Annotated in this window: 102 protein-coding genes, 1 pseudogene and 1 riboswitch (2 of these 104 running past the window's edge); of the genes and pseudogenes, 61 read left to right on the forward strand and 42 right to left on the reverse strand. The window is 71.1% G+C overall.

What is annotated here, in order from left to right:
- From AAW14_RS01540 to AAW14_RS01560, 5 genes and pseudogenes are all read left to right on the forward strand, one after another.
- On the forward strand, window positions 1-399 hold the 3' portion of the coding sequence (locus AAW14_RS01540) for a dihydrofolate reductase family protein (RefSeq protein WP_265558946.1). The gene continues 165 nt to the left of window position 1, outside the view; only the last 399 of its 564 coding nucleotides appear in the window; its start codon lies beyond the left edge, outside the window; it ends in the stop codon at window positions 397-399.
- Window positions 400-440: 41 nt separating this feature from the next.
- Window positions 441-1234, forward strand: a pseudogene (locus tag AAW14_RS01545) (transposase family protein).
- A 208-nt stretch (window positions 1235-1442) separates the two neighbouring features.
- Window positions 1443-1775 (forward strand): antibiotic biosynthesis monooxygenase family protein, encoded by a 333-nt coding sequence (locus AAW14_RS01550; protein WP_265558947.1) that lies wholly within the window; start codon window positions 1443-1445, stop codon window positions 1773-1775.
- A gap of 376 nt (window positions 1776-2151) precedes the next feature.
- Entirely contained in the window at window positions 2152-3537 is a 1386-nt protein-coding gene (locus AAW14_RS01555) for an MFS transporter (RefSeq protein ID WP_265558949.1), read from the forward strand.
- 111 nt (window positions 3538-3648) lie between these two features.
- The gene (locus AAW14_RS01560) at window positions 3649-4443 is read left to right on the forward strand and encodes an SDR family NAD(P)-dependent oxidoreductase (protein WP_265558951.1); all 795 of its coding nucleotides are present in this window, start codon (window positions 3649-3651) and stop codon (window positions 4441-4443) included.
- 77 nt (window positions 4444-4520) lie between these two features.
- Here AAW14_RS01560 and AAW14_RS01565 read toward each other — a convergent pair whose 3' ends face one another.
- Window positions 4521-5288: a GNAT family N-acetyltransferase gene (locus tag AAW14_RS01565; protein ID WP_265558953.1), complete on the reverse strand. Its 768-nt coding sequence runs from the start codon at window positions 5286-5288 to the stop codon at window positions 4521-4523.
- A gap of 537 nt (window positions 5289-5825) precedes the next feature.
- Here AAW14_RS01565 and AAW14_RS01570 point away from each other — a divergent pair.
- Together AAW14_RS01570 and AAW14_RS01575 are read left to right on the forward strand one after the other, a co-directional pair.
- Window positions 5826-6017, forward strand: coding sequence for a hypothetical protein (locus AAW14_RS01570; protein WP_265558955.1), 192 nt, complete (start codon window positions 5826-5828; stop codon window positions 6015-6017).
- A gap of 688 nt (window positions 6018-6705) precedes the next feature.
- The gene (locus AAW14_RS01575; protein ID WP_265558957.1) at window positions 6706-7986 is read left to right on the forward strand and encodes an MFS transporter; all 1281 of its coding nucleotides are present in this window, start codon (window positions 6706-6708) and stop codon (window positions 7984-7986) included.
- Window positions 7987-8353: 367 nt separating this feature from the next.
- Here the strand turns inward: AAW14_RS01575 and AAW14_RS01580 are convergent, their stop codons facing one another.
- Window positions 8354-9553, reverse strand: a complete 1200-nt coding sequence (locus AAW14_RS01580; RefSeq protein WP_265558959.1) for a cytochrome P450 — start codon at window positions 9551-9553, stop codon at window positions 8354-8356.
- A gap of 54 nt (window positions 9554-9607) precedes the next feature.
- Window positions 9608-10378: a class I SAM-dependent methyltransferase gene (locus AAW14_RS01585; protein WP_265558961.1), complete on the reverse strand. Its 771-nt coding sequence runs from the start codon at window positions 10376-10378 to the stop codon at window positions 9608-9610.
- A 595-nt stretch (window positions 10379-10973) separates the two neighbouring features.
- On the opposite strand from AAW14_RS01585, the gene AAW14_RS01590 reads away from it, so the two are divergent.
- Together AAW14_RS01590 and AAW14_RS01595 are read left to right on the forward strand one after the other, a co-directional pair.
- Entirely contained in the window at window positions 10974-13103 is a 2130-nt protein-coding gene (locus AAW14_RS01590) for a SpoIIE family protein phosphatase (protein WP_265558963.1), read from the forward strand.
- Between the two features lie 135 nt (window positions 13104-13238).
- Window positions 13239-13646, forward strand: a complete 408-nt coding sequence (locus tag AAW14_RS01595) for a TraR/DksA family transcriptional regulator (RefSeq protein WP_265558965.1) — start codon at window positions 13239-13241, stop codon at window positions 13644-13646.
- A 25-nt stretch (window positions 13647-13671) separates the two neighbouring features.
- Here AAW14_RS01595 and tpg read toward each other — a convergent pair whose 3' ends face one another.
- Together tpg and tap are read right to left on the reverse strand one after the other, a co-directional pair.
- On the reverse strand, window positions 13672-14226 hold the full coding sequence (gene tpg, locus AAW14_RS01600) for a telomere-protecting terminal protein Tpg (protein ID WP_265558968.1): 555 nt from the start codon (window positions 14224-14226) through the stop codon (window positions 13672-13674).
- 202 nt (window positions 14227-14428) lie between these two features.
- Window positions 14429-16534: a telomere-associated protein Tap gene (gene tap, locus AAW14_RS01605; protein WP_265558971.1), complete on the reverse strand. Its 2106-nt coding sequence runs from the start codon at window positions 16532-16534 to the stop codon at window positions 14429-14431.
- Between the two features lie 280 nt (window positions 16535-16814).
- Between tap and AAW14_RS01610 the strand changes: the two genes are divergently transcribed.
- Complete coding sequence (locus tag AAW14_RS01610) at window positions 16815-17180, forward strand: STAS domain-containing protein (RefSeq protein ID WP_265558973.1); 366 nt, start codon at window positions 16815-16817, stop codon at window positions 17178-17180.
- A gap of 292 nt (window positions 17181-17472) precedes the next feature.
- Here AAW14_RS01610 and AAW14_RS01615 read toward each other — a convergent pair whose 3' ends face one another.
- From AAW14_RS01615 to AAW14_RS01625, 3 genes are all read right to left on the reverse strand, one after another.
- Entirely contained in the window at window positions 17473-18015 is a 543-nt protein-coding gene (locus AAW14_RS01615) for a hypothetical protein (RefSeq protein WP_265558974.1), read from the reverse strand.
- Between the two features lie 107 nt (window positions 18016-18122).
- Complete coding sequence (locus AAW14_RS01620) at window positions 18123-18317, reverse strand: hypothetical protein (RefSeq protein WP_265558976.1); 195 nt, start codon at window positions 18315-18317, stop codon at window positions 18123-18125.
- A 334-nt stretch (window positions 18318-18651) separates the two neighbouring features.
- Window positions 18652-19287 (reverse strand): ScbR family autoregulator-binding transcription factor, encoded by a 636-nt coding sequence (locus AAW14_RS01625; protein WP_265558978.1) that lies wholly within the window; start codon window positions 19285-19287, stop codon window positions 18652-18654.
- Between the two features lie 194 nt (window positions 19288-19481).
- Between AAW14_RS01625 and AAW14_RS01630 the strand changes: the two genes are divergently transcribed.
- Together AAW14_RS01630 and AAW14_RS01635 are read left to right on the forward strand one after the other, a co-directional pair.
- Window positions 19482-20348, forward strand: coding sequence for a ScbA/BarX family gamma-butyrolactone biosynthesis protein (locus AAW14_RS01630; protein ID WP_265558980.1), 867 nt, complete (start codon window positions 19482-19484; stop codon window positions 20346-20348).
- A 265-nt stretch (window positions 20349-20613) separates the two neighbouring features.
- Window positions 20614-21411: an HAD family hydrolase gene (locus AAW14_RS01635; protein ID WP_265558982.1), complete on the forward strand. Its 798-nt coding sequence runs from the start codon at window positions 20614-20616 to the stop codon at window positions 21409-21411.
- A gap of 203 nt (window positions 21412-21614) precedes the next feature.
- Here AAW14_RS01635 and AAW14_RS01640 read toward each other — a convergent pair whose 3' ends face one another.
- The 3 genes from AAW14_RS01640 to AAW14_RS01650 form a co-directional block, all read right to left on the reverse strand.
- A complete protein-coding gene (locus AAW14_RS01640) occupies window positions 21615-21770 on the reverse strand; it encodes a DUF6131 family protein (protein ID WP_265558984.1) in 156 nt (51 codons plus the stop codon).
- Window positions 21771-21872: 102 nt separating this feature from the next.
- Entirely contained in the window at window positions 21873-22430 is a 558-nt protein-coding gene (locus AAW14_RS01645) for a hypothetical protein (protein ID WP_265558986.1), read from the reverse strand.
- Window positions 22431-22730: 300 nt separating this feature from the next.
- Window positions 22731-22994 carry a hypothetical protein gene (locus AAW14_RS01650; RefSeq protein WP_265558988.1) on the reverse strand — a complete coding sequence of 88 codons (264 nt, stop codon included), beginning with the start codon at window positions 22992-22994 and terminating at the stop codon, window positions 22731-22733.
- Between the two features lie 250 nt (window positions 22995-23244).
- On the opposite strand from AAW14_RS01650, the gene AAW14_RS01655 reads away from it, so the two are divergent.
- Window positions 23245-23649, forward strand: coding sequence for a (2Fe-2S) ferredoxin domain-containing protein (locus tag AAW14_RS01655; RefSeq protein ID WP_265558990.1), 405 nt, complete (start codon window positions 23245-23247; stop codon window positions 23647-23649).
- Window positions 23650-23788: 139 nt separating this feature from the next.
- On the opposite strand, the gene AAW14_RS01660 is transcribed toward AAW14_RS01655, so the two are convergent.
- Window positions 23789-26482 (reverse strand): SpoIIE family protein phosphatase, encoded by a 2694-nt coding sequence (locus AAW14_RS01660; protein WP_265558994.1) that lies wholly within the window; start codon window positions 26480-26482, stop codon window positions 23789-23791.
- A 252-nt stretch (window positions 26483-26734) separates the two neighbouring features.
- Between AAW14_RS01660 and AAW14_RS01665 the strand changes: the two genes are divergently transcribed.
- On the forward strand, window positions 26735-27400 hold the full coding sequence (locus tag AAW14_RS01665; protein WP_265558996.1) for a formylglycine-generating enzyme family protein: 666 nt from the start codon (window positions 26735-26737) through the stop codon (window positions 27398-27400).
- Window positions 27401-27522: 122 nt separating this feature from the next.
- Here the strand turns inward: AAW14_RS01665 and AAW14_RS01670 are convergent, their stop codons facing one another.
- On the reverse strand, window positions 27523-28824 hold the full coding sequence (locus AAW14_RS01670) for a PP2C family protein-serine/threonine phosphatase (protein WP_265558998.1): 1302 nt from the start codon (window positions 28822-28824) through the stop codon (window positions 27523-27525).
- Window positions 28825-29003: 179 nt separating this feature from the next.
- Here AAW14_RS01670 and AAW14_RS01675 point away from each other — a divergent pair, with 179 nt between their 5' ends.
- Window positions 29004-29453 carry an SPW repeat protein gene (locus AAW14_RS01675; protein WP_265559000.1) on the forward strand — a complete coding sequence of 150 codons (450 nt, stop codon included), beginning with the start codon at window positions 29004-29006 and terminating at the stop codon, window positions 29451-29453.
- Between the two features lie 111 nt (window positions 29454-29564).
- On the opposite strand, the gene AAW14_RS01680 is transcribed toward AAW14_RS01675, so the two are convergent.
- Window positions 29565-30722, reverse strand: coding sequence for an MGDG synthase family glycosyltransferase (locus AAW14_RS01680; protein ID WP_416223231.1), 1158 nt, complete (start codon window positions 30720-30722; stop codon window positions 29565-29567).
- 217 nt (window positions 30723-30939) lie between these two features.
- Here AAW14_RS01680 and AAW14_RS01685 point away from each other — a divergent pair, with 217 nt between their 5' ends.
- Both AAW14_RS01685 and AAW14_RS01690 read left to right on the forward strand, forming a co-directional pair.
- Entirely contained in the window at window positions 30940-31824 is an 885-nt protein-coding gene (locus AAW14_RS01685; protein ID WP_265559002.1) for an SDR family NAD(P)-dependent oxidoreductase, read from the forward strand.
- Between the two features lie 7 nt (window positions 31825-31831).
- A complete protein-coding gene (locus AAW14_RS01690; RefSeq protein ID WP_265559004.1) occupies window positions 31832-32758 on the forward strand; it encodes a DMT family transporter in 927 nt (308 codons plus the stop codon).
- 291 nt (window positions 32759-33049) lie between these two features.
- Here the strand turns inward: AAW14_RS01690 and AAW14_RS01695 are convergent, their stop codons facing one another.
- Complete coding sequence (locus tag AAW14_RS01695; RefSeq protein WP_265559006.1) at window positions 33050-33793, reverse strand: SOS response-associated peptidase; 744 nt, start codon at window positions 33791-33793, stop codon at window positions 33050-33052.
- 166 nt (window positions 33794-33959) lie between these two features.
- On the opposite strand from AAW14_RS01695, the gene AAW14_RS01700 reads away from it, so the two are divergent.
- The 3 genes from AAW14_RS01700 (at window position 33960) to AAW14_RS01710 (ending at window position 36809) form a co-directional block, all read left to right on the forward strand.
- Window positions 33960-34481, forward strand: a complete 522-nt coding sequence (locus AAW14_RS01700; protein WP_265559008.1) for a hypothetical protein — start codon at window positions 33960-33962, stop codon at window positions 34479-34481.
- 132 nt (window positions 34482-34613) lie between these two features.
- Window positions 34614-35138, forward strand: coding sequence for a hypothetical protein (locus tag AAW14_RS01705; RefSeq protein ID WP_265559010.1), 525 nt, complete (start codon window positions 34614-34616; stop codon window positions 35136-35138).
- Window positions 35139-35639: 501 nt separating this feature from the next.
- Window positions 35640-36809: a hypothetical protein gene (locus AAW14_RS01710; protein WP_265559269.1), complete on the forward strand. Its 1170-nt coding sequence runs from the start codon at window positions 35640-35642 to the stop codon at window positions 36807-36809.
- A gap of 40 nt (window positions 36810-36849) precedes the next feature.
- Here AAW14_RS01710 and AAW14_RS01715 read toward each other — a convergent pair whose 3' ends face one another.
- Window positions 36850-37326 carry an SRPBCC family protein gene (locus AAW14_RS01715; protein ID WP_265559012.1) on the reverse strand — a complete coding sequence of 159 codons (477 nt, stop codon included), beginning with the start codon at window positions 37324-37326 and terminating at the stop codon, window positions 36850-36852.
- Window positions 37327-37566: 240 nt separating this feature from the next.
- Between AAW14_RS01715 and AAW14_RS01720 the strand changes: the two genes are divergently transcribed.
- Entirely contained in the window at window positions 37567-38748 is a 1182-nt protein-coding gene (locus tag AAW14_RS01720) for a PP2C family protein-serine/threonine phosphatase (protein ID WP_265559015.1), read from the forward strand.
- Window positions 38749-39100: 352 nt separating this feature from the next.
- Window positions 39101-40765, forward strand: a complete 1665-nt coding sequence (locus AAW14_RS01725) for an alkaline phosphatase family protein (protein WP_265559017.1) — start codon at window positions 39101-39103, stop codon at window positions 40763-40765.
- Window positions 40766-41339: 574 nt separating this feature from the next.
- On the opposite strand, the gene AAW14_RS39400 is transcribed toward AAW14_RS01725, so the two are convergent.
- The gene (locus tag AAW14_RS39400) at window positions 41340-42617 is read right to left on the reverse strand and encodes a response regulator transcription factor family protein (protein ID WP_322740999.1); all 1278 of its coding nucleotides are present in this window, start codon (window positions 42615-42617) and stop codon (window positions 41340-41342) included.
- 159 nt (window positions 42618-42776) lie between these two features.
- Between AAW14_RS39400 and AAW14_RS01735 the strand changes: the two genes are divergently transcribed.
- Together AAW14_RS01735 and AAW14_RS01740 are read left to right on the forward strand one after the other, a co-directional pair.
- Entirely contained in the window at window positions 42777-43679 is a 903-nt protein-coding gene (locus AAW14_RS01735; RefSeq protein ID WP_265559019.1) for an NADP-dependent oxidoreductase, read from the forward strand.
- Between the two features lie 321 nt (window positions 43680-44000).
- The gene (locus tag AAW14_RS01740; protein WP_265559021.1) at window positions 44001-44138 is read left to right on the forward strand and encodes a hypothetical protein; all 138 of its coding nucleotides are present in this window, start codon (window positions 44001-44003) and stop codon (window positions 44136-44138) included.
- Window positions 44139-44216: 78 nt separating this feature from the next.
- Here the strand turns inward: AAW14_RS01740 and AAW14_RS01745 are convergent, their stop codons facing one another.
- Window positions 44217-44603, reverse strand: a complete 387-nt coding sequence (locus tag AAW14_RS01745; protein WP_265559022.1) for a hypothetical protein — start codon at window positions 44601-44603, stop codon at window positions 44217-44219.
- A gap of 180 nt (window positions 44604-44783) precedes the next feature.
- Here AAW14_RS01745 and AAW14_RS01750 point away from each other — a divergent pair, with 180 nt between their 5' ends.
- The 9 genes from AAW14_RS01750 (at window position 44784) to AAW14_RS01790 (ending at window position 58528) form a co-directional block, all read left to right on the forward strand.
- Window positions 44784-49199 carry a cation-translocating P-type ATPase gene (locus tag AAW14_RS01750; protein ID WP_265559024.1) on the forward strand — a complete coding sequence of 1472 codons (4416 nt, stop codon included), beginning with the start codon at window positions 44784-44786 and terminating at the stop codon, window positions 49197-49199.
- A gap of 170 nt (window positions 49200-49369) precedes the next feature.
- Window positions 49370-49524, forward strand: a riboswitch (cyclic di-AMP (ydaO/yuaA leader).
- A 7-nt stretch (window positions 49525-49531) separates the two neighbouring features.
- Complete coding sequence (locus AAW14_RS01755) at window positions 49532-51157, forward strand: NlpC/P60 family protein (RefSeq protein WP_265559026.1); 1626 nt, start codon at window positions 49532-49534, stop codon at window positions 51155-51157.
- A gap of 267 nt (window positions 51158-51424) precedes the next feature.
- On the forward strand, window positions 51425-52549 hold the full coding sequence (locus AAW14_RS01760) for a PP2C family protein-serine/threonine phosphatase (protein WP_265559028.1): 1125 nt from the start codon (window positions 51425-51427) through the stop codon (window positions 52547-52549).
- Between the two features lie 101 nt (window positions 52550-52650).
- A complete protein-coding gene (locus tag AAW14_RS01765; RefSeq protein ID WP_265559030.1) occupies window positions 52651-54015 on the forward strand; it encodes an FAD-dependent oxidoreductase in 1365 nt (454 codons plus the stop codon).
- A 204-nt stretch (window positions 54016-54219) separates the two neighbouring features.
- Window positions 54220-54642, forward strand: coding sequence for a hypothetical protein (locus tag AAW14_RS39660; RefSeq protein WP_416223232.1), 423 nt, complete (start codon window positions 54220-54222; stop codon window positions 54640-54642).
- A 184-nt stretch (window positions 54643-54826) separates the two neighbouring features.
- The gene (locus AAW14_RS01775; RefSeq protein WP_265559032.1) at window positions 54827-55771 is read left to right on the forward strand and encodes an ATP-binding cassette domain-containing protein; all 945 of its coding nucleotides are present in this window, start codon (window positions 54827-54829) and stop codon (window positions 55769-55771) included.
- Window positions 55768-56583, forward strand: a complete 816-nt coding sequence (locus tag AAW14_RS01780) for an ABC transporter permease (RefSeq protein ID WP_265559034.1) — start codon at window positions 55768-55770, stop codon at window positions 56581-56583. Before AAW14_RS01775 ends, AAW14_RS01780 begins: the two co-directional genes overlap by 4 nt.
- A 55-nt stretch (window positions 56584-56638) precedes the next feature.
- A complete protein-coding gene (locus AAW14_RS01785; protein ID WP_265559036.1) occupies window positions 56639-57859 on the forward strand; it encodes a histidine kinase in 1221 nt (406 codons plus the stop codon).
- A gap of 3 nt (window positions 57860-57862) precedes the next feature.
- The gene (locus AAW14_RS01790; RefSeq protein WP_265559038.1) at window positions 57863-58528 is read left to right on the forward strand and encodes a response regulator; all 666 of its coding nucleotides are present in this window, start codon (window positions 57863-57865) and stop codon (window positions 58526-58528) included.
- Between the two features lie 460 nt (window positions 58529-58988).
- Here AAW14_RS01790 and efeB read toward each other — a convergent pair whose 3' ends face one another.
- Both efeB and efeU read right to left on the reverse strand, forming a co-directional pair.
- Window positions 58989-60269, reverse strand: a complete 1281-nt coding sequence (gene efeB / locus AAW14_RS01795) for an iron uptake transporter deferrochelatase/peroxidase subunit (protein ID WP_265559271.1) — start codon at window positions 60267-60269, stop codon at window positions 58989-58991.
- A 47-nt stretch (window positions 60270-60316) separates the two neighbouring features.
- Window positions 60317-62476 carry an iron uptake transporter permease EfeU gene (gene efeU / locus AAW14_RS01800; RefSeq protein WP_265559039.1) on the reverse strand — a complete coding sequence of 720 codons (2160 nt, stop codon included), beginning with the start codon at window positions 62474-62476 and terminating at the stop codon, window positions 60317-60319.
- 249 nt (window positions 62477-62725) lie between these two features.
- Here efeU and AAW14_RS01805 point away from each other — a divergent pair, with 249 nt between their 5' ends.
- Window positions 62726-63676, forward strand: coding sequence for a TauD/TfdA dioxygenase family protein (locus tag AAW14_RS01805; protein WP_265559041.1), 951 nt, complete (start codon window positions 62726-62728; stop codon window positions 63674-63676).
- An 82-nt stretch (window positions 63677-63758) separates the two neighbouring features.
- Here the strand turns inward: AAW14_RS01805 and AAW14_RS01810 are convergent, their stop codons facing one another.
- Window positions 63759-64124, reverse strand: coding sequence for a cupin domain-containing protein (locus AAW14_RS01810; protein ID WP_265559043.1), 366 nt, complete (start codon window positions 64122-64124; stop codon window positions 63759-63761).
- Window positions 64125-64468: 344 nt separating this feature from the next.
- Between AAW14_RS01810 and AAW14_RS01815 the strand changes: the two genes are divergently transcribed.
- The 4 genes from AAW14_RS01815 (at window position 64469) to AAW14_RS01830 (ending at window position 71488) form a co-directional block, all read left to right on the forward strand.
- Window positions 64469-66343: an AMP-dependent synthetase/ligase gene (locus AAW14_RS01815; RefSeq protein ID WP_265559045.1), complete on the forward strand. Its 1875-nt coding sequence runs from the start codon at window positions 64469-64471 to the stop codon at window positions 66341-66343.
- 137 nt (window positions 66344-66480) lie between these two features.
- The gene (locus tag AAW14_RS01820) at window positions 66481-69012 is read left to right on the forward strand and encodes a SpoIIE family protein phosphatase (RefSeq protein ID WP_265559047.1); all 2532 of its coding nucleotides are present in this window, start codon (window positions 66481-66483) and stop codon (window positions 69010-69012) included.
- Between the two features lie 142 nt (window positions 69013-69154).
- Window positions 69155-70555, forward strand: a complete 1401-nt coding sequence (locus tag AAW14_RS01825; protein ID WP_265559049.1) for a DUF4032 domain-containing protein — start codon at window positions 69155-69157, stop codon at window positions 70553-70555.
- Between the two features lie 177 nt (window positions 70556-70732).
- Window positions 70733-71488: a dienelactone hydrolase family protein gene (locus AAW14_RS01830; protein ID WP_265559051.1), complete on the forward strand. Its 756-nt coding sequence runs from the start codon at window positions 70733-70735 to the stop codon at window positions 71486-71488.
- Between the two features lie 79 nt (window positions 71489-71567).
- Here AAW14_RS01830 and AAW14_RS01835 read toward each other — a convergent pair whose 3' ends face one another.
- Window positions 71568-72437: a universal stress protein gene (locus AAW14_RS01835; protein WP_265559053.1), complete on the reverse strand. Its 870-nt coding sequence runs from the start codon at window positions 72435-72437 to the stop codon at window positions 71568-71570.
- Window positions 72438-72567: 130 nt separating this feature from the next.
- Here AAW14_RS01835 and AAW14_RS01840 point away from each other — a divergent pair, with 130 nt between their 5' ends.
- From AAW14_RS01840 to AAW14_RS01860, 5 genes are all read left to right on the forward strand, one after another.
- The gene (locus AAW14_RS01840) at window positions 72568-74247 is read left to right on the forward strand and encodes an FAD-dependent oxidoreductase (protein WP_265559055.1); all 1680 of its coding nucleotides are present in this window, start codon (window positions 72568-72570) and stop codon (window positions 74245-74247) included.
- Window positions 74248-74269: 22 nt separating this feature from the next.
- Window positions 74270-75781 (forward strand): ATP-binding protein, encoded by a 1512-nt coding sequence (locus tag AAW14_RS01845; RefSeq protein ID WP_265559057.1) that lies wholly within the window; start codon window positions 74270-74272, stop codon window positions 75779-75781.
- Window positions 75778-76128, forward strand: coding sequence for a UBP-type zinc finger domain-containing protein (locus AAW14_RS01850; protein ID WP_265559059.1), 351 nt, complete (start codon window positions 75778-75780; stop codon window positions 76126-76128). Before AAW14_RS01845 ends, AAW14_RS01850 begins: the two co-directional genes overlap by 4 nt.
- Window positions 76129-76277: 149 nt before the next feature.
- Complete coding sequence (locus AAW14_RS01855) at window positions 76278-77237, forward strand: threonine/serine dehydratase (RefSeq protein ID WP_265559060.1); 960 nt, start codon at window positions 76278-76280, stop codon at window positions 77235-77237.
- A gap of 25 nt (window positions 77238-77262) precedes the next feature.
- Window positions 77263-78069 (forward strand): PP2C family protein-serine/threonine phosphatase, encoded by an 807-nt coding sequence (locus tag AAW14_RS01860; RefSeq protein WP_265559062.1) that lies wholly within the window; start codon window positions 77263-77265, stop codon window positions 78067-78069.
- On the opposite strand, the gene AAW14_RS01865 is transcribed toward AAW14_RS01860, so the two are convergent.
- A complete protein-coding gene (locus AAW14_RS01865) occupies window positions 78035-79501 on the reverse strand; it encodes a serine hydrolase domain-containing protein (protein ID WP_265559064.1) in 1467 nt (488 codons plus the stop codon). The two genes, AAW14_RS01860 and AAW14_RS01865, sit on opposite strands and share 35 nt — an antisense overlap.
- 156 nt (window positions 79502-79657) lie before the next feature.
- On the opposite strand from AAW14_RS01865, the gene AAW14_RS01870 reads away from it, so the two are divergent.
- The 3 genes from AAW14_RS01870 (at window position 79658) to AAW14_RS01880 (ending at window position 83685) form a co-directional block, all read left to right on the forward strand.
- Window positions 79658-80629, forward strand: coding sequence for an LLM class F420-dependent oxidoreductase (locus tag AAW14_RS01870; protein ID WP_265559066.1), 972 nt, complete (start codon window positions 79658-79660; stop codon window positions 80627-80629).
- 54 nt (window positions 80630-80683) lie between these two features.
- Window positions 80684-81910, forward strand: coding sequence for a 4-hydroxybenzoate 3-monooxygenase (locus AAW14_RS01875; RefSeq protein ID WP_265559068.1), 1227 nt, complete (start codon window positions 80684-80686; stop codon window positions 81908-81910).
- 161 nt (window positions 81911-82071) lie between these two features.
- Window positions 82072-83685, forward strand: coding sequence for a serine/threonine-protein kinase (locus AAW14_RS01880; protein WP_322741000.1), 1614 nt, complete (start codon window positions 82072-82074; stop codon window positions 83683-83685).
- Between the two features lie 13 nt (window positions 83686-83698).
- On the opposite strand, the gene tgmB is transcribed toward AAW14_RS01880, so the two are convergent.
- Together tgmB and tgmA are read right to left on the reverse strand one after the other, a co-directional pair.
- Window positions 83699-84655: an ATP-grasp ribosomal peptide maturase gene (gene tgmB, locus AAW14_RS01885; protein ID WP_265559072.1), complete on the reverse strand. Its 957-nt coding sequence runs from the start codon at window positions 84653-84655 to the stop codon at window positions 83699-83701.
- 13 nt (window positions 84656-84668) lie between these two features.
- On the reverse strand, window positions 84669-84860 hold the full coding sequence (gene tgmA, locus AAW14_RS01890; RefSeq protein WP_265559074.1) for a putative ATP-grasp-modified RiPP: 192 nt from the start codon (window positions 84858-84860) through the stop codon (window positions 84669-84671).
- Between the two features lie 249 nt (window positions 84861-85109).
- Between tgmA and AAW14_RS01895 the strand changes: the two genes are divergently transcribed.
- Complete coding sequence (locus tag AAW14_RS01895; RefSeq protein WP_265559076.1) at window positions 85110-85397, forward strand: hypothetical protein; 288 nt, start codon at window positions 85110-85112, stop codon at window positions 85395-85397.
- A gap of 42 nt (window positions 85398-85439) precedes the next feature.
- Here the strand turns inward: AAW14_RS01895 and AAW14_RS01900 are convergent, their stop codons facing one another.
- Complete coding sequence (locus AAW14_RS01900; protein ID WP_265559078.1) at window positions 85440-86423, reverse strand: aldo/keto reductase; 984 nt, start codon at window positions 86421-86423, stop codon at window positions 85440-85442.
- 205 nt (window positions 86424-86628) lie between these two features.
- Here AAW14_RS01900 and AAW14_RS01905 point away from each other — a divergent pair, with 205 nt between their 5' ends.
- Window positions 86629-87465, forward strand: coding sequence for a hypothetical protein (locus AAW14_RS01905; RefSeq protein WP_265559080.1), 837 nt, complete (start codon window positions 86629-86631; stop codon window positions 87463-87465).
- A gap of 221 nt (window positions 87466-87686) precedes the next feature.
- On the opposite strand, the gene AAW14_RS01910 is transcribed toward AAW14_RS01905, so the two are convergent.
- On the reverse strand, window positions 87687-88076 hold the full coding sequence (locus AAW14_RS01910) for a hypothetical protein (protein ID WP_265559081.1): 390 nt from the start codon (window positions 88074-88076) through the stop codon (window positions 87687-87689).
- Between the two features lie 184 nt (window positions 88077-88260).
- Here AAW14_RS01910 and AAW14_RS01915 point away from each other — a divergent pair, with 184 nt between their 5' ends.
- The 4 genes from AAW14_RS01915 (at window position 88261) to AAW14_RS01930 (ending at window position 91638) form a co-directional block, all read left to right on the forward strand.
- Window positions 88261-89181 (forward strand): MurR/RpiR family transcriptional regulator, encoded by a 921-nt coding sequence (locus AAW14_RS01915; protein WP_265559083.1) that lies wholly within the window; start codon window positions 88261-88263, stop codon window positions 89179-89181.
- Between the two features lie 277 nt (window positions 89182-89458).
- Complete coding sequence (locus AAW14_RS01920; protein ID WP_265559273.1) at window positions 89459-89845, forward strand: hypothetical protein; 387 nt, start codon at window positions 89459-89461, stop codon at window positions 89843-89845.
- 124 nt (window positions 89846-89969) lie between these two features.
- Window positions 89970-90275, forward strand: coding sequence for a DUF1232 domain-containing protein (locus AAW14_RS01925; protein ID WP_265559085.1), 306 nt, complete (start codon window positions 89970-89972; stop codon window positions 90273-90275).
- A gap of 61 nt (window positions 90276-90336) precedes the next feature.
- Entirely contained in the window at window positions 90337-91638 is a 1302-nt protein-coding gene (locus tag AAW14_RS01930; RefSeq protein ID WP_265559087.1) for a CAP domain-containing protein, read from the forward strand.
- A 91-nt stretch (window positions 91639-91729) separates the two neighbouring features.
- Here AAW14_RS01930 and AAW14_RS01935 read toward each other — a convergent pair whose 3' ends face one another.
- On the reverse strand, window positions 91730-92122 hold the full coding sequence (locus AAW14_RS01935) for a nuclear transport factor 2 family protein (protein WP_265559089.1): 393 nt from the start codon (window positions 92120-92122) through the stop codon (window positions 91730-91732).
- A gap of 101 nt (window positions 92123-92223) precedes the next feature.
- Here AAW14_RS01935 and AAW14_RS01940 point away from each other — a divergent pair, with 101 nt between their 5' ends.
- Window positions 92224-92667, forward strand: coding sequence for a MarR family winged helix-turn-helix transcriptional regulator (locus AAW14_RS01940; RefSeq protein ID WP_265559091.1), 444 nt, complete (start codon window positions 92224-92226; stop codon window positions 92665-92667).
- Between the two features lie 194 nt (window positions 92668-92861).
- Window positions 92862-93632 carry an SDR family NAD(P)-dependent oxidoreductase gene (locus AAW14_RS01945; protein ID WP_265559093.1) on the forward strand — a complete coding sequence of 257 codons (771 nt, stop codon included), beginning with the start codon at window positions 92862-92864 and terminating at the stop codon, window positions 93630-93632.
- A 131-nt stretch (window positions 93633-93763) separates the two neighbouring features.
- Here the strand turns inward: AAW14_RS01945 and AAW14_RS01950 are convergent, their stop codons facing one another.
- The 3 genes from AAW14_RS01950 to AAW14_RS01960 form a co-directional block, all read right to left on the reverse strand.
- Window positions 93764-96124, reverse strand: coding sequence for a glycoside hydrolase family 65 protein (locus AAW14_RS01950; protein ID WP_265559095.1), 2361 nt, complete (start codon window positions 96122-96124; stop codon window positions 93764-93766).
- A complete protein-coding gene (locus AAW14_RS01955) occupies window positions 96121-96861 on the reverse strand; it encodes an HAD family hydrolase (RefSeq protein WP_265559097.1) in 741 nt (246 codons plus the stop codon). The genes AAW14_RS01950 and AAW14_RS01955 overlap by 4 nt, the downstream gene beginning before the upstream one ends.
- 120 nt (window positions 96862-96981) lie before the next feature.
- A complete protein-coding gene (locus AAW14_RS01960) occupies window positions 96982-97848 on the reverse strand; it encodes an ANTAR domain-containing protein (protein ID WP_265559099.1) in 867 nt (288 codons plus the stop codon).
- Window positions 97849-98107: 259 nt separating this feature from the next.
- Between AAW14_RS01960 and AAW14_RS01965 the strand changes: the two genes are divergently transcribed.
- On the forward strand, window positions 98108-98761 hold the full coding sequence (locus AAW14_RS01965) for a nucleoside/nucleotide kinase family protein (protein ID WP_265559101.1): 654 nt from the start codon (window positions 98108-98110) through the stop codon (window positions 98759-98761).
- 177 nt (window positions 98762-98938) lie between these two features.
- Here the strand turns inward: AAW14_RS01965 and AAW14_RS01970 are convergent, their stop codons facing one another.
- On the reverse strand, window positions 98939-99133 hold the full coding sequence (locus tag AAW14_RS01970) for a hypothetical protein (RefSeq protein WP_265559287.1): 195 nt from the start codon (window positions 99131-99133) through the stop codon (window positions 98939-98941).
- Window positions 99134-99338: 205 nt separating this feature from the next.
- Window positions 99339-100019 (reverse strand): peptidoglycan-binding domain-containing protein, encoded by a 681-nt coding sequence (locus AAW14_RS01975; RefSeq protein ID WP_265559103.1) that lies wholly within the window; start codon window positions 100017-100019, stop codon window positions 99339-99341.
- A gap of 200 nt (window positions 100020-100219) precedes the next feature.
- Here AAW14_RS01975 and AAW14_RS01980 point away from each other — a divergent pair, with 200 nt between their 5' ends.
- Window positions 100220-101395: a permease gene (locus AAW14_RS01980; RefSeq protein WP_265559105.1), complete on the forward strand. Its 1176-nt coding sequence runs from the start codon at window positions 100220-100222 to the stop codon at window positions 101393-101395.
- A 229-nt stretch (window positions 101396-101624) separates the two neighbouring features.
- On the opposite strand, the gene AAW14_RS01985 is transcribed toward AAW14_RS01980, so the two are convergent.
- The 3 genes from AAW14_RS01985 to AAW14_RS01995 form a co-directional block, all read right to left on the reverse strand.
- Window positions 101625-102008, reverse strand: coding sequence for a PPOX class F420-dependent oxidoreductase (locus tag AAW14_RS01985; RefSeq protein WP_265559106.1), 384 nt, complete (start codon window positions 102006-102008; stop codon window positions 101625-101627).
- 97 nt (window positions 102009-102105) lie between these two features.
- Complete coding sequence (locus tag AAW14_RS01990; RefSeq protein WP_265559108.1) at window positions 102106-102747, reverse strand: HAD family acid phosphatase; 642 nt, start codon at window positions 102745-102747, stop codon at window positions 102106-102108.
- A 159-nt stretch (window positions 102748-102906) separates the two neighbouring features.
- Complete coding sequence (locus AAW14_RS01995) at window positions 102907-103653, reverse strand: type 1 glutamine amidotransferase domain-containing protein (protein WP_265559110.1); 747 nt, start codon at window positions 103651-103653, stop codon at window positions 102907-102909.
- 117 nt (window positions 103654-103770) lie between these two features.
- On the opposite strand from AAW14_RS01995, the gene AAW14_RS02000 reads away from it, so the two are divergent.
- Together AAW14_RS02000 and AAW14_RS02005 are read left to right on the forward strand one after the other, a co-directional pair.
- Complete coding sequence (locus tag AAW14_RS02000) at window positions 103771-104763, forward strand: hypothetical protein (RefSeq protein WP_416223238.1); 993 nt, start codon at window positions 103771-103773, stop codon at window positions 104761-104763.
- 117 nt (window positions 104764-104880) lie between these two features.
- The gene (locus tag AAW14_RS02005) at window positions 104881-106272 is read left to right on the forward strand and encodes a S1 family peptidase (RefSeq protein WP_265559115.1); all 1392 of its coding nucleotides are present in this window, start codon (window positions 104881-104883) and stop codon (window positions 106270-106272) included.
- 108 nt (window positions 106273-106380) lie between these two features.
- Here the strand turns inward: AAW14_RS02005 and AAW14_RS02010 are convergent, their stop codons facing one another.
- Together AAW14_RS02010 and AAW14_RS02015 are read right to left on the reverse strand one after the other, a co-directional pair.
- On the reverse strand, window positions 106381-106566 hold the full coding sequence (locus tag AAW14_RS02010) for a hypothetical protein (RefSeq protein WP_265559117.1): 186 nt from the start codon (window positions 106564-106566) through the stop codon (window positions 106381-106383).
- A 323-nt stretch (window positions 106567-106889) separates the two neighbouring features.
- Entirely contained in the window at window positions 106890-107585 is a 696-nt protein-coding gene (locus tag AAW14_RS02015; RefSeq protein ID WP_265559119.1) for a L,D-transpeptidase family protein, read from the reverse strand.
- A gap of 222 nt (window positions 107586-107807) precedes the next feature.
- Between AAW14_RS02015 and AAW14_RS39665 the strand changes: the two genes are divergently transcribed.
- Window positions 107808-108290 carry a LysR family transcriptional regulator gene (locus tag AAW14_RS39665; protein WP_416223233.1) on the forward strand — a complete coding sequence of 161 codons (483 nt, stop codon included), beginning with the start codon at window positions 107808-107810 and terminating at the stop codon, window positions 108288-108290.
- Between the two features lie 368 nt (window positions 108291-108658).
- On the opposite strand, the gene AAW14_RS02030 is transcribed toward AAW14_RS39665, so the two are convergent.
- Window positions 108659-109162 (reverse strand): Hsp20/alpha crystallin family protein, encoded by a 504-nt coding sequence (locus AAW14_RS02030; RefSeq protein WP_265559121.1) that lies wholly within the window; start codon window positions 109160-109162, stop codon window positions 108659-108661.
- Window positions 109163-109231: 69 nt separating this feature from the next.
- On the reverse strand, window positions 109232-109681 hold the full coding sequence (gene trxA, locus AAW14_RS02035; protein ID WP_265559123.1) for a thioredoxin: 450 nt from the start codon (window positions 109679-109681) through the stop codon (window positions 109232-109234).
- Window positions 109682-109935: 254 nt separating this feature from the next.
- Here trxA and AAW14_RS02040 point away from each other — a divergent pair, with 254 nt between their 5' ends.
- Window positions 109936-111624: a PucR family transcriptional regulator gene (locus AAW14_RS02040; protein ID WP_265559124.1), complete on the forward strand. Its 1689-nt coding sequence runs from the start codon at window positions 109936-109938 to the stop codon at window positions 111622-111624.
- 27 nt (window positions 111625-111651) lie between these two features.
- Here AAW14_RS02040 and AAW14_RS02045 read toward each other — a convergent pair whose 3' ends face one another.
- Together AAW14_RS02045 and AAW14_RS02050 are read right to left on the reverse strand one after the other, a co-directional pair.
- Window positions 111652-113028 (reverse strand): sensor histidine kinase, encoded by a 1377-nt coding sequence (locus AAW14_RS02045; protein ID WP_265559126.1) that lies wholly within the window; start codon window positions 113026-113028, stop codon window positions 111652-111654.
- 4 nt (window positions 113029-113032) lie between these two features.
- Window positions 113033-113707 (reverse strand): response regulator transcription factor, encoded by a 675-nt coding sequence (locus tag AAW14_RS02050; protein WP_265559128.1) that lies wholly within the window; start codon window positions 113705-113707, stop codon window positions 113033-113035.
- Window positions 113708-113901: 194 nt separating this feature from the next.
- On the opposite strand from AAW14_RS02050, the gene AAW14_RS02055 reads away from it, so the two are divergent.
- Window positions 113902-113934, forward strand: partial view of a hypothetical protein gene (locus AAW14_RS02055; protein ID WP_265559130.1) — the beginning only. Its footprint extends 297 nt past the window's final position; only the first 33 of its 330 coding nucleotides appear in the window; the start codon lies at window positions 113902-113904; its stop codon lies off the right edge, out of view.

A 113934-nucleotide genomic window follows, 5' to 3' on the forward strand; every position in this document is an offset into this window, starting at 1 on the left:
ATGCTGTACTGGGAGACCGTCGACCAGAATCCATCGCTCGACTTCCCAACGCTCGAGTTCGCCGCGGTCTGGAAGGCGCTCCCCAAGGTGGTGTTCTCCACCACGCTGTCGGCGGTGCAGGGCAATGCCCGCCTGGTCTCCGGCGGCCTGGCGGAGGAGATCGAGCGATTGCGAGCCGAGCCGGGGGACGGCAACATCGCGATCGGCGGTGCGACTCTCGCCGCCGAGGCGGCCGCGTTGGGGCTGATCGACGAGTACCGGGCCAGGGTCTACCCGGTACTGGTCGGCGGCGGCATTCCGTTCTTCCCCCAACACGAGCGCCGGGTGGATCTCGAATTCGTCGAGACCCGTACCTTCAGCTCAAGAGTCGTCTACCTCCGCTACCGCGTGGCGCGTTAGCCGACTGGTCCGCCGAGCCCTGGGAAGACGGGCTGCCAGTGATGTTCCCTCAGCGAAATGACCTACGCGAAGCGGTGTGGGCCCGGTTGTTGGCCCTGCACCGTCGACGGATCGGAACCCCGAAGGGCGCGCGGACGCTGGGCCCATTCCGTCAGGCGGTGCTGGTGCTGCGCTGGTTCCGTGAGCGAGGCTGTGTGCACTACCTCGCCCGGGACGCCGGGGTATCCCAGGCGACCGGCTACCGCTACCTGCACGAGGGCATCGACGTCCTCGCAGACGAAGCCCCCGACCTCAATGCGGTGTTGGACCGTTGCCGCGCCGAGGGCATGACACACCTGGTACTGGACGCCACGTTGATCGCATGCGACCGGGTCGCCGGTGTCCGCGAGAACGGCAACGACCCGTGGTTCAGCCAGAAACACAAGAGTTTTGGCGGCAACATTCAGTTCCTGTCCGCTCCGGACGGCACGCCGTTGTGGATCTCGGATGTGAAGCGGGCTCCACGCCGGACATCACGGCCGCGCGACTGCACGTGCTGCCGGCGCTGTACAAGGCCGCCGCCGATGGCCTGCCCACCCTGGCAGACAAGGGATACATCGGAGCCGGGATCGGCATCCGTGTCCCTGTTCGCCGCCCCAAGGACCGCTCAGAGAAGGCTCTGGACATCGACACCCGCACGACGAACGCCCTGATCAGACACGTCCGAGCCCTCGGCGAACGCACCGCCGCCGAACTCAGGGAACGCTGGCGCGCTTCGAAGCGCATCAGCCTCAGCTCCACACGGATCGGTGATATTGCCCGCGCTGCCTTGGTCCTCAACAACCACTGGAGGTGATCTTCATTGAGAAAACCTCACTGGGTAAGAATTCCGATGAGCTGCCCACTAGTGCCGTTACCGCTCAGCACCTGGAGAGTGCTTCACACTTGGTCTTCTGCGCCTCGGGCGATGACTTGCTGTCGTCTTCGCGCTTCCTGGACTGCCTGATGTAGGAGACTGCTCGCACAAGGTCCAGACTACGGACCCCGGTCTTCAGAGGTGTCATGTGCCTAGTGTTGTAAAAATCAACGTACTGACCGTCCCCGCCGAGCAGCGGGAGACCCTCGAGAAGCGCTTCGCCTCGCGTGCCCACGCCGTGGAGAGCTCCGACGGGTTCGAGTGGTTCGAACTCCTCCGGCCGGTCGAAGGCACCGACAACTACCTCGTCTACACGCGCTGGCGTGACGAGGAGTCCTTCCAGGCCTGGATGGAGGGCCCCATGAAGGCGGCTCACCAGGGCGGTGGAGCGGAGGGCGGCGAGCGCCCCAGGCCGGCGGCCGGCGGGTCGACTCTGTGGTCCTTCGAGGTCGTGCAGCAGGCGGCGCCGAAACCCGCGTAGACGGGTCGCCGAGGGCGACAAGGGCGCAGTGGCCTCTGCCCGGCCAGGCTCCCTGTCTGCGGCCCGTTGCGGACGTGGACAGGGGGCGTGGACGAGGTCGACCGGGCAGGTCCGCAGCACGATGAGGGTCCGTACAGGACGTTCCTGGCCCAATTCGTCGACTTCGCGGCTGCCCGGTGCCGTCGAGCATCCGCTCCGGCTCCGCGCCCGCACAGCCCCGTTTTTGCAGCCTCCGCAAATCTGCTGGGTGGCAGTCCTCGTCCGGCCCGAGCATGGCCGGGCAGGTGCTCCCCGATGCGAGAGGCAGGCCGTGACCGCTTCGACTCAACCCCTTCAGCCGGTACTGGGTGCGCGCAGGCGCTGGACAGTACTGGCCGTGTGCTGCCTGAGCATGTTCCTGGTGGGCCTGGACACCACCGTCGTCAACGTGGCCCTCCCTGCCATCGGGCGCGGCCTGGGTGTCGGGACCCGCAGTCTCGAATGGACCGTGGACGCGTACACCCTCGTCCTGGCCGGTCTCCTGATCTCCTCCGGTGCCCTGGCCGATCGGTTCGGACGCCGACGGGTGTTCCAGTCCGGGCTGGTCGTGTTCGGCGCGGCCTCGTTGGTCTGTGCGATCGCCCCTTCGGTGGGCACGCTCGTCACGGCCCGTGCCGTCCAGGGAATCGGCGCCTCGATGCTCAGTCCCGTGGCTTTGGCGATCGTGGTGAACGCGATGCCGGACCCTAGGGAGCGAGCGCAGGCGATCGGTGTCTGGGCGTCGGTCTTCGGGCTAAGCATGGCAGCCGGACCTGTCACGGGTGGCGCTCTCATCGCGGGGTTCGGCTGGCGGTCGGTGTTCTGGGTCAACGCGCCGCTCATTGTGGCCGCCGTCGTGCTCAGCGCTGTTTTCGTGCCGGAGTCGCGGTCGCAGCGGGCGCAGCGGCTCGACATCCCGGGTCAGGCCCTGCTGACCGTGGCCATCGGGGTGCTGGTCGGCGTCCTCATCGAAGGGCCGCGGATCGGGTGGACATCGCTCGCGGCGCTGACGGCGTACGCGTTCGCTGCCTTGGCGACGGTCGGATTCGTATGGGTCGAGTCGCGTCGGCGCGAGCCGCTGATGGATCTGCGGCTCTTCCGGCGTCCGGTCTTCAGCAGTGCGGTCCTGGGCGCGGTGGCGGTCTTCGTCGCACTGAACGTGACACTGCTGCTCAACACCCTCTACCTGCAACACACCCGGGGGTGGACGCCGCTGGCCGCCGGGGTGGCGACCTTGCCCATGGCCGTGGGCGCGACCCTCTGCGCCCCCTTGTCCGGCCGTCTGGTCGGTCGTGTCGGGCCGCGGCTGCCGTTGGTCCTGGCCGGCACCTTCATCGCGGTGGGCGGACTCTGCCTGATCGGGCTCGACCAGCACACGCACGTATTCCTGCTTCTGCCGGCCTACTTGCTCATCGGCATCGGTTTCGGCTTCGCCAACGCCCCGATCACCAACACCGCGGTGAGCGGGCTGCCTCCCGCCCGCGCCGGCGTGGCCGGAGCGATCACGTCCACCGCACGCCAGTTCGGCGCTGCGCTCGGCATCGCCCTCGCCGGCGGCCTGGTCGCCGGCGCCGGTCCGGCGGGGCTCCCACATGCCTCCCGTCCGGGTTGGATACTGGTCGCCGCCTGCGGACTCTTCCTGTTCCTCCCCGCCCACGCGTCGCGGCCGAAGGAGGACACCATCCGGTCCACGTCCGCGGGCTCGGCGAGCCGCATCACCCGCCGCACCACGCCGCAGTCCTGAGTGGGCGCACTGCCGAAGCGGCCATCCGGGGGCTGAGGTCCTGAACCTCTCGTGCCGGGTCGACGCCACGGGTATCCAAGCGAGTGCACGCATACGGAAGGGGCTGATGAGATGCAGATCGATCTGAAGGGCCGTACGGCGCTGATTACCGGCTCCACGCAGGGCATCGGCGCGGCGATCGCCGCCGGACTCGCCCGTTCGGGAGCCCGTGTGGGCATCAACGGGCGCACGATCGAGGGTGTGGAAGACGGCATCGCCCGCCTGGCCCACGAGGTACCGGGGGCCGATCTGGTGCCGGTCGTGGCCGACGTCACCACTGAAGAGGGCGCGCGGCAGGCAACCGAAACCCTGCCGCGGGTGGACATTCTCATCAACAACCTCGGGATCTTCGGCACCGCGGACCCGCTGGAGATCACCGATGCGGAGTGGCGGCGCTACTTCGAGGTGAACGTGCTGGCCGCCGTGCGGCTGACCCGTCTGTATCTGCCGGGCATGACCGAACGCGGCTGGGGACGCATCCAGTACATCGCCAGTGACTCGGCCGTCGCCATCCCCGCGGAGATGATCCACTACGGCATGTCCAAGACGGCACTGCTCGCGGTGAGCCGGGGTTTCGCCAAGCAAGCCGCGGGTACCGGCGTCACGGTGAACTCCGTCATCGCGGGCCCCACACACACCAGGGGCGTCGAGGGCTTCGTCCACGAACTCGTCGACCGCGAGCTCCCCTGGGACGAGGCCCAGCGCGTCTTCATGCGCAAGTACCGGCCGCAGTCCCTGCTGCAGCGACTGATCGAGCCGGAGGAGATCGCCCACATGGTCGTCTACCTCAGCTCCCCCCAGGCCACGGCCACCACCGGGGGCGCGCTGCGTGTCGACGGCGGATACGTCGACTCCATCCTGCCGTGAACCGACGACGGGTCAGGCGCGCGAAGGGAAAAACGGGGCGGGGGGACGGGACCACCCGGCCCCCCGCCCGACGCACATCACCCTTCGAGCGTCACATACAGACGGGTCCCTTCGGGCCGGTAGCCGACGCGCTCGTACACCCGGCGGGACCCCTCACCCGAGTACTCCAGCCAGACCGATCGTGCTCCACGGGCGAGCAAGGTCTCGGTCAGCGCCGCCGTGACCGAGGCGGCGATGCCGTGACCGCGGAACGCGGGCCGTGTGCCCACCCCCGCCAGCTCCGAAGTGCCCACGGCCGGTGCCGAGCAGGTGGCGGCACCGGCGCAGGAGCCATCGGGAGCTCGCACGAACCGGACGGCCCCGCCGTTCTCCTGGGTACGCCGCAGCCGGGCGGCGCCTTCCGGAGACGAGGCGAACTCACCCACGAACGCCTCGGACAGAGCAGCGTCGATCGCTGCGTAGTCCTCGTCCGTGCACGGGGTCTCCACACTGAACGCGGCTGCCGACCGGCCGCCGTCCGGCAGCGATGTCAGTGTGCCGCGGGTGCAGACCAGGTACTCGTGGACTGCCTCCGTGGTGAATCCGGCCTGGCGCAGCGCGGGGTCCACGGCGGGTGCGGCGTCCGGAGCGAACTCCAACCGGGGCTTGAGACCTCGATCGCGGAACGCCTCGATCAATGCGGTGACGTCCCGGCCGGTCGGGCGGGCGCCGGGCAGTGGGGTGGCGTAGTTGATGTACGGGCTGGTCGTCGCGGGATCGAATCCCGCGACGAAGCCGCCGATTTCGACCGCCTCGGGTCGGCGGCGCAGGTTGGCGACTGCAAAGCTCTGGACGTCGATGTCCACGATGTTGACCTCACGTAGTTGGCAGGCGAAGCGCGCTCCGTCCGGATGAGCGGACCGAAGAACCGCGCAGGCTGTCGTACCGGCCGCGGCCGGGGATCACCTCCCCGAAGGGAGGTGATGGCGGTGCCGGGACACCGCATCGTTGGGCCGCCGTGAGGAGACGGTGGTGGCACCGGAGGCCGCGCTGCCCCGAGGCAGACGGTTCAGTGCCGACGGCGGCCGCTGAGGGGCGCCGAGGTCAATGGCTTCAGTCCTTCGCCGAGAGTGTGGTCCTGCCCGAAAGTTCGCTGAACCCTCCCACAGCGCCGAGGAGGAGATCAAGCCGATAAACCCACCATCAGCAGACGGTTCCCGGACGGCGAGTCGCGCAGAGGACGGGGCGCATGATCGCTGAATGAAACGTTTCAACCCAGGAGCGAAAGAAAACGGTCATAAAATCACTATGAATGGGCGCAAACAGACATGAAACGGTATATGGTGGACATCACGCAGCGAAGGTGCGCAGCACCGGGACCGTTTCGAGGCCAGGAGACTCACATGACCCACGGAGCGACCACCGCTCCCCACCCGATCCCCCGCGCCAACGCCGCACTGGCCGTCGGCTGCGAGGTGTGCAACGGCTGGGGAAGCGTGATCACAGCCCAAGGGCGTCACAAGCTGTGCCTCGGCTGCCAGCCCGATGCCGATCGAGAGGTCGGCGAAAGCAGCGGGACGCCTCGGGCGGAATAAGCACAACCAAGGGTTGTCGCTGACGACCGTGTTCACCACCTGTCCGGACGTTCGGCATCCCATCGCGTCGGCGCCCATGGGCGGTTCAGCCGGCAGCGCTCTGGCGGCTCCGGTGTCCAACGGCGGCGGGCCGGGCATCGCTGGCGGTGGCCTAGGCGAGCGCCGGTGGCTCGAACGCGAGTTGGCGGTGGCGGCCCGGCGAAGCCCTTCGTCTCATCGCCGAAACCGCATAGGCGGCCGATCTCGTCGCCGACACCGCCGCGGGTGCCCAACGTGCCCTCGCCTCGGTGGGCATGACCGACTGAGGCCCGACCGAGGGGTCTGCAACAGGAGCCTGGTCCGCTATGTTGTTACCGCGCCGTAGCTCACACCTGAAAAAGGTGTGCGGGCGCACTTGCCGTTCGTCCTCGACTCCCCGTTCCAAGCGGAGTTCTCATGGCCGCCACCCATGTCATGCCCATGCCTTGCCGCCCCTTATTCGCGTGGCCGCAGTGCCAGAAGGCCGCCCGTCGCTGACGCGACTCGTGGAACCGCACCGACAGCGGAACACGCATCGGCCGGTCCGCGCCACGCCTCTCCGCACTCCCTCCAGTCGCCACTTCCTCCCGTCGGCGCTTCGGCGTGCGGGCGAGGAGCCGCCGCCCTTTTCGCCCGCCAGCGCCACCGCTCACCGAAAGCCCCGCACTCCGTGACCATCTCCCTGTACGAGGGCCAACCCGCCGGCCGACACGCAGCCATACCCCCCGGCAGCCTCTTCCGGCGAATCTACGCCCCCCGGGCCTGCGACGCACTCGCCTTCTCCATGTCGACGTACGCCATGCCGCTCCTCGTACTGGCGACGACGGGCTCCGCGTCCCTGACGGGCCTGGCCTTCGCGCTGGAGTGGATACCCCGCGTGGCCGCCTTCGGCCTGGCCGGTGCCCTGGTGGACCGCTGCGGCGCGGCCATCGTGTGCTTCCTCGCGTCCCTTGCGCGGGCCGTCCTGGTGGCGGCAGCGGCTGTCCTACTGGTCATGCTGCCAAGGGGAACGACCGAGACCGTCACCGTCATGACGCTGGCAGCGGTGACCGGAACTCTCACGCAATTCGGCTTCGTTGCCAACGAAGCCGTCGGCGCCATCGTCAGCCGTCGGGCGGAAGGACAGTCCCACAGGGTGCAGTCGGTGCTCATCGGCATCGACCAGACGGCCACCCTCGTCGGCCCCGCACTCGGCGGTGTCCTCCTCCTGACCGGGCCGACTCGCATGCTGGTGTGCCTGAGCGTGCTGTCCTTCCTGTCGGCCGGACTCGCCCTGCAGACTCCGCCCACACCACTGCGCGCCGCGCGACAGATCGGGCAGCGGGCGGGCGCCGGCGTGCGGGAAGGGTGGCGGACGTTGCGTTCGCTTCCTGTCCTCGGCTGGCTCGTGGCCGGTCTGGCCTGCTCCAATCTCGCTCTCGGAGTGCTCCAATCGGCCAGCCCCATCGTGGTGGTTGACGGTTTCGGCCGCTCACCGGCCGCCGTGGGCACCCTCTGGTCGGCCGCCGCCGCATCCACACTCCTCGCGGTCGCCGGCTGCCGATTCGCCCTCAACCGGCTGGGGCTGTGGGGAGTTGGCGTGATCAGCTCGGCCGTCGCCGCCGCAGCCTGCCTGGCCCTCCCGCAGGCTACGTCCTACCTCGGCTACACGGCCCTCGTGGCCCTCTTCATGGCGGGTGACGGAGGACTCACTGTCGTCCTGCGCACCCTGCGTTCCCTGGTCATTCCGCCCACGGCCTTCGGCACAACCCTCTCCCTGACCATCCTGCTACTGCTTCTGCCCTTCCCCGTGGCAGGGATCGTGATCGCCCTCACCCCGCCGCCGTATCTGACCGACGTCATCGGCGGCTGCGCCGTACTCCAGGCACTCGCACTGGTCGTGACCTTCACGCGGCTGCGCAACTCCCCCGCGCTGCGTGCCGGTCGCGAACCGGCTCCGGCCGCCGGCTGACGAGCCCGGCGGGGCGGGGACCTCCACGCACGACGGGACCAACCGTGTGCGCCTACGTCCTCCCGCACCATGCCGATCGCTCTCGCCTCACCGCCGTCACCGCGACCGGACTCCCGGCCCTGGCGTTGGATCCGGTATCCCAGCGCACGTTGGCGCCTGTCATCGCCCTCCAAAATGATCTTTACGCGCGATTGAGCCGTTAGGGCTGCCGCTCTTCAGCAGAACGCACCTGGCAGACCCTGGAGTTGAGGGTGAGGCAGGACGCTGCCGCACTGGCTCAATGCATGAATGATCTGCCCGCTGAGGTCGCATCGAGCCCTTCGACGAGTATGTCGCCGGGTTCGCGATTGTCCGATGCACGGCGGTCCTACACCGCTATGGGGAGCTTGGCGGGGCCGCGCAGGTTGATGTGGCCGTTCCAGGTGACTTCGCCTGCTTGAGTGAGGTCGGGAAAGCGGTGCACCAGGCGTTGGATGGCCACTCGGCCCTCAAGGCGGGCCAGGGCGGCGCCCAGGCAGTGGTGGGGGCCGGCGCCGAAGGAGACGTGGTTGCGGGCGTTGGGGCGGGCGATGCGGAGGCGGTCGGCGTCTGGGCCCCAGAAGTGGGTGTCGCGGTTGGCGGAGGCCAGACAGGCGAAGACGAAGGTGCCGGCCGGGATCGTGCGGCCGCGGATGGTGTGCGGAGCCAGGGTGATGCGCTTGGACTGCTGGACGGGGCTGTCGTAGCGGAGGAACTCCTCGATGGCGTTGCCGGACAGGTCGGGGCGGGCACGGAGCAGCGCGAGCTGGTCGGGATTGCGCAGCAGGGCGACGGTGCTGTTGGAGATGAGGTTCACGGTCGTCTCGTGGCCTGCGATGTAGAGCATGGCAATCTGCGCGATCAGCTCGTCGTCGCTGAGTTTGTCGCCGTCGTGCTCGGCAGCGATGAGCGCGGTGAACAGGTCGTCGGCCGGGTTGGCGCGCTTCCAGGCGATCAGCTCGCGGGTGAGCTCGGTCATCTCGCGGCCCGCGTCGGCGACCTTCCGAAGGACGACCGGGTCCGTGACGACTTGAAGGGAGAGCGTCAGGACGCCGGTCAGCTCGCGGACCCGGGCGTGGTCGGTGGGCGGCATGCCGAGCATCTTGGAGATCACCGCGAACGGCAGCGGGAAGGCCAGCGTGTCGACGAGGTCGGCCTGCCCCGCCTCGGCGATCCGGTCGAGCGCGGCGTCGACAAGTCGGGTGATCTCGCCTTCCAGCGCGGCGACCGAACGCGATGTGAACACCTTGCTGACCAGGGAGCGCAGCCGGGTGTGGTCGGGCGGATCACGGTGGATCATGGACTGGTTGAGCACGTCAAGATCCACCTGGTCCATCTGCTCGCGGATGTGGCCACGGGTGACCATCCGGTCGTCGACCGAGAGCCTGGCCCGCAGCAGCGCCGCGATGTCGTCGTAGGCGCTCAGCACCCAGAATCCGAGCGGGTGTTCGTGCACCGGATCCACTTCGCGCATGCGGCGGTAGGTGGGATACGGGTCGTCGGTGAATCCTGGGGCGAACGGATTGAACAGCATGTCCGTGGCGGTCAACGGAAGCCTCCGGTGGGCGTGGCGATCAGGTCCTTCGGTGCGGAGGGGAGCCGCTCAGGCGCGGCGTCCCCACATGGTGACCATTCCGATTCCGAGGTCGTGGGTGGCCGGATCGGCGAGATAGGCCAGGGCCTCGTCGACCGTCCGGGATCCGAGCTCGTTCACCAGCGCGGGACGGGCGGCGTTCGCAGTGCTCATCCAGAACCGGGCCAGCGTTCCGCCTCCCTCGAGCACCGGGACATCGACCGCGAAACCGACCTGCGAGAACCCCAGGTCGACCATCGGCCGCGGATATCTCCGGCCCGCATTGAAATCGCTGCCGATCGTCCGCGCCCCAAGTTCGCTCGCCACTGCGGCGGTCTCCCGGTACGCCGCGCACGACGAGGTCGCCGGGCCCAGGTCCCAGGCGTCCGAGACGACCAGCCATCCCCCGGGTCGCACCCACTGCGCCATGCGCCTCAGCACCGCCTCCCGCTCGCGCAGGTGCATCAGGACGAACCGCGCGTGCACCAGGTCGTACTGGCCGGGTGCGAAGGCGGGATCGGTGATGTCGGCCTGGAACTCACGGAAACCGCGGCCGCCGAGGTTGCGGAGATCGATGTCCACCACGGCCGTTTCCGCACCGGAGGTGCTCATCAGCCACTGGGCGACCGTGCCCAGACCGGCTCCCACGTCGCAGCTTCGGAACCCTGGCCGGACGATGGGCCGCAGCCGTTCGAACGAATACGGGTCGAAGACCCCCGCCAGGGCCCCGAGACGATCCGCCTCGCCGGGGTCCTGATGCGAGTAGAGCCGGTCCCCGTACCGCTCCTCTCCTTGTGTCATGACGGGAATTGTTCGGCGCTGCCCAGGAGTCGCCGTCGACTATGACTGGACACCGCTCGACGACGGCTGGACACCGCGTCCACCTGGGTGCCTCGTCCTTGTACTGACCGGTCGGGCGCCGTCCCAGGAGGGGGCGGCTTCCGGGGTGACCAGGCGCCGGTGGGCACTGCCGGGAGCGGGCGTGTCCTGCGCCGCCCGAAGTGCGTTGCAGCAGGTCGCTGCCCGCGAAAGGCCGACGGGCGTATTGTCCGTATATGACTTTCGGGCGGTGCGGCTGGTGCGGTGCTGAGCTGCGGGAGCCGGTGCACTCGGGTTGCCGGTATTGCGGACCTGCTCATCTGCAAGAGGTCCGGCGGACGCGGCAGCGGCGGCGGCAGACAGCCCCTGGCCGGACCCCGTGGGGTCGACACGGCGCCGCGGCGACGGCGCCCGATCCGGCCGGGAAGCGGGTGCACTGCGCGGTACCTGCCGACCGACGCGCCAGGGCCGGTGCGGCGCGGATCGGAGCTGGTTTCGGTATCGGCACGGAGGCGACCCGTGGCCGCTTGGGGCACACGCGAGGCTCCGCCTCGGCTGCCGGGAGAGGCTGAGCGTCATGCCACGGCCCGGCGCAGCTGCCGCTGAAGGGGGACTGCAGCAGCTCGATGGCCTCGTCCACGACGTGATGCGGGACACGGGTGCCTCGATGGGCCTGGTGTTCCTGCTGCCACCGGGCGAGCGGATGTTGCAGCTCGCAGCGGTGTGCGGGGCTTCTCAGCAGCTCGCTGCCCCCTGGTCCCGGATCACGACCGACACCCGGGTCCCAGTGGCCGACGCGGTGCGGGAGCGGCGCCTGGTGTGGGTGGACAGCCAGGAGGCGATGGCCCGCTCCTACCCGCGGCTCAGGCTCGTACTGCCGTACGACTTCATGCTGGCCGCCGCTCCGATGACCGACACCGCCGTCTGGGGCGGGATCGTGCTCCTGTGGCCCGTCTGGCACCCGCCGCAGCTGAGCCCGCGCGAGCGTGACGCCATCGACGCCTTCTGCCGCCACGCGGCTGCGCTCCTGCAACGGGCCGCCGAACAGGGCCGGCCCCTGCTTCCCGGGCCCGAGCCTCGGGTGCTGCTTCCGCCCCGCACCCGGGCCCCACGACAGGCCGAGGCCCTGGCGGCGGTCGAGTTCGCCGAACGGCTGCCGATGGGCTGCTGCGCCCTGGACCTGGACGGCCGGATCACCTTCATCAACTCTGCCGCAGTCGATCTCGTGGGTGCTGGAGCCGCTGACCTGCTCGGCGCCCGGCCCTGGGAGGTGCTGCTGTGGATGCGGACCGCCGTCTTCGAAGACCACTACCGCTCTGCCGTGGTCAGCCGTCAGCCCACGTCCTTCACCGCACTGCGCCCACCGGAGCGGTGGCTGTCCTTCCAGCTCTACCCCGACGCCCGCGGTATCAGCGTGCACATCACTCCCGTCCGCCACGGACAGGAGGCGGAGACCACCCCCCGGAAACAGCCGCCGCCGACGGAGACGGTCGGGGCCGTCGCCCTCTACCACCTGATGCACCTGGCGGCCGCCCTCACCGAGGCGGTGGGGATGCGGGATGTGGCCGACCTGGCCGCCGACCAGCTCGTGCCCGCCTTCGGGCCCCAGGGCCTGGCCTTGATGATGACGGAGGACGGCCGACTGCGGATCATCGGCTATCGCGGCTACACCGCCGAGTTCATGAGCCGCTACGACGGTGCTCCGCTGAGCTCCGACACCCCGCCCGCGCACGCCCTGACCACCGGTGTGCCGAGCTTCTTCCCCTCCTTCGCCGACTTCCAGGACGCCTACCCCGAAGCCGTCCGCTACGGCGACAGGAACGCCTGGGCGTTCCTGCCGCTGATCACCTCCGGCCGCCCCGTCGGTGCCCTCGTCCTGTCCTACGACCACCCCCGGCCCTTCCCCCCGGCCGAGCGCACCCTCCTGACCTCACTGGCCGGCCTCATCGCCCAGGCCCTGGACCGCGCCCACCTGTACGACACCAAGCACGACCTCGCCCGCAGTCTCCAGGTGGGCCTGCTCCCCCAGGACCTGCCTCGCATCCACGGCCTGGACGTCGCTGCGCGCTACCTCCCCGCGGGCCACGGCATGGACGTCGGCGGCGACTTCTACGACCTCATCCGCTGCGACGAAACCTCCGCCGCCGCGGCGATCGGCGACGTTCAGGGCCACAACGTGACCGCCGCCGCCCTCATGGGCCAGGTCCGTACCGCCGTCCACGCCCACGCCGCCATCGGCACACCCCCCAGCGATGTCCTCGCCCGCACCAACCGCCTTCTGACCGAGCTGGACACGGGGTTGTTCACCAGCTGCCTGCTCGCCCACCTCGACCTCGCCCGTCACCGTGCCTCCCTGGCCAGTGCAGGCCATCCACCACCGTTGCTGCGCCACCCCGACGGCCACACCGAGGTCCTGCACCTGCCGCCCGGACTGCTGCTGGGCATCGACCCCGCCGCCGACTACCCGAGCACCGAGATCCCCCTGCCTCCGGGCGCCGTGCTCGCCCTGTACACCGACGGCCTCGTCGAATCCCCCGGCATGGACCTCGAGGACACCATCGACGACCTCGCCGACCGGCTCGCTCGGGCCCAGGACCGGAGCATGGACTCCCTGGCCGGCACCCTCGTCGACCACGCCAGAAAGTCCCCGTCCCGCAGCGACGACATCGCTCTGCTCCTCATCCACCCGCAGCGCGGTGACGGATGAAGTCAGCATCACCCACAGCCACGATTCATTACACATCGTAACGTTTGGCCTCATTTCTATCGGTCTCGCCCGCTTCGACTCCCAGGAGTGCACGGTGAACGGAATCCAGCCGGGAGCGCTGACGTTTGCACCCATATGAATGATCCGTCCGTTAATGACGATTTCTCCCCGATCGAGCGTGAGTCGGCGCGCGCGCTGCTGGCGGCCGACCGTGCCGGTACGCTCGCGCAGATCGCCGCGCTGAGCCGTGAATTCGACGGGATCGTCGAGGCGAATGCCCACGTGGCGATCGACGACGAACACGACCCGGAGGGTTCGAGCACCGCGTTCGAGCGAGCCCATGTAGCCGCATTGCTCGCGCAGGCGCGTGCGCATCTCGCCGATCTGGACGGGGCACTGGAACGTTTGGAACGAGGCGACTACGGACAGTGCCAGGGGTGCGGCGAGCCGATCCCGAGGGAGCGTCTCGAAGTGCGCCCGGCCGCGATCACCTGTGTGCGCTGCGCCGCGGCCGCCCCTCGTAGGGGTGGTACCACCGGCTAGTCGGCCTCGCCCTGAGTTCAGTTCGTCAGAAAGATGCGTCGAAATAGTCGATCTCGCTGATCTCGACTTCGAGGTTGTCGGCGCGGCGACCGCTGTCCTTGAAGTAGATCTCCTGGAGACCTTCGGCGACGATCTGACGCAACTGCCGGTCGTCCGCGCCCTGTTGACGAGCGTCGAAGAGGCGGCGCGCGTAGTCCGCCGGGAGGTGTACGGTCACGCGCCGCATCCGCGGGTCGTCGGTGGTGCCGATCGGCGCGGTGTAGCCGAATCTGGCCCGGGTCTCGATGGTGATGCCCGTGGCAGTGGCGGCCTGCTTCTGGCGTCGCTTGCGGACCAGAGGCTGCCACCGGGCCCGTACCGCGACATCGATCCGGTCGGCGATCTCCTTCGGCGGGTGCTTCCGCTCGCCCGTGAGGTAACGCTCCACCGACCGCTGGCTGACCCCGAGTTCCTGGGCGACGGCCCTGGTCGTCTTGAGCTGCTTCATCAGGAAGCCGATCCGGCCCTTGACGGTCTTGGGCGGCTCCCTGGTGAACGCCTCCTGGCCGGCACGCTCCAGGGCCTCGTCGATGTCCCCCATGCCCTGCTCACTTCCCTTCCGCCGTCAGGCATCCAGCCGCTCGGGGCCCACGAGCGGAGCCCTTCCTCGCGCGCCTCCCGCAGATCTTCGCAAAGGCTTCGCCGACCCTGTCCACGGACCCGTTTTGCTCCCTACTCGCCCAATTCCTACTCGCCTGCGCTCACGTGCCCCTATTCGCCCACGCTCCTTCTCGCCCACGCTCCTACTCGCCTTCGTCGAACGTGGCGTCGTGGCCGTCGCCCTTGATGTGGCGGGCCGGGTTGAGGCCCTTCTCCATCAGGTCGACCGCCCAGGCCATCTCCTGGACGCCTTCGACCTTCGCCAGCCCCGGATTGGGGCCGAGCCGGAACGCACCGGGCAGCGGCTTGCCGGAGGTGGTGTAGGGCAGGAAATCCAGCGGGCTGCGGCCGGGCGACGGGTAGACGACGCAGTCCGAGAGCACGGCGAGCGGGTACAGGCCGGTCGCCTCCGCGGTGCGGAGCATCTTGCGGTGCATGTTCACGCGAGCCTTGGAGATGACCGCCGCCCGGATGTCGGGGCGCCAGGTCGGGCGCTGAAGGGCCTGCCACCGCTCACCGTCGCGGTAGTGGCGGCCCTGCGGCCGCTCGCGCAGCTTGCCCACGCCGCCCTTCACCGTCGCCTTGATGGCGGCGAGCACGGCCGCCGGCCCCGGGTCGGTCCGTTTGTGCCGCTCCATCGCGGCGAGGAACCGTTCGTCCGTGAGGTCCTTGGTGACACCGAGGTCGGCCATGGTGTCGAGGTACGCGGTCTTGAGCCGGTCGTGCCACGGGTCCAGGTACGCGCCGGTCTCCCGCCGGAGGTAGGCCTCCAGCGGCCGGGCGTGGTAGCCGAGTTCCTCGGCGTAGGCGACGGTGTTGGTCTGGTACCAGGCGGGTCCCGTGGGGGGCTGCCCGGTCGGCGTGAACGGACTGGGGAGGCGGGGATCCAGCTCGATGTGGGAGAGGTCCACGAGCCAGGAGCCGGGGATCTTCTTGTCGAACCGCGGGCGCGCCACGTGTTCCGGGCCGGACAAGCCGACCACCAGGCGGCTCGCGGCCGCGAGGAAGGCGGTGTTGATGTCCAGGCCGATCGCCCAGGGCAGCAGGCACTCCTCATCGGACAGCAACTGCACGTCCCGCACCCACTGGTACGCCTCCTCGTCCAGGAAGCCGCCGGTCCAGCCCTTTGCGACGGGGTGTTCCTGCGGGGCTTCCGGCGGCGCGGGGTCGACCGGTTCGGTGCCCAGCGAGCCCGGGTTGTGCCCGGAGGCCCACTCCCCCGTGGCCGCGTCCCGTACGGCCCGGGTCGGCGGGCGGAGCGCCGTCATCAGCTCCAGCCCGGAGACGGCGGTGGAGCCGCGCGGGGTGATGACACGTTGGGCGTAGACACCCAGGACGTGGGCGAGTTCGGCGGGTTCCAGGTCGGCGGTGCCCGGCCAGGCCCTCGAGTCGAGCGCGCCCCAGGGGAGGATGGCCAGTTGAACGCACTGTCGCTGATTGGCCTGGGCCGGCCGATAGACCCGTGCCCACGGGCCGAACCCACGCTGTGTGAGCTTCCACTTCGCCCGGGCGATCTGTGCGACCACCGAGTGATCCTCCGGCAGCCGCAGACCCCGGCGGTCCTCCAGGCGCTCCGGCAGCCCCAGCTTGACGGCCGCCGACGCCGTCAGCACGACGAGCGGGTCGGCGTCCCGCCCGTGGCGGTGCAGCCGGGGGGCGCCGAGACCCGACTCGCGCAGCGTCCACTCCGCCAGTTCGGGGATCGTCGCGGCCGGGCAGTCCAGGACGATGCCGTCGCTGCCGTAGGCGGTGCCGTCGCCGTCCAGGACAGCCAGCGGCCCGTGCCGGTACGGGGCGGCGGCGTTCGGCACCGCGCGCTTCCTCGCGGGGCGCGACGCCGGACGCGCGGCGGCCTGCTCCGGCTGCCGGGCGACCGGAGCCGCGGGTGCGGGTGCGGGTGCGGCGGCAGCCTCGGGCGGTGTGGCGACCTGCTCCTGCGCGGGAAGGATGATCGGCTGCGGGATCGGCGAAGCCACGGCCGCGGGTGCGGCCGTGCCGGGCTTCGGGAACCTCTCGGCCCAGCCCTCCAGCAGCCGCTGGTAGGCCACCAGACGGGGCGGCCGGGGCTCGGAGCGTCCGTTCTCCCAGTTCTTCACGGTCTGGAGCGTCGTCTTCAAGGCCTGCGCCAGGCGCGACTGTGTGACGCCCGCGGCCTCGCGCAGTCGGGCCCGCTCCGCCGGCGGCGGCAACTGCGGCTCCTCCCGCAGCAGTGCGTCGACGGACGCGAACAGCTCTTCCTCGGTCGGCACGCGCTCACCTCCGCCCCGGACACTAGCAGTCCTCAACCCTCCCACCAGGCGGTTTTAACCCTTGCATTTAACCCTTTCGGATTAACCCCTCCGGCTCCCTCGATGCGGCGGCGGCACGACGACCGGCCAGGCATGTGAGTCGGAGGGCAGCGGCAGGCACTGCCCACGATCCGCGGACATCCGTGACCGGGCCACGCGCGCGCATTTGCCCGTAACATCCAGGGCAGCCTTCTGCCGGGAGCAGTGGCTGCAGCTTCACCGACCGCAGTTGAGGGGAAACGTGACCGAGACCGAGGGGTCAGCCGGCCCCGACCGGCTGGCGATCGTCCGTACCACCGTCGACGGCATTCGCGTCATCACGCTGCGCGGTGAGATCGACCACGACACCGCCGGCGGCCTTCGCCAGGCCCTGCTCCCGGGCGACGGCGCCGTCCCGCAGCGCACCGTGATAGACCTGAGCGCCGTCACCTTCATGGACTCCAGCGGCATCAACACCCTCATCACTGCTCACCGCGCCGCTCAGGGCGACCTCGGCTGGCTGCGGCTCGTCGGCCCCACCGAACCCGTACGGCGCGTGATGCAGATCGTCGGCCTCGACACCGTCATCGCCTGCTACCCGACTCTCCGCGAAGCCCTGAGCACCTGACCGCCGAACCGCCCTCGAGGCACACGGCGAGCCTCCGGCTTCTTCGCGGCGGATCGGACGCAGGTACGAGGCGGATCAGCGCAGGCACGGTTGCGCACACCGCCTGCTCCTCGCACCGGACATAACTGCCGTTCCCGGGCAGGCCGTTCGGGCTCTCTCAGCAGGAGGCCGCCGGGCGCGGCGGGTGCACAGACCTCGCGGGCGCACGGACCTCGACGCAGGGCATGGAGCCTCGAGGCAAGGCATGGAGCCTCAACGCCGGGCTTGGAAAATCAACGGTGGGCATGAAACCTCACGTGGCCGACGGCATACGCCCTGAGGCCACGGAGGCGAGGTGATGCCGCGTCACACGGCCGACCTCGTGCCAGAACGGCTTGGCGGTGAGGTAGGCGCCGAGCGCCGACAGGAACCCGAGGGAGACGTCGACACTGAGCCTGCCCTGCTCGGCCCAGTAGACGTCCTGCAGATCCAGCAGCAGGGCGAACTCGTCAAGGATCAAGGCTGTTCCGCACCCGTAGGCGACCGCGACGGCGGGATGCCCGACGGCCCGCTCGTCACCCCGCACGGCGATCAGGCCGAGGCCGGCAAGGGTGGCGATACCGAAGTTGTAGTGGTGCAGATGCTCGCCGCCGGCGGAGATGTTTCCCCAGGGCAGCCACCCGCCCCGGATGCCGTGCGTGATGACCCGCACCGTGCCGAAGGTGAGGCCGAAGGAGACCCACGTCACCAGCAACGACCGCTGCAGCGGCGTCAGATGACGGTCCGCCGCCTCACGCCACCGATGGACGAGCAGCGGCCCTTCCGGGCCGCTGCGACGCGCCGGTGCACATCCCATGGACCACCGACCTCCCACGCCCTTGGCGTGCGGTTGGGTGAGCGAAGGGACCCCCGGTCCGTTGACAGGTCAGCGGACCGTTGACAGGTCAGCGGACCGTTGACGGGTCAGCGCCGGGTGACCTTCATCAGCTTCGCGAACGAGGCCATGCACCGGGAGCAGTGACCTGCCCGTTCGGCGCCCGCCGCCTCGATGCGTTCAGCAAGCTGCTGCCCGCACAAGGTGGCGGTGGCCTGCTTGGCCATCACGTGCCACACCAACGCTTCGCCCGGTCCTTCAGGGCCCACGCACATCTCGTACATGATCGGCCTCCCGTGTTGGACGCCTTTCGTATCCAGGAGACCTCGAAGGAGCCGCTCGCACAGAACTACAGACGGCCGTTCGGGTGATGACGGCCGGTAAGGGGTCCGTGCTGCCATGTGCGGCAACGCGACTGTTGGAACGCTCGAAGCTGTCGGCGTCGGGGCAGGGCGATGTCCGATCCGGTCGCCGTCGCCGCCGTTCGCCTGCCCAGCGGTCGTCACCGCGGTCTGATCGAGCCGGGATACGACGCGTCCACCACAACGGTCGGTGTGCCGCGTACCCCTGCCTGCCGCCGTCCGCCGCAAAATGTCGCTCCTGCCCCGGCGGGCCGTCTCAGGCGCTGGTGGAGTGGGGGCGCCTGACCTTGGCCAGCAGGGCCTGGGGTGCGGGGTCGGCCTGGAGGCCGGGGAGCAGCAGCAGCCAGAAGTGCGCCAGACGGTCCTCGATCCGCTTGCGGTCGTCGAGGACGTCGGAGACGGTGTGCAACCCGAAGAACGCGGCGACCAGGGTGGGGGCGTCACGGCTGGGCTCCGCCTCGGGTGCGAGGTCTCCTTCGGCGTGCGCCCTGGCGAGCATCTGCTCGACCGTGGCGATCCAGTCGACGAACGGCGGAGGCATCTCGACCGGGATGGTTCTCCGCTCGGCCCAGAGACGGGCGCCCGCGCGGACGAGTACGTCGTCCCGGAACGCGCGGGCCACCGTGAAGCTCAGGCGTACCAGCTTCTCGAGGGTCGGTTCGGATGTGGCTTCATGGTGCGCGATCATGGCGGGCCAGGACGCGAAATGTGCTTGTACCACGGCCAGGGCGAGCTGTTCCTTGTTGGTGTAATGGAAGTAGATCGCTCCGCTGGTGCGGCCGGACCGTTCGCTGATGTCACTGATACTGGTCGCCGCGTATCCCCGTTCGAAGAACAGATGAGCCGCCGCCTGCAGTACGACTTTGCGGGTTTCTTCCGCCCGATCCTGCACGTGTGTTCCCTTGTTCGTCGGTGGGCCGCGAGGAGGAATGTAGCCGCCCTGCTGCACACGCACGAGGACCGCGCATGCGAAACGAGCAATAGTCTTATTAGCTGTATTTTATGGACTCTGGGCGGCGACTGTGGAAGTCGCAGAAATCAATTACCGGGTCTGTCCGCGGCTCTTCCGCCGCCCGTCTTTCGTCCTTGAGCTGGTCCAGGACCGTGGAGCGTGAGTTGGTGCACCGGACCTCCGTGGCCGAGGTGCTGCTGACCGACGTTCGCGCCCGTGGTGCCCGGCACTTCTGCGCCGCAGCCGCATGGACCCGCTCGCATCCCACGTTCCCCCGAGGGCGTGACGACCGGCACAGCCCCTGGATGGTCGTCGAGACGCTGCGTCAGCTCGGCATCTATGTGCCGCTGCGCCACTTCGATGTGCCGCCCACGGCCCGCTTCTTGATCACGGACGTGTCCTTCGACCTCGATGTGACGGCGGAACCCAGGGCACCCCACGGCGCCAGCGAGATCACCTGTCTGGCATCGGTGCAGGACGTGCGCACGGACCCGGGCGCGACCATGGTGACCGGGCTGCGCATGCGGGTGGACTTCCTGGCCGGGAGCCGAAGGTTCGCGCAGGCGGCAGGCGGAGCGCGGTTCCTCGACGCCGGGCGGTACGCGGCGCTTCGGCCCCCAACTGCCCTGACCGTGGCGGCGGGCCGGGGCCCACGGCCGGAACCGGCCTTGCTGGGGCTGGAGTCGAGGTCGGACGTGGTCATCTCCCTCGGGGAGGACGGACTTCTGGTGGATCCCGCCGACCCGCGCCACCCCTTCTTCTTCGACCACGGTACGGACCATGTCCCCGGCATGGCCCTGCTGGAGGCGGCGCGGCAGGCGGTCGCCCTGCGCAGCGGGGGTCGGTTGATCCGGCCGGTCTCCTGTCGCATGACGGCCCTGCGGTTCACCGAACACGCACCGCCCGCCGTCATTCGTTGTTCCCAGTACGGCCGGACCTGCTTCTTCCATTTCCAGCAGGGCGGCGAACAGACGGCCGAGGGCGCCCTGCGTTATCGCTGAGTTGTCACCCACACGTGGGTATTGCGGTGGCAAATCACCACCAGTCCCCGGATAGAGCGTAGCGTTCATTATGTTTCTGGTTCCGGACGCGCTCGGGACCACCGCAGTAGGCGGTGTGCGACCACTGCATACGTGAATCGGCCATGTTCGGCCTTCGATTCGCGCTTTCCCTAAGTGAAGGAAGCCAGCAGACGCACCGGAACCCCTGACCGGCGGATCGTGCCGCCTTTCCGGCAGTTCCGCCCTGCACCAGAACGGCAAACACATGACAGCCCATCGCATTTTCGACTGGACACCACAAGCCGTTGTGTTCGACTGCGACGGCACACTGGTGGACTCCGAACGGCACTGGGAGCAGGCACGCGACATCGTGCTGCGCGAGCATGGGGTCGCTGTCGACCCGGGGTTCGCGGAACGCAGCAAAGGCCTGCACTACACCGAGTGCGGAGCCCTGATGGCGCGCCTCGCGGGCAGACCGGATGCCCGCGAGGAGATGACCGAGCAACTCCTCGCGCGGTTCCGTGACCTCGTCGCCCAACGCCCCGTGGCCGTGCGCGGTGCACAGGCCCTCGTGACGAGCCTGAGTCGGCGCGCACCGCTGGCCGTGGCCAGCAACTGCCCCGCGGACGTGGTGGAGTTCTGCCTGCGGTCCGTGGGTCTGAGACACCACTTCCGGCATGTGGTCGTGCCGGAGACGGGGGTACGTCCGAAGCCGCTGCCCGACCCCTATGTCGAGGCCGCGCGGCGTCTCGGCGTGGACTGCGGCAGTGCCCTGGCCGTGGAGGACTCCATCAACGGCATCAAGGCCGCCGTCGGCGCGGGACTGCGGGTGATCGGGGTCGGCCGACAGCCCAGCCGAGAGGCCGTCGCCCTCGTGGATCTGTGGGTGGAGGCGCTGGACGACCCGAGACTGATGGCCTGGGCGGAGAACCGGCCCGCCACAGCCCGCCGGGTGAAGGCCGAGCACACCGGCGCCTCCTCAGCACACCCGATGGTCCCCAGGCAGGGCAGCCGGGCCCAGACCGGCAGCCGGGCCCAGACCGGCAGCCGAGCCGTTCCCTGACCGTACCGTCCCCCGCGTCAGGCGCGCCGAGGCGGCGGGCGGGCGGAAGCACCCACGTCCTGCATGACGACGTACACATCCGCTTCTGCCCGCCATGACAGGGCACGCATCTTCCGTCCGCCATGACAGGGCACGCATCGCCCCTGTCCGCCGCGGCGGATTCGCCGAGTCGGCTCCTGCTCTTGGTCGTGGGCTTGCTCCCGCTACCAGTAGTGCCGTCGACCGCCGACCGCGTGTCCGAGGGAGCCGAGAAGGAAGAGGACGGCCCCGACGACGAGCAGGATGATCCCGATCGTCCACAGGATGGAGATATTCGCGACGAAGCCGACGACGAGCAGGATGATCCCCAGAATGACCATGGTGCCCTCCTGACGATGTCTCTCTTGGTGGTTGATGGCCGCTCAGCTGGTGAGCGAACAGTCGGTGAGTGATGGTGACGAATCGATGCCGGGCGACCCCTGTCAGGCTCCGGCACCGTGCGGCTGACCGCGGTCGGAAAGCAGTTCCTCGAACAGCGCGCGGTAGTGGACCATGGCGTTCCGCAGCTGCTCGGTGGTCACCTTCCGCTGCGGGCCGAGTTCCTCGATTCCATGGGCCGCCCGGTAGTGCTCCAAGGTCTGGCCGTGCTCCACGGACAGGTCCTTCAGCCGTTCCTCGTAGCCCTCCGTCGGGTAGCCCCGCTCGTGCATCAAGGAGGTCACCAGACGGTCGGCGTCGTGCACAGCATCCTCGGGCCGGTCCACGAACTCCTCCTGCACGCTGCTCCAGTCCCGGGTGTACCGGTCCCGGACGCTGCTGGACAGTGGCTTGATGTCCAGTTCCTCATGCCGCTTCTCACGGGCCATGAGCTCGCGCTCGGCCGCCCTGCGGCCACCGGCTTCCTCCACCGTCCGCTCGTACTCCGGCCCGAAGCGGTTCCGTAGGCGGCGGCGCCGCATGAGGAGGGCAGACCCTACTGCGATCAAGGCAATCACCAACACGACGGGAATGATGATCGCCAGAAGTGTTCCGCTTGCCATCGGGCCTTTACTCCTTAAGTTCTGCCCGATAAATCCTATTTTGGGAGTTCCCGGCCGGAGGTGCCTCAAACCAACGCCCGGGACGGGTGCGGCGGCGTACCGTACACACACCGAATCCGGGGTGTGACCCGAGCCCGGCCGGGCGAGGAGTCCCGCTCGGACCGGCTGAGCCACACCGAGGTGCCGAGCGAGGACGGCCACCGGGTCGGGAACGTACGGGGTCGCCAGGTCGAGCACGGTGTGCAGCTGCACGGGCCTCGGTCGTGGACCGGGACGGCGGCGAGGAAACAGGCGAGGTGGTCAACCGTGACCACGGGCACGAACGTACGCCGGCTGCCCGTGAGGCAGGACGTCGTCCGTTGCGCCGGGGCCGAGGCCCGGGGTGGCGATGACGGCCTCGACCGTGCTGAGGGGGCGGTCGTCGGCGCCACGCGAGCGGAGCCACTGCCGGAGCTCGCCGCCCCGTCGGCCGTCGCCCCGGACGGCGCCGCCGGGCCACGCCCCCGTGTATGCCCAGTAGTTGTACGGCCCGCTGGTCGCCGGAGCCCACTCGGTCCGCTTCACCGGCGTGTACCGTGCGCTCCATGAACGGGAGACGGAGGGCGGGTTGGACGTCGTACGCGACGTGCGGTCGAGCGCACCGTCGAACTCACCGGCGCCTGCGTCGGCTTCCGGCTCAACGGGGACGAAGGAGAACTCTCATGCCACTGGAACCGCGCCGTCGACCGGGCGGGTCGCGCCGGTTGACCGAGACCGTGGGCGGCGTGGCGGATCTCCGCGGGGACACGGCCGATGTGAACCGTCAGGCAGCCCTGTGAACGGCCTCGGGATACGGGCCGCGCATCGCCCCTGCACCCTGGTGGTGTGTCGGGGCTGCTGCTGCGGCAACCCGCGCAAGCTCCCCGGCACCGACCACGCCTGGCAACTCGACCGGCTGCGGGCCGCCGCGACGGACTCGGGGGGCCGCTTTGCGGTCCGTACGACGGACTGCCTCGGCCCCTGCGACCAGGCCAACGTCATCGTCGTCCAGCCCTCCACGGCCGGGCGCCGGGCGGGCGGGCGCGCTGTCTGGATCGGCTTCGCGATGGACGACGACAGCACGGACGACCTGCTGCGGTGGGCGTCAGCAGGTGGCCCGGGCATCGCCGAGCCGCCGGTCGCCCTGGAATTGCAGTTCATCCGCCCACCGCGGGGCCCCCGCGCCCGTGCACGCCGGTGAAGACGACGCTCCCGGCCCTGCCCGGCCCCCGGTGACCTGGTCGTCGAAGGCCGGGGAGAGCCGCGTCCTGCTCCGCCCTTTGCTGCATCCCTGCGAGGAACCCACCCCGCCGACGACCGCAGAGATCATGGTTCGAAGGTCAGCCGTCCGCGTGGGGGCCGGGCTCCTCGGTGACCTCCGGCAGGGCCTGTTCGGCCCAGATCACCTTGCCCTGGGGCGTGTACCTGGTGCCCCAGCGCTCGGCAATCTGCGACACCAGGAACAGGCCCCGCCCTCCCTCGTCGGTCGTGGCGGCGTACCGCAGATGCGGCGAGGTGCTGCTGCCGTCGGCCACCTCGCAGATCAGCGAGCGGTCGCGGATCAGCCGTACGTGGATCGGTTCGGAGCCGTAGCGGATGGCGTTGGTGACGAGCTCGCTCAGGACGAGTTCCATGCTGAAGCCGAGCTCGGACAGACCCCACTCGTCGAGTTTCTCGGACACGGCGACGCGCATCGCGCCGACGGCGGCCGGGTCGAGCGGCACGTCCCAGTCGGCGATCCGGTCCGGCGACAGCGTCCGGGCGCGGGCGATGAGCAGGGCGACGTCGTCCTTGGGCCGCTCGGGCAGCAGCTCCCTCAGCACGGCCTGGCAGCTCTCCTCCGGCGTCCGGTCGGGATGGCCCGCCAGAGCTTCGCGGAGCATCTCCATGCCCACGTCCAGGTCCCGCCTGCGGTCCTCGATGAGGCCGTCGGTGTAGAGGACGAGCTGGGTACCCTCCTCGATATCGACTTCGCCGGTCTGGAACGGCATGCCGCCGAGACCGAGCGGCGGCCCGGTCGGCAGATCGGGGAAGGTGACGGTGCCGTCGGGGCGGACCAGCGCGGGAGCCAGGTGCCCCGCCCGCGCCATGGTGCAACGGCGCGACACCGGATCGTAGATGGCGTACAGGCAGGTGGCGCCCACGACGCCGGCGGCCGCATCCGTGCCTCCCTCGTCCTGGTCGATACGGCCGACCAGGTCGTCCAGATGGCTCAGGAGTTCGTCGGGCGGCAGGTCGAGGGTGGAGAAATTGTGCACCGCGGTCCGCAGCCGCCCCATCGTGGCGGCTGCGTGGAGGCCGTGGCCGACCACGTCCCCGACGGCGAGCGCCACCCGGCTCCCCGGCAGGGGAATCACGTCGAACCAGTCCCCGCTGACGCCCGACTGGGCGGGCAGATAGCGGTAGCAGACGTCGAAGGCGCTCTGCTCGGGCAGGGCCCGCGGAAGCAGGCTGCGCTGGAGGGTGACCGCCAAGGCGTGCTCTCGGGTGTACCGGCGGGCGTTGTCGATGCTGACCGCGGCCCGGGCCACCAGCTCCTCGGCCAGCGACAGCTCCTCCTCGTCGAAGGCGTCGTGCTGCTTGGCGCGCCAGAAGTTGGCCATGCCCAGCACCACACCGCGGGCCTGGATGGGAGCGGCGATGAGGGAGTGGATGCCGTAGTCCATGATCTTCTTGGTGCGCGGCGGGTCCTGGGCGTGCCAGCCCGTGGCCGTCGACAGGTCGGTCACCAGCTCGGCCCGGCCGGTGCCGTAGCCCCGCGCCTGGGGCGTGGACGGCAGAAAGTCGATCAGCCGGCCCTTTTCGTAGAGCGGATGGTCGTCCCGGATCCCATGCACGGCGGTGCGCCGCATGTCCGTCGCCGTGGGAGCCGGTTCCTCTCCGTGCAGCACGGCGTCGGCCAGGTCCACGGTGACGAAGTCGGCGAAGCGTGGGACGGCGACCTGCGCCAGCTCCTCGGCGGTGCGGGCCACGTCGAGGGTGGTCCCGATGCCCAGTCCTGCGTCGTACAGGAGCTTGAGCCGCTCACGTGCGACCTCCGCCCTGCCGGACACCGCCTGCAGTTCGGTGGAGTCGCGCAGCGTCACCACGGTTCCCTTGGGGCCTCCGTCGCGGTCCGTCGGGCGCTGGTTGACCGCCAGCAGCCGTTCCCCGGCGAGGTGCACCTCGTCGGTGGCCTCGCGCCCGGAGACGAGCAGCGCCACGGTCTCGGGGTCGAGGTCCGTCAACTGCGTCACATGCCGCCCCTCGGCGTCCGGGGGCAGCTCCAGCAGCCGTCTGGCCTCGTCGTTCGCCAGCAGCAGCCGGCCGCCTTCACCGACGATGAGTACGCCCTCGCGCACCGAGTGCAGCACCGCATCGTGGTGCTCGTACATGCGGGTCATCTCGGCAGGGGCGAGCCTGTGGGTCTGCCGTTGCAGACGCCGGCCCACCAGTGCCGTCCCACCGGTGGACACCACGAGCGCACCGGCCCCGGCGGCCAGGATGAGCGGGATCTGCTTGTCCACCTGAGTGGTGACGTTCTTGACCTTCAACCCGGCTGAGACAAGGGCGACTATCTTGCCGCTGGAATTCCTGATGGGGACGGTGGCCTGCACCTCGCGGCCGAGCGGTCCGTGCACGCTTTCGGTGTAGACGCGTCCCGCCAGCGACGGCCCGATGGTGCCCACGAACCGCTTTCCGATCCTGCTCGGAATGGGGTGGGTGTACCGGATGCCCTTCGTGTCCATGACCACGATGAAGTCGACTCCCGCGGCCCTGCGTCCCGCCTCCGTGAGTGGCTGGAGCTCTTTCGTGGGGTGGGGGGTTTGCAGAGCCGCGATGATGCCAGGGGAGTGCGCGAAGGTCTGTGCGACGGCGATGGAACGGCGCTTGGCCTCGGCGTTGGTGTCCCGTTCCGACTGCAGGACGAGGGCGAAGACGGCGCAGGCCACGAGCACCACGACCAGCGCCGCCTGCAGCACGAACACCTGCCCGGCAACGCTTCGCGGGCTCTTGCCCACCAGTGACCGAAGCCTGGCGAAACGGTTCGCCATGGGACATTTCTAGCACAGTGATCCCGAGGGGCCATGGCGTGGACCGAGAGGTGGTGCCCACCGGCTGTTCTTTCGCCCCGTGAATCACATCAGCCACGTTCGCCATCCGTCGTCACAGGGGTACGCCGCAACCAGGGGCCGCTAGGGTGACCCGTCGTGGATCATGACCTGGAAGTAGACGGCGGCTTGGAAGTGGTCGGTGGCCCGGAAGTAGCTGGTGTCTTGGAAGTGGTCGGTGGCTTGGGAGATCAGATGGTCGCGATCCCGTCTGGGCAGGTGACGCTGTCCGACCGCCGGACGTGGCGCAGCTGGCAGGTCGACGTCGCCTCGTTCCAGATGGCGGCATTCCCGGTCACGCAGTCCTGGTACGCACAGGTCATGGGGCTGCGGCCGAGCACCGCCCAGGGCGGCCGGTTGCCTGTCGAGGGTGTGTCGTGGTGGGACGCGGCCCGGTTCTGCAACGCACTGTCCCGACGCGAGGGCCTGACACCCGCGTATCGCCTCCGTACCGACGCCGAGGTGGCCGAGTGGGACGACCTTGCCGACGGTTACCGGCTTCCGACCGAGGCCGAGTGGGAGCATGCGTGTCGGGCCGGGACCGCCGGCCCGCGTTACGGCCCGCTCGACGAGATCTGCTGGTACAGGGGGAACGCGGACGGCCGGATCCACGCCGTGGGCGGCAAGCGGCCGAACGCATGGGGCCTCTACGACATGCTCGGCAACGTGTGGGACTGGTGCTGGGACGTCTACGACGCCGAGGTGTACGGCACCTACCGGGTGCTGCGGGGCGGCGGATGGTGCGATGAGCACTGGAGTTGCCGGGCTTCGGTGCGGCGCCGCAGCCACCCGACCTTCCGGATCGACGACGTGGGCTTCCGCGTCGCGCGCTCCGTATCGTCACCGTCTGCCCGGTCGTGACGCCCGCTCGTTCGGCTCCTTCGGCTCCTTCCGTCCTTTCGTTTCCGTCCTTCGGCTCGTTCCGTCCTTTCGTTTCCGTCCTTCGGCTCCTTCCGTTCTTTCGTTTCCGTCCTTCGGCTCCTTCAGTTCCCTTGGTTCGCGGTTCCTCCGGCTCCTTCGGCTCCTTCGGCTCCTTCGGCTCCTTCGGCTCCTTCGGCCCGGCATTCGGCATCGGACGGCTCGGCCCCGTCCCGGGGCTCACCGGGAAGGCGGTTTGCCGCGAGTGCCGCGGTGTCGTCGTCCAGGTTGGCGCCGCTGAAGGCGAGGAGATCCTCGTGCAGCCGGTCGAGCAGTTCGCGGGGAGGCAGGCCGGCCCACTGCCGGATGCGCTCGGTCAGTGGGTAGAAGGTTCCGGTGCGGTCCCGTGTCTCGGTCACGCCGTCCGTGTACAGCAGCAGGAGGTCGCCGGGGCGGAACGGCCGCTCGTCGACGTGGTACTCGTCCCCGAACAGGACGCCGAGGTTGAGGGGCAGTGAGGGATCCGTCGAGTTCATCTCCTTCACCGACCCGTCTCGGTCGATGAGCAGGGGTGGGGGGTGGCCGCAGTTGACGATGCGGACCACGGGTTGCCGGTCGGGAATCTCGGCGAACACGGCGGTGACGAACCGTTCCGCCACCTCACTGCCCGGAAGCTCCGCCGCCCTGCGGGCCATGCTCCTCTCGACGCGGCGCGCCACGGCGGCCAGATCGGGCTCGTCGTAGGCGGCCTCGCGGAAGCCGCCGAGCATCGTCGCGGCCGTTTCGACCGCGACCAGACCCTTGCCCCGGACGTCGCCGATGAGCAGACGCACTCCGTACACGGTTGGCACCGCCTCGTACAGGTCGCCACCGATGCGTGCCTCCGCGGCGGCGGACAGGTACAGGGTCTCGACGCAGACCTGGCCGAGGCGGCGGGGCACCGGGCGCAGCAGCACGCGCTGTGCGGTCTCCGCCACGGAGCGCACGGTGGCAAGGGTGCGTTCCCGGCGAACGCGGTGGGAGGCCAGGATCGTGCCGAGGACACCGACCAGCACGGTGGAGATATAGGTGGCGACGTAGTGGCGCTCCCCCACGTAGCCGACGGAACGCCCCGCGCAGCACGGTGTGCCGGCCAGGACCGCTTCGAACGCGACGGCGAACACCGTGATCGCGGCGACGGTACGGGCGCCGTGGGTGTAGGCGGCGACCACGGGGAGTGCGATGAGCAGGAAACTGACCGGCCACTGCACGGGTGTGATCGGTTCGAGCACCAGGATCACGCCGACGTAGATGGCGGGAAGCCAGCGCATCCACAGCGCCGGCGCGGGGATCTGCAGGCTCGTGCTGCCCGACTGGGCTGCGCCGCGCCCCACGGCCTCGCGACGGCCGTGCCGGTCCCGGTGGATCCACTCACGCGGCCTGTACACGAGAACTCCTGGCAGGGATCGGAACAACCGGCCCGATGCGGCTCAACAGCTCAACCCGACCATGGTTCCGGCAAAGGCATGTCAGGATCTTTGCGGCAATCCCATGTTGGATAAACGGGCCGAATAAGGGAATTTCCTCCTAAGGTAGGCAACTCCTTTCAGGAGAGGAGACGACAGCGATGTCGTATCCGCAGCGGTCCACCGGCATGGGAACGCATCCCGATCTGGCAGAGATGCGGGAGCGGCTCGAACGGACGGCCTCAAGCAGCGGGGCCATCGTCATCGAAGGACTGATCGTCCTGGCGGGCGTCTACGCCGCGATATCACCCTGGGTCGTGCACTTCTCGGCGACTGCGCCCAACCTCACCGTCAACAACCTGATCGTCGGCGTCACCACGGGCCTGATCGGGCTCGGACTGACCGTGGCCCCGGAGCGCATGCTGCGCCTGGCCTGGGTGGTCGCACCGCTCGGTCTGTGGCTCCTCATCTCGCCGTGGGTGGTCACCACCACCCATAGCGCAGGAGCCGGGATCATCTGGAACAACTGCGTCCTGGGCGCGGTGACGCTCCTGCTGGGCCTGGCCGCGATGGGCCTGACCATCGGGGTCACCCGTCGCGCCCCTCGGTGAGACCGGCGACGCACCCCCGGCGGGACCGGCGACGCACCCCCGGCGGGACCGGCGGCGCACCCATCTGACGCCGGTGGCCCACCCATCGGTGACGCCGACGGCCCACCGGCATCACGGTCCTGCGGCTCGGGCCTCGGGCGTCTCGAGGAGCTCCAGCACGCGGGACAGCACGTCCACCCGCTGGAGCGTGCATCCCTGAGCAATCCGGCGTTCCCGGTCGGGACCGGCTGCAGTGAGCCGCTCCAGGGAGCCGAGCAGGCCCTCCTCGTCCGCGGCGAAGTCCGAGAGGCCCAGCTCGGCCATTCGCCGCACTCCTTCCGCGCCGTGCCCCGGCAGAGGGCGGTATCCCACCACGGGCAGTCCGGCGGCGAGGGCCTGTACGGCGGTCTGCCCGGCGGCGTTGTCGACCAGTGCACCCGCCGCGCGCATCAGGCCGGGCATGTCGGCGACCCAGCCGAGCGCGAAGACGCCCGGGACCCTGGACAGGCGTCTGTGGAGCCGCTCGTTGCGCCCGCACAGCACGAGTGGCAGATAGCCGTGCGCGGACAGCAGCCCGGCGGTCGCAGCGAGGCGGGAGCCCGCTCCCCAGGCACCAGCGGAGAGGAGCACAGGGGGGCACCCAGGTGCGCGCCGGGTGAAGCACTCTGACCACTGCGCCGACCGGGGGGACGGGGCGAAGAACTCGGGTGCCACGACCGGACCGGTGGCTTCGGCCGGTGTGGCGATGTCCTGGCGCACCTCTCGCACGGCCTCGTCCGTGAGACAGAAGTATCTGTCGTTGCCCGGGTGCAGCCACTGACGGTGCACGGCGAAGTCGATCAGGAAGACCGCGCTCGGCACCTCCAGTCGCCCCAGAGACCTGAGGTGGCCGGTCAGCTGCGCGCCGAGGTGGAAGACGGGGAGCACGACGTCCGCGCCCGTGCGGTCCACCAGTTTCCCCAGGCGGTCGCCGGCGAGTCCGGCCAGCGGAACACCGCTCGGACGGCGACCCGCCCCTCGGCGCAGGAACGCGTCGTAGAGAGCGGCGTACGCCCACGGAAAATGCCGTACCGATGCCCGGTAACAGCGGCGCAGGCCGCCGCCCAGGCCGTACGGCAGCAGCCCGAGGACGTCCACGACGTGCGCGTCATGGCCGCGCTCCCCCGCACGGCGGACCAGCTCGGCGGCCACGGTGTCATGGCCGGAACCCATGCTGGCGCTGAGGATCAGGATCCGCCGGCGGCCCGCGGACCGTCCGGCGGGGCCGACAGAACCGACAGATTCAGCCATGGCTCACAGGGGCGTTTCACGGGTCACGGACGGCCTGGACGCGATGACGGAAAGACGCGGATCGCCAGCCGTCCCCCGAGACGTCGCGACCGCTCGCGTCGCCTGCCGTCGAGACGCAGGGGAAAATGTACGCATTGGTACCGATTGTCCCCTGCCGCGCTTTCCAAAACGTCACCCGCCCGTCCGGTGCCCGCCGTCGCAGCCGAGGTCAGCCGACATGTCTCATGCTCCCTCCCGTGCTGGATCCGCCTCCGTCCCTTCCTCTGACGCGCCGCCCACGGACTCCGACCCTCCCCCGGACGCGGCGTCCACGGACGCCAGTCCCTCGCTTCGCAGCACCGGGGACACGGCGGTTCACGGGGGTACGGCGCTCGTGACCGGCGCTTCCTCGGGCATCGGTGCCGCCGTCGCCCGTCGGCTGGCCGCCGAGGGCGACTGGCGCCTGGTGCTGAACGGACGGGACGCGGCTCGACTGGCGCGTATCGCGGTCGAGGCCCCAGCCACCGTCTTCCCCGCGGATCTCACCCGTCCGGGTGCCGACCGGCAGCTGGCCGAGTTCGCCCTCGACCACCTCGGCCGGGTGGACCTGCTGGTGGCCTGCGCCGGCATCGGCTGGGCCGGTGACTTCAGTGCCATGCCCGCACATGCCATCGACGAGGTGATGGACGTCGATGTGCTCGCCACGATGCACCTCGTACGGCGTCTGCTCCCCCACATGGTCGAAGCCGGCGCCGGGCGTGTGGTGATCATCGGATCCTTCGCGGGCGCCGTCGGCGTGCGCGGCGAGGCCGTGTACTCCGCCGCCAAGGCGGCGCTCGCCACGTTCGCCGACGCCCTGCGCTACGAACTGCGCGGCACCGGCGTGGGTGTCACCCATGTCGTCCCCGGCGTGGTGGACACCCCGTTCTTCGAGCGTCGGGGCGTGCCCTACCGCCGGTCGAGGCCGAAGCCGGTGCCTCCCGAGCGCGTGGCGGACGCCGTCTGGACCGCCATCTCCCGGGGGCGCGACGAGATCTACGTTCCCGGCTGGCTGCGCCTGCCCGCGCGGGTGCGCGGCGCTGCGCCGGGTCTGTACCGGCGGCTCGCCGCCAGATTCGGATGAGTGGCGGTTGAGCGCCCTCACCATCGGGCTCGCCCTGCTGGCCGCGCTCGCCAACGCTTCGGCGTCCGTTCTGCAGCGGCGAGCGGCGACGGACGAACCCGAAAGCGGCCACGGGGTGCGTCAGGCGGTGCGGTGGCTCGCGCGTGTGCTGCGGCGGCCGCACTGGCTGGCGGGTACCGGCCTGCTCGTGCTGTCGACCGTGCTGCAGGCGTCCGCCCTGGCCGTGGGCAGCCTGTCCGTCGTGCAGCCGCTGCTGGCCAGTGAGCTGCTGTTCACCCTGGCCGTCGGCAGTGTGGTCTTCCGCCGCCGCCCCGACAGCCGCACTTGGCTGGCGTTCACAGCCCTTGCTGTGGGCCTGGCCCTCTTCCTGGGGATGGCCGCGCCGTCCGCGGGCCGGCCCACGGTCCTGCCCGGGCGCTGGCCGGCGGCCGGAGCGGCGGTGCTGGGCGTCGTCGTCCTGCTCGTGGCCACGGCGCGCGGGGTGAAGGGGGCGCCGCGCGCCGTGCTGCTCGGGCTGTCGTCCGCCGTGTCGTTCGCCGCGACGGCGGCGCTGATGAAGGAGGTCATGGGACGGCTCAGTAGCGGTGTGGCCACCGTCTTCACGCAATGGCCGCCGTACGTCGCCGTCAGCACCGGAGCGGTCGGCTTCCTGCTGTTGCAGAGTGCTTTCCGCGCCGGGAGCCTGACGGCGTCCCAGCCGGCTCTCACCCTCGGTGACGCCGTGACCAGTGTGGCGCTTGGGTGGGCGCTGTTCGACGAGCGCATCGCCCTCGGGGTGCGCGTGGTGCCCGAGGTGATAGGGATCTTGCTCATCGGGGCGGGCAGCATCGGACTGGCGAGCGCGACATCGGGCGGCGCTGCGTGGGACACGGCGCCGGGAGGGCGGAACGGATCGGACCCCGGCGCCCAGGAGCGGGCGCCGCAGCGGTCGTGAAACGGTGGCGCGGCGGTCGTGAGCCGGTGCTGTACGGGCGCCACGACGGCGCGTAGCAGGGCATCCTCACGGCCGGCCGCAGTCCGGCCCTCCGGGAGCGCACGGCCGCGTCGGGCCCACGCTGTCGGCGGCGTCAGGGCGCGACCTCGTCCACGTGAAACGGTGGCGCGGCGGTCGTGAGCCGGTGCTGTACGGGCGCCACGACGGCGCGTAGCAGGGCATCCTCACGGCCGGCCGCAGTCCGGCCCTCCGGGAGCGCACGGCCGCGTCGGGCCCACGCTGTCGGCGGCGTCAGGGCGCGACCTCGTCCAGGAGATGGGGCCCGTTGTTCCGGACGCTGTTGACGGCTGTCGAGACCGGCCGGGCGTCCAGGTGACCGTCCGCAGGCGGGGTCAGCAGGGCGCGGAGCCGGTCAGGGTCCTGGCGGCGTGGGTCGAGCCAGGCGTCGTAGTGCTCGGGGTGGAGGGCGAGCGGCATGCGCGGGTGGACACGGCCGGCCGCGTCGGTGGCCTCGGTGGTGATGATGGTGCAGGTCATCAGCCACGCGGCGGGATCGTCGTCGGGGCCGACCGCGGGGTCGCGCCAGTACTCGTACAGCCCGGCGAGGGCCAGTACCTGCCCGTCGGCGGGATGGATGAAGTAGGGCTGCTTGCGGGCCTTGCCCTGCTCGGGACGCGCGATCTGCTGCCACTCGTAGAACCCGTCAGCCGGCAGCAGACAGCGGCGTTGGACGAAGGCGCGTCGGAAGGCGGGCTTCTCATGCACCGTCTCCACCCGTGCGTTGATCATCTTCGCGCCGATCGTCGTGTCCTTCGCCCAGGACGGGACCAGACCCCAGCGCAGCGGACGCAACTGCCGCCGTGCGGAAACCTCGTGGTCCGCACCACGCGGTGTGCGCTCGAGGACGGCCCACACGTCGTCGGTCGGGGCGACGTTCCAGTTCGGCGTCAACGTCTCCTCGGGCCGCCAGTCGGTGACACGGAAGAACCGGGCCAAGTCCGCGGGGCTGCGGGTGGAGACGTATCGGCCGCACATACCGCCACTGTGCCATGGCGCCCGGAGCCACGGCCCGCTCACCACCGCGGGGGAAGCTCCGTCGGCGGCGACCGCACCCGGGGGGCCGCAGGCGCCGCTCCCCGTACCCGGCTCGGCCCCACGGTGGTGAGCAGCGGAACAGGGTTTTTCCGCGGATCCTGGAAAGGTGACACGTCAGGCCACCCCGCAAGATCCGGATGCCGGGCGACCGGTCGACATCGCCCGGCCCGACTACACGGGCGCAGTTTACGGCTCGCTCCTGGCCGCCTCGGTCGTCGCCGGGACCAGCGCGGTCGGCCCCTACCCGCGTGTGGACCTCGTGCTGCTCCTGCTCAGCACCGGCGTGGTGTTCTGGGCCGCGCACGCCTACTCCGACTTCGTCGGCGACCGCCTGCTGCACAAGCCCCTCACCTGGGCGGAGGTCCGCCATGTCTGCGCCCGTCAGTGGCCTATCGCGCAGGCCTCCGTCCTGCCGGCCACCTCTGTGGCCCTCAGTCCGCTCCTGGGCCTGGGGCTGGTGGGAGCCGCCTGGCTGGCGCTCGGCATCTCCCTGGCCCAGCAGGTGTTCTGGGCCGGCACCGCGGCACGGCGGGCCGGTGCCTCCGCCCTCGTGGTGGTGTCCGTCAGCGCCGTCAACCTCGCGCTCGGCCTGGCCATCGTGGTCGCCAAGGTGGCGATCCAGCACTGATCACATTCACGCCTCCTCGATCGGGCGGTTCCTGTACTCCGACTCGCCGGTCCTCGGATGCCTCGTCCAACCGACCGCCGTAACCATGGACGCGTGGTCGTGGTCCCGGGCTGGGTTTGGCGAAGGGGTCCGGTGCTAAGAGGCCTGAGCATCGGACTTCCCGTCGGTGTCCTCTTCGGCGCGTTGGTGCTCGCCGAATCGGGATCAGGGCTGGGCGCGGCCCTGGTGGTCCTGGTGCTGAGCCCCTTCTACGGGATCAGGGGTGCCCGCCGGATGAGCAGAGCCTGGCCCGGAGCAAAGGGTCTGGCCCCCGCGGACCGGGGGGCGGTGGTGCGCGCGACCCGCTGCGGTGAGGACGTGGGCGAGGCCCGGCTGGCGTCGGCTGTCCTCGAGTACGGCGGCGGACTGCGCAGTGCCTCGGAACAGGGCCGCCTCTTCCCCTGGGTGGTCCTGCTCTTTTCCGTACTGGCCGTGGCTCTCGCGCTGAGCGACACCTTCACGGGCTCGACCCGCCAGGCCCTGGTGTCGTGGCTGGTGGTCGCGTTGTTCCTCCTGGAACTGACCTGGTGGCCCAGGAAGCAGGCGCGCGTGATGGCCAACGCGCAACGGGCGGAGCGGTTGGCCCGGCAGTCCCTGCGCGAGAGGTCGCTCGGCTGAACGACACCCACGATGGTCCGCTCGCCGGGGAGCGCAGCTGGTGCCGGGGCGCGTCGCCGGCTCACCACGACGACGAGACCCGCCGCTGCCTTGCCGCGCCCTGGGGCGGGGTGACCCGTGTAGAGCTGCTTCTCAAGGCAGTTGCTTCTCCTGAATTCAGTAGCTCCTCAAGGCAGGCCCTCCTCAAGGCAGTAGCTCCTCTCAAGGCAGTAGCTCCTCAACACGGCTGCTCCTCAAGGCAGTAGCTCCTCAAAGCAACTACTTCTCAAAGCAGTTACTCCTCAAAGTGATGGAGTGCCAGCGCGCTTCGTTCTCAGGGCATTGCTCGGGCGGAGGACACAAGACCTGTCCGGCCCATGGCTTCCGGGAGATTCTGATCGCGGCCTCGGGAGAACCTCCCGGCCCGTTCGGCCATCTGAAGGAGGGGACCCATGCCGTCTCAGGGTGATGAGCGAGGGTCGGGAGCCGAAAGGAAGGCGTGTGCCGGTCATCAGTCAGCGAGTGCACTTGGTGTTGCTCGCCGCCTGGACAATCCTCTGGTTCGCCGTGGTCGAGCCGCACGGTGGTTTCTCCTGGCACTATCTGCGCGACGGCGGACAGCTGATCTACCAGGGCACCTCCGGCGGAGGGGACGGCGGTCTGAACCTGTACGCCCAACATCCGGAACTGCAGATGGGCCCCGTGAGTTTCCTCGTCGCGGGTCTGTTCAACCCCTTTCCGGGAGCCGACGGGCAGGCGCTGGCCGCCGCCCTGATGTCCCTGCTCGGCCTGGTGATCCTGGTACTGGCCGGGCGCAGCGCGGCCTGGCACTTCCTGGGCACCGGGACCAACCACCAGCGACTGCGGCAGCGCGTGCTGATCGCGGGCCTGGCCTTCATACCGATGTGGATCGAGGTCGCGGTCCGTTTCGGGCACCTCGATGACGTACTGGCGCTCTTCTTCACCGCCCTGGCCGTCCGCGCGGTCACCCGCGGCAACGCGGCCGCAACCGGCCTCTTCCTGGCCTTGGCCATGGACTCCAAGCCGACCGCACTGGCCTTCCTGCCGCTGCTCCTCGCACTGCCAAGGCATCAGTGGTTACGCGCGGTTCTGTGGTGCGCCGGTCTCGTGGCGCTGGCCTGGCTGCCCTTCTTCGTCGGCGCCCCGCACTCGTTCGCCGCGGCCCAGTTCACCATCCCCAACCAGCCCGCTTCCGCGCTGCGTTGGCTCGGTGTCGGCGATCCCGAGACCCCGCCCTGGGACCGCCCCGCTCAGGCAGCGCTGGGCCTGGCCCTCGGGTGCGTGGCTGTATGGCGCGGCCGATGGGCCGGTGTTGTCCTGCTCGGCGCCAACGCCAGGATCCTCCTCGACCCCAGCGTCTACACGTACTACACCGCTTCCGTTCTGCTGGGCACCCTGTTGTGGGACGTCATCGGGCAGCGGCGCCTGGTTCCCTGGTGGAGCTGGATCGCGCTCCTCGCCCTGTACGGGAGCGTCTTCGTCGTTCCCGACGACTCGGCCCGTGGTCTGATCCGTCTGGGCTTCGTGGCCGTCTCGACCGTGTACGTCCTGTTCTGGCCAATAGGCGGCCGAAGCGAGCGGTCGCGGACGCGGGCCAGGCCGCGGCGGTCCGTCCTGCCTCTGTCGGGGCAGGACGAGACCGCAGCGCGGCCGAGCGGAAGCACCATGTGAGCGGCCGGATGATCCGGCAGCGACGTTTGCGACGGGCGGCTCAGCGGGACGAGCCGGGGTCACCGGGCTTGATCCGTCCACGCCAGGCGCCGGATTCGCCTCCGCGGTGCTCGATGTACTCCTTGAATCGCCGCATGTCGCCCTTGACACGCCGGTCGATGATCCCGAGCATGTCCGCCGTCTTCTCCGCGGCTCCGCCGGGTTCGACGTCCATCACGAGTTCGACCCTGGTGTGGTTGTCGTCCAGGCGCTGGAAGCGGACCGTGCCCTTCTGCCGAGTGTCGCCGGCGGTGGTCCGCCAGGTGATCCGCTCGTCGGGGAGCTGGTCGACGATCTCGGTGTCGAACTCGCGCCGTACTCCGCTGATCTTGGTGGTCCAGTGGTTGTGGCGGTCGTCGAGCTGCCTGACCTCCTCCACCCCCTCCATGAAGTTCGGGAACTCCTCGAACTGCGTCCACTGGTTGTAGGCGGTGTGGATCGGGACCTCGACTTCCACCGCTTCCTTGACCGTGCTCATCTGCGACTCCTTCTCGCTGATCGACTGCGGCGGCACCGGGAAGGCGCCGCGTGGATCTCGGCACAGTGCGGCGGGTACCCAAGGAGCAGCCGTTTACAGATGAGGAGCACCCGTTTACAGGAGCGGCCCCTTACAGGTGCGGCCTCCGGGGCGCGCGGCAGGAGAGACCGAGTCCCCGCCGGATCGCCTCCCGCGGGCATGCGGTGGCCGAGCGCACCCGAGCGAGGCAGGGTGGAAGGCATGAGGTCGCGGCAAAGCCTTGCCCGTCTGCAGCAGCCGTGGCAATCGAGTCATGCGCTGCTGTTGCTGCCGGTCGTCTTCATCATCGCGATCACCCTGGTGGACATCCACTCGCCGACGAGCATCCATCTGGGACCCGCACTTGTCATCGCGCCCGCGCTCACCGCATCGTTCGCCGGCCCCAGGACGACCGCCTTCGTGGGTGCACTGGCGGTGGCGGCCCAGATCTTCATCGCCGTGTTCCACGGCGGGCTGACCACCACGAACCACGTCGTGCAGATCATCACCATCACCGTGCTGTCGGTGGTGATCGTCATCTACTCCGCCCTCCGCGACCGGCACCGTGAGCAGCTGGCCCAGGTGCGGTCGGTGGCCGAGGCCGCTCAGCACGTCCTGCTGTGGCCGCTGCCGGAAGCGATCGGCCCCCTGAAGGTCGCCTGTATGTACCTGGCCGCCGAGGACGAAGCCCAGATCGGCGGCGATCTGTACGCGGCCACCCGTACCGAGAACGCGGTGCGCGTCATGATCGGCGACGTACGCGGCAAGGGGCTGTCCGCCATCGGCGAGGCGGCCCTGTTGCTCGGCGCCTTCCGCGAGGCCTCTCACCGGCAGGCAAACCTGCCGGAGCTCGCCGCCACCCTGGAGCAGAGCGTGGCCCGCTATCTGGCCGACTTCGAACCGCCCGAGGAGGCGGGCGAACGCTTCGCCACCTCCTTGCTGGTGGAGATTCCGGACCACGACCCGATCACTCGTATGACCAGCTGCGGGCACCCCCCGCCGCTGCTGCTCAGCGCCGGTCACGTGGTCACCATCCCAAGCCTGCACCCCGCTCCCCCCATGGGGATCGGCGCGACGGAGCCGGACGCCTACACCCTGGACGTGTTCTCCTTCGAGCCCGGCGACACCCTCCTGCTGTACACCGATGGCGTCATCGAGGCGCGGAACTCCGGGGGCCGCTTCTACCCGCTCACGGAACGCGTCGCCCATTGGACGGAGGTCGGCCCCGAGGCGCTCCTGCAGCACATCCGGCGAGACCTCCTCGCCCACACCGGTGGACGCCTGGACGACGACGCGGCCCTCATCGCCCTCCGTCGCACCACCAGCGTCCACCGCGGCCGCCATCACGAACGGGTCATCCACGCCGACGGGTTCCGCCACCGTCCGGGCGCCGAAGACAGTTGAGGTGGTCTGCAGGCGGCCCAGCGCCCGTGACGGTCCACCGCCGCGTGCAACTGGTATTCCTGTCACCGAGGTTGACCCGGACGGAAGCCGAGAACGACTTCGTGGTGTCCACCGGCCCCTGATCGCCGCTTACGCCGCCCTCCTCGCCGCGTACGCCGGCCCCCGTCGCCTCGTACGCCGACGCGCCGTTCGGCTTCGGCCCGGTCCCGGCTCTGTCTTCTTTGCACGTACTGATCTGTTTCTTTGAGATGACACGGTACGGAAGTCCCCTCCCGTACACGTTGTCCTTTTCCTATGTCGGTGCATGGATCGCAGGCATCCCCCATGCTCCGTACAGCTCAGGGAGAACCCTTTGTTCAGTCGTCCTGCCCGTCCCGTGGTCGCGGTGGCGGCCGCCCTCGCCGCCGTGGGCGGCCTCACCGCGACGGCCATCGCGCCCGCCTCGGCGCACGCCCCCGCCCCGCACCCACGCGCCTCCGCCCGGCATGTCCTGCTGCTGTCGGTCGACGGCCTGCACCAGTCCGATCTGGCCTGGTACGTCGCCCGTCATCCCGGATCGGCGCTCGCCCGGCTCGCCGCCGGCGGCGTGGAGTACACGCACGCCAGAACCACCGTTCCGTCGGACTCGTTCCCCGGCATGGTCGGCCAGGTCACCGGGGGCGACCCGGGCACCACGGGTGTCTACTACGACGACACCTACAACCATGCCCTCCTCCCGGCCGGCACGACCCACTGCACGGGCGTCCGGCCCGGTGTGGAGGTCGACCTCACCGAGGACCTCGACCGCAACAAGCAGTCCCTCGACGCCGGTCAGGGACTGACCGGCCTGCCCGGCAGCATCCTGAAGATGACCGGCAACGCCCGCAGCCTGATCGACCCGTCGAAGCTGCCGGTCGACCCGAAGACCTGCAACCCGGTCTATCCGTACTCGTACCTGAAGGTGAACACGGTCTTCAACGTGGCCCGCAAGGCCGGGCTGCGGACCGCGTGGTCCGACAAGCACATCGCGTACGACATCCTCAACGGGCCGTCCGGCAACGGCATCCAGGACCTGTTCGCCCCCGAGATCAACAGTGACGCGATCGGCTACAAGGCGGGCGCCGACTGGACGAAGGACAACGCGGCAACCGAGCAGTACGACGGCTACAAGGTGCAGGCCGTTCTCAACGAGATCGACGGCTACGACCACAGCCGTACGGACAAGGTCGGGACCCCGGCGGTCTTCGGCATGAACTTCCAGTCCGTCTCCACCGCCCAGAAGCTCCCCACCTCCGACGGTCTGACGGGCGGTTACCGGGCGAAGGGCGTCCCCGGCCCGCTGCTGGAGAAGAACCTCGCGTTCGTCGACAAGGAGGTCGGGGCGCTCGCCGCCGAACTCCGCAAGCAGCACCTCGACGGCACCACCACGGTCATCCTCTCGGCCAAGCACGGGCAGTCCCCGACCGACCCCAAGGCGCTGACCCGGATCGACGACGGCGCGCTCATCGACGGTCTCGACGCCGCCTGGAAGGCCGCCCATCCGGGCGCGGGGAAGCTGGTCGCGCATTCCGTGAACGACGACGGCATGCTCATCTGGCTCACGGACCGTTCCAAGGCGGCAACCGATTTCGCCAAGGCGTATCTGCTCGCCCAGTCCGGTACCGGCAACGGCATCGACGGCAGCGCCAAGCCGTTCACCGCGAGCGGTCTGAAGACCCTGTACGCCGGTGCGGACGCCGCCCGCTACTTCCACGTCCGGCCGGGGGACCCGCGCGTGCCCGACCTCTTCGGCATCGCGCGGTACGGCGTCGTCTACACCGGTGGCAAGGGCAAGATCGCCGAGCACGGCGGCGCCCACGCCGACGACCTCGACGTCCCGCTCGTCGTCTCCGGTGGCGCCGCCCCGCACGGCACTCGCGTCAGCGGCCCGGTGGAGACCACGCAGATCGCCCCGACGATCCTGCGGCTGCTCGGCCTGAACCCGCAGGATCTGGACGCCGTACGCATCGAGCACACCCGGGCACTGCCCAACCGCTGACCCGGACCCGGGCGTCGCGCGTCAACTCCCTTGGTGGGGCCGCCACTCCGGCGGTCCCGCCGAGTCCTCGTCGAATGCCGCCTCGGAGGCCGTCGACGTCGTGGACCGAGCCATGAGTGTCGGCGGCGCCTCGGTGCCCGGCCGGCCGGCCGGCCGGCCGCGGCGAGCCGTACCCGCCCGGCCGTCGACTCGCCTCCCCGCGCAGAAAACCTGACGGATTCTGTCAGGTATCAGGTCCAGGGTGCAGCCGCGGAGGTCACCGGGACCTGGTGACCTCCTGAGTTCTGGTCAGCCGCAACAGGAGGTGCACCGCGGAGGCCTGGCGGCCTTACCGCGCATGGGCCGCGCTGCACATGCGGGTGCTGCGCGGGGAGCGCATGGGACCGGCCGCCGTACGGCCGGTCCGGGCATAGGCCACTCCGCGCGCGGCCCGTCCCGGGGTACGCAGCTGCCTCCACGGCCGGTCCGGGCATAGGCCACTCCGCGTACGGCCGATCCGGGGTACGCCGCCGTCGTATGCGTCGGGGAAGCCCCCTGCAGAGCACGCTCGACGTCGGCCGGAGCGTGCTCGACGTCAGGAGGCGGTCGCCCCCCACTCATGGGCGAGTGCGGCCGCCTCACCGCGGGAGCCGACGCCCAGCTTCTCCAGGATGTTCGCCACATGGAACTTCACGGTCGACTCGCTGATGTGCAGCTCCCGCGCGATGTCCCGGTTGCGCCGTCCTCGCGCCAGATGCTCCAGCACCTCCAGTTCCCGCGCCCGCAGCACGGTCAGCGGATCCTTGCGCGGTGTCCCGGGCGGCCCGAGCGGGACCTCGATCGTCACCGTCGTACCCCAGCCCGGCAACGCGTCGACCTCGAGCCGTCCGCCGAGGGCCGCCAGCCGCTCACCCACCCGGCGCGCGTCGAGGTCGCCCCGGGACAGGGTCCCGGGTCCGTCGTCCCGTACGGTGGCCCGCAGCTCGCCCGCGCCGACCTTCCAGCCGATGTGGAGCCGGCGCACCTCCCCGCCCTGCCCCTGGTCGTCCAGCGCCGCGTACACCACCGCACGCACGACGGCACGTGCCGTGTTGGCGACGTCGGCGGGCAGCAGCCGGTCCGCCCCCTCCTCCGCGCCGGGCGTGCCGAGGTCCAGCCGTACACCGCGGGCGCGCACCGCCTGCTGGAGCGAGTCGGCGAGACGGATGAAGGCGTCGTCGGCGCGTTCCTCGACCAGCGCCTGGTCGCGCTCGGCCTCGGAGCGCAGCTCGACCAGGGCGGAAACGGCCAGGTCCACCGCGCGGGCCCGGGCGGCCGTGTCGTCCAGGGTCCGGTCCCGCAGGACGCCCAGCAGGGCGGTGAGCGAGGAGCCGTGGGCGTCGCCGAGTTCGGCCAGGGTGGCGGCGCGGGCCGCGGCCGCCGCCCGTGACCGGGCGAGTGCCCCTGGTACCGCCTCGGCCGCCAGCCGTTCCCGGTGCGCGGTCACCAGGTCCCACAGCGCATGTGCCGCCGCCAGGTGCTCGGCGGGTACCGGAGCGTCCTCGGTGCGTACGAGGACAAGAATCGCCCCCCGCTCGGTGAGGTCGGTGGACAGCACGAGGACCGGCACCTCGACGCCGGCCATCCTGGCCCGTCCCTGCCTGCTTCCACGCGCGGGCGTCAGCGGGGCGAGGGCGGCGACCTCGGCGGTGGTGATGGCGGAGCCGGGCCCGCCCGGAGGCTCGCCATGGGTCTTGAACGGCGCGTACGCGCAGTTGCTGGACAGCTCGGCCACCGCCCGGTGCGGGATCGCCACGGCGAGAGCGGCGGACAGGCGCGGGAGGATCTCGCCCAGGGGCGCCCGGATCACATCGACTGCGGCCGTGAGGTCCATGGCTGCCAGCCTAACCAGCCGGACCTGCGCTCCGGCTGTCCTTTCGGCCAGGCCGAACCGTCCGAAAGGACAGCGGGAGCGGAGGTGTCCCGCACGAGCATGGAGGTGTTGTCCACGAGCCGCCTCGGCGGTGTATTCACACGACTGGGAGCGAATGACATGAAGGCGATCGTGTACGAGGAGTACGGCGGTCCCGAGGTGCTCCACCTGAAGGAGATCGAGGAGCCCCACGCGGGGCCCGGCCAGGTGCGTCTGAAGGTCGTGGCCGCGGCCGTCAATCCCCTCGACCACAAGATCCGTCACGGCTGGATGCCGTTCATGGCTCCGGCCTTTCCGGCGGTCCCCGGCCTCGAGGCGGCCGGCATCGTCGACGAGGTCGGCGAGGGGGTCACCGGTGTCTCGGTGGGTGACGAGGTGCTGGGCTGGACCGACACGGGCGCGTATGCCCCGTACGCCCTGGCCACCGATGTCGCCCCCAAGCCCGCCGGCCTGGGCTGGGAGTCGGCTGCCGCGTTGCCCGTGGCCACGGAGACCTCGGCCCGCGTGCTCGACCTCCTTGGCCTGACCGAGGGCGAGACCCTGCTGCTGCACGGGGCCGCCGGTGTGGTCGGCGCCGTCGGGGTCCAGCTCGCCGTGGCCCGCGGCGCCACCGTCATCGGGACCGCCTCACCCGCCAACCACGACTATCTGCGCTCCCTCGGCGCGATCCCCGTCGCCTACGGGGACGGCCTTGCCGACCGGGTGCGCGCCGTCGCCCCCGGCGGCATCGACGCCGTCTACGACGCCGCCGGACACGGCGCCCTGCGCGTCTCGACGGAACTGCGCGGCGGCACCACCGACCGCATCGTCACCATCGCGGACCCGGAGGCCGCCGACCTCGGCATCACCTTCTCCAGCGGCGGCCCGCGCTCCGTGACGGCTCTCGCCGAACACGCACGCCTGGCGGCGGCCGGACGTCTGGACGTACGTATCGCCCGGAGCTTCCCGCTCGCCGACGCCGCCGAGGCCCAACGGGAGAGCGAGAGCGGTCACCCGCGCGGCAAGCTCATCCTGAGGCCGTAAGGCGGGGGCCGCTTCCGCTCTCGCGTGACCGTCGCAAAGGGGGCCGGGCTCGCCCGCCCCCTAGCTTCGTCATCGCTCCGGCGGTCAGGATGCGATCATCGACAGGATCGTCACCGAAGCCGACGGCCGGTGACGGCTGAGGCCGTACGTGCCCTGGCGCGCCGTGCGGCTGCTCGGGGCCGGGCTCCTCACGCCGGTCGACTTTGCCTATTGTTCACCGGAGCGACAACAGAAATACTTCCACAAGGCACCCATTCCGGAAGAAAGTGCCGCATTGTCGGATATGAGACACCCGTACCCGAGCAGAGGAAGTCAGCCGACATGGGCGGAATTCTCGTAACCGTCGCGACGAAGATCGGCGCCGCACTCGCCGAAGCGATCATCATGCGCGTCCTGTGGGAGCTGTGGACCGCGTACGCGCGCCGTCTGCGCACGACCGCAGCACCGGCCGCCGCCTGACGCGTGGCCGTCGCTCCGAGCGCCTTATGCGCGGCCGCCCGGCAGCATCATCGCCGCCGGGCGCCGTTGAGCCCGGCGTCAGCCGCTCTTCTTGGCCGGCCCGCGGGCCTCACCGTTGTGCCCGGCCGACGCCCGGGCGCCTCCCTCGCCGGATCTGCCACCGCGCAACAGCCAGGTGGCTCCGCCGACGGCCAGGGCCACCGGCCATTCAAGAGCTCCCGCTGCCGCCATCGCACCAAGGCCTCCGTAGAAAACGAGGTCCTTGGCCGACGGCATGCCGGGCATCCGTGATGTCGCCGCTTTGGCTGTGCTTGTCACGTCTTCCCTGGTGAGGTACGGAATCCTCAACGCCGGGTGCACCGTGCGGGTGTGCAGGTGCATGCCCGCGCCTTCGTGCGCGTGGATCTCCATGGGGTGCTGTCGGGACTCTTCCCGCCGCGGTGCGGTCTCCGTTGTCTTGACCATCCCCCTGGCCTCCTTCCACGGAGTGGGTGTGGTGTGCCACTTCAATTCTTGCGCGCTTCGCCCGGCGTGCGCCTTGTGACCCCTGGGGAAATCCAGCACTCCTGGTGTTCAGGTTGAAATAGGGATTTCTGGCTACTCGTGCACCCGGAGCTGAGTGCGGCCGGGAGCGGGTGATGCGCTGTGGCACTGCCGGGACGCGAGCTGCTCGGGGCGGTCGTGTCGTGCGCCGCCGCCGTGCTGCGGGACGACACGCGTCGACGCATACGGCACTTCGACGGGCGCGCGCACATAGCCGTGCGGGGCCTCGGCGAGGGCGGCCTGGCCCATGCCGCGGCGGCCAAGCTCGTCGAGGACGTGGAGCGGCGGCTCGCCGACGTTCCGGGGGTGGCCTGGGCCGTCGTGAACACCGTCCTCGGTCACGCCGTAGTCGCCACCGAGGGCCCCTCCGACGCGCAGGACATCGTCGACGCCCTGATCGAGGCGGTCGAGACGGTGGAGGAGGCGCACGGCATCGAGCAACCGCTGCCCGACCATCCCCTCTCGGGCGGACGGGTCCAGCGGGCAGCTCTCTCGATGGCCGCGCACATGGCAGCCGCACCCGTGGCCGCCGTGGCCGGACTGACGCGTCACACCCCTCTCCCCTCCGCGGTGGCGGCGCTCGTGCCGATCGTCGACTCCCACCCCCGGCTGCGGGCCTTGGTGGAGTGGGCGGTCGGCGCAGAGAACGCCGGCACGCTGATCGCCGGGCTGGCGGCGGCCGGACAGGCGGGCTCCGGCGGGCTCCTCGGGGTCGGCGTGGACAGTGTCCGCCACGCACTGCGGGTGCTGGAGGCGAATGCGGAGCGCTCCGCCTGGGCCGCGGCCGAGCCGCGCCTCGCCGACACCGCCACGGCCGCCTCGCACCGCGCGGCGCCCTCGGCGCAGCCTCGCGAGACGCCGCTGAGGCATGGGCCGGTCGAACGCTACGCCGATCAGGCGCTCCTCGTGGCGGCGGCGTGCTTCGCCGGCTCGCTCCTCGTCACCCGCAGCCCCCGCAGGGCCGCCGGCGGGGCACTCGCCGCAGTGCCCAAGGCTCCGCTGCTGGCCCGCGAGGGCTTCGCCTGTGTCCTCGGCCGGGGGCTGGCACGCAGGCGCGTGCTCGTGGCGGACTCCAACGCGCTGCGCAGGCTGGACCGTATAAGCACCGTCCTCCTCGACACGGACGCCCTCGCCACAGGCTCCCATCTCCTTGCGGATCTCATCGCCCTCGACGGCGACGCGCCAGCGGGCGAACTCGCCGCACGGGCCCACCGGCTCTTCGAAGGTTCCGCGCCCGAAAGGCCGTCCAGGGAGGGCGAATGGGTGCTGGGGCCCCTCGAGCGCCTGTCGCTGCGGGGGCGCACCGGGACCCGCGCCCGGGAACGACTGCAGCGCGAGGGCGCCCGGCTCGTGCTCGGGCTGGCGCGCGGTGAGCAACTGGTCGCCGTGGTCAGCGTGGTGCCGCAGATGCACGACGCCGCCGATGCCTTCGTCCCCGCCGCCCACGCGGCCGGGCTGACCGTCGTGACCGCGGGCACCCACACCGCCGACCCGTCCGTACGCGAGGCCGACGCCGTGCGCCCGCCGGATGAACGGACGCTCGATTCCGTACGGGACCTCCAGCGGGACGGCGACGGCGTGCTGCTGATCTCACGGGACCGGTCCGCGCTCGCAGCGGCCGACGTCGGAGTGGGGCTCACGGGCCCGGAGGGAACTCCCCCGTGGGGCGCGCATCTGTACATGGGCTCCGATCCCGCGGCGGCAGTCGTCGTCGTACGCGCATGCCGCACCGCCCGGGAGGCCGCACGGTGGGGGGTGCGGCTCGCTCAGGCGTCCGCCGCCGTCGGCGCGACGGCGACGCTGGCCGGGCGGACCCGGCGGCCCGCGGCCCGCGGTGTGACGGCGTTCAACGCGGCAGCCGCCCTCGGCACCGCCGTGGGAGTCTGGTCGGCGGTACGGCTGCTGCGGCGCCCCGTGCCGGTCACCGGCGCCTCCCGGCAGCCCTGGCACGCAATGGACCCGGGCACCGTGCTCGCCCGAAGCGGAACCAGGGAGACCGGGCTGACCGTCGAGGAGGCGCGGGCGCGCGCCACCGCCCAGGGCGGGCGGGCCCCCGCGTCGTCGCTCGGCCGCGCCTACCTGGCCGAGATGGTCAACCCCCTCACGCCCGTCCTCGGCGCCGGGGCCGCCATGTCCGCGTCGGTGGGCGCCGTCCTGGACGCAGTCGTCATCGTCGCGGTCACCGCGCTGTCCGGGTTCGTCGGCGGCTTCCAGCGCTACCGGACCGACCGGGCGGTGGCTCGGCTGCGTCGTGAGTCGGCCGTCATGGCCAGGATGCTGCGGGACGGCGACGAGACCACCGCCCCCGCCCAGCACCTGGTCGTGGGCGACGTGGTGGTTCTGAGCGCCGGTGACGTCGTACCGGCCGACGCACGACTGCTGGAGGCGCAGCACCTGGAGGTGGACGAGTCGGCATTGACGGGCGAGTCGCTCCCGGTGGTCAAGGACGTCGCACCGGTGCTGGCGTCGGACCTCGGGGACCGTACCTCCATGGTCTACGAGGGCACCACCGTCGCCGCCGGTCGCGGCCGCGCGGTCGTGGTCGCGACCGGCACCGCGACCGAGGCGAGCCGAGCCGCGGCGGTCGGCCGGGGCGCGGCTCCCGCCGTGGGCGTGGAGCGGAGGCTGGCCCGGATCACCCGCGGCACCCTGCCGGTGGCCCTCGGTTCGGCCGCGGCGGTGATGGCGGCCGGAACGCTGCGCGGGCGCCCGGTCCGGGACACCGTGGGCGCGGGGGTGGGGCTGGCGGTGGCCAGCGTTCCCGAAGGGCTGCCGTTCCTGGTCTCGGCGGCCCAACTCGCCGCCGCCAGAAGGCTATCCGCGCGGGGCGCGCTGGTCAGGGACCCCCGTACCATCGAGGCGGCCGGACGCACCGACGTCCTGTGCTTCGACAAGACCGGAACCCTCACCCATGGCCGCATCTCCCTCGTCGCCGTGGCGGCCGACGGCGAGAGCCGGCCCCTCGGGGCGCTCGGCGACCACCAACGCGCCGTGCTCGCCGCCGCGTTGCGGGCGACGCCCCGTCCGCACGGGGGCAACGGACTGGAACACGCCACGGACAAGGCGGTCACCGCCGGTGCCGAGGAGGCGGGCGTGCGCCGCAGCACGGGCGCGCCGGGCTGGCGCCGCGTCTCCAGCCTGCCGTTCGAGCCGAGCCGGGGCTTCCACGCCGCCCTCGACGAGTCCGAGGGGACCCGGATCCTGTCGGTGAAGGGAGCGCCGGAGGAGGTCGTCGGGCGCTGTGCGACCCTCGAGGGCGGACCGCTGGACGAGCGGGGCCGCGCGGACGTCCTCGCCTCCGGGGAGAAGCTGGCAGCGGAAGGTCACCGCATTCTCGCGGTCGCCGAACTCCGGAACTGGGGTGGGGAGTTGACGGACGACTCCGTCCGAGGGCTCGACTTCCTCGGTTTCCTCGCGTTCGCCGACACCGTGCGCGGTACCGCCGCCGAAGCCCTGCGCCAACTCGCGGACGCCGGAGTGCACATCGTGATGATCACCGGGGATCACCCGGGCACCGCCGGCAAGACGGCGGCCGAACTGGGCGTCCTGGACGGCCGACGGGTGGTGACGGGCTCCGAACTCGACGCCCTGGACGACCACCGGCTCGACGCCCTGCTGCCGGACGTCGGCGTCGTCGCGCGCAGCACGCCCGTGCACAAGGTGCGCGTCGTGCAGGCGTTCCAACGCATCGGGCGTACGGTCGCGATGACGGGCGACGGCGCCAACGACGCTCCGGCGATCCGGCTCGCGGACATCGGCATCGCGTTCGGTACGCGGGCCACACCGGCGGCGCGCGCCGCGGCCGACCTCGTCGTCACGGACGACCGGCTGGAGACGGTGCTCGCCGCGCTCGTGGAGGGCCGCGCCATGTGGGCCTCCGTGCGGCAGGCCCTGGCGATCCTCGTCGGGGGAAACCTGGGCGAGATCGCCTTCACTCTCCTCGGCGCCGCCACGACCGGCACCTCGCCGCTGACGGCCCGTCAACTGCTACTGGTCAACCTGTTCACCGACCTCGCCCCGGCGATGGCCGTGGCTCTGCGTCCGCCCCATCCGGAGGCCACCGAGCGCATGGTCCACGAGGGGCCGGAGGCCTCGCTGGGTGCGGCTCTGACCGAGGAGACCGTGTGCCGTGCGGTCGCCACCGCCCTCGGCGCCACGGCCGGCTGGCTCGCCGCCCGGTTGACCGGCCGCGCCGCCCGTGCCCGCACCGTCGCCCTGGTCGCGCTCGTGGGCTCGCAACTCGGCCAGACCCTGTTGGCCGGGGGCCGCAGCGGAGCGATCGTCGGCTCGTCCCTGGGATCCCTGGCCGCGCTCGCGGCCGTCGTCCAGACGCCGGTTCTCAGCCAGTTCTTCGGCTGCACGCCCCTCGGCCCCGTCGCCTGGGGCATCGCCCTGTCCAGCGCGGCAGCGGCGACGGCGAGTTCGCTGTTCCTCCCGGCGCTGATCGAGCGCATCCGGGCCGCGGTGCCCGAGCGACGACCGGACGTCACCACGTCGGGCGAACTCGCCGCCGCCTAGAAACACCAAGGCGAACTCGCCGCCACCGAGGAACGCCAAGTCGAAGGTCACACTTACGTATCGGACATTCCGCATCCCAACCTTCACGCGAGGCACACAAATTGGTTAAGTTGGCGGGCAGGCCGCATGACTCCCTCCGGCGAACCCCGCCGGGTCGCGCGGCCTCCGCCGAGTCCGGCGCGCCGCAATCGCAGCCGGAGCCGGGGACCCAACCGAAACCGGGGTGAATCGGTCCAACCGCCCGACAAGGCAAGGACCGTAGGGCACGCCTTCCGTACCGCCCGAACCCGTCAGCCAACTCGGTAGGCGGAGCACGGAAGGAGTACGGCCCCATGGCGCCGGACGGCCCGAGCCGCGACGAGGTCCAGCAGCGGATCCACAGCCTCTACGACCAGGCCGAGACCGCCACTGGGAACTACAACGCGACCCGCGCGATGACGACAGGGACCCGTAAGCGCGTCAACCCCGTGTTCGCCTCGCAGCGCAGACGCGTCGACCCCGCTCTCGAGAACGTCGTCAGGCAGTGGTTCGACGCGGCACGTACGACGCTTGGTCCGACCGTTCCGGCCGTGCTTCCCACCGACAGAATGCCCGGCGGTCCGGCCGGGGTCCGGCCGACGGGCCCGGCGAGGCGGCCGGGAGGCGACCTGCCGGGCCGAGAGCGGGGAACCACCGGCCGACCCCTGCTGGAACTGACCGCCGGACCGTCCACCGGGGCGAGCGCCGGGCCCGTCGCCGAACTGACGGCCCGCCCCGTCGCCGCCCTGCCTGCCGCGCCGGAGCCACGGCAGGAGGGCCCCCTGGCCCTGCCGGGCCCGGCGGCCGAGCCGCGGCAGGCCACAGTGAACCGGTCCAAGGAGGAGGAACAGCGGAAGCTCGCCGCGGCCCGTGAGCTGTTGTCCAGGCAGGCGGTACAGCACCACACGTCGCGCGCGGCGATCGAGTCCCGGCCGGCCGGAGACACATGGGGCACGGCCACCCTCGGCACGGACCGGCCGGACGCGCTTTCCGCAGTCGGCGCTCCCATGCTTCCGCCGGCTCCCGCCCTCCCCGCAGCTTCGGTCGCAGCCTCGCCTGCGCCCGATCCCGCAGATGCCCTCACCACCGCGCCTGCTGCCCTCACCGCCGACGCGTTCGCCGGGCGTGAGGCCTTCGCCGCCGCCGACCTCTACATCGGCGCTGACGCGGCACCCGGCACCCACTCCTTCGCCGGACCCGGTGCCCCCGTCGTCGCCCAGCCCTTCACCGGCGAAGGACTCCTCGACACCCAGCCCTTCGCCGGACCCGATACCCCCGTCAGCACCCAGCCCTTCACCGGCGCCCATACCCCCGTCACCGCCCAACCGTTCGCAGGACCCGATATCTCCGTCAGCACCCAGCCCTTCACCGGCACCGACGCACTCCTCGGCACCCAGCCCTTCACCGGCACCGACGCACTCCTCGGCACCCAGCCCTTCACCGGCACCGACGCACTCCTCGGCACCCAGTCTTTGGTCGGCGCCGACGCTCTCGTCAGGGGCCAAGCCCTGGTCGGCGCCGACGCTGGCGTCGGCACCGACGCTTTCACCGCCGTAGGCGGAGCACCGGACTCGGGCTACGACAGGAAGGCCACGAAGGCACTCGCCTTCGTCCGTGCGCAGATCGGCAGGCCGTGCCTCTGGGGTGCGACCGGACCGGACTCGTACGACGCCCCGGCGCTCGTCCAGGCCGCCTGGAAAGCCGCGGGAGTCGTACTGCCGCGCACCGCGCAGGATCAGATGACCGTGGGAGCCGCGATCCCGCTGACCGACATCCAGCCCGGGGACCTGGTCTTCTTCCACGACACCGCCAGCCACGTCGGTGTCTGTACCGGCAACGGCATGATGATCCACGCGCCCGGCCCGGGGGCGTTCATCCGCGAGGAGTCGATCTTCTACGCCGGGAAGGCGGCCGTCCACGGCGCGGTACGGCCTGCGTAGGCGATGGGCAGACGCTCGGCGCCCTGGCCCTCGGGCCGGACGGAGAGCAGTCGGCTCCTCGCTCCCGTCACCACGCCTCGCAGTGGTCGGGGAGCGTCTCCTCGATCGGCCGGTGGGTGATGCCCGGCTCGCGTGCGCCGGTGGATGCTCGTCGCCGTTCCGACCGCCCTCTCCCCCACACCTCACCAGCGCATACGCCGCGCTCACGGGGAGCGCCGCCGACGTGCGGGCGGCGGGTTTGCGTAGGAGCGTGGGGGTGTGGGAAGCATGCCTGCCGTACTGGCGCGCCGTGACGGGGACGACCGGAGCTGGCTGCGCGGCGCGCCACCCCCGCGATGGGTGCGGATCCTGCCCGTCCTACTGCTGGTGGCCATCTGCGTCGCCACCCTGGCGAGTCCTCACCCGCTCGACATCGGCTTCCTGCTCGGCGCCATCCCCCCGCTGGCCGTGCTGTCCTACGGCCCCGCGGCGACCGCGCTTCTCGGCGTCCTGGTGATCGCCGCCCAGCACGCCAGGGCCTTCCACCTGGACCATCCCGGCAACACCGACCTGCTCACCATCACCTTCGTCGCGGCGCTGAGCGTGTTCGTGTCGTACGTCCGCAGCCGCCGGGACGCCCAGCTGGACCTCGAACGCACCGCCGCGCACGCCGCACAGCACGCCGTCGTCCCCCCGCTGCCGAAGAAGGTCGGGCCGGTGCGCTGCACCGGTCTGTACGAGGCCGCCGAGCGCGGGACGCTGGTCGGCGGCGACTTCTTCGACGTGCGCGAGGGTCCCTCCGGTGTGCGGGCGGTCATGGGCGACGTACAGGGCCACGGACTGTCGGCCGTGTCGACCGTGGCCTCCCTCCTCGGCGCCTTCCGGGAGGCCGTGCTCGACCAGCCGAACCTGCGGTCGGTCGCGGCCCGCCTCGACCGCAGACTCCTGGTGGACGCGGGGGACCCGCACCAGGCCGAACTGTTCGCCACCGCGGTGCTGCTCGAGTTCACCTCCGACGCCCGTACGGTGCGCATCATCGCCTGCGGCAGTCCGCCGCCCCTGCTGCTGCACGACGGAAAGGCCACCGAGGTCCAGGTCACACCTGGTACTCCCTTGGGGCTGGGCCTGTCCCAGTCAGGCATGTACGACGAGGTCGTCTGTCCGCTCCGCCGCGGCGACCGGCTGTTCATGGCCTCGGACGGCATCTGGGAGGCCAGGGACGCCACCGGCGCGTTCTATCCCCTCGTCGACCGGCTCCCGGCGCTCGCCGACGGGGATCCCGCCGTCACGACCGAGCAGGTGTGGGCGGACCTCGTGGACCACTGTGGCACCATTCGCGACGACGTCACGATGCTGCTGCTCAGCCCGGAGCCGGAGGAGGGCGACGAACTCCCCAGAGCAGCCAGGCCATAAAGCACTCTTATGAGGTCATAGAACGGACCCGCGTACCAGGTAAGGCATGCCTTAGTTTAGGGTTCCCTTCGAGCCCGTCACCGCTCGAAGGGAACCTGATCATGCCCCGCCCCCTGCGGGTAGCCATTGTCGGAGCCGGCCCCGCCGGAATCTACGCCGCCGACGCGCTGCTGAAGTCCGAAGTGGCCGCCGAGCCCGGTGTGTCCATCGACCTCTTCGAGCGGATGCCCGCTCCGTTCGGTCTCATCCGTTACGGCGTCGCTCCGGATCACCCACGGATCAAGGGCATCGTCACGGCCCTGCACCAGGTGCTCGACAAGCCGCAGATCCGTCTGTTCGGCAACGTCGACTACCCCGCCGACATCAGCCTGGACGATCTGCGCACCTTCTACGACGCCGTGATCTTCTCCACGGGTGCGACGGCCGACCGGGCCCTCGACATACCCGGCATCGGGCTCGAGGGGTCCTACGGCGCCGCGGACTTCGTCTCCTGGTACGACGGGCACCCGGACGTGCCGCGGACCTGGCCGCTGACGGCGCAGAAGGTCGCCGTCCTCGGTGTCGGCAACGTGGCGCTCGACGTGGCCCGCATCCTGGCCAAGACGGCTGACGAACTCCTGCCCACCGAGATTCCGCCGAACGTCCACGACGGGCTCAAGGCCAACAAGGCCCTGGAGGTCCATGTCTTCGGCCGCCGCGGCCCGGCACAGGCGAAGTTCAGCCCGATGGAGCTGCGGGAGCTGGACCACTCCCCCAGCATCGAGGTCGTCGTCGACCCCGAGGACATCGACTACGACGAGGGCTCGATCGCGACCCGGCGGAGCAACAAGCAGGCGGACATGGTCGCCAAGACCCTGGAGAACTGGGCCATCCGGGATGTCGGCGAGCGCCCGCACAAACTGTTTCTGCACTTCTTCGAGTCACCCGCCGAGATCCTCGGCGAGGACGGCAGGGTCGTCGGTCTGCGCACCGAGCGCACGGCCCTCGACGGCACCGGCAATGTCAAGGGCACCGGAACGTTCAGGGACTGGGACGTCACCGCGGTCTACCGTGCCGTGGGTTACCTGTCCGACCGGCTGCCCAAGCTGCCATGGGACCTCGAGTCGGGGACGGTGCCCGACCGGGGCGGACGGGTCATCGAGGAGGGCGGTGCCCCTCTGCAGTCCACGTATGTGACGGGCTGGATCCGACGCGGTCCCGTGGGTCTGATCGGCCACACCAAGGGCGATGCCAACGAGACGGTGGCGAACCTGCTGGACGACCACGCGAGCGGACGTCTGCACACTCCCGAGTCCCCCGCGCCCGAAGCCGTGGACGCCTTCCTCGCCGAGCGGAACATCCGCTTCACCACCTGGGAGGGCTGGTACCGCCTCGATGCCGCGGAGAGGGCGCTGGGCGAACCGCAGGGCCGTGAACGCGTGAAGATCGTCGAGCGTGAGGACATGCTCAGGGAAAGCGGAGCGTGATGGACCGCCCGGCCGCAGCCGACTCCGCTGCGGCCGGGCGGCCTGTTCGAACTCCGTTGCGTGGAGGGCCGGTTGCGTGCGGATGGGCATGCCCGAGGTCGGTCTCGGGTCGTCACGGCCAACCCCGGCGCCCCCGGACGGCGCGCACTCCGCCCGGAGCAATCCCACGCGACAGGCGGTCGTGGGCGTACGAGGGTGGAGGGCATGACCGACGAGACCGCCACACTGACCGGCCCGGAGCCGCCCCCGGTACGGGAGTGGATCTCGCGCGACCTGAGAGGGCTCGCACCGCACTTCAGGCCGCCGCCGGGCTCGCTCGCCCTCGCCGGCCGGCCGGACCACAACCGGCTGCGCCCCTCGCGTCTGGCCACCGACCGTGACCCGGATGTCTTCCCCGATCCCGACCGCATCGGCATGGTCCGCGGCCCCCGTCCGCATCCGGAGTTCGGCAACGGCCCCCACTACCGCACCGGGGCCGTCCTCGCCGGGCCGCAGATCGAGCCCCTCCTGCGCACGCTCCCCGACCGCCTGCCCCGGCCGCGTCCGGCCGTCCCCGCCCGGCGCGTCCTCTGGCGCCGACCGACCATGACCCGCGATCCGCGGGCACTTCCCACCACGTGGAGCTGACGCGGTCACCACGACCCCACGGCCGTGTGTACATCAGCGGTTGTACGCCCATTAAGACCGCAGATGCAGGGCGAACGCCCGCAACGTCGGTCCCTGGGCTGTCGATCCGGCCGGGGCCCGGCCCTAGCGTGGGGCGCGTCCGGTCGCGTACCGACTCCGGTTCCCTTCACTGCAAGGACATTTCATGATCGAGGCCCATTCCCTCACCAAACGCTACGGGGAGCGCACCGCCGTCGAGGATCTCAGTTTCACCGTGCGCCCCGGCAGCGTGACCGGGTTCCTCGGGCCGAACGGAGCCGGCAAGTCCACGACGATGCGGATGCTCCTCGGTCTGGACGCGCCCACCTCCGGCCGGGCCGTGGTCAACGGCAAGAGCTATGCCGAGCACCGGGCGCCGCTGCACGAGGTGGGGGCCATGCTGGAGGCGCGCTCCATCCACACGGGGCGCAGCGCCCACAACCATCTGCTTGCACTCGCAGCGACCCACGGGATCTCCGCCCGCAGGGTGAACGAGGTGATCGACCTGGTCGGACTGCGGGCCGTGGCGAAGAAGCGGGTCGGCGGTTTCTCCCTGGGCATGGGGCAGCGGCTGGGCATCGCCAGCGCCCTGCTGGGCGACCCGGCGACCGTGATCCTCGACGAACCGGTCAACGGCCTGGACCCCGAGGGCATCCTGTGGATCCGCAACCTGCTGAAGGGACTCGCCTCCGAGGGGCGTACGGTCCTGGTGTCCTCCCATCTGATGTCGGAGATGGCGCTCACCGCCGAGCACCTGATCGTGATCGGCCGGGGCCGGCTGATCGCCGACACGTCGGTGACGGAGTTCATCGCGCAGGCCGCCGGGGACGTGGTGCGCGTGCGCACCGACGAGGCGGAGAAGCTGCGCGGTCTGCTGGCCGGGCCGGACGTGTCCATCGCGTCGCAGGAGCCGGGCGTGCTCTCGGTCACCGGGCTCACCAGTGACCGCATCGGACGGATCGCGGCCGACCACGGTGTGGCGCTGGCCGAACTGACGCCGCAGCAGGCGTCATTGGAGGAGGCGTTCATGGAGCTGACCAGGGACGCCGTGGAGTACCAGGCACCGGCGGCGCAGCTCGTCACCGCCGGCGGGGAAGGGCGTGCAGCATGACCACGGCAACCGTGATTCCCGAGGCGGAGCGGGGCCAGGTCACCCAGCTGCGGGTGATCCACTCCGAGTGGATCAAGCTGCGCTCACTGCGGTCCACCCTGTTCACACTGCTGGCGGCCGTTGTCGCGATGGTCGGCCTCGGTTTCCTGTTCAGCTATTTCACCGCCGACCGGTGGTCCCACCTCCCGCCCGAGGAGCGGCTGAACTTCGATCCGACACTGGTCAGTCTGCGCGGGTTCTACCTGGCCCAGCTGGCGGTGGGCGTACTGGGCGTCCTCGTGATCACCGGCGAGTACGCGACCGGAATGATCCGGGCGTCCCTGTCCGCGGTGCCTCGCCGTCTTCCCGTGCTGTGGGCCAAGGCCCTGGTGTTCGGGGCGGTGGCGTGGGCGCTGATGACCCTCGCCTCGCTGACGGCGTTCCTGGTGGGGCAGGCCGCGCTGTCCGGCCATCACCTGGGAACCTCGCTGAGCGCACCGGGCGTGCTGCGCGCGGTTCTGGGCGCGGGTCTGTACCTCACGGTCGTGGGCCTGCTCGGGGTGGCGTTCGGCGCGCTGATCCGCAACACCGCGGGCGGGATCGCCACGGTCTTCGGAGTGCTGCTGGTGCTTCCGGTGCTCGCCGAGGCACTGCCGTCCTCGTGGTTCGACGCGATCGACAAGTACCTGCCGAGCACGGCGGGGCAGGGCCTCATCCACATCCACCAGCAGCCGCATACGCTGGCGCCATGGACCGGGTTCACGATGTTCTGCCTGTATGCCCTGGTGGCCCTGGCCGGGGCGGCGGTGGCGCTCAAGCGACGGGACGCCTGATGCGGCTCCCGGGCCGGAGTGCCGCCCCGGCCGTGGCCGGCCGCCGGGTGCGTCGATGACGTACGCACCACCACCGGCGGCCCTGCGACCGCGGGACGAGTCGTGGCGCGCCCTCGCCGGGCGCGCCCGGCTGCGTCTGCGCGCACGGCTGTCGCCGCCGGCCGTCGACGCACTGTTCGCGGCGGCCGTCTTCCTGGCGCAGACGGGGATGGCCCACGGTCATCTGCAGCGCCGCGGATGGTCGGTGGTCGTCTTCACCGGCCTCATGGCCCTGCTGCTGGTGTGGCGGCGCCGGGCCCCGCTCACGGTGTTCCTCGCCATGTCAGCGGTCGCGTTCGTCCAATGGTGCGTCGGTCTGCGCATGCCGGGAGACCTCTCCCTGCTCATCGCGCTGTACACGGTGGCGGCGTACGCGCCGCGGCGGCGCACCTGGCTCGCCGTCGGGGTCCTGGAGGGCGGTGCGCTCCTTGCGGCTGCGCGCTGGGCGCCCCAGGACCGTGCCGTCGAGGCTTTCGTGGCCCTGTCCGCCATGGTGGTGGCGGCCACGGTGATCGGTATGAACATGCGCAGCAGACGCGCCCACCTGGCGTTCCTCGAGGAGCGTGCGGTGCGTCTGGAGCGGGAGCGGGACCAGCAGGCACAGCTCGCGGTCGCCGACGAGCGCTCACGGATCGCCCGGGAGATGCACGACATCGTCACGCACAACCTGTCCGTGATGGTGGCGCTCGCCGACGGCGCGGTCTTCGCACAGGAGCACTCCCCTCAGCGGGCGACGGCGGCGATGCGGCAGGTGTCCACGACCGGACGTCAGGCGATCACCGACATGCGGCGCTTCCTGGGCCTGCTGCGGGCCGACGAGCCGGACGCGCTGCGCCATCCGATGCCCCAGATCGCCCAGCTGGAGCCGCTGGCCGACCAGGTGCGTGCCGCGGGGCTGCCCACGCGGCTGGATGTCACCGGTGATCCGGCGGATGTGCCCGTACCGGCGCAGCTGACCGTGTACCGCCTGGTCCAGGAAGCGCTCACCAACACCCTGAAGCACACCCCTCCGGGCACCCGGGCCGATGTCCAGGTGCGCTGCGACCCGCAGCGGATCACGGTGACCGTCACCGACGACGGCCCCGTGGTGAAGGCTCCTCCCGCGTCCAGCGGACAGGGACTGCACGGGATGCGGGAGCGGGCCGCGGCGTACGGGGGCGCGTTCGCGGCGGGGCCGCGGCCTGACGGCGGCTGGCACGTCCGCGCCGTCCTCGAGCTGACCCGAAACGAAGCGTGAGGCATGACGATCAGAGTTCTTCTCGTCGACGACGAGCCGTTGCTGCGCATGGCCTTCACCATGGTGCTGGAGGCGCAGTCCGACATGGAGGCGGTCGGTGAGGCCGGGGACGGCGCGCAGGCCGTGCGCCTGGCCCGCGAGTTGCGGCCCGACGTGGTGCTGATGGACGTCCGGATGCCCGGCACGGACGGCATCGAGGCCACGGAACGCATCGTGGCTCAGTGCCCGGAGGCGAAGGTGCTGATCCTGACCACCTTCGACCTGGACGAGTACGCCTTCGCGGGGCTGCGCGCCGGGGCGTCGGGCTTCCTGCTGAAGAACGCGCGACCCGAGGAGCTGCTGGCTGCGATCCGCTGTGTGGCCGCGGGGGACGCGGTGGTGGCACCGCGGATCACCCGCCGTCTGCTGGAGAATTTCGCCCACCGGCTCCCCGCCCAGGCAGCAGGCACCCGGGAGGACGAGCGGCTGACCCGGATCACCGCCCGGGAGCGGGAGGTGCTGACGCAGGTGGGGCGCGGGCTGTCCAACGCGGAAATCGCCGACGTCCTGCATCTGGCGGAGGCGACGGTCAAGACGCATCTGAGCCGCATCCTGGTGAAGCTGGAGCTGAGGGACCGGGTGCAGGCGGTGGTGTTCGCGTACGAGACCCGGCTGGTACGGCCGAGTTGATCGGGCCCCGCGCTCCTCAGCAGCCCTGGCGTGCCGTGAGCCCCGCCGTGCCCGGCACCCGGTCGCGGTAGGCATCCGTGACGAAACGCAGGAACGTGTCGACGTCCCTCGGCTGTGACGAAAGGCCCAGGGAGACGCGGACGGCGCCTGCCGAGGGCAGGTGCAGCTCGTCCAGATAGTCCTCGAGGGAGCCTGGCCGACTGCGGGCCGCGGCGCGCAGACGTTGCAGCGGCAGTGCGAAGGCGCCTCGCCCGCGCCCGGGTTGCAGAAGCAGCCGGTGCGCAGGGAGATGCCCAGTGCCGCGCTGTCACGGGTGGCTGTCCGATCGTCGACGACACGGCCGTCCGCGCCGAGCACGTTCAGCGCGACCGTGCCGGCACCCGGCCACCGCCGGCCGGTTGAGCGCCCGCCGGCGGTGGCGGTACCGGTGGCGCCGGACGGCGTTTCGCGGCGGAGGCCGTCAGGCGGACAGCAGTCCGCGCCCCAGCCAGTCCGAGGTGTCCTTCACACCGGGCAGAGCGAAGAAGTAGCCGCCGCCGGTCGGGGAGATGTAGTCGACCAGAGGCTCGTCGATCAGACGGGTCTGCGTGGCCTCGAACTGGCGCTGGACGTCCTGCTGGTAGCAGCAGAAGACCAGGCCCATGTCGAGGTTGCCGACGTTGTCGACGCCCCGGTCGTAGTTGTAACCACGGCGCAGAATGCGGGAGTTGTCCGTCTTGGCGGTGCGCGGGTTGGCGCGGCGAATATGGGCGTCGAGCGGGATCGCCGTGCCCTGCGGGTCCTTCGCGTAGTTGGGGATGTCGGTCTCCTGGGCGCCGTCCAGCGGGGCGCCGGTGTCCTTTCGGCGGCCGAACATCTTCTCCTGCTCGGTCAGCGAGACCCGGTCCCAGAACTCGACGAGCATGCGGATGATCCGGATGACCTGGTAGCTGCCGCCGGTCGCCCACGCGGGCTCGCCCTGCCCCTCGCCCACCCAGATCAGACGGTTCGTCTCCCGGGCCGAGGCCACGTCGGGGTTGGCTATGCCGTCCTTGAAGCCGAGCAGATTGCGCTGGGCGCCGGTGGGGCGCGGGGCGTTCTGGAAGCCGTCGATGCGCCACTTGATCTGCATGGCGCCCCGGGTGTGCCGGGCGATGTCGCGCAGCGCGTGCAGCACGGTGTCCTGGCTGGCGGAGCATATCTGCAGCGACAGGTCACCGTGGCACTCGGCCGCCCGGAGGTTGTCGTTGGGGAACGTACGCATCGGGGTGAGCCGGCTCGGCTTGGCCCTGGCGAGCCCGTAGCGGTCGTCGAACAGGGAGGCGCCGACGCCGACGGTGACGGTGAGGGCGTCGGTGGGGACCTCGGGGCCGAGGATGCCGTTGTCGGAGGGCGGGGCGCCCACGCCCAGGTCCTCGGGCGCGCCGCCGGAGGTGAGGAAGCGGGCCCGCTCGGTGATGGTGCGCAGCAGCTCGGCGAGTTCCTTGCGGCTCTCGGCGATGACGTTGAAGGAGACGAAGGTGGCCGCGGCCAGGGCGGGCGTGACGATGCCCGCCTGGTGGGTGCCGTGGAAGGGGACCTTCGCGGCATTCGCCGTGTCCGCGGCGCGAGCCTCGGTGGTGTCCGCCTGGCTGAGGGCGAAGCCGCCCCCGGCCAGCACCGCGCCCGCGGCCCCGGCGCCCAGGGCCGTCTTCACGAAGGAGCGGCGGCCGTGACCGGCGGGGCAGCCGACCAGCGGGGCGGACGTTTCGGCGGACGGCATGGAGCGGTTCCCTTCGGTGCGTATGTTCTCGGCGCGCGGTGTGGTCATCAGGCGGACTTCCGGATCTCCAGCAGGTCCGGAATGGGGGCGAGGTCCTCGAGGAGCTGTCCGGTGGCCCCGTTCAGACGGGCGCGGGCGGTCTCGTCGAGCCGGTCCACGGGCGTCCAGGTGTCGCCGTGGTGGGCCGCGTCGAGCAGCTTCTGCACCCGGGCGGTGTCCGCGTCGACGGTGGTCAGCAGTTGCGGGGCGCGGGTGGTCAGCAGCGGGTGGAGGACGGTGAGGAGTTCGCGCGTGCCGGCCAGGTTGGCGTCCGCGGTGGCCAGTTCGGTGCCGCTGCCCTGGTCGGTGTCGCCGGTCAGCTCGAACTGGAGGGTGTTCTCCAGGATCTCGTGGGAGCGCAGGGGCAGGTCGCCCGGGTCGAAGTCCTGCGTGGGGAAGGCCTTCTGCAGTCCCGTGGTGGCGTCGGCGAGTTGCTGGGCGGGGGCCTTCAGCTGATCGGCGGACTGCCCGTGCCACAGCCCGTACTCGACGCGATGGAAGCCGTTGAAGTCCTTGTCGTCGACGCCGCCGGGAAGGCCGTCGGCGCGGCCGTTGATCTTCTTGTCGAAGTCCTCGAAGGTGCCGTAGGCGGCGCCGAGCGAGGAGTACGTGCGATGGGCGGTCAGCCAGTCGGCGCGCGCGGCGTCGAGGTGGTTGCCGGCGATGTCGTCGCTGAGCTTGCGGGTCTGGGCGACGAGTGTGGCCAGGCCCTGGTTGACGTACGCCTTGTACGCGGTCAGGGGCGCGGCGAGGTCCTTCTCGGAGACCGGTACGACCGCCCTGGCCCCGGTGCCGCCGCTGACGCGGACCGCTTTGGAGGTGACGGCCCTGCCGCCGGTGGGCACGCAGCGCCAGGCATAGGTGCCTCCGGCAACCGTGGCGACGAGGTCGCGGGTGGTGCCGGGTGCCAGGCCCTCGATCTCGCCGTAGACCGCGTTGGTCGCGGGGTCGACGAGATACACCTCGGAGGTCTTGTCGCCGGTGTTGTGCATCTGGAAGGTCTGCCGACCGGTCCTGGGCGCGGTGAAGCCCCGGCCGCACTCGCTCTCGGAGACCGCCACGGTCTGGGAACCGGCGGGCTTGGAGCCGCTGAGGGCGACGACCAGTCCGGCGACGACGGAGGGAACGGCGACGACGGCGACGGGGACCACCCAGACGGGACGGCGACGCGCCGGGACGTCCGTCTTCGGCTCGGGCCTCTGTCCGGCGCGCTCGGGCACGGTCGCAGCAGGCTCGTCCTGCGCCGTCGCGGCGGCCATCGCTTCGTCCGCCGTCGCAGCGGCCTTCGGCTCGTCTGCCGTCGCAGCGGCCTTCGGCTCCTCCGTCCTGGCAGCGGTCGCGGCCGGGGCCGTGCGGGTGCCGAGGGCGCCTCGCACGAACAGCGTCATGACCACGGCGAGGTACCCGGCGTAGGACACCACCTGCAGCCACGTCATCGTGGGCGTCAGGTTGAACACGCCCTGCACGAGGGTGCTGTACCAGGACCCCGCATCGACGCTGCCGCTGAGGTCGACGGCGTAGGACGACTTGCCGGGCAGCACCCCGCCCTCCTGCAGATCGCGGAGTCCGTAGCCGAGGACCCCGGCGGCGATCACGATGAGGACGACGCCCGTGGCTGCGAAGAACTTCGTCAGATTGATCTTCAGGACACGACGGTAGAGGCCCCAGCACAGGCCGGCCGCGAGCACCAGTCCGATACCGGCGCCCACCATCGGGCCCGCGGACTCACCGGCCGCACGGGCCGTGGTCCACAGGAACAGGGCGGTCTCCAGGCCCTCACGGCCCACCGCGAGGAACGAGGTCAGGATCAGCATGCCCGCACCCATCGCGAGCGCGCCGGTGACCTTCTCCTTGATCTCGCCGGAGAGACTGCGGGCCGAGCGGCGCATCCAGAACACCATTGCGGTGACGAACGCGACCGCGATCACGCTGAGAGTGCCGCCGAAGGCCTCCTGGGCGGTGGCGGACAGGGACGCGGCGGTGAAGGTCAGGACCGCGCCGAAGCTCATGGCGAGCGCGATCGCGGCCAGTACTCCGGTCCAGATCTGGGAGAGCCGGGACTGCGCACCGGCTCGTACAAGGGTCGCGATCAGGATGGAGACGATGAGTCCGCCTTCGAGCCCCTCCCTCAGTCCAATGAGAAAGCTCGGAAACGCGTCATCCCACATGCGGCCCTCCCCGGTACGCCCCCCGCCGCCAGGTCGCGCAGGTTAGCGAAGGCATACCTTACTTGTGCCGAACCATCATGGCCATCCGCGCACAATCGATCGCCCATGAAATGGCAATCGGAAGGTAAAGGAACCGGCGCACGGGAGCCTTACGGGCGTCAGTCCACCGCGCATGTGATCTTTCGCACGAGCGGCGGACGGGCGATGCTTGCCCCGTAAGGCCCGCACGCAGCGACCGACGGAGCCCGTATGACGACGGACAGCGTTGACGGGGTCGAGGCCAGGCCCGTCGCCGGCCACATCGGCGCCGAGATCACCGGAGTCGACCTGGCCGACGACCTGGACGGCGCGGTGGTGTGCGCGATCCGGTCGGCCGTGCTGCGCTGGAAGGTGGTGTTCTTCCGGGACCAGCGGCTGGACCACGCCGCGCACATCGCGCTGGCGCGACGCTTCGGCGAGCCCGTCGTCCTGGCGAAGCGCGGCAGCGCCTCGCCCAGGGACTTCCCCGAGGTGGAGACGACGACCGACCGGCTGGAGCTGGGCGGGCGCTACGGCATGGACCACGACGAGTGGCTCATGCGCAGGCGTCACTCCCTGCTCCGGGGCTGGCACTGTGATCACGGCGCCCGCGTGGATCCGCCCGCAGCCACCATCCTGCGCGCCGAGAGCGTGCCGCCGTACGGCGGCGACACCCAGTGGTCGAATCTGGCGGCCGCCTACGCGGGCCTCTCGCAGCCCGTCCGGAGCTTCGTCGACGGACTGCGCGCGGAGCACCGGCTCGGCGTCGGCTACCAGGCGCGGCCCGGCGACGACTCCTACCTCCGGCATCTCCTGGACCACCAGGTGGCGACGGAGCACCCGCTCGTGCGGGTGCATCCGGAGACGGGCGAGCGGGTGCTGTTCGTCAACGGCTATTACGTCGAGCAGATCCTCGGCCTGTCACGCGCGGAGAACGCGCACGTCCTGCAGATGCTCCTCGAGCAGGCCACGCGTCCGGAGTACACCGTCCGCTTCCGCTGGGAGCCCGGCAGCGTCGCCTTCTGGGACAACCGGGCCACCATCCATCTCGCCCCCAGCGACCTCGTCACCCCCGAACACCCCCGGATCATGCATCGCGTGATGCTCGCGGGCGACGTCCCGGTGGGTCCGGACGGCACGCCGTCGACCCCCGTCACCGGGACCGAACCCGGCCGCCGGTGACAGGACCGCGCTCCCGCGGGGACGTGCCGCGCGGCCGTCGCGGCGGGTTCGCGAAGGACCTCGCGGCCCCTGTTCTGCCCCGCTATCCCCCCGTCGTCCGCGCGTAGTCCTGCGCCATCGGACCCGCGAAGTCGAGGACCACGACCGGCTCGTCGCCTTCGACCCATGCGTCGTGTCCGGCCGAGCACACGAAGACGTCGCCGGGCCCGGCCTCGCCCTCGGTGCCGTCGTCCATACGGATGTGCAGACGCCCCCGTACGACATAGCCGTTGTGGGCGAACTGGCAGCTCTCCGTGCCGACGATCGGGGCGACGGACTCGGACCAGCGCCAACCGGGCTCGAACGTCCCGACGGCGAAGTCGAGTCCGGTCAGGTGGACGGCGTCCAGATGCCCCCGCGGGAAATCGCGCCGCTCGTCCGGCTTGTCGGCTGCCTTGACCTCGAACATGACGGCTCCCTGTGTAGTGACAGCCCCTACCGCTCCATCGTCCGCCTGTCCATTCGGAGCCGCCATCCAAGGGAAGACGGCCGGAACCCGTACTCCCGCTTCCTGCGCATTCCTTGTCGGTTTCCGGCGCGCCCGGCAGCGACCTGGGCTACATTCGAGCACCGCCGATCCCGCATCCATCGGCGACGTCGCAGGAAAGGCTCGGGTAGCGGCGCATGCGCGACTTCGGGAACGCCCGGGCGACCGCCCCGGACATGACGGGAGGGCCGGTCACCACGGACCGTTCCGTCACGACGGGAGCCTCGGTCATGACGGGAGGGCCGGACATCACAGGTGGGCCGGTCATGACGGGAGGACTCGCCGACAGCGTCTTCGACCGGGCCGATCGGGACCCCGCCCTGCCACAGCTCGCACGCCGCGCCGAGCCGGGCGACGGAACCTGGACCGAGGTGACGGCAGGCGAGCTGCGGGACCAGGTGGTCGACCTGGCCCGGGGGCTCGTCGCCTCCGGCATCCGTCCCGGCCACCGCGTGGCCGTCATGGCGCGCACCCGGTACGAATGGACCCTGCTCAGCTGCGCGCTGTGGGCGATCGGGGCCGAGGTCGTGCCCATCTATCCGACGTCCTCCCACGAGCAGGTCGAGTGGATTCTGAGGGACGCGAACTGCGTCGGGGTGGTCGTCGAGGACGAGCACGGAGTCATGACCGTCGGGTCGGTGTGCGCCTCGCTGCCCCAGCTGCGCCACGTTTGGCAGTTGGACGCCGGTGCGCTGGACAACCTCGTGGAGCGCGGCCGTCCGGTTCCGGCCACGACCATCGACTCGCTGCGCAGGATCGTACTGCCGGACTCGACCGCGGTCGTCGCCTACACCTCCGGCACGACCGGCCACCCCAGCGGATGCGCGCTCAGCCACCGCAGTCTGGCGAGCCCCTGCGACACGCTGCTGGCCGGCTGGGGACACACCGGCGCGCCGCCAGGTGAACAGCCCGCGATCCTCGCCTTCCTCCCGTTCTCCCATGTGTACGGGCTGATGATCCAGGGGCTGTGCCTGCGCGGGGGGCTGCTCATGGGCCATGAACCCGACCTGCGCCCGGACGTCCTGGCGACGTCGCTGCGGACCTTCCGGCCCACGTATCTCTACGCCGTCCCCTATGTCTTCGAGAAGCTGTTCAAGAATTTCCTCCGCACGGCCCAGCAGACGGGCCGGGGCGCGCTCTTCGAGCGGGCCGTGGGTACGGCGCAGGACTACGCCCGGGCGGTGGAGCGGCAGCGGCTGGGCACCGGGCCCGGTCCCGGCTTCGACCTGAAGCTGCAGCACGCCCTGTACGACAAGACGGTGTACCGGAAGCTGCGCGCCGCGCTCGGCGGGCGGATCTGCGGCGCCGTGTCCGGAGGATCGCCGCTGAACCGTGAACTCGCCCTGTTCTACGCCGGGATCGGCATCTTCGTCCACGACGGGTACGGCCTCACCGAGACCAGCGGAGGCATCACCGCCCAGCCGGTCGGACGGGAGAAGACCGGCACCGTGGGGCGCCCCCTGCCGGGCATGGACATACGGGTGGCCGAGGACGGGGAGATCCTGGTGCACGGCCCGTCGGTCTTCCAGGGGTACGTCAACGACGAGCACGCCACGCGTTCGGTGCTGCGGAACGGCTGGCTGGCGACCGGAGACATCGGGCACCTCGACTCCGAGGGGTATCTGTCCATCACGGGCCGCAAGAAGGACATCATCGTCACGAGCGGTGGCAAGAGCGTGGCACCGGCGGCCCTGGAGGAGCGGCTGCGGGTGCATCCGCTCATCCACCAGGCGGTGGTCGTGGGCGACAACCGGCCCTGCGTGGGCGCCCTGCTCACCCTGGATCCCGACTTCGTGGCGCACTGGCGCGGCGCCCTGTTCACACAGGGGGACCTGCCGGGGCGGGAGGCGCGGGAGGAGAACGCGCTGCGGCAGGAGGTCGCACGGGCGGTCGCCGCGGCGAACACCACGGTGTCGCGGTCGGAGTCGATCAGGGTCTTCCGTGTCCTCGCGGAACCGTTCGACGTGGCGAGCGGGCTGCTGACACCCTCGATGAAGCTGCGCAGGGACGCCATCGCACGTCGGTACGCGGTCGAGATCGACGCGATGTACCAGTCCGCGTCCCGCATCCCCCGGGAGCGCAGGTCGGAGGACCTGCCGACCTGGGACGACCCGGACGACGTGTTCCGCCGCGTGCGATGAGCGGCCCCCGGCCGCCGCCTGCGGCACGGGCCGACCGGAACGTCCGGGGGCCGCGGCCCGCGTCCGGATGCGCGTACGGGGCGGTGCGGCGCATTCTTGCTGTGTTACGACCGACGGCCCGGGACGAGGGCAGACCGATGCGTGGCAGCCACGAACGCGCGGACAGCGCACCCGGGACGCCGACCGCAGTGCTGACCGGCGCCGTGGCGGACGCGATCCGCAGCGTCGGCGGCTTCGCGGGCGGCGCATATCTGCGTTCGAGCACGCCCGGGGTCCTGCGCCTGGCCGTGCTCGCCGGGCTGCCCGGGCCGTTGTTCCGTCCGTGGTGGCGGCTGCACCTGGAGCGGCCGTTCCCCGTGACGGACGCCTACCGGCACGGCACACCGGTGGTGCTGACCGACGCCACGGAGACGATGCGGCGCTACCCGCAGCTGGCGGCAGGGCTGCCGTTCCCGTTCGGCTCGGTGTACGTGCCCGTGATGGGAGGCTCGACGACGTACGGCGTCCTGACGGTGTTGCGGCCCTCGGCGCAGGACATCACCGAGGCGCTGCCCGAGCGGGGCCGGGCGACAGCCGTGGCCGACCTTCTGGGCGACGCCCTGAGCGCCCTGGAGGAGGCGGGCGAAACGGTGATCTGGGACGGCCCCCCGCTGTGCGTGCGGCCTCCGGCCGGCGTTCGGTCGCAGGGCCGCATCGGGCACTTCGTCTGGGACCCGGCCGACGCGACGGTGACCGCTGACGAGACCTTCTGGACGCTGACCGGGGGTGCCAAGGACGACATCGCGCCGTCGCCGGAAGCCTTCGCCGAGGCCGTCTCCCCCGACGACGCGCATCTGGTGCTGTCCGCGCTGCGTGAGACAACCGCCGGCCGCACGCCGGTGCGCCCGCTGCTGGTGCGGGCCGAGGACGGCGGAGAGCGGCTGCTGGAGTTCTGGACCGAGGGGCCGGTGCCCGGGGAGCACCGGGTCGGCGGGCTGATGGTCGATCCGGGTCCCGGCCCGGCGGCGCAGGAGGCCACGGACCTCCTGCCGGAGGGTGTGTTCGCGTTTGACCGACTGGGCCTGATCACATACGCCAATCCACGGGCCGCCGGGCTGCTGGGCCGGTCACCCGAGGAGCTGGTCGGCCGTCCCCTTTGGCACGCCCTGCCGTGGCTGAGCCGACCCCTGTACGAGGATCATCTGCGGGCCGCGCTCCTGTCGCCGGCACCGGTGCACTTCCAGGTCGAACGTCCCCCGGAAGGGCCCGAGGGAGAACCCGGCGGCGAATGGCTCACCCTTTCGGTGTATCCCGGCCCGGACGTGCTGACCTGCCGGGTGGTGCCACTCCGGCACACCGTGCAGGCACCGTCGCTGGGCGCGGAACCGCCACTGGCCGAGGCACCCTCGCTGGGCGAGACGGCGGCGGGAGTTCTCGGTGCGCAGGACGCGTCGGCCCCGGCGTACCGCCCCATCATCCTCGCGATCGCGCTGACCGAGGCCGTGACCGCACGCCAGGTGTCCGAGGTGGTGATGCGGGAGCTGCTGCCGGCTTTCGGCGGCGGGCGGCTGGCCATCTATCTGCTGCACGAGCGGCATCTGTACCTGGCCTGGGAGACCGGCTTCCCGCCACGTTTCCTCGCCCAGTTCGAAGGGGTGGAGCTGGACGCCAAACTCCCGGGCGTGGAGACCCTCACGACCGGGCGCCCGCTGTTCTTCGAGTCGATGCAGCAACTCGAGGCCGCCTATCCGGGCATGCCGCTGGACAGCACCGAGGGTTCCCGGGCCTTCCTGCCGCTGATCGCGTCCGGGCGGCCGGTGGGCTCCTGCATCCTCGGCTTCGAGCGTCCGCGCACCTTCAGCGCCGAGGAGCGCACGGTGCTCACCTCCCTCGCCGGCCTGATCGCCCAGGCCCTGGAGCGGGCACGGCGCTACGACACCGAGGCCGCCCTCGCCCGCGGCCTGCAGGAGGCCCTGCTGCCCCACCGGCTGTCCTCGCACGCCCAGGTGGCGACCTCGGGCCGCTATCTGCCCGGCACCCAGGGCATGGACGTGGGCGGCGACTGGTACGACGTCATCGAGGCCGGCGACGGACTCGCCCTGGTCATCGGCGACGTCCAGGGGCACGGTGTGCAGGCGGCGGCCACCATGGGGCAACTGCGCAGCGCCGTCCGGGCGTTCGCATTCGGCGATCATGCTCCGCACCAGGTGCTCAGCGGCACCAACCGGCTTCTCATCGATCTCGATCCGGGCCAGTTCGCGAGTTGCTGCTACGTCCGGGTGGACCCGGTCACGGGACATGCGCGGGCCGCGCGGGCCGGACATCCGCAACCCCTGCTGCGCCATCCGGACGGCCGTACGGACATCCTCGACCTGCCCGGCGGGCTGGTGCTCGGGGTGGATCCGGAGGCGCGCTATCCGGTGACGCATCTGCGGCTGGAACCCGGTGCCGTGCTGGCGCTGTACACCGACGGTCTGGTCGAGCGGCCGGGAGCGGACATCGACGACGGCATCGAGGCCCTGCGCGTCGCGCTCTGCTGCGCGGGGCCGGGCGCGGAGCGCGGGGGCCGGATCTCCTTGTCGGAGGTCGCGGACCTGCTCATGGACCGGGCCAGGCGCACCGTCGAACGCCCGGACGACATCGCGCTCCTGCTCGCGACACGCCGCGAAGATCCGGAAGGCGTCTGCTAGCCCCGCCACTGTCCCCCTCCCCACACACATCTGCCGCGGATCGTCCCGTCCATGATCCGGCCGCCTGTTGACGTGGGCGCCTTGCGGGTGCAGTGATGCTCGTTGGCACGACGACCGACCGTGAGGCGAGGACAGTCCATCGATGGCTCTGCAGATCAGCGCAACCAACCCGGAGCATCCCGCACTACTGCTCGACCTGCCCTGGCAACTGCCCCTGGAGGACTGGCCGGAGCACCACCTCGTACCGCTGCCGCGCGGTATCTCCCGGCACGTGGTGCGCTACGCCCGCGCCGGCGCGGAGGTCGTGGCGGTCAAGGAGCTCGCCGAGCGGCCCGCGGTACGGGAGTTCGAGCTGCTGCGGGACCTCGACCGGCTCGGCATCCCCGCGGTGGACCCGCTCGCGGTGGTCACCGGCCGCACCGACCAGGACGGTGAACCCCTCGAACCGGTGCTGATCACCCGGCACCTGGGCGGCTCGATGCCGTACCGGTCGATGTTCGAGACGACGCTGCGGCCCGCCACGATGCACCGGCTGATGGACGCGCTCGCCGCGCTGCTGGTGCGCCTTCATCTGGCCGGATTCGCCTGGGGCGACTGTTCGCTGTCCAACACGCTCTTCCGGCGGGACGCGGGCGCGTACGCCGCCTACCTGGTGGACGCCGAGACCGGGGAGCTGCACCCCCGGCTGAGCACCGGGCAGCGCGAGTACGACCTCGATCTCGCCCGCGTCAACATCAGCGGCGAGCTGCTCGACCTGGAGGCGTCCGGGGCACTGCATCCGTCCGTGGATCCCATCGCGTTCGGCACGGAGATCTGCGAGCGCTACTCGAGCCTGTGGGAGGAGCTGACCCGTACGTCCGTGTACCCGGCGGGCAAGCACCACTACATCGACCGCCGTATCCGCCGGCTCAACGACCTCGGGTTCGACGTGGCGGAGATGCAGATCGCGCACTCCGCGAACGGTGACACCCTCACCTTCGTGCCGAAGGTGGTCGACGCGGGGCACCACCAGCGGCAGCTGCTGAGGCTGACCGGCCTGGACGCCGAGGAGAACCAGGCCCGGCGGCTGCTGAACGACCTGGAGAGCTGGATGGCAACCCAGGAGGACTACACGCCGGGTGATCCTCCCCCGAGCTCTCGGCTTCGCTCGAGCAGGGGGCACCCCCATGCCGCCCGGCCGGAGGTCCTCGCCCACCGCTGGGTGCGGGACGTGTTCCGGCCCACCGTGCGCGCCGTGCCGCGCGAGCTGCGGGAAGCCATGGATCCCGCCGAGCTGTACCACGAACTCCTCGAACACCGCTGGTACCTGTCCGAGCGCGCCCAGCACGACATCGGCCTGGACACCGCCGTCGACGACTACATCGCGAACATCCTGCCGAAGGTCAGGGAGACGCTGCCCGATCCGGAGGAGGCGGGGGGTTCCGCGGTCGTTGAGGATCCGGTGGACGTTGAGGATCCGGTGGACGTCGAAGGTTCCGTGCCGGTGGACGCTGAAGGTTCCGTAGATGTAGAGGGTTTTCGTAGATGTAGAGGCTTTTCGTAGGCGTTGAAGGTCCCGTGCCGCCGCCCGTCTGAACGTTCCTGCGGACCGGCCGGCGCGGCACGGCATGCCTCCTGCGGGTGATCGCCAGCGGGATCACCCGACCACGTTGCGATGATGGCGCCCGAAGACCCGGCCGGGCCGTCACCGGCCGAACGTCGAGAGGCAGGAGAACAGCACATGACCGCCATCCGTGGCACGTCGGTCGACATCCCCACGCAGGACGGCACGGCCGATGCCTACCTGGCTCACCCTGACGACCACAGCCCCCGTCCCGCGGTTCTGCTCTACATGGACGCCTTCGGGCTGCGTCCGAGTCTGAGGAGGATGGCCGACCGGCTCGCCGAGAACGGCTACACGGTCCTCGTACCCAATGTCCTCTACCGCCACGGGCAGGCGCCCCTGGTCGAACTGCCCGACTTCATCGACACGTCCGAGCGCCCGGACCTCTTCGAGAGGCTCACGCCGCTCATCCGGTCGGTGACATCCGAACGGGCGGAACGCGACGCCGACGCCTATCTGCACTGGCTCGCCGACTGCCCGCATGCCGCCGACGGACCGGTCGGTGTCATCGGCTACTGCATGGGAGCCCGGCTGGCCCTGCGCACCGCCGGTTCCCATCCGGACCGGGTCGCCGCGGTGGCCGGGTTCCACGGCGGACGTCTTGCGACCGACACCCCGGACAGCCCGCATCTGGCGGTCGGCCGCATCACCGCCGAGGCCTATTTCGGCCATGCGGACCAGGACCCCTCGCTGCCGCCCGAGCAGATCGAGCGGCTCGAGAAGGCCCTCACGAAGGCGGGCGTCAGCCACCGGTGCGAGGTCTACACCGGCGCGCCCCACGGCTACACCCAGGAAGACACCTCGAGCTACCACCCCGAGGCGGCGGAACGCCACTGGCGGGAGCTGCTGGCCCTCCTGGAGCGCGCCCTCTAGGGGCACGGACCGCTCCGGGCGCCGGCGAAGCGTCGGCGGGCACCCGGAGGTGAGCGCCGGCCGGCGGGCCGGTGCCCGGTCAGGCGGGCGGTACTACCGCCACCGGGCAGGGAGCGTGGTGCAGGAGCGCATGCGCCACCGACCCGATGCGCGGGCCCACGGGCCGGGAGGCGTGGCGCCCCACCACCGCGAGCTGGGCGTGGCCGGCCGCTGAGAGCAGCACCTCGCCCGCGCTGCCCATCTCCACGTGCTCGGTCACCGGCACCTCGGGAAAACGTTCCCGCCAGGGCCGCAGCGCCTCGTCGAGCGCCTTCCTCTCGTACGGTTCCAGCCCACCGGCCTCGTCGAGCATCTTCAACGAGGCGGGGCTGTAGGCGAACACCGGCGGCAGGCTCCAGGCCCGTACGACCCGTAGGGCCGCTCCCCGGGCCGCAGCCGTGGCGAACGCGAATCCGAGCGCGGATGCGCCGTCCTCCGGCTCCCCGTGCTGGCCGACGACGATCTCACGGCCCGCCGCCTCCGCCGCGGCCCGGTCGTCGGAGCGGACCAGCACCACGGGACGGACGGATTCGGCGATCACCTGCCGGCCGAGGGAACCGAGCAGGAAGCCCATGACCGCGCCGTGTCCGCGCGAGCCCAGCACCAGCAGCTCGGCCCCGGCCGCCTCGGCCACCACCGTCTCCGCGGGCGGGCCCTCCACGGCTTCGGCGGTCACGGCCAGCTGCGGATGCCGCTCGGTGATCGTGCGCCGGGCCCCGTCCACGGCCTCCCGCGCCCATCCGGCCTCTGTCTCCCGGTCGGCGGCCAGGCCGATGCCGTGCGACTGCCACTGCCAGCCGTGCACGATCCTCAGCGGCAGGCCCCGGCGCAGCGCCTCCCGGCCCGCCCAGGCCGCCGCGGCCGTGCTCTCCGGTGATCCGTCCACTCCTACAGTGATCGGGCGGGTCATGGGGGTTGCCTCCCTGTCGCTGATGCGGTGATCTCACGCTATCGGGGCGGGTGCTCCCGGGTTCCGGAGCGAAACGGGACGATCGAACATACGATGGCCGGGACGCCGAGAGTTCGGGGTGGGACCGCTTATGGCACAGGCTGCCGGGGCAGCAGCACGGACCGTCATCCTGACCGTGGACGACGACCCCGGGGTGTCCCGCGCCGTGGCCCGTGACCTGCGCCGCCGGTATGGCGAGGCGTACCGCATCGTGCGCGCGGAGTCCGGCCAGAGCGCGCTGGAGGCGCTGCGCGAGCTGAAGCTGCGCGGCGACCTGGTGGCCGTGATCCTCGCCGACTACCGGATGCCGCAGATGAACGGCATCGAGTTCCTGGAACAGGCCCTGGACGTGTACCCGGGCGCGCGACGGGTGCTGCTGACGGCGTACGCCGACACCAACGCGGCCATCGACGCGATCAACGTCATCGACCTGGACCACTACCTGCTCAAGCCGTGGGATCCGCCCGAGGAGAAGCTCTATCCGGTCCTCGACGATCTGCTGGAGGCGTGGCGGACCTCCGACTACAGACCGGTTCCCACCACCAAGGTGGTGGGACACCGCTGGTCGGCGCGGTCGTCGGGGGTGCGGGAGTTCCTCGCCCGCAACCAGGTCCCCTACCGCTGGTACTCGGTCGACACGCCGGAGGGACAGCGGCTGCTGGCGGCGGCCGGGCAGGACGGGGCGCGGCTGCCCCTCGTCGTCACCCCGGACGGCACGCCCCTGCTCGAGCCGGAGGATCCGGAGCTCGCTGCGCACGTGGGGCTGGCGACGACGCCGACCGCGGAGTTCTACGACCTCGTCGTGATCGGCGGCGGGCCCGCCGGCCTCGGGGCCGCCGTGTACGGGGCGTCGGAGGGACTGCGAACCCTGCTCGTGGAGCGGTCGGCGACGGGTGGACAGGCCGGGCAGAGCTCCCGGATCGAGAACTACCTCGGCTTCCCCGACGGCGTGTCGGGCGCGCAGCTGACCAACCGGGCGCGCCGCCAGGCCACGAGGTTCGGCGCGGAGATCCTGACCGCGCGGGAGGTGTCGGCGCTCGAGGTGAACGGGGCCGCGCGGATCGTGCGGTTCTCGGACGGTTCCGCGATCGCCGCGCACAGCGTGATCCTGGCGACCGGTGTGTCGTACCGGCAGCTCCAGGCCCCGGGCCTCGTGGAGCTGACGGGGTGCGGGGTCTTCTACGGTTCGGCGCTGACGGAGGCACCGGCCTGCTCCGGGTACGACGTGTACATCGTCGGCGGCGCCAACTCCGCGGGCCAGGCGGCGATGTACCTGTCCCGGGGCGCCAAGTCGGTCACCCTGCTCGTTCGGGGCGAATCGCTGTCGGCGTCGATGTCGCACTATCTGATCCAGCAGATCACCGAGGCGCCGAACATCTTCGTGCGCACCCGCACCGTGGTGGAGTCGGCGCACGGCAGCGACCACCTGGAGCAACTGACGCTGCGGGACGTGGTCAGCGGGGAGACCGAACTGGTCGACGCACAGTGGCTGTTCGTGTTCATCGGGGCCGCCCCGCTCACGGACTGGCTGGAGGGGACCGTGCTGCGGGACGAGCACGGTTTCATCATGACCGGCCCCGACATGACCAGCGACGGCAAGCCGCCCCGGGACTGGGAGCTGGACCGGCCCCCGTACCACCTGGAGACCAACGTTCCCGGTGTGTTCGTGGCGGGCGACGCCCGCGCCGAGTCCGCCAAGCGGGTCGCCTCCGCGGTGGGCGAGGGGGCCATGGCCGTCATGCTCGTCCACCGGTATCTGGAGCAGTCATGAACCCACGGCGCGGGGAGAGGTCATGAGCGGTCGGTCGATGCCCTGCGACCTGGCGGAGCTGAGCACGCTCTTCCTGTTCGAGAAGCTGGACCGGGAGCAGCTGGAGCGGCTGTGCCGGGAAGGGCGGGTGGAGCTGTTCGAGCCCGGCCCGGTGTACACCGAGGGTGAGCCTGCCACCTGCTTCTTCGTGCTTCTGAACGGCACGGTGGTGTTGTCGCGCCGGGTCGGCTCCGATGACGTGGAGATCTCCCGGACGTCCCAGCGCGGCGTGTACGCGGGCGCTTTCCAGGCGTATCTCGGCGACCGGGCGCGGGCGTCGACGTACAACGGGTCGATGCGGGTCACCGAACCCTCACGTTTCTTCATCCTGCCCGCCGACACCTTCGCCTCGGTGATGCGGGACTGGTTCCCGATGGCGGTGCATCTGCTGGAGGGGCTGTTCTTCGGCACCAAGAACACCCAGCAGGTCATCAACCAGCGGGAGCGGCTGCTGGCGCTCGGCTCCCTGTCGGCGGGCCTGACCCACGAGCTGAACAACCCGGCTGCGGCGGCCGTGCGCGCCACGTCGGCGCTGCGCGAGAGGGTCGCCGGGATGCGGCACAAGCTGGGCATGATCGCCGCCGGACGGTACGAGCCGCAGGCACTGCTCAGCCTGGTCGACATCCAGGAGCGCACGGCCGAGCAGGTCGCCAAGGCCGCACAGGTCAGCCCGCTGGAGGCGTCGGACCGCGAGGACGAGATCTCCGACTGGCTCGACGACCACGACATCCAGGGCGGCTGGCAGCTGGCGCCGACGTTCGTGCAGGCCGGGCTCGACACCGACTGGCTGAACCAGGTCGCGGCGGCGGTCGACGAGGCGAGCCTCGAGGCCGCGATCCGCTGGCTCAACTACACGGTGGAGACCGAGCTGCTCATGAACGAGATCGAGGACTCCACCACCCGGGTCTCCACCCTAGTCAACGCGGCCCGGCAGTACTCCCAGCTCGACCGGGCACCGTACCGGATCGCCGATGTGCACGAACTGCTCGACAGCACCCTGCTGATGCTCTCCGGGAAGCTCGGTGGCCGGATCACCGTCGTCAAGGAGTACGACCGCACCCTGCCGGGCATTCCGGCCTATCCCGGCGAGCTGAACCAGGTGTGGACGAATCTCATCGACAATGCGGTCTCGGCCATGAACGACGCGGGCGGAGAGGGCACGTTGACCGTGCGTACCGCGCTCGACCGGGACCAGTTGCTGGTCGAGTTCCGCGACACGGGTCCGGGCATACCGCCGGAGATCCGCGGCCGTATCTTCGACCCGTTCTTCACCACCAAGCCGGTCGGGCACGGCACCGGGCTCGGCCTGGACATCTCCTGGCGCATCGTCGTCAACAAGCACCACGGCAGCCTGGAGGTCCGCTCGGAGCCGGGCGACACACGGTTCCAGGTACGTTTGCCGCTGACCGCCGCGGAGTCCGACGTCGTCGAGCAGGAGTCCGGCACCGACTCCGGTACACGGCGGGATGCCGAGAAATCCCCGGAGGCATCATGACCACAGTGAACGGAATCGACCCCGACGTCACGCCGAGCGGCACCGGCTGTGTGGAGTGCGACGAGGCGGGCGGCTGGTGGTTCCATCTGCGGCGGTGCGCGCAGTGCGGGCACATCGGCTGCTGCGACGACTCGCCCGCCAAGCACGCCACCGCGCACTTCCGCACCACCGGGCATCCGGTGATCCGCAGTTACGAGCCGGGCGAGGGCTGGTTCTGGAACTACACCACCTCCGAGCTGTACGAGTCCGGACCCCAGCTCGCTCCCCCGCTCAGTCATCCCGCGGACCAGCCCGTACCGGGGCCTGCGGGGCGGGTGCCGGCCGACTGGGCGCAGACGCTGCGCTAGGTTGGGCCGACTGGATCGGTTGTGGGCAACTGCGGGTCGTGGGTGGCCGGTCGCGCCCAGGCGGCGGAGCCGCATCATGTCCCGGCCCCGAGCTCCTGCCGGGGCGCTTGCCGCGTGGCCGTGGAGAACTGTCGGGGAAGGTAGGGGCGTTGATCGGAATCTCGGACATCCGCGCGGCCGGGGAGCAGATTGCCGGATGCGTCGTGCGCACGCCGACGGTGGAGAGCCCGGGGCTGTCCACGTTGCTCGGGGTTCCGGTGACCGCGAAGCTGGAGCTGCTGCAGCGCACCGGGTCGTTCAAGGCGCGCGGTGCGACGGCGCGGCTGCTCGCGCTCGACGAGGCCGAGCGGGCGGCGGGAGTGGTGGCGGTCAGCGGAGGCAACCACGGGGTCGCGCTCGCGGTCATGGCCGCCGCGCTGGGGGTGAAGGCGACGGTCGTGATGCCTCGGTCGGCGCCGACGCGGTCCGTGCAGATCGTGGAGTCCGCGGGAGCGTCGCTGCGGCTGACGGACGGTATGGACGAGGCGTTCGCGCTCACCGGTCGGCTGCGGGAGGAGGGCCTGACCCTGGTGCACCCCTTCGACGATCCGGTGGTGGTCGCCGGGCAGGGCACCGTCGGCCTCGAACTGGCGCAGGACGCCGACGAGTTGACAGACGTGCTGGTGAGCGTCGGGGGTGGCGGACTGATCTCGGGCGTGGCGGCGGCGCTGGCCGCCCTACGGCCGGGAATTCGCGTCTGGGGGGTGGAGACGGAAGGCGCCGAGGCCATGTCCCGGGCGCTGGCGGCGGGCGGTCCGGTGCCGGTGGAGCTGTCGTCGATCGTGACCACCCTCAGCGCGCCGTCCGTCTCGCAGTTGACGTACGACCATGTGTCGGCGCTGGTCACCGACGTCCTGGTGGTGCCGGACGGGGAGGCCGTGCGGGGCAGTCTCGAACTCGCCGAGCACGCCAAGGTGTGGACCGAGCCCGCCGCGGGCTGTCTGCTCCCCGCGGCCCGGAAGGTGCTGAAGCGGGTCGGCGAGGGGGCCCGGCTGGGTCTGGTGGTGTGCGGTGGCAACGCCGGCGTCGAGGACGTCGTGGGGTGGACGCAGCGGTTCGGACTGGGGTGACCGGGAGCTTGTGCAGGTCCGTCTGATGGCCGAGAGCATGGAATGCGTCCGGTGCGGCGGGATCGTGGCACCGGACGGCATGTGCTGGGACTGCGGCGCGGCGCAGCCCGCGTTCCGGGCGCATGTGGAGATCACCGCGGGCGATGACGCGGCCGGGGTCAGCGACCGGGGCCGTCGGCGGGAGGTCAACGCGGACGCGGTGGCACTGGCCACGGGCGAGGGGTGGACGGTCGCCGTCGTCTGTGACGGGGTGTCCCTGTCACCGCGGCCCGAGCGCGCGGCCCGGGTCGCGGCCGAGACCGGGGCGGCGGTCCTGGTCGGGCGGCTCGGGGAGGGCTGTGTGCCCGAACTGGCGCTCCAGGAGGCCGCCGTGCGGGCGGGCCGGGCGGTGAGCGCTCTGGCGGCATCGCGGGAGGCCGCGCCTGCCTGCACATTCGTCGCCGCTGCCGCCGGGCCCGAGGGCGTCTGGTGTGGCTGGGTCGGTGACAGCCGGGCCTACTGGCTGCCGGACGAGGGGCCGGGGCGGGCGCTGAGCGAGGACGACACGGGCGAGCACGACGCCCTCACGGCGTGGCTGGGCGCCGACGCCGGGCCGGTGGATCCGCGCGTCTGCGGCTACCGGCCGATCGTGCCCGGCCGTCTGCTGCTGTGCACGGACGGCCTGTGGCGGTATCTGCCGGACGCCGCCGGGCTGCGGGCAGCGCTCGGGCACGGCCGGCCGGACACGCTGGCCGATGCGCGCACGCTGGTGGGCCGCGCTCTGGACGAGGGCGGTCAGGACAACGTCACCGCCGCCGTCATCCGCGTGATGCCGAGCCTGCCCGGGACGTGAAGGGCGCGCGGTGGCGGCGCAGCGGGCCGCCGTGCAGGGGTGTCGTGTGCCAACGGGCCGTGAAGGTGCCGTCGTCCAGGGTGCAGGTCACCGTCAGGCGGTGCGGTGTCTCCAGGAACAGGACGTCGGCGCTCAGGGTGTTCCGGTCGGTCCAGCCCCCACTCGCGGCCGTGGGGATCGGCCCGTCGTCGACGGCCCAGCCGGAGTCGGGGAGGCACAGGTGAAGGCTGTTCCCGCCCTCCCTGAGCGTCAGCGTCCAGGTGCCGTCCCGCTCGGTGACCTCGACCGCCGTCAGGCTCGGCTGGTCGGTGCAGCGACCGCCCCACGGCGTGAAGCGGGCCCCCGCCCAGGGACCGCGGTCCGCCGGGGGTACGGGCTGTACGGCGACCGGCGGCAGGGCGAGCCGGTCGAGGCGGTGCTGGAGGGCCTTGTCGTCGTCGGCGCGGCCGTCGAGCGGGCCGGGACCGAACGCGGGCAGCAGATGGCGCCACATCGCGTCGAGCAGCTTCTGCATCTCGACGGTGGCCGCGGTCGTCGCGATCACCGCGTCCTGCTCGGGCAGGACGACGCAGAATTGGCCGTACGCCCCGTCGCCCCGGAATCCGTGGCGAGACATCCAGAACTGAAAGCCGTACCCCTGCTGCCAGTCCGAGACGGCGCCCTCGGCCGTCCCGTCCGCGGTGGAGATGTGCGGCCGTGTCGCCTGGGCGACCCATGCGGACGGCAGCAGGCGCCTGCCCTGCCAGACACCGTCCCGGAGGTAGAGCTGCCCCAGGCGGGCGATCGCGTCCGTGGTGGCGTGCAGTCCGCTGAAGCCGAGGTCACGGCCGCGCGGATGCTGGATCCAGGCGACCTCGCCGATGCCGAGCGGATCGAGAATCCTCGGGCGCAGATACTCGGTCAGCGACTGACCGGACAGCCGCTGGACGAGCGCGGCCAGCGTGTATGTCGTGGGCTGGTTGTAGGCGAAGACGGTACCCGGGTCCCGGTCCGGCGGAATCAGCAGGAATCCGCGCACGGGTTCCTCCCGGTCGAGTCGGAACGCCTCGGCGTTGGTCTCGGCGAGGTGTCCGCTCGCCATGGACGCGACGTGCCGGACCAGCATGGCGCGGCTGCGCGGATCGGTGATGTCCGCCTCGAACTCCGGGAAGTAGGAGATCACGGGCGCGTCGAGGTCGAGCAGTCCCTCGGCGACGGCCAGTCCGGCGGCCGTCGAGGTGAAGCTCTTGCTGAGGGAGTACAGCAGGTGGGGGCGGTCGGCGGTGTACGGCGCCCACCAGCCGGAAGCCACCAGGCGGCCGTGGCGCAGGATCATCAGGCTGTGCGGCTCGATGTCCGGCGCCGCCTCGACCGCGTCGAGGAACGCCTGGATGCCGCGGGCGTCCACTCCTTGTTCGGAGGGCGTGCTGACGGGCAAGGGACGGGCGCTCATCCGGCGGGCCTCCAGAGCGGTTCCGGGCGGATCGTCTTGGCTGTGGCACGCTGACTGCGTGCATTCCCCATCTTTCCGGGTGCACTCCGGGCATGTCCATGATCTCGACGGGTAGCGGCTCGGTTTCGGTACCGCCCGGGCGGGAACCCGCGCTTTATGGTGCAAATCGGCTACACGATGATGACCGAGCAGGCGGGCCCGCGCGAACTCGTCGACCATGTCGTGCGGGCCGAGGAGGCGGGCTTCGATTTCTCCGTGACCTCGGACCACTACTTCCCGTGGCTGCGGACGCAGGGGCATTCGCCGTACGCGTGGGGCGTGCTCGGTGCCGCCGCCCAGGCCACCTCGCGCATTCCGCTGATGACCTGTGTGACCTGTCCGACGGTGCGCTACCACCCGGCGGTGGTGGCCCAGAAGGCGGCGACCATGCAGTTGCTGTCGCAGGGCAGGTTCCGGCTGGGACTCGGGGCCGGGGAGAACCTCAACGAGCACGTGGTGGGCGAGGGTTGGCCGTCCGCCGAGGTTCGGCACGAGATGCTGGAAGAGGCGATCGGCATCATCCGCGACCTGTTCGCCGGCGGCCATGTCAGCCACCGGGGCACCTACTTCAGCGTGGACTCGGCACGGCTGTGGGACCTGCCGGACGAGCTGCCGCCGATCGGCGTCGCCGTCTCCGGCGAGCGGTCCTGCTCCCTGGCGGGCCACCTCGCCGACCTGGTCATCGCCACCGAACCGAAGCGGGAGCTGCTCACCGCCTTCGACCGGCACGGCGGCGAGGGCAAACCGCGGCTCGGGCAGGTGGCGGTCTGCTACGACCGGGACCGGGAGGCCGCCGTACAACGCGCGCACGAGCAGTTCCGCTGGTTCGGCAGCGGCTGGAAGGTCAACTCGGAGCTGCCGCACCCCGATTCGTTCGCGTCGGCCACACAGTACGTCAGGCCCGAGGACGTGACCGCCTCGATTCCGTGCGGCGACGACCCGGCGGACTTCGTCGAGGCCGTACGGCCCTTCGCCGAGGCCGGGTTCACCGAGATCGCGCTGGTGCAGGTCGGCGGCGACACCCAGCCCGAGTTCGTGGAGTGGTCGGCCAAGGAGCTGCTGCCGGCCCTGCGGGAGGGGCTGCGGTGATCCTAAGAGCGGTGCGGCGGGGGAACGTTGCCCGAACACCGCCATAATGATCGGGTGATCCACTCCTCCCCCACGCCGGTCCCCCCACAGCGCGTGCCCGTCGTCATCGTCGGCGCGGGCCCCGCCGGTCTGACCCTCGCCAACATCCTGCGGGACGCCTCCGTCGACTGTGTCGTCCTGGAGGCCGAGAGCAGGGCGTTCATCGAACAGCGGCCCCGTGCGGGGTTCCTGGAGGAGTGGGCGGTGCGTGCGCTGGAGCGGCACGGGCTCGCCGACCGGCTGCTGGAGCAGGCGCAGACGCACAGCGAGTGCGAGTTCCGCGTCGACGGCGAGCGGCACCGGTTCTCCTACACGCAGCTCACCGGCGACCACCACTTCGTGTATCCGCAGCCGCTGCTCGTCACCGACCTTGTGCGCCGGTTCGCGGACGTCAAGGGCGGCGACATCCGATTCGGTGTCCGCGCGGTGGAGTTGCACGACATCGACACCGAGGAACCATCGGTGTCGTACACCGATTCGGTCTCGGGGGAGCGTCGGCACATCGCGTGTGATGTCGTCGCCGGCTGCGACGGCGCGCGAGGTGTGAGCCGCGCCTCGCTGCCGTCCGAGTGCGCGCATGTCGCCCGGCTCGACTACGGGGTCAGCTGGCTTGCGCTGCTGGCCGAGGCACCGCCGTCCTCGGACTGTGTCGTCTTCGGCGTCCATCGGCGCGGTTTCGCCGCGCACATGGCCCGCGGCCCGCAGGTCACCCGCTACTACCTCGAGTGCCCGCCCGGCGACGACCCGGAGAACTGGCCGGACGAACGCGTCTGGTCGGAGCTGCGCGAACGGCTGTCCGTGGCGGGCGCTCCGCCGCTGACCGAGGGGCGGTTGATCGAGAAGCGCGTGCTGGACATGCACAACTACGTGGTGCAGCCCATGGCGTACGGGAAACTGTTCCTGGCGGGTGACGCTGCCCATCTGGTGGCGCCGATCGCGGCGAAGGGCATGAACCTCGCCCTGCATGACGTGCTGCTGCTCGCCGACGCGCTCCTGTCGTACTACCGCACGGGCGACACCGGCGGTCTGCGCGGCTACACGGCGGCCTGTCTGCGGCGCGTGTGGGAGTACCAGGAGTTCTCGGAGTGGCTCGCCGAACTGCTGCACGGCCCCTCCTCTGGGGATCCGTTTCGCGCAGGCAGGGCCACCGCCCGGCTGCGGCGGCTGTTCGACTCCCCCGTCGCGGCCGCGGCGTTCGCGGAGTCGTACATAGGCTCGGCAGCGGGTGGTAACCGTCGGTAACCTACCAGCGAGTAGTTCCGGAGAGGTGTTTTCGCACGTGTGAGCGGCGGAAACGGGCTCGAGGAAATCCGGTTCGACAGAAATCCCCTTTCTTTGAACACCCACCGTCACGCCCGCCGTACATCCGGGAGAAGGAGTCCGGTGCGCAGCGAGGGATGACGATGGACCACGGGCAGTTCTCCACACGGGAGTTGGTCGCCGGACGATACCGGACGCTCCAGGTCGTCCACCGGGAGGAAGGTCGCACCGTCTGGCTCGGCGAGGACGTGGGGGTCGGGCGGCCGGTTTCGCTCCTCGAGTCGCGGCTCGCACCACTGCAGCCCGAAGTCACCACGCGCCGCACGGTCGGCCGGATCATGCGCGACTCGGAGGCCATGGAACTGCTGTGCCCCGGCCAGGTCGCGGCCGTCCTCGACGTGGTGGACGACCACGGGGCCCTGTGGACCGTGACGGAACGGATCGAGGGCACGCCCCTGGGCGAGATCCTTGACCGCGGCCCCCTCAACTACGTGCGGGCGGCCCGTATCGGCCTCGGGATCCTCGACGTCCTCGAGGCCGCTCACCGCCAGGGCATGACCCACGGGGACCTGAGCCCCGGTCAGGTCTTCGTGCGGAAGAGCGGCGAGGTCGTGGTGACCGGGTTCGGGCTGATCGGCACGTCCGTCACCCAGCGGGTCACCGCGCCGTCGTACGCCTCCCCCGAACAGGCCCGGGGATCGAGCGCGGGACCGGCTGCGGACCAGTGGACGCTGGGGGCCCTGCTGTACGCCATGGTGGAGGGCCGTCCACCGGTCAACGACCGGGGCCCGGTCGAGGCAACCCTGAGCGCGGTCGACCGGCTGCCGCTGCGCTCCCCGGTGAACGCCGGCCCACTCGTACCGGCCATCACGGGACTGCTGCGCCGGGACGCCCTGGAGCGGGTGCCCGAGTCCGTGGTGCGCGCCGCCCTGACCCGGATCGTCAAAGAGGAACTCGACGAGCCGACGCAGGAGGCGCTGATGCCGTGTTTCCAGGGCTGGCTGGTCGCCCACCGGGCGGGGCGGGCGTGGAGCAGGCCTGCCGTTCGCCGGTCGGTGCTGGTGGGGGCGGGGCTCGCGGTCGCGGCCTCGGCGGTCGCCGTACTCGTCGCCGCGCTGCGCCCGGACGGGGGCGGCGCGTCCGCGACCGGATCGGAGCCGTCCCGCTCCGGCGCGCCTTCCACCTCCACCTCCACCTCCGGCAACGGCGTCGGCGGCCCACCATCCCCGCCCGCGACGAGTCGGACAGCGGCTCCATCCCCGTCCGCCTCGTCGCGGGCCCCCCAGGAACCGACCGTGCTCTTCCAGCGCTATGTGGCTCCGGAGGGCTTCTCCGTCGACCTGCCGCAGGGATGGACGCGCGTGCGGACCGAGAAGGCCGCGGAAGGCACCTATCGGGTGACGTTCGGGGCGAGCGGGGACCCGCGCTCGCTGACGGTCACCTACAGCGTGCACCTCGGTACGGATCCGGTCGCGGTCTGGCAGGCGCTGGAGCCGTCCCTCAGGCAGACGTACACCGGATATCAGCGGGTGGGCGACATCCGTGCCGTGACGTACCAGGGCTATCCGGGCGCCGACATGGTGTGGCTGTCCACGGTGGACGGCGTGCGGGTGCGCACCTTCGGCCGTGGCTTCCTGGTCGGCGACGACCGCGGCTGCTCCCTGCGCTGGACGACACCGGCCGCCGACGCACAGAGCACCGCCAACAAGCAGGCGCTGGACGTGTTCCTGGGGACGTTCCGGCCACCGTCGAACTGACCGGCGGCACGGTTCATCTGCGGCTCTCGGGCGCGCGCCGGTCCATCGCGCGCTGCGCGAGCCACAGCGCCACGGCCTCCGCGATCGGTTGCCCCGTCTCCAGCTCGACGAAGCCGAACTGCCCGCCCTGATTGCACTCGAGGAACCACCACAGGCCCTCCTCGTCCTCGGCGAAGTCGAAGGCGGCGTACGCGAGTCCGGACAGGGTCAGGTACTCGTGGACCGAGTTCGCGATGCGGTCGGGCACCTCCGTGGCCTCCCAGACGTACCCGGTGTCGCCGTAGCGGCCGTCGACCTGCCCGGGTGCGGCCCTCTTGCGGGCGCCGAACAGGCGGGAGCCGACACAGGTCAGCCGGATGTCGGCGCGCTTGGGGACGTACCGCTGCAGCAGGGCCGGCCCCGCGGCCACGGCGGAGAAGTCGGCGCCGGGTCCGATCAGCGTGGTGGGCAGGGCGAGCGTGGGGTCATCGGGCGGCGGTCCCGACGCCGACTTCACCACCACGTCTTGGTGCACCTCGGCGAACTGCTGGGCCACACGCGGGGCCGTGGTGATGACGGTCGGCGGCACGGCGAAGCCGCTGCGGTGCGCGACCCGTAGCTGCCACGGCTTGTAGCGGGCCTGTTCGGCGTTGCGGGGGTGGTTCATCCACCGGGTCGTGGCCGAGTAGAGCATGCCGTACAGGGCCTGGCGGGTTTCGGCGGTCAGCCACGCCGAGGCGTGCTCGGCGTGAGCGGCCGGTTCACCGGGCCGGCGGACCCACACCGAACGCAGGCCGCCCATGCTCAGGACGTGTCCGTTGACCGAGAGATGGCCGTCGAAGTCGCCATGGGCGTAGTCGGCGGACAGCACCGCCTTGCCGGGGAGGTCGGCGGGATCCAGCCGCATCACGGGGACGCCGCGCTCATACAGCACGGCCACCGCCATGTCAGCGGTCACGTCCTGTTCCGACGTGAGGATGAGGACCGTCATCCGCGTGCGGGCGTCAGTCGTCGAAGTGGGTCTGGGAACCAGCGGTGGACGTCGTCGTGCCGACCGCGAGGAGCAGGTCACGGTCGCTCACGGCGGGCCGGCCGTCGGGGAGCACGTTCAACTGCAGGGAGGCGTCGAAGTGATATGGCGTCACCACGGCGGGAAGCCCCCTGGACAACGCGTAGTTGAGGGTGAACGGGCGCACGGGAACCTCCACAGTCTTGAATGGACTCTTCCCAAACGTTTACGTCGTCCTCCCGTAAGGAATTCATCACTTTCCGCCACATCCAGGTGAAGGTCATCACATTCCCACGACACAACCCGTTGGCCCCGGATTACGTCCACGGCAAGCCGGACGCGTGATGTCAGTGGCCTCGGCAACAATGCAGGTAAGAGATCATCTCGCCCTCGGGCGGGACACCGGACGTCCGTGCCCTAGAAAGGCTGGCCTGCCATGACGCGCCCTCGGCTCAGTTCCCGCGCTGCCGGACTGCTGCGCCTGATCATGGACCAGCGCGTCCCGGTCTTCCTCACGGTCCATGCCAACGGGCGGCGCCGGTACGGCTGTTGGCAGTCCGGCGGCCGTCCCGTGGCGCTGCCCACCGACGAATGCGACGCGTTGTACGCGGCGGGGCGGATCGTGCTCGGCGACCCGGTCGTCGACCGGGCCAAGACCACATACCGGGTACGTGCCGCCGCGCGCGGCAGATATCGGCCGGCGGGCGTCGCCCTGACGGCCTGACCGGTCGGCGGGGTCGAGCCGGCCGGTCTCCTGCGCAGGCGCCTACCAGCGGTCCTCGACCTGACCCCTGATCCGCCGGTCGTACAGGTCCTGGACGGCGTCGAGCGTGTCCTGCGGCAGCGGGGGCAGCTTGGCGACCGCCGCGTTGGCGCGGGCCTGGGCCGCCGAGCGCGCTCCGGGGATCACCGTGGTCACGCCGGGCTGCTGAACGATCCAGGCGAGCGCCAGCTGGGCCGGGGTACAGCCCTCCGGGGCGAGCGCGGCGAACTCGGCGGCCGCCTCCACGCCCGTGGCGAAGTCCACGCCGGAGAAGGTCTCGCCCTGGTCGAAGGCCTCACCGTGCCGGTTGAACGAGCGGTGGTCGTTCGCGGCGAAGACCGTGTCCTTGGTGTACCTGCCCGACAGCAGGCCGGAGGCCAGCGGCACACGGGCGATGATGCCCACGCCCGCCTCCCGCGCCGCCGGGAGGACCTCGCGCAGCGGCTTCATGCGGAAGGGGTTGAGGATGATCTGCACGCTCGCCACGTTCGGGCGGGCGATCGCCGTCAGCGCCTCCTCGCACGTCTCGACGCTCACGCCGTACGCGGCGGCACGGCCCTCCTCGACCAGAGTGTCCAGCGCGTCGTACACCTCGTCGGAGGAGTAGACGGGCGTCGGCGGACAGTGCAGCTGCACCAGGTCGATGCGGTCGACGCCGAGGTTGCGCCGGGAGCGGTCGTTCCAGGCACGGAAGTTGTCGAGGACGTAGTTCTGCGGGATCTGGTCGACGCGGCGGCCCATCTTGGTCGCCACCAGCACATGCAGATCCGGCCTGCCGAGCAGGAAGGCGGCGATGGTCTGCTCGCTGCGCCCGTCGCCGTAGACATCGGCGGTGTCGAAGAAGGTCACTCCGGACTCGGCCGCCGCCTCCAGCACCTCGTGGGCGTCCTTGTCGTCCACGTCGCCCCAGTCGGCTCCCAGCTGCCACGTACCGAGGCCGATCACCGATGCGTGCTGCCCCGACCTGCGGAATTCTCGCTCTTCCATGCGGCCAGTCTGTCATTCGCAACCGGCCGCACAGGGTACGCCCGCCCTGCGTGCCGCACCCGGCCGCTCTCGCCCGTAGCTCGTAGCCCGTAGCTCGTAGCCCGTAGCCCGTAGCCCGTGTACCGCCCGAAGCACGCGCCCGGGCCGCCGCCAGGTAGCGCCCGGGCCGCCGCTAGGTTGAGGGCGGCCGACCGAGGAGAACCCCATGCCCGCCCGCCCCCGCCTTCTGTACGTCACCGACCTCGCCTACCCGGCGCGCGGGCGGCGTTACTGCGACGAGGACATCACCTTGTCCTCCCGGCTGCGCGCGGAGTTCGACGTCGCCCTGTGCCACCCGCTGGACGCCGCGGCGCTGATGGACGCCTTCGACGCGGTCGTGGTCCGCAACAGCGGGCCCGTGCTGCACTACCGGGCGGAGTACGACGCCTTCCGCGCCCGTGCCGCCGCGCGCGGCACCCGTGTGTACAACCCGCTCACCGGCCGGGCCGACATGGCGGGCAAGCAGTATCTGCTCGACCTGACGGCAGCGGGACACCCCGTCATCCCCACCGTCGACCGGCCCGAGGACCTGGGGCGGCTGCCGGAGACGGACCGGTACGCGGTCAAGCCGAAGGCCGGGGCGGACTCCATCGGCCTGGACTTCGTGTCCCGGCCCCGGCTGCAAGGCCTCGCCTGGGGTGACGTCCTGGTCCAGCCGCGCATCGACTTCCATTACGAGGTGTCGTTCTACTTCGTCGACGACGCCTTCCAGTACGCCCTCTACGCCCCCGACCCGGGCCGGCGCTGGGTCCTGGAACCCTATGAGCCCACGGAGGCCGATCTGGCCTTCGCCCGGTGCTTCATCGACTGGAACACCCTCGACCACGGCATCCAGCGCGTCGACGCCTGCCGCACCGTGGACGGGGAGCTTCTGCTGGTCGAGCTGGAGGACCTCAATCCCTACCTGTCCCTCGATCTCGTTCCCGGTCCCACCCGTGACGCGTTCGTCGCCGCGATGACGGCCTCGCTCAACCGGTGTCTGGAGGCGGCGCCCCGCCTCTGACGCGCCCACCCCGGCCGACGTGGGCGGCGGGGGGCGCCGCAGTCTCCGTACCGCGAGGGCGAGTTGGCGACACAGGCTGCCGTGCGGGGTGCGCAGGTCTCAGCCGAGCACATGGTCGAGCGGCACGCCCCAACGGCAACCCGGGCGCCCTGACGCTCACCCGTGAACGTGAAACAACCTTGGGCCGAAGCGGCGCGCGGGCCGGGGCCCGGAAGCGTGCCTCAGCCCTGATCCCGGCTCTCCAGCCGCAGCTCGATGTCGACCTCCTGGTCCCCGGCGACCACGCCCAGCTGCCGGACGTCGAACGTCTCGTCCAGGGCTCGGCGCAGGCGCTCCACCGCCCGGGGTTCACCCTGCAACTCGGCCTTCACCGGGCCCGACAGATGCGACGGCCCGGCCGCGCGCCCGGACGAGGCGGGAGCGGCCGAAGTGTCGAACGTCCCGATCCACATCGTGGGTCGGGCTCCCTGGGTCTCGTGCGGTGTGTCCTCGGCGCGCCGGTCCGAGGCGAAGTGCCGACACAGTTCGGCGAACAGACTCCCGGCGTCCTGCGGTGAGCAGTCGCTGACCACCACCTCGACCTGTGGTGCGTGCGCTACGGGCGAGTTCACGGCCGCTCCTCTCCTTCGGTGGCCGACCCGGGTACCCCACCCCCGAGACCCCCATGCACGACGGTACGACCGGAGCGCCGGGTCCGCCTGTCGGGCGCCGTCCGTGATGTGAGCGGTAAGGCCCCTGGTCAGCGCCGTCCGTGAGCTATGTTGAAGGTCCTCGGGACATGAAGGAGGCGATCCGGTGTCATCGCCGCAGCAGGCACGCGCGCACGCAGCTGCGATCACTGCGGGCAAGACGGCCCCCGAGGCAGGTGCCAGCCCCACGTCCCAGCTCCGGGAGCTGTTCGACGGTCCCCGGCTGTCCCCCGGGCATCGGCGGATCGCGCAGTACCTGATCGAACACATCACCGAGGCCGCGTTCCTGTCGATCACGGATCTGGCCGAGCGGGCGGGCGTCAGCCAGCCCTCCGTCACCCGCTTCGCCGCGGCCGTGGGCTTCAGCGGCTACCCCGCGCTGCGGGAGAAGCTCCAGGCGATCGCCCTGAGCACACTCGGCAGCCCGAGCACCCCCGCGGAGGAGCGCAGCAACGAACTGCAGGCTGCGGTGGACGCCGAGATCGAGAACCTGGAGAACCTGCGGCGTGACTTCGCCGACCCGGACGAGGTGATCCGCGTCGGGCGGGCGCTGTCGGAGTCGACACCGCTGACCGTGATGGGCCTGCGGATCTCCGGTTCGCTCGCCGAATACTTCGCGTACGGGGCCCGGCGCGTCCACCCCGACGTGCGGCTGGTGACGCGCGGCGGCACCGTCGCCTATGACGCGCTGCTTCAGTCGCGGGAGGCCGGCGGCACCTGGGTTCTCGCCTTCGGAATGCCCCGGCACGCCCAGGAGACCCTGACCGCCGTGCGGGTGGCGCGCAATGCGGGGCTCAAGGTCGCCCTGATCACGGATCTGGGGCTGGGGCCGCTCGCCGACGAGGCCGACGTAGTCTTCGCCACGGGCACCGGCTCGCGCCTGGTCTTCGACTCGTACGCCGCTCCCGGCGTGATGGCCGCGGCCCTGCTGCAGGCCATGACCGACGCCGATCCGGAGCGGACGCAGGCACGTCTCGAGGAGTACGAGCAGATCGCCGACCAGCACCAGTTCTTCCTCAAGGACTGACGTACAAACCGGATCATTTACCTCGGATTGCGACTGAATTTTTTCATGTCCTTGCGTACGCGCCGGTATATATAAATACTTCTCCCGGATCGCGGCCCGGGACCCTCGGGCCACACCGTACGGACAATCGGGGCCGTCCGCTCCTACCCACGGGCTTCGGGTGTCCGGCCGGGCCCGCCTGCGCGGGCGTCCATGGCGGCGGCTCCGGCCCTCCCCTAGACCGGGGCCGCCCCAGATGCGCACCACCCTGAGCCGACGTGACCCGGAAGCGAAGATCATGGCATTGATGACGTACTCGCCGATCAGCACGGACTGGCCGTGCCAGGTCAAGACACCCGGGAGCTACGACTGGGAGCGATCGGCGGCCAAGTGGCTGCGCGACCTCGTGCCCGCGCGCTACGCCAGCTACCCGGCTCTGATCCGTCACCCGGTCCTGCTCGCCCGGCACGCCCAGATCCAGGTGCAGAACGAGGTGCGGGTCGCCCGGACGGCGCTGCAGACGGCCCGCGCAGAGCTGCCCGCGCTCGGTCTGCCCGAGTCGGTCATCGAGCACACGATCAAGCTGTACGCCGCCGAGGTTATGCAGCTCCAGCACATCGCGCGCAGCGTACGTGCGGTCAGCCAGGCGCTGGTGGAGAGCAGCGCCACGCGCGCCGGACACTGACGGCGGCCCCACGAGGGCTCCCCCCGGCGACCGTTCGGGGAGTTCACCCCGGCACGGGCACTGTCCGCCGCGAAGCCGGGCAAGCGTAGGAGAGGACGACTCCTACGGATGCCCGGAGCTGCGCATGGACTCCACGACCTGGACCGTGCTCGCCGTCGTCGCGGTCCTCGCCGCGGCCGTGCTCGGTGTGGCGCTGGCCCTGCTGCTGCGGCTGATCCGCACCCGTCGCGACCTGCGCCGTGCCGGACTGCCGTCCGGACCGCGTTGGGTCTTCTGGGGCGCGGTGCTCTATTTGGTGCTGCCGACGGATCTGCTGCCGGATCCCGTCTATCTGGACGACATCGGCGTGCTGTTGCTGGCCCTCAGATCGATGCACGCCGCGGTGCCGGCTCGGGAACCCGGGCCCGACGGTGGCGCGTTGTCCGACTGACGGGCGGCGGGTCACATGGCCGCCTGCGTCGTGACAGTGGCAGGGACGGGCGGGCGGCGTGATGAAGGAACTGGTTACCGGAGGCAATCTGCCTCTGCCGGGCGGCATTCTGACCCTCAAAGTGCCGGGGCCGTTCGACGTCTGCGCGCTCATCACCGATGCCGGCGGCAAGGTGCGGGGCGACGCCGACTTCGTGTTCTACAACCAGCCCTCCGCGCCCGGCGTCCGGCTGCAGGGGGCGGAACTGACCGTGAGTCCACCGGGATTGCGGGCCGGAGCGGACCGTGTCACCGTGGTGGTCGCTCCCGCCGAAGCGTCCGTGCCCCTGGGCGCCCTGCCCGCCGCCACACTTCACGTCACCGGCGCGGACGGCCGCGCCCTCGCACGCTTCAGCCCGCCGCGTCCGCAGCGGGAGACCGCCCTGTTGCTCGCCGAGTTGTACCGACGGGACACGGGCTGGAAGCTGCGCGCGCTGGGTCAGGGGTATGCGGACGGACTCGCGGGCGTGGCCCGGGACTTCGGAGTCGAGGTCACGCAGGACGCCCCGCCGGCGCCCGCCCGCACCCCGGAGCCGGAGGCCGGGCCGGCTTCCGACGGATTCGTCGCCCTGGTCAACACGGCCCGCTCCAGGGCCGGTTCCCCTCCGGTGTCGGCCGCCCCGCGGCTCGCGGCGGCGGCGCACGCCCATGCCGCCGCCATGGCCGACCGTGATGACCTGGCCGCCGAGAGCGCGGACGGCACCTCCGTCCACCAGCGGATCACCGCAAGCGGCTACGCGTATCTGACGGTCGGCGAGCATCTCGTCTCCGGGCCGCGCACCCCGGCCGAGTTCGTGGAGTACTGCCTCTCCGACGCGCGGTCGCACCGCACGCTGTGCGAACCGGCGTTCACCGAGACCGGCGTGGCATACGTCCTGGGGCGCCGGTCGGGCGACCTGTACTGGACGGCGCTGTGGGCCCGGCCGTTCACGGCCGCCGGACTGGCGCGGACGGTCGACGAGGTGATCGCGCTGACCAACACCGAGCGGGCCTCGTCCGGCCTGCCGCCACTCGCGCCCGATCCCCTGCTCACGGCCGCGGCCCAGGCCCACAGCTCCGACATGGTGACCCGCGCGTTCTACGCGCACACCTCGCCCGACGGCCGCGAACCCTGGGACCGTGCGGCCGACGCGGGCTCCCGCCACCGGACGGTCGGCGAGAACATCGCCTGCGGCCAGCGTTCCCCCGCCGAAGTCGTCCGCGGCTGGATGGACAGCCCGGGCCACCGGGCCAACATCCTCAAGCCCTCCTTCACCCATATGGGGGTCGGCTTCGCGGGCGGCGGCCGGGCGGGCACGTACTGGACGCAGCTGTTCGGCGGCTGACGCCGCCACCTCGGCCACATCGGGTGATCCGTCAACGCGACGAGGTGCCGTGCCAGGCGTGGCTCGACCGCCGGGAACGGTCGGCCACCGCCTAGCGGGCGCTGCCGATGTTTCGATCGGCGTCGGAGCCCTCGAGCATCAGGGTGGTCTCCTCGATGCGACTGAATCGGCCGGCGGGCGAGAGGTCGGCGAACACATACACCTCCATGCGCACGGTCGAGCCGTCCTTCTTCGTGATGTCGACGGTGTGCCGGTCGGCGTACCTGCTGCCGTCGTACAGCTCTTCGTGGACCTGGACCTCGCCGCCGGCGACGATCGTCCGCAGATGGGTGATGTGCTCGATGAACCCGGCTCGGTCAGCCCACTCCCCGTTCGTGCGCTGGCGGTACTCCGGGGTGAAGTGACGGTCGGCAGCCTCCCGAACGGTGATGTCGCGGTTGAAGATCAGATCGGAGAGGACGGCCTCTATACCGGTGTGGGTCATGGGACTTCCATTCGACGCGAGAATGAGCAGTGCGTGCACTACGCACGCATCTCCATCACTGTAGCAGCAGACGCGTGCGTTGCGCACGCTATTCTTGTGGTGTGGAGAACGAGGTAGGACACGAGATCGCAGACGCTCTGGGCATCCTGCTGAGGCGCACCACGCGCACCCAGCTGCACAGACAGCTCACCGAGGGCATGGGCGAGGGGGTGGACGAACAGACGTATCCGGTCCTCAGCGCACTGGCCAGGACCGGGCCCCGCAGCGCGGCCGACCTGGCCCCCGACGTCGGAATCGATCGCTCCGGCGTCACCCGCCGCGCCTCTCGGCTGGAGGCCGCCGGCCTCATCCGCCGCGAGGCAGACCCCACCGACCGGCGAGCGCACCTGCTCGTACTCACCGATCAGGGCCGACTCGCAGTGGCAGAGCTGCGTACACGTCTGGCTGCCCACATCACGACAAGCCTGTCCACATGGCCGCCGGGTGAGGCCGAGACCTTCGCCCACCACCTGCGCCGCTTCACAACCCAAGGCCCGTTTGCGTAGCAGACGGGCCTGGCCGGATGTCGACGCAGCAGACGTCGGCCGGTTGCGTGGCGTCCTCCTGGGACGGGAACGGGCGGTTTGCGCATCGAGTGCGGCCGGGTTCCAACCCCGGAAGCACCGTGCCGTGCCCGTCTGCGGGGTAGGTGAGGTCCTGAAGGCCATCAGCGCCAAGTCCCCCGGAATGTGAGGCGGTCGTGTCGGACTTCTCCAGCAGGACGGGCGCCGCGCTCGTCACGGGCGGCACCGGCGGCATCGGGACGGCGATCGTGCGTCTGCTGGCCGAGCGGGGCAGCGACGTCGCCTTCACCTATCGTGCCGACGAGGAGGCGGCGCGAGCACTGTCCGGTGCGGTCACGGGGTATGGGCGCCAAGCCCGGGCGATGCGGCTGGACTTGACCGACGAGTCGGCCACCGCGGAGACGGTCCGGGAGGTCGCCGGGACGTTCGGAGGCCTCCACACGCTCGTGCACGCCGCTGGGCCCCATGTACCGATGGTGCATCTGAGCAGGGTCTCCCCCGGCCGGTACCGCTCGCAGCTCGAGGCGGACGCCATGGCGTTCTTCAACGTGGTGCATCCCGCGCTGCCGAGGCTGCGCGAGAGCCGCGGCAGCATCGTCGCCGTCACCACCGTCGCCACCCGCCGTTTCCCGGTGCGCGACGGGTTGTCGTCGGGCACCAAGGGTGCGGTCGAGGCGGTCGCGCGGGCACTGGCGGCCGAGGAGGGGCGGTACGGGGTGCGGGTGAACTGTGTCGCGCCCGGCATGCTCACGGACGGTATCGCCGCGCGGCTCATGGAGACCGGGGAACTGGACGAGGCGGCGCTGACGGTCACCCGGCGCAACATTCCGCTGCGCCGTTTCGGTACCGCCGCCGAGGTGGCGGAGGCGGTCGTGTTCCTCGCCTCGGACCGGGCCGGATTCATCACCGGCCAGGCGCTGGGCGTAGACGGCGGGTACAGCGTCTGAGCGGGCCGGGGCGCGCCGCTTCCGGCCGGAGGGCGCGTCCTGACGGACGGGAACGCCGAGGCCGCGGCCACCGCCGCCGCTCGCCGTACGGTTCGGCAGGGTGAGCGGCGGCGCACAGCCGGCCCCGGGCCTCAGCCGTCCTCGGCCGAGGGGTGGTTGGGACTCCGGTGGAGCGGCTGCTGCGGGGCCGGGCCCGCTGGTTTGCCGGGCGGGATGCCCAGCGCGTACGGCTTGTCCGCATCGAGCGTGACCGGTTCGCCGTGGTGGTGGATCGTCAGCGGTTCTCCGTCCAGCAGTGTGTAGGTGGCGGTCCCCCGCACCATCTCGACGCGCAGCCGGCGGCCCCGCACTCCCAGAGTGAAGGCAAGGCGGCCGAAGCGCTCCGGCAGCCGCGGCGCGAACGCGATCCTCGTCCCGTGGTGGCGCAGCCCGCCGAAGCCGGCGACGAGCGCCATCCACGTTCCGGCCAGGGACGCGATGTGCAGGCCGTCACGGGTGTTGTGCTCCAGGTCCTCCAAGTCCATCAGCGCGGCCTCGTACAGATAGTCGCAGGCGAGCCCGAGATGGCCCGTCTCGGCGGCCATGACCGCCTGGCAGCACGCGGACAGGGACGAGTCGCGCACGGTGAGGGGTTCGTAGTAGGCGAAGTTACGGGCCTTGTGCTCCGCGTCGAAGAACGGGCTGCTCGTGTACATCGCCAGCACCAGGTCCGCCTGCTTGACGACCTGCTTGCGGTACAGGTCGAAGTACGGGAAGTTCAGCAGGAGCGGGTACTGGTCGGGGCGGGTCCCGGCGAAGTCCCAGCGCTGGTAGCGGGTGAAACCGGCGTGCTGTTCGTGCACGCCCAGCTCGTCGTTGTACGCAATGTGTATCGCCTCGGCGGCGTCGCGCCAGGCCGCGCTCTCCTCCTCGTCGACGCCCAGCTCTCCGGCACGGCGCGGATGGCGCCCCACTGCGTCCGCGGCGGCCAGCAGGTTCGCGCGGGCCATCAGGTTGGTGTACGTGTTGTCGTCGGCGACCGCGCTGTACTCGTCGGGGCCCGTCACCCCGTCGATGTGGAACGTGCCGCTGTGGTCGTGGTGGCCGAGCGACCGCCACAACCGGGCCGTCTCCACCAGCAGTTCGACCCCGGTGTCACGTTCGAAGCTCTCGTCACCGGTGGCGGCCGTGTAGCGGACCACCGCGTCGGCGATGTCGGCGTTGACATGGAACGCGGCGGTGCCGGCCGGCCAGTACGCCGAACCCTCCGAACCCTCGATGGTCCGCCAGGGGAACGCGGCGCCGCGCAGCCCGAGTTGGACCGCACGCTCCCTCGCCGCGGGCAGCGTGTTCTGCCGCCAGCGCAGCGCCTCGGCGACCGCGCCGGGCGAGGTGTAGGTGAGCAGCGGCAGCACGAACATCTCGGTGTCCCAGAAGGCATGGCCGTCGTAGCCGGAGCCGGTCAGGCCCTTGGCGGGGATGGCGCGCTGTTCGGCGCGGGCCCCGGCCTGCAGGACATGGAAGAGGGCGAAGCGCACCGCCTGCTGGATCTGCTCGTCCCCGTCCACCTCGACGTCCGCACGCGCCCAGAACTCATCGAGGAAGTCCCGCTGTTCGGCGGCGAGCCCGGACCAGCCCACACTCGTGGCGGCGGCGAGCGCAGCGTCCACCTGATCGCTGATCGCGGGCAGCGAGCGCGTTCCGGACCAGCCGTACGAGACGAACTTCTCGACGCGCAGTCGCTCGCCCGGGGAGAGGGCGGAGGTGACGGTGAGGCGGGCGAGGTCGTCGGACGCCTCGCTCTCGGTCGTGGTCGGTTCCGGACCGGTGACGACGTGGTCCGCCGCGGCGCCGACCCGAAGGCCGCTCCTGCGGGTGCGGTGCACCAGCCGCAGTCGGCCGCTCTTCGCGAAGTGCTCCTCCGCCTCCAGCGGTGACTCCAGGACGACGGCCGCTCGCGGATCGCCCTCGTGGCCGGGCAGTTGCTCGTTGGCAACCAGCTCCGACTGGACGACGACACGGGCCGGTCCGTCGACGGCCTCGACCTCGTAGGCGACCGCGGCGATCGCGCGCTGGGTGAAGGAGACCAGCCGGGTGGAGCGCACCCGGACCGTCGTGCCGGCCGGTGAGGTCCACTCGCAGGTCCGGGTGAGCAGTCCGGTGCGCAGGTCGAGGACGCGTTCATGGGAACGCAGCCGGCCGTAGCGCAGGTCGAAGGGCTCGTCGTCCACGAGCAGACGGATGATCTTGCCGTTGGTGACGTTGATGACGGTCTGGCCGGACTCCGGATAGCCGTATCCCGCCTCCGCGTAGGGCAGCGGATGCAGCTCGTGGACGCCGTTGAGGTAGGTGCCCGGCAGTCCGTGCGGCTCCCCTTCGTCGAGGTTGCCGCGCCAGCCCACATGCCCGTTGGACAGCGCGAACACGGACTCGCTCTGCGGCAGGACGTCCATGTGAAGCCCCCGCTCGCGCAGCACCCAGGGCTCGACGGCGTACGACGTGTGCGTGATCACCGGCGCTCCCCCAGCTCCGCGAGGTCCCGTACGACGACGTCGGCGCCGTGGGCGCGCAGCGCGTCCGCCTGCCCCACCCGGTCCACCCCGACGACGTACCCGAAGTGGCCCGAGCGTCCGGCGTCCATGCCCGCCAGAGCGTCCTCGAAGACGGCTGCGGCCTTGGCCTCGACGCCCAGATCGCGGGCGGCGGCGAGGAACGTGTCCGGGTGAGGCTTGCCGGGCAAGTGCCGCTGTGCCGCGACGATCCCGTCGATGCGGACGTCGAAGAGGTGCTCCGCGCCGATCGACTCGAGGACGTCACGGCAGTTGGCGCTGGAGGAGACGACGGCCGTGCGCAGGCCATTGGCGCGCGCGGCCTCGACGTACCGGATCGTGCCGTCGTACGCCTCCACACCATGGGTGCGGATCAGTTCCAGGAGCAGGTCGTTCTTGCGGTTGCCGAGCCCATGGACGGTGCTGCGGCCTGGCGGGTCGTCCGGGTCGCCCTCCGGCAGACGGATGCCGCGGGATTCGAGGAAGGTGCGTACGCCGTCGGCGCGGGGACGTCCGTCGACGTACTCGTCGTAGTCGGAGACCTGGTCGAAGGGGCGGAAGGCGTCCCCGTCCCGCTGCCGCAGGAAGTCGTCGAACGTCTGCTTCCACGCGGCCGCGTGCACGACGGCCGTCTTGGTGATGACCCCGTCGAGATCGAAGAGGCAGGCCTGGATGCCGTCCGGAAGACCGAGCTTCGTCATAGAAGCCACCTTCCCCGAAGAACGTCGCGCAGAGGGTGGCGAGTGCCACATTCGGTCGGCCCGGTACACCCCCGAGAGGCCGGGCCGGTGCGGCGGATGCCGTGGTGGGGTCGGGTCATCTCAGGCACGCCTGGCCCGCCTGCCGGTGTGGCTGCGGCCGAGTGCGTGCAGATGCTCCAGGGCATCCAGGACGACCGTGCGGTCGTACCAGGCCAGCCACTCGCCCGCCTCGCCGCCGATGACGTCCAGCGCCTTGGTCTGGGCCGCCGTCAGCGCGCCGAGCGGACGGTCGAGATGGGCCGAGACCATGCCCACGCATCTCCCGGACTCGGTGGCGAGCGGCACGCTGTGGCAGGCGCGGCTGCCGGCCCGCAGGATGACCTGGCGGGCGTCCTCCGTGAACACGGGGTCCGTCTCCACATCCTGGACGGTGACCTGGGCGAGGTTGCGGGCGGCCAGCGCACAGGAGGTGCCGCCCTCCCCGACGTGCTCGAAGAAGTCGACGAACTCGGCAGCGAGCCCTGTGTGCTTCTCCATGCGCAGACCGCCTTGCACGCGGTCGGCGATCTGGACGTTTCCCATGCCCGCGTCGAGGACGGAGAGGGTGTGGCTGAGCACGGTGCCCAGTACGGCGCCCCGGTTGCCGCCCCCGCACCGGCCCGCCCGGTCGAAGGTCAGCGGGGGCTCTCCCTGACGGATCCGCCGGGGAAACCACAGGGCTGCGCGCGTATCCGGGCGTGGGGCGGTCATCAGGGCGCCCGCCAGGGAGCGCAGCTTGACGTTGTACTGCTGGGAGGCGCGCTGAAGCAGGGCGAACGCGCTCTCGGCGTCCGGCAGCGCGTACCGTTCCCGCAGCATCCCCTGAGCCTCGGAGATCAGCGGATGGGCACGCAGCCGAGCCTGAAGATGGCGGACCTCTGCGCGCAGCCGCTCCAGCTCCGCGTCCTCACCGTGCTCTCCCGGTCGCGACTCGCTGTAGGACTTCATGGCCCCTTTCCCGTGTCCTCGCATTGGGCGCGCCCGGTGCGGGCCGCGCTCTTTCCGCAGCTTCCCCGCGCTCCCCCGCACACACCGGGTCCGGCCGACTGTGAGCCGGAAGACACCGGCAGCGGCGACCACCCACGGCGGCCACGACCGTACCGAGGTCTCGCGCTCCGGCGCGGCCTCTGGTCCAATGGCGGAGACCCGGCCCGCGCCACACGGGCCCGTCGCCCACCATCCGGCAGCAGCGAAGCGCATACCGCCTATGACCTTCGACGATCTCCTGAAGCGAGCCGCGGCCCTGGCGCGCCCCGGCCACCGTGCGGTGCTCGGCATCACGGGCAGCCCGGGAGCGGGCAAGACCACCCTCGCCGAGCGCGTGGTGCGCGAGCTGAACGGGGACGGGCCGCCGTGGGTGGCGCACGTCCCCATGGACGGCTTCCATCTGGCGGACGTCGAACTGGACCGCCTGGGCCGCCGCGACCGCAAGGGCGCGCCTGACACGTTCGACGCGGCCGGGTATGCGGCACTGCTGCGGCGCCTGCGCGAGGAGGACGAGGAGACCGTGTACGCGCCGGGCTTCGAGCGTGTGCTGGAACAGCCGCTCGCGGGGGCGAACGCGGTTCCGCCGACGGCCCGGCTGGTGGTGACGGAGGGCAACTACCTGCTGCTGGACACGGGGGCCTGGGCGCGTGTGCGGCCGCAGCTGGACGAGGTGTGGTTCTGCGAGATCGGTGAACGGGAGCGCATTCGGCGCCTGGTGGCCCGGCACAAGGAGTTCGGCAAGGACCACGACGTGGCGGTGGCGTGGGTGCGGGGCACGGACCAGCGCAACGCGGACCTCGTCGCGACGACGCGGGGCCGCGCGGATCTGGTCGTGCCGGGCACGGCGCTGCCGGAGCCGGTGCCCCTCCCGTGACCTGACCGCGCGGGGTGGGCAGCACGGTCATGGCTCCCGCGCCGCGTGGGGATCACGCCGAGTTCGCGTCGCTGCACCGCGGAGGGCGAGGTCGTCGGCGAGACGGACCGGCGTGCGTGGGGTGTCGTCGGGCCGCGCCGTTGAGTTCGTCCTGCCGCCCCGCACGCTGCCCGCGGCTCACCCGTGGAGTGTCAGCGCGGGCTCGCCGTTCGTATCGCCCGCCGGGGGGCCGATCGTCGCGGTGAAGGCCTCCGTGCGCACGGTCAGCCCCTGCTCGGTGCGGTCGAAGACCGGGGCGAACGGTTCGCCGGGGCCGTACCGCACGGCGGAGGTCGCCGACCCTTCGTCCAGCCTCTTGCGGAAGCGGGGCAATCAGATGAGCGTCGGGAGGAGAGCGAGCGTCGACATGGCGAACAGCGCCGCGTACGGCGTGCACCAATGGGTCGTTCCTGCCGCACGGTGACGGGCGTGTCGCGCGAGGGGGGCACGCGACACGCCCGTACCGCTGGCGGGCACGGGGCCGTACGGCTCAGGGTGAGCGGCCGCCGTACGGGTACCGTTCCCGCGTCCGCACCCGCTAGAGCGGGGTGCGGGACTCGAGGTCGCGGCGCGTGTCGTTGCCGTAGACACCCGTCTCGTCACCGCGGACGCCGTACCAGAGCTGGAAGCGGGCGACGGCGGCGGCGAGCGTGGCGTCGTAGCGGCCGTCGGTGGAGCCGTGGTCGTAGACGTCGGGGATGTGCGACAGACGCTTCTGGAGCTCGGTGACCTGAGGTCCGCTGTCTCCCTCGCGCAGGGTCCCGGGGCCGTCGGGGCCGGTGTTCCGCCGCTGGGCGGAGGCTCCGGCGGGTGGCGGCGGGGAGGCCGCGTGGTGGATTGCGTTGTCGTTCCCCGGGCCGGGGAGAACGAGCGCGGCGCCGAAGCCGACGAGGGCTGCGGCGGTCACCCCGAGCGTGATGACCGCGCGGCGCACGGTGAGTCCGTCGTCGACGGACTGTTCACGCCGGCCCCGGGCGTCACGGCCGCGCGGGTCACGGGCGCCGGGCACGGGAGGCAGTTGCTCGGTGGCTTCCTCGGCGGTCCCGGGCGCCACATGGACGACGACAGGTTCGTGGACGGGCCCCGGGGGCCGGCTCTCGTTCTCGCGGAGCTCTCTCACCAGTGCGGCGAGCGCCTCCGTGCGGCGGCGGCGCACGCCATAAGTGGGTTCCAGTACCGGGCGCCGCGCCGGATGCGCCTGCTCGGGCGGTGTCGACACACTGCTCTCCTTCCGTGCGCACGGTCTCCCGCCATCCCCGGGGAGAGATACGTGTACGCGCGCCGACAGGTTCACCGGAGTCCCGCGGTGCCCCGCGAACCGGCCACCCGCGCGCTCTCGTCAGAGAGCGCGCCCTCCGGGCATCAATACCCCCTGGGGGTATAGTGCCGGGTACCGGACCGTCAGGAAGAGGGTGCCGTATGTGGGATGCGATCGAGCATGCGCTGTCCATCACCGGGTCGATGACCTGGGAGATCACCTGGGCTCTGATCCTCGGGTTCACCCTGTCCGCCGTGGTGCAGGCGGTGGTGCCCCGGTCGACGGTCGTGCGGCTGCTGGGTGACGACCGGCCGCGTACGCTGACCGTCGCCGCGGGGCTGGGCGCGGCCTCGTCCTCCTGCTCGTACGCGGCAGTCGCCCTGGCCCGCTCCCTGTTCCGCAAGGGCGCGCACTTCACCGCGGCGATGGCGTTCGAGATCGCCTCGACCAATCTGGTCATCGAACTGGGTGTGATCCTGGCCCTGTTGATGGGCTGGCAGTTCACCCTGGCGGAGTTCGTCGGCGGACCGGTGATGATCCTCGTCCTCGCCGTGCTCTTCCGTCTCTTCCTCCGCGAGCGGCTGCTGCGACGGGCCCGCAAGCAGGCCGAACGCGGACTGGCCGGGTCGATGGAGGGACACGCGGCGATGGACATGTCCGTGCGGGGTGAGGGCGGCTTCGCCCGTCGGCTGTTCTCCGGTGAAGGCTTCACGTCCGTGTCGCACATCTTCGTCATGGAGTGGGCGGCCATCCTGCGCGACCTGGTGGCCGGTCTGCTGATCGCGGGCGCGATCGCCGCCTGGGTGCCGGACGACTTCTGGCGCACGTTCTTCCTGGCCGGCCATCCGCTCGCGGCGAAGGTGATCGGACCCTTGATCGGGCCGCTCGTGGCGATCGCCACCTTCGTCTGCTCGATCGGGAACGTGCCGCTCGCGGTGGTGCTGTGGAAGGGCGGCATCAGCTTCGGCGGAGTGATCGCCTTCATCTACGCGGACCTGCTGATCCTGCCGATCCTCAACATCTACCGGAAGTACTACGGGGCTCGCATGGCCGCGTTCCTGCTGGCCACCTTCTACGCGGCGATCGTGGTCGCAGGGTACGTGGTCGAACTCGCCTTCGGCGGGCTGGGGCTGATCCCCGACCAGGCCGCTGCCCGGATCCCCGACGAGGGCGTCACCTGGAACTACACGACCTGGCTGAACATCGCGTTCCTGCTGCTGGCCGCGGTGCTGCTCGCGCGCTTTCTGCGCACCGGCGGCCGGGCGATGCTGCGGATGATGGGCGGCGCTCCCGGCCATGACGAGCCCGTCGGGGCGCACGGGGGCCATCACCACTGAACGACCGAAGGCCGCAGCAGCCGTTGCCGGTGATCGCGCCCCAATGATGGCGCCCGCTCCCCGGTGCGTGGCAACGTCGCAGTCCAGCGTCGCCCTGCGCCGCTCCGTCGACCGCCGTCTGCTGCTCCCGGCGGCCGGACGCGGCGCGGCCGCGTCGCCGTATGCCGGGGCTGAGTTGAGCCGGTTACCTCGCCGGCGATCACTCGCCCAGCAGGGCCGAGCCCGGGATTCACGGTACGGGCGTCACTCGAAGGCCCACCGTGCCCTGCTCGCCCCGGCGCAGTCGGCTGCCGAGGAGGGTGAGGCGCCCGATGACGCCGTACTTGCGGGCGATGAGCTCGCGATAGCGGGCCGTGGTGGCGGGGTCGCAGATCTCGGCGGTTGCCGGAATCTGGTCACCGGTGGGATTGCCCCGCAGATCGCAGGGCCCGACCAGGACATCGGCACGGGCCCGGATCCTCTTCACCTTCCAGGAGTCCGCGGCGGTCCACACGCCGAGCGCGTCGCCGTCGCGTACCACCCAGACCGGGGTGGCCACGGGGGTGCCGTTCCTGCGGTAGCTGGTGATCAACACGTACTTGCCCGTAGCGAGCCGGTCCAGCGCATCGTCCATGGGCGCAGTCTAGGCATCCGGGCCGTTTGCGGATCATGCCAGGGACGCCGGTGCGGAAACACGACCGTACCGGCGCCCGGATGTGCGGCAGGGGCCGTCAGGACAACTGGCCGTTGTAGTCCGGCAGCTTGAAGGTGCGCTCGGCGTGTCCGCCCACCAGGTCCGAGTCGTTGTTGCCGACGTTCGCGACGATCGTGTAGCCGCGCGCCTCGATCTCCGCCCGCTTGCCCGTCTTGTACGCGCTGACCTGGTCGAACAGATCCGGCAGGTCACGCACGTACAGGCCGTCCACCGGGTAGCCGACCGCCTTGAGGTTCCACTCGGTCACGTCCTCGATGATGCCCGGGCGCGCGGTGACGAAGAAGACGGAGACTCCGCGGGACTTGGCGTACTTCGCGAGCGCCAGGGAGGGCTGGACCGCCGGAGTGGGCAGCTGGTACCAGGGGTGGAAGTAGGTCTCCAGCGTGGTGTTGTCGATGTCGAAGACGATCGCGAGCTTCTGCCCGGCGTCGTTCGCGGTGCGCTGCCGCACGTACGGCACGGCCTGGTCGATGACCGCCTTCACATCCGACTGCCAGGTGGCGTAGTCGACACCGGACGCCTGCGCCGTCGCCAGGCTCGCGGTGGCCGCGGCCGGAGCCGCCGAGGCGGCCCCCGCGGCGGTGACCGTACCGCCGATGCCCAGCGCCACGACCGCGGAAACCGCACCTATCCGGCGCCCCACACCCCGTGTCCTCATACCCGTCCCCTCTCTCACGTGGAACTCGCGTCACAACGGCCACAGTGCCTCGACCGTCGCCATGTTGGTCATGTTCACGCTCAAGAATGGACGAAAAGCCACGGGATAGTTACCGGTCGGTAGACAGTTACTCGCGAGTACGGCGGATCTGGAGGATGTTCACCCGCGCAGCAGGGTCAGGAACCGTCGCGCGAAGAGGTAGGCGTCCCCGGGCCAGCGGGCCGAGAGATAGCGGCCGTCCTCCACCACGAACGCATGCGTGTCGTCGACGGCGGTACCGCGCCGGGTGAGGACCCGTGGCCCGCGTTCGAACTGCGTGCCCGGGTCGGTGAGCGCCGAGCGCACCTCGTCCTCCACGTACGCCGGGTAGGTGCGGTAGTAGCGGCCGAGACGCCAGGCCGTGCTGAGGTACGCGGTGCGTTCCATGTACTTCGGCAGACAGGTCGTGCGGCGCCCGGCCAGCACCCCACGTCCGGTGTCCCCCTCCCGGGTCCGGGCCAGGACCAGGACGCCGTGGCAGATCGCACCGACCGGCCGCTCGAGCGCCCAGAAGCGCGCGACCTGCCGCCGCAGGTCCTCGGAGCCCAGGTACTGGCGCATGCCGGGCGCGTGCCCGCCCGGCAGGAGCAGCCCGTCGTACTCCCCGACCTCCACGTCGGCCCAGGACACAGTGGCGGCGAACTCCGGTGCCGCGGTCAGCTGTTCGTAGAACCGTCTGGGTTCGGGCTCGGCGCCGAGCCGGCCGAACAGCACGCCGGTCAGCAGCCGGGGGTCGGCCGCGGGACGGGTACCGGCCCGCTCGGTGGCGAAGACGACTTCGTGCCCCGCGTCGGTCAGCAGTCTCCAGGGCACCGCGACCTCGGTGACGTCGAAATCCCTGTCGGGCACCGGTATCAGCACGCGCATGCGCCCATCATGGCAGGCGCCTCTCGTGACCATGAGACAGGTCTCGTGCGGCGGAACGGTTGATCGACGGTCGGGTGCGGGATGATCCTCCTGGAGTACGAGGCAGGGGGTGAGGCGGTGACCTGGAATCGCGACACTGCGGTCCGAAGGCAGACGGCGGGACGGCCGCTGGAGGTCGCCTGCGACGAGTCCGGATCGGACGGCGAGAACCTCACCGGCGGGAACACCGATGTGTTCGCCCACGCCAGCGTTCATCTGCCCCTCGCGTCGGCGGCGGCGCACCTGCAGGGGATCCGTGACCGGATCCGGTCTCCGGCGGAGGAGTACAAGGCCACGCATCTGCTGCGGGAGAAGCACCGGTCGGTGCTGGAGTGGCTGCTCGGCGCCTCGGGGCCGCTGTACGGGCAGGCGCACGTCCTGCTCGTGGAGAAGTCGTTCTTCGTCGTCGACCGGGTGATGGACCTGCTGCTCGGAGATCCGGCGCCGGCCCTTGTCCTCTTCCGCGCGGGACGCGAACGCTTCGGGGACGAGCGGTGGCGTGGTTTTCTGGAGGCGGCCAACGATCTGCTGCGCGCCAGGAGCGCCGGGGACCCGGATGCTCCCGTGGAGTCCTTCTTCCAGGCGGTGGACGCGATGCAGCGGGCGCACCCGCACGGCGATGTGGGCGAGATCCTCGCGCTGCTCGGCCGGGCGCGCGAGAGGGCCCGGTCCCATCGGGCACGGATCGGCGAGGGACCTGCGGTCGTTCCTCTGCTGAACCCCCTGGTACCGGCGATCGTCCGCACCGCGGCGTACTGGAGTGCCGGCGGACGCCCCGTCTCACTCGTCCATGACGAGCAGAACGTGCTCACCGCGCAGCGCATCGCCTGGATCAAGGAGACGGCCCCGCTCGCCGGGCTCCGGCTCGTCGACTCCCGGCGGGACCCGCGGGTGCAACTCGCCGACTTCCTCGCCGGAATCGCACGGAAGATCGCCTCGGACGAGCTGAACCGACGGGGCGATCCCACGCTCACCGCGCTGCTTCGGCCGTACGCGGACCAGGACTCCGTGTGGGGCGACGAGCGCAGCGGTGCGCTGCTGCGGAGTTCCTCGGTCTCGCCAACGGTCTGAGTCGCGCCGCCCGTTGGTGAACACCGCGGCACAGCCGCACGTATGGAGGGAGGGCGCTCGACCACCGGAGCGGCCCCGCGGTGGTGACGCCGTGCTGTTCGGGTTCGGGAGCCATGGATGAGGCATGCACGACGACGGATCGTCCGACGGGGTGCACAGATCGCGGCCGTCAGCGGACTGCTCATGGGAGGCCTGATGGTGACCCAGGCCCTGGCGAGCGAACCGTCCGGCGCGCAGACTCCCGCGGGCACGCCCGCGCAGGCCGTCTCCCGGCCCGGCTCCGATCTGGTGTCGCAGCTCGGCAGCTCGCGTACGGCCGGCAGCTGGGTCGCTCCCGACGGGAGAACCGTCGTCGCGGTGACCGACCAGGAGGCGGCCGCCCGGGTGACGGCCGGCGGGGCCCGGGCCAAGATGGTGCGCCACAGCATGGACCAGCTCAAGTCGGCCGCGGCAAGCCTGAGTTCGGCGCCCAGGGTGGCGGGCACCGCCTGGGCCGTCGACTACCGGACCAACGAGGTGGTGGTGCAGGCCGACAGCACCGTCTCGACCTCCGACTGGTCCCGTATGACGAAACTCGCCCAGGGCATCGGTGACTTCGTCCGGATGGCGCGCACGCAGGGGAAGTTCACCACCCGGGTCGACGGCGCACAGCCCGTCTTCTCGGTCAGCGGCCGTTGCTCGGCGGGCTTCAACGTGACAAACGGACAGAGCGAGTTCGTCCTCACCGCCGGGCACTGCGGGCCCGGCGGCACGCTCTGGTTCGCCAACAACACGGGCCGGTCACGGCTGGGCCAGACGGTCACCTCGCAGTTCCCGGGCACCGGCGACTTCTCCCTCATCCGGTACGAGAGCGGGCAGACCGCCCCCCGAGCCAACGTCGTGGCCATCGGCGGCGGACGCGGGGTGCGCATCACGGCGGCCGGGGACCCGGTCGTCGGCGAGAAGGTCTTCCGCAGCGGCAGCACCAGCGGTCTGCACGACGGCGAGGTGACGGCGCTCAACGCGACGGTGAACTATCCCGAGGGCTCGGTCACCGGTCTGATCCAGACGACGGTGTGCGCCGAACCGGGCGACAGCGGCGGCCCGCTGTTCTCCGAGGGCGTCGCGCTCGGCGTGACGTCGGGCGGCAGCGGTAACTGCCAGTCGGGCGGTACGACGTTCTTCCAGCCGGTGACGAGGGCGATGTCGGCGCTCGGGGTCCAGCTGGCGGGGCAGCCGCAGCCGTCGGCCGGCGCCGCCGCAGGGGCCTCCACGGCCCCTGCACCTGCAGCGCCGGCCTCCCAGGGCGCGGCCATCGCGCCGGGGTCGGCGGCCCCGGGCTCCGTCCAGCAGATGGGCACGGCCGGAGCCTCGGACGGCCTCGTGTCGCGGCTGACCGACCCGCGGAACCTCGGGCCGGGCCTTCTGGTCATCGCGGGCAGCCTGGTCGCGCTGGTGGCCACGCGCTACATCCGCACGGAGCAGGAGCGCAACGCCTATCGCCGCGCCTACTCCGGGACTTGGGGCTGAGCCCTCGCCGGGGCGCATACGAGCCCGGGGCGGATCGAGGATCCTGCCGCGGGTGCGCCGAGCCGGTCGCTCAGGGACGGTCGTACCTCACGGCGGCCGGACGAGCCGTCACGCCGCTTTCCCCGGGCCCGGGGAAGCCGCCGCCCATTCCATGACGAGTCGCTGGTACTCCCGCCGTTCGTCCATGCTCAGCGTCCCGCCGCTGCGGAACCACAGGGCCCGGATCTCCTCGTTGACCTCGTCGGCGGAGCGTTCCGCTACGGGTTCGGGAGTGGTGGACATGGCGTGAAGCATACGGGTCCGAACGTGAAGGCGATGTGAGCAATCAGGCGGCTTCGGGCATTACGGACCGTGAAGCTGATCACTCTGCGTCGAGGCCGGTTCCTCGCCCCTCCACTCCAACGGTCTCGTCGGCCGTCTTCCCCGCCACATCGATCGGGCCGACCTTTCCCCCGCCGACAGGATCTTCCGGGGCATCGCGAAGTTGGCGACATGGGACACCGGTGTGCCCAGGGCGGAGTCCGGCCGGAGATCCCGGGCTTCGGGGACGCTCCGGCGTAACGCCCTTGAGCGGTCCGGCCGTTCACGTTCACGAGGACGGCCGGACCGCGTGCGGGTCAGGTGCCGGGCTTACGGCCGTACACGAACACGTCGTCGCCGGTCTTCAGCAGGGCCCAGTACTTCTTGGCGTCGGCCGTGGTCATGTTGACGCAGCCGTGCGAACCCGGCGGGTTCCACATGCTGAGGCCGACGGAGTGAAACGCCTGCCCGCCGTCGAAGAACTGGCTGTAGGGCATGGGCACGTTGTAGACGGTCGAGACGTGGTTGAGGTCCCGCCAATAGATCTGCTTCAGGCCGGTACGGGTCGCGAAGCCCTGGCGGCCGGTACGCACCGGGACGGGTCCGTAGACGAGCCGGTTGCCGTCCTGGATCCAGCTGAGCTGGAGCGTGAGGTTGACGCACGCGATGCGGCCCTTGTTGACAGGGCACTTCCCGTCCTTGTTGGGGTTTGTCCCGACGGCCTTCTGCTGGTTCATGAGGTCCATCACGCCCCAGGTGACGGGCCCCGCGTAGCCGATGGCGGGGGTGATGCCGTTCCTGTTCTGGAAGGCCTGGATCGCCTCGCAGTCCGCGGCGGACTGCCTCCCGTCGACCGGTCGGCCGAGGAACTTCTCGACCTGCTTCTGATACGGGCCGGTCTGCGTGGTGCAACTCGCGGCGTCCGCAGGTGCGGTGCCTATCGCGAGTGTGACCGGGGCCACCAGCGAGGTGATCCCGAGTGCGACTGCTCCCCGTCTGCGTATGTCCCCCATGGCGGCCCCTTCGTCTCCGGTTGCGCCCCCTGTGTGGGCGGCGACTCTACGTGGCGCGGCTCCCGCCTGGTAGACCGGTTGGGGGCGGTATGGGTTGTGGGAAGGGTCACGCCGGTACAAAACGGTGACATTCCATTCTGTGGGGCCGGCCCGCCGGGAGCGGCGCAGGCGGTCCTCGGGGGCGCGGCGGTCCAGGCCCGGCGCGACGGACACGTCGAGGCCGTGGACCACGTCATGGCCCAGGGCCGCGGTGATGCCGCCGAGCTTGTAGGGGTGGTGAGCATTCTCACGCGTGCCGCCGAGCGGCTGCATGTGGCGCTACCCGGAGCGAGCGCGCGAATACGGCAGCTGGAACGGGAGGTGGGGCAGGCGCTGCGGGACCGTGCGGGCCGTTCCATGACGCTCACGGAGGCGGGTGAGTCGGTGCTGCCGTACGAGCGGGCCGCGTCGGCCGCCGTCGAGGGCGTCCGGCAGGCGGTGGACGAGCTGACCGGGCTGCTGCGCGGGAGGGTGGCGCTCTGCCTGGCGTCGGGGGCGGCCGTGCACGCGTTCCGCGGCCTCCAGGGGAACGTCGATCACATCTGCAGCGAGATGCCCGGCGGCTCCGCCTCCTCCACCACCCCGGTGTCCGGATCCCCGGCGCCCAGCGCCGTCGGCATCCGGTCCGAAGTGCCCTTGACGAGCCAGATCCCGACCCCGGGGTGATCAGGCACCCGCTGCTCGCGGTGCACCGGGACGGTACAAACCTCCCGCTCACGGCGCTGCCTGACCAGCCCCTGATCAGCCCCCCACGGGGCACGGGACCGCGCGGTGTCCTCGAGCGGATCTGCGCGGAGGCAGGATTCCGGCCCCCGGTCGCCTTCGAGGCGGCGGACCCGTCGGCCCGGGAGTTGCCGAGGCGGCCGCGCGGGAGCCGGCGGCGCACGGCGGATGAGCCCCGCGGGTGGACGCACGGGTGAGCTGCTCGGGTGGACCGCGCGGATGGGCCGCGCGGATGGGCCGCGACCGGCCAGGGCAACGGGCAGCCCCCGGCCGGTGGCCGGGGGCCCGGACACACTGCCGCGGCCTACGTCTCAGCCACCGCTCCGTCCGGTGTCCTTGTGCTGGGTGACCTCGATCCGGCGGTGCGTGGCGACCTCCGCCTTGGGGACCGTGATCGTGAGCACGCCGTCCTCCATCTCCGCGGCGATCTCGTCGGTGTTCACCTTCTCCGGCAGCCGCACGCGGTACTCGAATGCACCGGTGCGCCGGGAGCCGCGGCGCAGGATTCCCTGGCGCTCCTTCTCCTTGATCTCCCCTCTGACGACCAGCTCCTGGCCGTCCGTATCGACGTTGATGTCCGAGCTCTTGACACCGGGGAGTTCGATCTCGATCCGGTAGGCGTCGTCGTCCTCCGTGACGTCCGCGAGGGGCGTCCAGGCCACGGCGGCGGGTGCCACGCTCCCCACGGTTGATTCGAGCAGCCCGCTCATCTGGTTGAGCAGATCGTCGAACTCCGCAAGCGGGTTGCGCGCCGTCCATCCGAGGGGCCGTTCGCTCGTCGTGCTGGGGCGATTACGTCGGACAGGCAGGGTCATCGCCCACCATCTCCCTCCTTCTCGCGGTGCGTTACTTCACTTCCCGTGGGACACGGACGAACCCAGGGATCACTTCCGGGCGGCAGGCCTCCGGCCGGCCGTCGCCTGCTCGACCCACTGGCGCAGTACCGGGGCGGGAGCGGCCCCGGCCTGACGGGCAATCACCTCGCCGTGGTCCAGCACCAGCAGCGTCGGAACCGCCTGCACGGCGAAGCGGCTCCCCAGCCGCGGGTTCCTGTCGATGTCGACCTTGACGAGCTTGATCCGTCCGGCGAGTTCCTTGGCCACCTGTTCCAGGGCGGGGGAGACCATGCGGCAGGGGCCGCACCAGGTGGCCCACAGGTCGACCAGGACCGGCGGGGTCGCCTCCGCGGCGATCTCGTCGAAGTCCGCGTCGAAGGCGTCGACGACCCAGGGCAACGGCGACTCGCAGCTCCCGCAGTTCGGCAAGCCCTCCGCGGCTACGGGCACCCGGTTGCCACGCCCGCAGTTCAGGCAGTTGACGATCGTGGTCCTCATGACATACGCCTCTCGCCTTCGCGCCTCGGCCCGCACCGCACAACGGCGTGGACACCATGACCGCACCACCGAACGCCGCACGAGGCCGACACGACCCAGGGTCGCGAATCGGCGCGCCGTTGCACCTGCCCCGACGGGTTGAAAATGCAGGCCCCCGCTCGCCCTGCGAGCATGAGACGGGTACGACGGACAAGGCCGCGCCGGACGCCTCGCCGGCCCGTCTCCGGGAGTTTTGCGGAGAACGGAGTGATCCCATGGGCACCATCCAGGGACAGGGCCCCGCTCGCCCCGCCGCCGACCCGTACGGACTGCTGGCGATGTCCCGCGCCATGTTCACCTGCCGCAGCGAGACGGACATCATGCGCCTCGCACTGAGCCGCGTCGGCACGCTGGGCCCGTGCAGCGCGCAGGCCGGGTACCTCGTGCGCCGCGACGAACTGGTCCGCAGCCCCGCCGACTGGCCCGGCGGCACCGCGGACCTCGACGGGCACGTGCGGCGGCTCGCCGAACGGGACGGGCCCGTGCCGTGCCCGGGGCGGGGCTGGGGCTGGGCGTTCGGCCTGCGCGGGCTCGGCGGGCTGTACGGCTACCTCGTGGTCGCCTCCGGTGCGCTCCCGGACGAGGAGGAACGCTTCCTGCTCACGGTTTTGGTGCAGCAGACCTCCGCGGCCCTGTCCAACGCGGCCGCCCACCCCCGACGCCGGCGGGAGGACGCCGTGGCACGGCGCCGGCTGCGGCACGTCCGGGCCGCGGTCGGGGAGCCACTCCGCTCGGCCCTGTCCGATCTGGCGCACCAGCGGACGGTGTACGAGGCTCTCGACCAGGTCGCCGTGTCCGGAGGCGGCGAGGATGCGATCGTCCGCGCGTTGCACGGCCTCACCGGGCTGTCCGCCCTGGCCGAGGACCGGTTCGGCAATCTGCGCTCCTGGGCGGGACCGGGACGCCCCGACACCTGTCCGGCTCCGGACGCGGCACGGCATGCCGAGATGCTGCAGGAACTGGCGCGGGAGCTGGGCCCCGTCCGCGTCGGAGGACGGCTGGTCGCCCTGGCCCGGCCGCACGGCGAGGTGCTCGGCGTGCTGGCCCTGGTGGACCCCGACGGCAGGGCGGACGACCGTACGCTGTTCGCGCTGGATCACGCCGCGCGGGCCCTGGCCCTGGAACTGGCCCATCAGCACACACTGGCCGAGACCGAGCTGCGGCTGCGGCGCGAACTGGTCGACGACCTCCTGGACGGGACCGACGAGAGGAGCGCGTACGCCCGTGCCGGGGCCGTCGGTCACGATCTGCACCGTCCGCACCATGTGATCGTCGTGGAGTGGCCGGACCTGGCGGTGAACAACTCGTTCCTGCGCGCCGTGGACCGCGCGGTCGCCGCCATCGGCATGCGGGCGCTGGCCACCCGGCACTCCGACAAGGTGGTCCTCCTGGCCCAGGGACGGCCCCATGACGCGGAGCTCTACGAGGCGCTCAGCCGGGAGGCCGGCAGCCGGGCGGGCGCGGTCGGCGTGAGCGCCCGCTGCGATGCGCCCCGGGACATACCCCGCCGTCACCAGGAGGCGTTGCGCGCACTCGAGGTGCGCCGGCGCTCGCGTGACCGGATCGGGACGGCGTTCTTCGACGATCTGGGCCTGTACCGGATCCTGGGGCCCGGGAACTCGTACCGCGAACTCGAGGAGTTCGTCCGCGAGTGGCTCGGGGAACTGATCGACTACGACGCCCGGTACCGGACGGCCCTGGTGGAGACCCTCTCGCAGTACTTCGACTGCGGCGGCAACTACGACCGGGCCGCCCGCGCCCTGGCGATCCACCGCAGCACACTGCGCTACCGGCTCCAGCGCATCCGCGAGATCACCGGCCGGGACCTGTCGAACGTGGACAGCAGGCTCAACCTGCACGTGGCCACACGCCTGTGGAGCGTCATGCTCGGCCACGCCGAGTGACCCCGCCCCCAGGGGGCGGTGCGGTGGTCACAGGTCGGTGGCGGGAAGGCAGACCACCATCCGGGCGCCTGGGGCGTTGTCCTCGATGCGGATGTGGCCGTGATGGGCGGCGACGAGGTCGTGGACGATCGCCAGCCCGAGTCCGCTCCCCCCGGTGTCCCGTGCGCGAGCGCCGTCCAGACGGGTGAAGCGGTCGAAGACGCGGCGCCGGTCGGCCACCGGGATACCGGGCCCGTCGTCGGCGACGACCAGGCATGCGATGCCGTCACGGCCGCGCAGGCTCACGTCGATCCGCTCGACGGCGTAGCGAAGGGAGTTGTCCAGCAGATTGCGCACGACAGTGGCCAGGGCCTCCGCGTCGCCGTACACCCGGGCCGCGCTGACGGCGTGCTGGTCGATGACGAGACAGGTGCGCAGCCGTGCGTGGCGGACCTCGCGGAAGACGACCTCGTCCAGGTCCACGAGGCGTTTGCGCAGCCGGGGCCTGGCGTCCAGGCGGGCCAGCCGGACGAGGTCGTCGACCAGCCGGGACAGTCGCTCGCTCTCCTCGATCAGGGCAGGACCGCGGGCGCGCCAGTCCGCCGAGCCGGGGTGCCGTAGCGCCACCTCGAGCTGGGTGTGCAGGCTGCTGAGCGGGCTGCGCAGCTCATGGGCTGCGTCGGCGACGAACTGGCGCTGACGCTGTGCAGAGACGTCCAGCCGGGCGAGCAGGTCGTTGAGGGTGCGTGCCAGCCGGCCGAGGGCGTCGTCGGCCGGCGGTACGTCCAGACGGCGGCCCAGGTCGCAGGCGGTGATCTCGGCGGTCTGGGCGCGCATGGCCTCCACGGGCCGCAGCGCCCGCCCGGTCAGCAGCCAGACGACGCCGGTGAGCAGGGCGACGGCCGGCGGCACGGTGATGGCCAGACCCGCCGTGAGCACGGCCATGTTGTGTTCGACCGTCCCGGTGGGAACGGCGACGTACACGGTCACGGGGTCGCCCGCCCCTCCGGCGGCGAGCGCCACCGCGCGCCAGGTGTTCTCCCCGTTCAGGGGCAGACCGTGCACGCTGTGTGCCTGGGGCTGACCGGAGGGGGTCGGGGCGAAGGTGAACAGCGCGCGTTCGCCCGCCAGGTTCGCCGAGCTGGACCGCACGACGTTCCGTGCGTCCACGACCTGGATGGCGGTGTCACCGTTGCCCGAGGCCGGCAGGGTGGGCGGGAGGCTGCCGGTGTCGAAGCTCGCGGCGATGACCTCGGCCCGCTGGAGCGCGGTCTGGTCGAGCCCGGTGATGAGGCTCATGCGCAGCCAGACGACGAGCAGACAGGCCGCGCCGACCAGGGCCACCGCGATGATCAAGGCCGCCGCGGCGGTGAGTCTCAGACGCAGGGAGCACCGGGCCCACCAGGCGGGGACGGGGATACGCACCCGTTCACCTCCCACCACGCAACCGGTAGCCGGCGCCACGGACGGTCTCGATCGTCCGGCGGTCGAACGGGGCGTCGATCTTCCGCCGCAGATAGCCGATGTAGACCTCGACGATGTTGGTGTCGCCGTCGAAGTTCTCCTCCCAGACGTGGTCGAGGATGTCCGTCTTGCTGACGACCTCGTCCGGGTGCCGCAACAGGAACTCCAGGAGGGTGAACTCCCGGGCGGTCAGGGCGATCTCCCGGCCTGCCCGGTGGCAGCGGCGACGCGCCGGGTCCAGGGCGAGGTCGCCGGCCTCGAGCACCGCGGGCCGGGCGGGAGCCCCGCGGCGCAGCAGCGCCCGCAGATGGGCGACCAGCACCACGTAGGAGAACGGCTTGCTGAGGTAGTCGTCGGCGCCGAGGTCGAGGGCGTCCGCCTCGTCGTACTCGCCGTCCTTGGCGGTCAGGATCAGCACGGGCGTCCACACACCGGCCGCTCGCAGCCGCTTCAGCACCTCGTAGCCGGATATCCCGGGCAGCATGAGATCCAGGACCATCGCGTCGTGCGGGTCGTGGGCGGCGCGCCACAGCCCGTCGAAGCCGTCGTAGGCGACATCGGTGACGAAGCCCTCCTCGGCGAGCCCGTGAGCGATCGCCGCGGCGAGTCCCCGTTCGTCCTCGATCAACAGCACTCGCATAGGCCGCCATCTCCCCCATCAACCCTACGAAGACCTGGTCACGGTCGCGCGCCGAGCACCCTCGGTGAAGGCCGCGCTGCGGGCGGCGACGGTCGGCGCGGCCGCTCTCAGCCTCCTCTCAGGGGGCCTGCCGCAGGCTGAGATCAACGGGACGAATCAGGGCTTCCGCGCCCGTCCGACCAAGGAGAGACACAATGACGATCGTCCGACGCAGGGTCGCACTGATC

Origin of the sequence: Streptomyces hygroscopicus (genome assembly GCF_026168105.1) — a bacterium.
Classification (GTDB): domain Bacteria; phylum Actinomycetota; class Actinomycetes; order Streptomycetales; family Streptomycetaceae; genus Streptomyces; species Streptomyces hygroscopicus_D.

Excerpts from the sequence above, each read along its gene's own strand:
- AAW14_RS01560 (WP_265558951.1), top strand. The coding sequence starts at position 3,649 with ATGCAGATCGATCTGAAGGGCCGTACGGCGCTGATTACCGGCTCCACG.
- AAW14_RS01570 (WP_265558955.1), top strand. The coding sequence starts at position 5,826 with ATGACCCACGGAGCGACCACCGCTCCCCACCCGATCCCCCGCGCCAAC.
- AAW14_RS01585 (WP_265558961.1), bottom strand. The coding sequence starts at position 10,378 with ATGACACAAGGAGAGGAGCGGTACGGGGACCGGCTCTACTCGCATCAG.
- AAW14_RS01590 (WP_265558963.1), top strand. The coding sequence starts at position 10,974 with ATGCCACGGCCCGGCGCAGCTGCCGCTGAAGGGGGACTGCAGCAGCTC.
- AAW14_RS01595 (WP_265558965.1), top strand. The coding sequence starts at position 13,239 with ATGAATGATCCGTCCGTTAATGACGATTTCTCCCCGATCGAGCGTGAG.
- tpg (WP_265558968.1), bottom strand. The coding sequence starts at position 14,226 with ATGGGGGACATCGACGAGGCCCTGGAGCGTGCCGGCCAGGAGGCGTTC.
- AAW14_RS01615 (WP_265558974.1), bottom strand. The coding sequence starts at position 18,015 with ATGGGATGTGCACCGGCGCGTCGCAGCGGCCCGGAAGGGCCGCTGCTC.
- AAW14_RS01620 (WP_265558976.1), bottom strand. The coding sequence starts at position 18,317 with ATGTACGAGATGTGCGTGGGCCCTGAAGGACCGGGCGAAGCGTTGGTG.
- AAW14_RS01635 (WP_265558982.1), top strand. The coding sequence starts at position 20,614 with ATGACAGCCCATCGCATTTTCGACTGGACACCACAAGCCGTTGTGTTC.
- AAW14_RS01640 (WP_265558984.1), bottom strand. The coding sequence starts at position 21,770 with ATGGTCATTCTGGGGATCATCCTGCTCGTCGTCGGCTTCGTCGCGAAT.
- AAW14_RS01645 (WP_265558986.1), bottom strand. The coding sequence starts at position 22,430 with ATGGCAAGCGGAACACTTCTGGCGATCATCATTCCCGTCGTGTTGGTG.
- AAW14_RS01660 (WP_265558994.1), bottom strand. The coding sequence starts at position 26,482 with ATGGCGAACCGTTTCGCCAGGCTTCGGTCACTGGTGGGCAAGAGCCCG.
- AAW14_RS01665 (WP_265558996.1), top strand. The coding sequence starts at position 26,735 with ATGGTCGCGATCCCGTCTGGGCAGGTGACGCTGTCCGACCGCCGGACG.
- AAW14_RS01675 (WP_265559000.1), top strand. The coding sequence starts at position 29,004 with ATGTCGTATCCGCAGCGGTCCACCGGCATGGGAACGCATCCCGATCTG.
- AAW14_RS01680 (WP_416223231.1), bottom strand. The coding sequence starts at position 30,722 with ATGGCTGAATCTGTCGGTTCTGTCGGCCCCGCCGGACGGTCCGCGGGC.
- AAW14_RS01685 (WP_265559002.1), top strand. The coding sequence starts at position 30,940 with ATGTCTCATGCTCCCTCCCGTGCTGGATCCGCCTCCGTCCCTTCCTCT.
- AAW14_RS01695 (WP_265559006.1), bottom strand. The coding sequence starts at position 33,793 with ATGTGCGGCCGATACGTCTCCACCCGCAGCCCCGCGGACTTGGCCCGG.
- AAW14_RS01715 (WP_265559012.1), bottom strand. The coding sequence starts at position 37,326 with ATGAGCACGGTCAAGGAAGCGGTGGAAGTCGAGGTCCCGATCCACACC.
- AAW14_RS01720 (WP_265559015.1), top strand. The coding sequence starts at position 37,567 with ATGAGGTCGCGGCAAAGCCTTGCCCGTCTGCAGCAGCCGTGGCAATCG.
- AAW14_RS39400 (WP_322740999.1), bottom strand. The coding sequence starts at position 42,617 with ATGGACCTCACGGCCGCAGTCGATGTGATCCGGGCGCCCCTGGGCGAG.
- AAW14_RS01735 (WP_265559019.1), top strand. The coding sequence starts at position 42,777 with ATGAAGGCGATCGTGTACGAGGAGTACGGCGGTCCCGAGGTGCTCCAC.
- AAW14_RS01740 (WP_265559021.1), top strand. The coding sequence starts at position 44,001 with ATGGGCGGAATTCTCGTAACCGTCGCGACGAAGATCGGCGCCGCACTC.
- AAW14_RS01745 (WP_265559022.1), bottom strand. The coding sequence starts at position 44,603 with ATGGTCAAGACAACGGAGACCGCACCGCGGCGGGAAGAGTCCCGACAG.
- AAW14_RS01755 (WP_265559026.1), top strand. The coding sequence starts at position 49,532 with ATGGCGCCGGACGGCCCGAGCCGCGACGAGGTCCAGCAGCGGATCCAC.
- AAW14_RS01760 (WP_265559028.1), top strand. The coding sequence starts at position 51,425 with ATGCCTGCCGTACTGGCGCGCCGTGACGGGGACGACCGGAGCTGGCTG.
- AAW14_RS01765 (WP_265559030.1), top strand. The coding sequence starts at position 52,651 with ATGCCCCGCCCCCTGCGGGTAGCCATTGTCGGAGCCGGCCCCGCCGGA.
- AAW14_RS39660 (WP_416223232.1), top strand. The coding sequence starts at position 54,220 with ATGACCGACGAGACCGCCACACTGACCGGCCCGGAGCCGCCCCCGGTA.
- AAW14_RS01775 (WP_265559032.1), top strand. The coding sequence starts at position 54,827 with ATGATCGAGGCCCATTCCCTCACCAAACGCTACGGGGAGCGCACCGCC.
- AAW14_RS01780 (WP_265559034.1), top strand. The coding sequence starts at position 55,768 with ATGACCACGGCAACCGTGATTCCCGAGGCGGAGCGGGGCCAGGTCACC.
- AAW14_RS01785 (WP_265559036.1), top strand. The coding sequence starts at position 56,639 with ATGACGTACGCACCACCACCGGCGGCCCTGCGACCGCGGGACGAGTCG.
- AAW14_RS01790 (WP_265559038.1), top strand. The coding sequence starts at position 57,863 with ATGACGATCAGAGTTCTTCTCGTCGACGACGAGCCGTTGCTGCGCATG.
- efeB (WP_265559271.1), bottom strand. The coding sequence starts at position 60,269 with ATGCCGTCCGCCGAAACGTCCGCCCCGCTGGTCGGCTGCCCCGCCGGT.
- efeU (WP_265559039.1), bottom strand. The coding sequence starts at position 62,476 with ATGTGGGATGACGCGTTTCCGAGCTTTCTCATTGGACTGAGGGAGGGG.
- AAW14_RS01805 (WP_265559041.1), top strand. The coding sequence starts at position 62,726 with ATGACGACGGACAGCGTTGACGGGGTCGAGGCCAGGCCCGTCGCCGGC.
- AAW14_RS01810 (WP_265559043.1), bottom strand. The coding sequence starts at position 64,124 with ATGTTCGAGGTCAAGGCAGCCGACAAGCCGGACGAGCGGCGCGATTTC.
- AAW14_RS01815 (WP_265559045.1), top strand. The coding sequence starts at position 64,469 with ATGACGGGAGGACTCGCCGACAGCGTCTTCGACCGGGCCGATCGGGAC.
- AAW14_RS01820 (WP_265559047.1), top strand. The coding sequence starts at position 66,481 with ATGCGTGGCAGCCACGAACGCGCGGACAGCGCACCCGGGACGCCGACC.
- AAW14_RS01825 (WP_265559049.1), top strand. The coding sequence starts at position 69,155 with ATGGCTCTGCAGATCAGCGCAACCAACCCGGAGCATCCCGCACTACTG.
- AAW14_RS01830 (WP_265559051.1), top strand. The coding sequence starts at position 70,733 with ATGACCGCCATCCGTGGCACGTCGGTCGACATCCCCACGCAGGACGGC.
- AAW14_RS01835 (WP_265559053.1), bottom strand. The coding sequence starts at position 72,437 with ATGACCCGCCCGATCACTGTAGGAGTGGACGGATCACCGGAGAGCACG.
- AAW14_RS01840 (WP_265559055.1), top strand. The coding sequence starts at position 72,568 with ATGGCACAGGCTGCCGGGGCAGCAGCACGGACCGTCATCCTGACCGTG.
- AAW14_RS01845 (WP_265559057.1), top strand. The coding sequence starts at position 74,270 with ATGAGCGGTCGGTCGATGCCCTGCGACCTGGCGGAGCTGAGCACGCTC.
- AAW14_RS01850 (WP_265559059.1), top strand. The coding sequence starts at position 75,778 with ATGACCACAGTGAACGGAATCGACCCCGACGTCACGCCGAGCGGCACC.
- AAW14_RS01860 (WP_265559062.1), top strand. The coding sequence starts at position 77,263 with ATGGCCGAGAGCATGGAATGCGTCCGGTGCGGCGGGATCGTGGCACCG.
- AAW14_RS01865 (WP_265559064.1), bottom strand. The coding sequence starts at position 79,501 with ATGAGCGCCCGTCCCTTGCCCGTCAGCACGCCCTCCGAACAAGGAGTG.
- AAW14_RS01870 (WP_265559066.1), top strand. The coding sequence starts at position 79,658 with ATGGTGCAAATCGGCTACACGATGATGACCGAGCAGGCGGGCCCGCGC.
- AAW14_RS01880 (WP_322741000.1), top strand. The coding sequence starts at position 82,072 with ATGGACCACGGGCAGTTCTCCACACGGGAGTTGGTCGCCGGACGATAC.
- tgmB (WP_265559072.1), bottom strand. The coding sequence starts at position 84,655 with ATGACGGTCCTCATCCTCACGTCGGAACAGGACGTGACCGCTGACATG.
- AAW14_RS01895 (WP_265559076.1), top strand. The coding sequence starts at position 85,110 with ATGACGCGCCCTCGGCTCAGTTCCCGCGCTGCCGGACTGCTGCGCCTG.
- AAW14_RS01900 (WP_265559078.1), bottom strand. The coding sequence starts at position 86,423 with ATGGAAGAGCGAGAATTCCGCAGGTCGGGGCAGCACGCATCGGTGATC.
- AAW14_RS01905 (WP_265559080.1), top strand. The coding sequence starts at position 86,629 with ATGCCCGCCCGCCCCCGCCTTCTGTACGTCACCGACCTCGCCTACCCG.
- AAW14_RS01920 (WP_265559273.1), top strand. The coding sequence starts at position 89,459 with ATGGCATTGATGACGTACTCGCCGATCAGCACGGACTGGCCGTGCCAG.
- AAW14_RS01925 (WP_265559085.1), top strand. The coding sequence starts at position 89,970 with ATGGACTCCACGACCTGGACCGTGCTCGCCGTCGTCGCGGTCCTCGCC.
- AAW14_RS01930 (WP_265559087.1), top strand. The coding sequence starts at position 90,337 with ATGAAGGAACTGGTTACCGGAGGCAATCTGCCTCTGCCGGGCGGCATT.
- AAW14_RS01935 (WP_265559089.1), bottom strand. The coding sequence starts at position 92,122 with ATGACCCACACCGGTATAGAGGCCGTCCTCTCCGATCTGATCTTCAAC.
- AAW14_RS01955 (WP_265559097.1), bottom strand. The coding sequence starts at position 96,861 with ATGACGAAGCTCGGTCTTCCGGACGGCATCCAGGCCTGCCTCTTCGAT.
- AAW14_RS01960 (WP_265559099.1), bottom strand. The coding sequence starts at position 97,848 with ATGAAGTCCTACAGCGAGTCGCGACCGGGAGAGCACGGTGAGGACGCG.
- AAW14_RS01965 (WP_265559101.1), top strand. The coding sequence starts at position 98,108 with ATGACCTTCGACGATCTCCTGAAGCGAGCCGCGGCCCTGGCGCGCCCC.
- AAW14_RS01980 (WP_265559105.1), top strand. The coding sequence starts at position 100,220 with ATGTGGGATGCGATCGAGCATGCGCTGTCCATCACCGGGTCGATGACC.
- AAW14_RS01985 (WP_265559106.1), bottom strand. The coding sequence starts at position 102,008 with ATGGACGATGCGCTGGACCGGCTCGCTACGGGCAAGTACGTGTTGATC.
- AAW14_RS01990 (WP_265559108.1), bottom strand. The coding sequence starts at position 102,747 with ATGAGGACACGGGGTGTGGGGCGCCGGATAGGTGCGGTTTCCGCGGTC.
- AAW14_RS01995 (WP_265559110.1), bottom strand. The coding sequence starts at position 103,653 with ATGCGCGTGCTGATACCGGTGCCCGACAGGGATTTCGACGTCACCGAG.
- AAW14_RS02005 (WP_265559115.1), top strand. The coding sequence starts at position 104,881 with ATGAGGCATGCACGACGACGGATCGTCCGACGGGGTGCACAGATCGCG.
- AAW14_RS02010 (WP_265559117.1), bottom strand. The coding sequence starts at position 106,566 with ATGCTTCACGCCATGTCCACCACTCCCGAACCCGTAGCGGAACGCTCC.
- AAW14_RS02015 (WP_265559119.1), bottom strand. The coding sequence starts at position 107,585 with ATGGGGGACATACGCAGACGGGGAGCAGTCGCACTCGGGATCACCTCG.
- AAW14_RS02030 (WP_265559121.1), bottom strand. The coding sequence starts at position 109,162 with ATGACCCTGCCTGTCCGACGTAATCGCCCCAGCACGACGAGCGAACGG.
- trxA (WP_265559123.1), bottom strand. The coding sequence starts at position 109,681 with ATGAGGACCACGATCGTCAACTGCCTGAACTGCGGGCGTGGCAACCGG.
- AAW14_RS02040 (WP_265559124.1), top strand. The coding sequence starts at position 109,936 with ATGGGCACCATCCAGGGACAGGGCCCCGCTCGCCCCGCCGCCGACCCG.
- AAW14_RS02050 (WP_265559128.1), bottom strand. The coding sequence starts at position 113,707 with ATGCGAGTGCTGTTGATCGAGGACGAACGGGGACTCGCCGCGGCGATC.